This is a genomic window from Subdoligranulum sp. APC924/74, from assembly GCF_003324125.1.
GTDB classification, from domain to species: Bacteria; Bacillota; Clostridia; order Oscillospirales; family Ruminococcaceae; genus Gemmiger; species Gemmiger qucibialis.
Genome location: NZ_PSQF01000002.1, coordinates 56270 through 154964, shown reverse-complemented (window position 1 = coordinate 154964; position 98695 = coordinate 56270). Strand labels below are relative to the sequence as shown.

General features: G+C 53.5%; 91 protein-coding genes and 2 pseudogenes (1 of these 93 only partly in view). 50 read left to right on the top strand and 43 right to left on the bottom strand.

All coding sequences use genetic code 11. The annotated features are described in order from the left end of the window. Window positions 1–161: 161 nt before the first annotated feature. The 24 genes and pseudogenes from C4885_RS17280 to C4885_RS01830 all read left to right on the top strand — a co-directional run. Window positions 162–257, top strand: a pseudogene (locus C4885_RS17280) (Maff2 family mobile element protein); the annotation flags it as partial. A gap of 69 nt (window positions 258–326) precedes the next feature. After that, on the top strand, window positions 327–1196 hold the full coding sequence (locus tag C4885_RS01945; RefSeq protein ID WP_105204176.1) for a VirB6/TrbL-like conjugal transfer protein, CD1112 family: 870 nt from the start codon (window positions 327–329) through the stop codon (window positions 1194–1196). Window positions 1197–1218: 22 nt separating this feature from the next. Then, window positions 1219–1635 (top strand): PrgI family protein, encoded by a 417-nt coding sequence (locus C4885_RS01940; RefSeq protein ID WP_007045884.1) that lies wholly within the window; start codon window positions 1219–1221, stop codon window positions 1633–1635. Beyond that, window positions 1565–4012, top strand: coding sequence for a VirB4-like conjugal transfer ATPase, CD1110 family (locus tag C4885_RS01935; RefSeq protein ID WP_242979449.1), 2448 nt, complete (start codon window positions 1565–1567; stop codon window positions 4010–4012). Before C4885_RS01940 ends, C4885_RS01935 begins: the two co-directional genes overlap by 71 nt. Further along, window positions 4009–4389, top strand: a complete 381-nt coding sequence (locus tag C4885_RS01930; protein WP_105204180.1) for a DUF3851 family protein — start codon at window positions 4009–4011, stop codon at window positions 4387–4389. Before C4885_RS01935 ends, C4885_RS01930 begins: the two co-directional genes overlap by 4 nt. After that, a complete protein-coding gene (locus C4885_RS01925; protein ID WP_113998772.1) occupies window positions 4382–6115 on the top strand; it encodes a CHAP domain-containing protein in 1734 nt (577 codons plus the stop codon). Before C4885_RS01930 ends, C4885_RS01925 begins: the two co-directional genes overlap by 8 nt. A 33-nt stretch (window positions 6116–6148) precedes the next feature. After that, a complete protein-coding gene (locus tag C4885_RS01920) occupies window positions 6149–6403 on the top strand; it encodes a DUF4315 family protein (protein ID WP_105204183.1) in 255 nt (84 codons plus the stop codon). Continuing rightward, window positions 6393–7175: a DUF4366 domain-containing protein gene (locus C4885_RS01915; RefSeq protein WP_105204185.1), complete on the top strand. Its 783-nt coding sequence runs from the start codon at window positions 6393–6395 to the stop codon at window positions 7173–7175. The genes C4885_RS01920 and C4885_RS01915 overlap by 11 nt, the downstream gene beginning before the upstream one ends. After that, a complete protein-coding gene (locus C4885_RS01910; RefSeq protein WP_105204187.1) occupies window positions 7172–7372 on the top strand; it encodes a hypothetical protein in 201 nt (66 codons plus the stop codon). Before C4885_RS01915 ends, C4885_RS01910 begins: the two co-directional genes overlap by 4 nt. Continuing rightward, window positions 7369–8055, top strand: coding sequence for a conjugal transfer protein TraG (locus C4885_RS01905; protein WP_105204189.1), 687 nt, complete (start codon window positions 7369–7371; stop codon window positions 8053–8055). The genes C4885_RS01910 and C4885_RS01905 overlap by 4 nt, the downstream gene beginning before the upstream one ends. Then, window positions 8036–10135 carry a type IA DNA topoisomerase gene (locus C4885_RS01900; RefSeq protein WP_113998771.1) on the top strand — a complete coding sequence of 700 codons (2100 nt, stop codon included), beginning with the start codon at window positions 8036–8038 and terminating at the stop codon, window positions 10133–10135. Before C4885_RS01905 ends, C4885_RS01900 begins: the two co-directional genes overlap by 20 nt. Further along, entirely contained in the window at window positions 10132–10413 is a 282-nt protein-coding gene (locus C4885_RS01895) for a hypothetical protein (RefSeq protein ID WP_054334841.1), read from the top strand. Before C4885_RS01900 ends, C4885_RS01895 begins: the two co-directional genes overlap by 4 nt. A gap of 2 nt (window positions 10414–10415) precedes the next feature. Further along, the gene (locus C4885_RS01890; protein ID WP_113998770.1) at window positions 10416–13232 is read left to right on the top strand and encodes an LPD16 domain-containing protein; all 2817 of its coding nucleotides are present in this window, start codon (window positions 10416–10418) and stop codon (window positions 13230–13232) included. Between the two features lies 1 nt (window position 13233). Beyond that, window positions 13234–13449: a transposon-transfer assisting family protein gene (locus C4885_RS01885; protein WP_113998769.1), complete on the top strand. Its 216-nt coding sequence runs from the start codon at window positions 13234–13236 to the stop codon at window positions 13447–13449. An 848-nt stretch (window positions 13450–14297) separates the two neighbouring features. Next, on the top strand, window positions 14298–14654 hold the full coding sequence (locus C4885_RS01875) for a TnpV protein (RefSeq protein ID WP_105204196.1): 357 nt from the start codon (window positions 14298–14300) through the stop codon (window positions 14652–14654). 503 nt (window positions 14655–15157) lie between these two features. Next, a complete protein-coding gene (locus C4885_RS17275; RefSeq protein ID WP_371681614.1) occupies window positions 15158–21358 on the top strand; it encodes a DEAD/DEAH box helicase family protein in 6201 nt (2066 codons plus the stop codon). Between the two features lies 1 nt (window position 21359). After that, window positions 21360–22427, top strand: a complete 1068-nt coding sequence (locus tag C4885_RS01865; protein ID WP_105204198.1) for a DUF3849 domain-containing protein — start codon at window positions 21360–21362, stop codon at window positions 22425–22427. After that, on the top strand, window positions 22424–22768 hold the full coding sequence (gene mobC / locus C4885_RS01860) for a plasmid mobilization relaxosome protein MobC (RefSeq protein WP_105204200.1): 345 nt from the start codon (window positions 22424–22426) through the stop codon (window positions 22766–22768). The genes C4885_RS01865 and mobC (C4885_RS01860) overlap by 4 nt, the downstream gene beginning before the upstream one ends. Before the next feature lie 140 nt (window positions 22769–22908). Next, window positions 22909–23214, top strand: coding sequence for a hypothetical protein (locus C4885_RS01855; protein WP_105204202.1), 306 nt, complete (start codon window positions 22909–22911; stop codon window positions 23212–23214). Continuing rightward, the gene (locus C4885_RS01850; protein ID WP_105204204.1) at window positions 23211–23522 is read left to right on the top strand and encodes a CD1845 family protein; all 312 of its coding nucleotides are present in this window, start codon (window positions 23211–23213) and stop codon (window positions 23520–23522) included. The genes C4885_RS01855 and C4885_RS01850 overlap by 4 nt, the downstream gene beginning before the upstream one ends. A 103-nt stretch (window positions 23523–23625) precedes the next feature. Further along, window positions 23626–24219: a type IV toxin-antitoxin system AbiEi family antitoxin domain-containing protein gene (locus tag C4885_RS01845; RefSeq protein ID WP_113998768.1), complete on the top strand. Its 594-nt coding sequence runs from the start codon at window positions 23626–23628 to the stop codon at window positions 24217–24219. Next, complete coding sequence (locus C4885_RS01840; protein WP_105204208.1) at window positions 24216–25064, top strand: nucleotidyl transferase AbiEii/AbiGii toxin family protein; 849 nt, start codon at window positions 24216–24218, stop codon at window positions 25062–25064. The genes C4885_RS01845 and C4885_RS01840 overlap by 4 nt, the downstream gene beginning before the upstream one ends. Continuing rightward, window positions 25061–25411 (top strand): hypothetical protein, encoded by a 351-nt coding sequence (locus C4885_RS01835; protein WP_105204210.1) that lies wholly within the window; start codon window positions 25061–25063, stop codon window positions 25409–25411. The genes C4885_RS01840 and C4885_RS01835 overlap by 4 nt, the downstream gene beginning before the upstream one ends. 59 nt (window positions 25412–25470) lie before the next feature. Beyond that, window positions 25471–26883, top strand: coding sequence for a relaxase/mobilization nuclease domain-containing protein (locus C4885_RS01830; RefSeq protein ID WP_105204211.1), 1413 nt, complete (start codon window positions 25471–25473; stop codon window positions 26881–26883). Between the two features lie 172 nt (window positions 26884–27055). Here the strand turns inward: C4885_RS01830 and C4885_RS01825 are convergent, their stop codons facing one another. Genes C4885_RS01825 through C4885_RS01815 form a run of 3 tightly spaced genes read right to left on the bottom strand, consistent with a single transcriptional unit; the run spans window position 27056 to window position 30288 of the window. After that, on the bottom strand, window positions 27056–28180 hold the full coding sequence (locus tag C4885_RS01825) for a VanZ family protein (protein ID WP_105204213.1): 1125 nt from the start codon (window positions 28178–28180) through the stop codon (window positions 27056–27058). A 39-nt stretch (window positions 28181–28219) separates the two neighbouring features. Further along, window positions 28220–29596 carry a sensor histidine kinase KdpD gene (locus tag C4885_RS01820; protein ID WP_105204215.1) on the bottom strand — a complete coding sequence of 459 codons (1377 nt, stop codon included), beginning with the start codon at window positions 29594–29596 and terminating at the stop codon, window positions 28220–28222. Next, window positions 29593–30288, bottom strand: a complete 696-nt coding sequence (locus C4885_RS01815; RefSeq protein ID WP_105204217.1) for a response regulator transcription factor — start codon at window positions 30286–30288, stop codon at window positions 29593–29595. Before C4885_RS01815 ends, C4885_RS01820 begins: the two co-directional genes overlap by 4 nt. Before the next feature lie 159 nt (window positions 30289–30447). On the opposite strand from C4885_RS01815, the gene C4885_RS01810 reads away from it, so the two are divergent. The 16 genes and pseudogenes from C4885_RS01810 (at window position 30448) to C4885_RS01735 (ending at window position 44710) form a co-directional block, all read left to right on the top strand. Next, on the top strand, window positions 30448–31371 hold the full coding sequence (locus C4885_RS01810) for an ABC transporter ATP-binding protein (protein WP_105204219.1): 924 nt from the start codon (window positions 30448–30450) through the stop codon (window positions 31369–31371). Continuing rightward, on the top strand, window positions 31355–32161 hold the full coding sequence (locus tag C4885_RS01805) for an ABC transporter permease (RefSeq protein ID WP_242979448.1): 807 nt from the start codon (window positions 31355–31357) through the stop codon (window positions 32159–32161). The genes C4885_RS01810 and C4885_RS01805 overlap by 17 nt, the downstream gene beginning before the upstream one ends. A gap of 13 nt (window positions 32162–32174) precedes the next feature. Further along, window positions 32175–32981, top strand: coding sequence for an ABC transporter permease (locus tag C4885_RS01800; RefSeq protein WP_105204223.1), 807 nt, complete (start codon window positions 32175–32177; stop codon window positions 32979–32981). Window positions 32982–32994: 13 nt separating this feature from the next. Further along, window positions 32995–33612, top strand: a complete 618-nt coding sequence (locus C4885_RS01795; protein ID WP_113998767.1) for a hypothetical protein — start codon at window positions 32995–32997, stop codon at window positions 33610–33612. Window positions 33613–33644: 32 nt separating this feature from the next. After that, window positions 33645–33977: a YxeA family protein gene (locus C4885_RS01790; RefSeq protein WP_113998766.1), complete on the top strand. Its 333-nt coding sequence runs from the start codon at window positions 33645–33647 to the stop codon at window positions 33975–33977. 47 nt (window positions 33978–34024) lie between these two features. Beyond that, complete coding sequence (locus tag C4885_RS01785; protein WP_105204229.1) at window positions 34025–34735, top strand: transglycosylase domain-containing protein; 711 nt, start codon at window positions 34025–34027, stop codon at window positions 34733–34735. A gap of 455 nt (window positions 34736–35190) precedes the next feature. Next, window positions 35191–35616 carry an RNA polymerase sigma factor gene (locus C4885_RS01780; protein ID WP_105204231.1) on the top strand — a complete coding sequence of 142 codons (426 nt, stop codon included), beginning with the start codon at window positions 35191–35193 and terminating at the stop codon, window positions 35614–35616. A gap of 65 nt (window positions 35617–35681) precedes the next feature. Beyond that, window positions 35682–35846: pseudogene (locus C4885_RS01775) on the top strand (TnpV protein); the annotation flags it as partial. A 254-nt stretch (window positions 35847–36100) separates the two neighbouring features. Beyond that, on the top strand, window positions 36101–36706 hold the full coding sequence (locus C4885_RS01770) for an MptD family putative ECF transporter S component (protein ID WP_105204233.1): 606 nt from the start codon (window positions 36101–36103) through the stop codon (window positions 36704–36706). Further along, window positions 36706–37389, top strand: a complete 684-nt coding sequence (locus C4885_RS01765) for an energy-coupling factor transporter transmembrane component T (protein ID WP_105204235.1) — start codon at window positions 36706–36708, stop codon at window positions 37387–37389. Before C4885_RS01770 ends, C4885_RS01765 begins: the two co-directional genes overlap by 1 nt. A gap of 4 nt (window positions 37390–37393) precedes the next feature. Continuing rightward, window positions 37394–38806 carry an ABC transporter ATP-binding protein gene (locus C4885_RS01760; RefSeq protein WP_105204237.1) on the top strand — a complete coding sequence of 471 codons (1413 nt, stop codon included), beginning with the start codon at window positions 37394–37396 and terminating at the stop codon, window positions 38804–38806. Window positions 38807–38811: 5 nt separating this feature from the next. Next, complete coding sequence (locus tag C4885_RS01755; RefSeq protein ID WP_087235308.1) at window positions 38812–39771, top strand: AraC family transcriptional regulator; 960 nt, start codon at window positions 38812–38814, stop codon at window positions 39769–39771. Between the two features lie 126 nt (window positions 39772–39897). Further along, on the top strand, window positions 39898–41679 hold the full coding sequence (locus C4885_RS01750) for an ABC transporter ATP-binding protein (protein ID WP_087384159.1): 1782 nt from the start codon (window positions 39898–39900) through the stop codon (window positions 41677–41679). After that, window positions 41672–43420 (top strand): ABC transporter ATP-binding protein, encoded by a 1749-nt coding sequence (locus C4885_RS01745; RefSeq protein WP_087270565.1) that lies wholly within the window; start codon window positions 41672–41674, stop codon window positions 43418–43420. The genes C4885_RS01750 and C4885_RS01745 overlap by 8 nt, the downstream gene beginning before the upstream one ends. An 11-nt stretch (window positions 43421–43431) precedes the next feature. Beyond that, a complete protein-coding gene (locus C4885_RS01740) occupies window positions 43432–43803 on the top strand; it encodes a metal-dependent transcriptional regulator (protein ID WP_105204238.1) in 372 nt (123 codons plus the stop codon). A 466-nt stretch (window positions 43804–44269) separates the two neighbouring features. Beyond that, window positions 44270–44710 (top strand): RNA polymerase sigma factor, encoded by a 441-nt coding sequence (locus C4885_RS01735; protein WP_113998765.1) that lies wholly within the window; start codon window positions 44270–44272, stop codon window positions 44708–44710. Between the two features lie 42 nt (window positions 44711–44752). On the opposite strand, the gene C4885_RS01730 is transcribed toward C4885_RS01735, so the two are convergent. Then, window positions 44753–45127, bottom strand: a complete 375-nt coding sequence (locus C4885_RS01730; protein ID WP_084730578.1) for a helix-turn-helix domain-containing protein — start codon at window positions 45125–45127, stop codon at window positions 44753–44755. 703 nt (window positions 45128–45830) lie between these two features. On the opposite strand from C4885_RS01730, the gene C4885_RS01720 reads away from it, so the two are divergent. The 4 genes from C4885_RS01720 (at window position 45831) to C4885_RS01705 (ending at window position 50979) form a co-directional block, all read left to right on the top strand. Next, window positions 45831–46055: a DUF6870 family protein gene (locus tag C4885_RS01720; protein WP_176927043.1), complete on the top strand. Its 225-nt coding sequence runs from the start codon at window positions 45831–45833 to the stop codon at window positions 46053–46055. 122 nt (window positions 46056–46177) lie between these two features. Continuing rightward, window positions 46178–47806, top strand: coding sequence for a recombinase family protein (locus C4885_RS01715; protein ID WP_105204242.1), 1629 nt, complete (start codon window positions 46178–46180; stop codon window positions 47804–47806). Window positions 47807–47809: 3 nt separating this feature from the next. Further along, complete coding sequence (locus C4885_RS01710) at window positions 47810–49468, top strand: recombinase family protein (RefSeq protein ID WP_105204243.1); 1659 nt, start codon at window positions 47810–47812, stop codon at window positions 49466–49468. Next, complete coding sequence (locus tag C4885_RS01705; RefSeq protein WP_105204244.1) at window positions 49453–50979, top strand: recombinase family protein; 1527 nt, start codon at window positions 49453–49455, stop codon at window positions 50977–50979. Before C4885_RS01710 ends, C4885_RS01705 begins: the two co-directional genes overlap by 16 nt. On the opposite strand, the gene C4885_RS01700 is transcribed toward C4885_RS01705, so the two are convergent. Then, entirely contained in the window at window positions 50952–51884 is a 933-nt protein-coding gene (locus tag C4885_RS01700) for a tyrosine-type recombinase/integrase (protein WP_371681613.1), read from the bottom strand. The two genes, C4885_RS01705 and C4885_RS01700, sit on opposite strands and share 28 nt — an antisense overlap. A 282-nt stretch (window positions 51885–52166) precedes the next feature. On the opposite strand from C4885_RS01700, the gene C4885_RS17270 reads away from it, so the two are divergent. The 4 genes from C4885_RS17270 to C4885_RS01680 all read left to right on the top strand — a co-directional run bounded on the left by C4885_RS17270 (window position 52167) and on the right by C4885_RS01680 (window position 53648). After that, window positions 52167–52298, top strand: a complete 132-nt coding sequence (locus C4885_RS17270; protein WP_113998763.1) for a sigma-70 family RNA polymerase sigma factor — start codon at window positions 52167–52169, stop codon at window positions 52296–52298. Then, window positions 52298–52483 (top strand): helix-turn-helix domain-containing protein, encoded by a 186-nt coding sequence (locus tag C4885_RS01690; RefSeq protein WP_113998762.1) that lies wholly within the window; start codon window positions 52298–52300, stop codon window positions 52481–52483. The genes C4885_RS17270 and C4885_RS01690 overlap by 1 nt, the downstream gene beginning before the upstream one ends. A gap of 529 nt (window positions 52484–53012) precedes the next feature. After that, on the top strand, window positions 53013–53273 hold the full coding sequence (locus tag C4885_RS01685; protein WP_113998761.1) for a helix-turn-helix domain-containing protein: 261 nt from the start codon (window positions 53013–53015) through the stop codon (window positions 53271–53273). A 66-nt stretch (window positions 53274–53339) separates the two neighbouring features. Continuing rightward, on the top strand, window positions 53340–53648 hold the full coding sequence (locus C4885_RS01680; protein WP_113998760.1) for a hypothetical protein: 309 nt from the start codon (window positions 53340–53342) through the stop codon (window positions 53646–53648). Window positions 53649–54023: 375 nt separating this feature from the next. Here C4885_RS01680 and C4885_RS01675 read toward each other — a convergent pair whose 3' ends face one another. From C4885_RS01675 to C4885_RS01635, 9 genes are all read right to left on the bottom strand, one after another. Beyond that, window positions 54024–55103, bottom strand: a complete 1080-nt coding sequence (locus tag C4885_RS01675) for a phosphotransferase enzyme family protein (protein WP_113998759.1) — start codon at window positions 55101–55103, stop codon at window positions 54024–54026. A gap of 26 nt (window positions 55104–55129) precedes the next feature. After that, window positions 55130–55696, bottom strand: a complete 567-nt coding sequence (locus tag C4885_RS01670; protein WP_113998758.1) for a chromate transporter — start codon at window positions 55694–55696, stop codon at window positions 55130–55132. Next, window positions 55693–56259: a chromate transporter gene (locus tag C4885_RS01665; protein ID WP_199488064.1), complete on the bottom strand. Its 567-nt coding sequence runs from the start codon at window positions 56257–56259 to the stop codon at window positions 55693–55695. Before C4885_RS01665 ends, C4885_RS01670 begins: the two co-directional genes overlap by 4 nt. A 17-nt stretch (window positions 56260–56276) precedes the next feature. Beyond that, window positions 56277–57398, bottom strand: a complete 1122-nt coding sequence (locus C4885_RS01660) for an anaerobic sulfatase maturase (RefSeq protein WP_113998756.1) — start codon at window positions 57396–57398, stop codon at window positions 56277–56279. After that, window positions 57395–58828: an arylsulfatase gene (locus C4885_RS01655; protein WP_113998779.1), complete on the bottom strand. Its 1434-nt coding sequence runs from the start codon at window positions 58826–58828 to the stop codon at window positions 57395–57397. The genes C4885_RS01660 and C4885_RS01655 overlap by 4 nt, the downstream gene beginning before the upstream one ends. Before the next feature lie 69 nt (window positions 58829–58897). Beyond that, window positions 58898–61069, bottom strand: a complete 2172-nt coding sequence (gnpA, locus tag C4885_RS01650) for a 1,3-beta-galactosyl-N-acetylhexosamine phosphorylase (RefSeq protein WP_113998755.1) — start codon at window positions 61067–61069, stop codon at window positions 58898–58900. 48 nt (window positions 61070–61117) lie between these two features. Beyond that, window positions 61118–61975 (bottom strand): carbohydrate ABC transporter permease, encoded by an 858-nt coding sequence (locus tag C4885_RS01645; protein ID WP_113998754.1) that lies wholly within the window; start codon window positions 61973–61975, stop codon window positions 61118–61120. A gap of 15 nt (window positions 61976–61990) precedes the next feature. Then, window positions 61991–62884, bottom strand: a complete 894-nt coding sequence (locus C4885_RS01640) for a carbohydrate ABC transporter permease (protein WP_113998753.1) — start codon at window positions 62882–62884, stop codon at window positions 61991–61993. Between the two features lie 139 nt (window positions 62885–63023). Beyond that, window positions 63024–64316 carry an ABC transporter substrate-binding protein gene (locus C4885_RS01635; protein ID WP_078785479.1) on the bottom strand — a complete coding sequence of 431 codons (1293 nt, stop codon included), beginning with the start codon at window positions 64314–64316 and terminating at the stop codon, window positions 63024–63026. Between the two features lie 299 nt (window positions 64317–64615). Between C4885_RS01635 and C4885_RS01630 the strand changes: the two genes are divergently transcribed. Next, a complete protein-coding gene (locus tag C4885_RS01630; protein WP_158538777.1) occupies window positions 64616–65458 on the top strand; it encodes an AraC family transcriptional regulator in 843 nt (280 codons plus the stop codon). A gap of 314 nt (window positions 65459–65772) precedes the next feature. On the opposite strand, the gene C4885_RS01625 is transcribed toward C4885_RS01630, so the two are convergent. The 28 genes from C4885_RS01625 to C4885_RS01490 all read right to left on the bottom strand — a co-directional run bounded on the left by C4885_RS01625 (window position 65773) and on the right by C4885_RS01490 (window position 97330). Then, window positions 65773–66135 carry a hypothetical protein gene (locus C4885_RS01625; RefSeq protein ID WP_113998751.1) on the bottom strand — a complete coding sequence of 121 codons (363 nt, stop codon included), beginning with the start codon at window positions 66133–66135 and terminating at the stop codon, window positions 65773–65775. Beyond that, the gene (locus tag C4885_RS01620; protein WP_113998750.1) at window positions 66122–66520 is read right to left on the bottom strand and encodes a hypothetical protein; all 399 of its coding nucleotides are present in this window, start codon (window positions 66518–66520) and stop codon (window positions 66122–66124) included. Before C4885_RS01620 ends, C4885_RS01625 begins: the two co-directional genes overlap by 14 nt. 127 nt (window positions 66521–66647) lie before the next feature. Further along, the gene (locus C4885_RS01615) at window positions 66648–68279 is read right to left on the bottom strand and encodes a M23 family metallopeptidase (protein ID WP_158538776.1); all 1632 of its coding nucleotides are present in this window, start codon (window positions 68277–68279) and stop codon (window positions 66648–66650) included. A 34-nt stretch (window positions 68280–68313) separates the two neighbouring features. Then, window positions 68314–68703 (bottom strand): DUF6075 family protein, encoded by a 390-nt coding sequence (locus C4885_RS01610; protein WP_113998748.1) that lies wholly within the window; start codon window positions 68701–68703, stop codon window positions 68314–68316. Between the two features lie 95 nt (window positions 68704–68798). Beyond that, window positions 68799–69233: a DUF3846 domain-containing protein gene (locus tag C4885_RS01605; RefSeq protein WP_113998747.1), complete on the bottom strand. Its 435-nt coding sequence runs from the start codon at window positions 69231–69233 to the stop codon at window positions 68799–68801. 5 nt (window positions 69234–69238) lie between these two features. Then, a complete protein-coding gene (locus C4885_RS01600) occupies window positions 69239–71524 on the bottom strand; it encodes a VirB4-like conjugal transfer ATPase, CD1110 family (protein WP_147237733.1) in 2286 nt (761 codons plus the stop codon). Window positions 71525–71571: 47 nt separating this feature from the next. Continuing rightward, entirely contained in the window at window positions 71572–71904 is a 333-nt protein-coding gene (locus C4885_RS01595; protein WP_113998745.1) for a PrgI family protein, read from the bottom strand. 1 nt (window position 71905) lies between these two features. Then, a complete protein-coding gene (locus C4885_RS01590; protein ID WP_113998778.1) occupies window positions 71906–72736 on the bottom strand; it encodes a hypothetical protein in 831 nt (276 codons plus the stop codon). A gap of 60 nt (window positions 72737–72796) precedes the next feature. Next, window positions 72797–73651, bottom strand: a complete 855-nt coding sequence (locus C4885_RS01585) for a nucleotidyl transferase AbiEii/AbiGii toxin family protein (RefSeq protein ID WP_113998744.1) — start codon at window positions 73649–73651, stop codon at window positions 72797–72799. Continuing rightward, window positions 73648–74241, bottom strand: coding sequence for a type IV toxin-antitoxin system AbiEi family antitoxin domain-containing protein (locus C4885_RS01580; RefSeq protein WP_113998743.1), 594 nt, complete (start codon window positions 74239–74241; stop codon window positions 73648–73650). Before C4885_RS01580 ends, C4885_RS01585 begins: the two co-directional genes overlap by 4 nt. 81 nt (window positions 74242–74322) lie before the next feature. Then, window positions 74323–74649 carry a TrbC/VirB2 family protein gene (locus C4885_RS01575; RefSeq protein WP_371681612.1) on the bottom strand — a complete coding sequence of 109 codons (327 nt, stop codon included), beginning with the start codon at window positions 74647–74649 and terminating at the stop codon, window positions 74323–74325. Then, window positions 74612–76453 carry a VirD4-like conjugal transfer protein, CD1115 family gene (locus C4885_RS01570; RefSeq protein ID WP_113998741.1) on the bottom strand — a complete coding sequence of 614 codons (1842 nt, stop codon included), beginning with the start codon at window positions 76451–76453 and terminating at the stop codon, window positions 74612–74614. The genes C4885_RS01575 and C4885_RS01570 overlap by 38 nt, the downstream gene beginning before the upstream one ends. Before the next feature lie 5 nt (window positions 76454–76458). Next, complete coding sequence (locus C4885_RS01565; protein WP_113998740.1) at window positions 76459–77283, bottom strand: hypothetical protein; 825 nt, start codon at window positions 77281–77283, stop codon at window positions 76459–76461. Next, complete coding sequence (locus C4885_RS01560) at window positions 77284–77853, bottom strand: PcfB family protein (RefSeq protein ID WP_113998739.1); 570 nt, start codon at window positions 77851–77853, stop codon at window positions 77284–77286. It lies immediately after the preceding gene. After that, complete coding sequence (locus tag C4885_RS01555) at window positions 77783–79231, bottom strand: relaxase/mobilization nuclease domain-containing protein (RefSeq protein ID WP_113998738.1); 1449 nt, start codon at window positions 79229–79231, stop codon at window positions 77783–77785. Before C4885_RS01555 ends, C4885_RS01560 begins: the two co-directional genes overlap by 71 nt. Window position 79232: 1 nt before the next feature. Further along, window positions 79233–79541 carry a plasmid mobilization relaxosome protein MobC gene (gene mobC / locus C4885_RS01550; protein WP_371681611.1) on the bottom strand — a complete coding sequence of 103 codons (309 nt, stop codon included), beginning with the start codon at window positions 79539–79541 and terminating at the stop codon, window positions 79233–79235. A 151-nt stretch (window positions 79542–79692) separates the two neighbouring features. Beyond that, on the bottom strand, window positions 79693–80097 hold the full coding sequence (locus C4885_RS01545; RefSeq protein WP_113998736.1) for a recombinase family protein: 405 nt from the start codon (window positions 80095–80097) through the stop codon (window positions 79693–79695). Window positions 80098–80100: 3 nt separating this feature from the next. Then, entirely contained in the window at window positions 80101–80904 is an 804-nt protein-coding gene (locus tag C4885_RS01540) for a phosphoadenosine phosphosulfate reductase (RefSeq protein WP_242979445.1), read from the bottom strand. Window positions 80905–80910: 6 nt separating this feature from the next. Beyond that, window positions 80911–82680, bottom strand: coding sequence for a SpaA isopeptide-forming pilin-related protein (locus C4885_RS01535; RefSeq protein ID WP_113998735.1), 1770 nt, complete (start codon window positions 82678–82680; stop codon window positions 80911–80913). Between the two features lie 135 nt (window positions 82681–82815). Then, window positions 82816–87423 (bottom strand): collagen binding domain-containing protein, encoded by a 4608-nt coding sequence (locus C4885_RS01530; protein ID WP_113998734.1) that lies wholly within the window; start codon window positions 87421–87423, stop codon window positions 82816–82818. A 67-nt stretch (window positions 87424–87490) separates the two neighbouring features. After that, the gene (locus C4885_RS01525) at window positions 87491–88237 is read right to left on the bottom strand and encodes a DUF3849 domain-containing protein (protein WP_113998733.1); all 747 of its coding nucleotides are present in this window, start codon (window positions 88235–88237) and stop codon (window positions 87491–87493) included. Further along, window positions 88234–88647, bottom strand: coding sequence for a hypothetical protein (locus C4885_RS01520; RefSeq protein WP_147237731.1), 414 nt, complete (start codon window positions 88645–88647; stop codon window positions 88234–88236). Before C4885_RS01520 ends, C4885_RS01525 begins: the two co-directional genes overlap by 4 nt. A 74-nt stretch (window positions 88648–88721) precedes the next feature. Further along, window positions 88722–89117, bottom strand: coding sequence for a hypothetical protein (locus C4885_RS16245; RefSeq protein WP_147237729.1), 396 nt, complete (start codon window positions 89115–89117; stop codon window positions 88722–88724). A 57-nt stretch (window positions 89118–89174) separates the two neighbouring features. Further along, window positions 89175–89525: a type II toxin-antitoxin system RelE/ParE family toxin gene (locus tag C4885_RS01510; RefSeq protein ID WP_113998730.1), complete on the bottom strand. Its 351-nt coding sequence runs from the start codon at window positions 89523–89525 to the stop codon at window positions 89175–89177. Then, window positions 89522–89788 carry a type II toxin-antitoxin system prevent-host-death family antitoxin gene (locus C4885_RS01505; protein ID WP_078784621.1) on the bottom strand — a complete coding sequence of 89 codons (267 nt, stop codon included), beginning with the start codon at window positions 89786–89788 and terminating at the stop codon, window positions 89522–89524. The genes C4885_RS01510 and C4885_RS01505 overlap by 4 nt, the downstream gene beginning before the upstream one ends. 64 nt (window positions 89789–89852) lie before the next feature. Further along, window positions 89853–90572 carry a CAP domain-containing protein gene (locus tag C4885_RS01500; protein ID WP_158538773.1) on the bottom strand — a complete coding sequence of 240 codons (720 nt, stop codon included), beginning with the start codon at window positions 90570–90572 and terminating at the stop codon, window positions 89853–89855. Between the two features lie 69 nt (window positions 90573–90641). Continuing rightward, entirely contained in the window at window positions 90642–95519 is a 4878-nt protein-coding gene (locus C4885_RS01495; RefSeq protein ID WP_242979451.1) for an N-6 DNA methylase, read from the bottom strand. 1532 nt (window positions 95520–97051) lie between these two features. After that, on the bottom strand, window positions 97052–97330 hold the full coding sequence (locus C4885_RS01490; protein ID WP_242979450.1) for a TnpV protein: 279 nt from the start codon (window positions 97328–97330) through the stop codon (window positions 97052–97054). A 49-nt stretch (window positions 97331–97379) separates the two neighbouring features. Between C4885_RS01490 and C4885_RS01485 the strand changes: the two genes are divergently transcribed. Beyond that, complete coding sequence (locus C4885_RS01485; protein ID WP_113998727.1) at window positions 97380–97670, top strand: hypothetical protein; 291 nt, start codon at window positions 97380–97382, stop codon at window positions 97668–97670. 535 nt (window positions 97671–98205) lie between these two features. Here the strand turns inward: C4885_RS01485 and C4885_RS01480 are convergent. Further along, a protein-coding gene (locus C4885_RS01480) for a YodL domain-containing protein (RefSeq protein WP_113998726.1) crosses the window boundary here: on the bottom strand, window positions 98206–98695 show its 3' portion. 86 nt of this gene lie beyond the right edge of the window; only the last 490 of its 576 coding nucleotides appear in the window; the start codon falls outside the window, past its right edge — the gene reads right to left on this strand; the stop codon is at window positions 98206–98208.

Sequence of the window (98695 nt, the reverse complement as noted above, 5' to 3'; positions counted from 1 at the left end):
AGAACAAGACCCGCAGACAGGACATTGAGATTTATTATTCTTTTGTTGGCAAGGTGGACTTGCCCGAATAACCGCCCGACCTATCCGACACAATGCGCAAGTGCCGGATAGGAACGGCAAAATTTTTTACACTTCTATTGCTTCTTTATCACACATCAATAAAAAGCCAGGGCATGAAACAGCTGATGGCCGGCGCGGGCGTTGCTATCGTGGGCATGGTGCTGGTGCCCCTGCTGTCCGGCCTGTTCACCGTCTGATCGTTCCCCGTTGAAATCCTCGCCCCCTCCCGCGCACAGCGGGAGGGGCAGAAAGGAGGCTGACACCGTATGGATTTCTTATTGGATGCCCTGACCAACTGGCTGAAAGAAATGCTGGTGGGCGGCATCATGGAAAACTTAACGGGGATGTTCGACAGCGTGAACCAGCAGGTCGCGGATATATCCGTACAGGTGGGCCAGACCCCGCAGGGCTGGAACGGCGACATTTTCAACATGATCCAGAACCTCTCCAACTCCATCATGGTGCCGATTGCTGGCGTGATCCTGGCCATCGTGATGACGCTGGAGCTGATCCAGATGATTACCGACCGCAACAACCTGCATGACGTGGACACCTGGATGATCTTCAAGTGGGTGTTCAAATCAGCCGCCGCGATTTTGCTCGTCACCAACACCTGGAACCTCGTCATGGGCGTGTTCGACATGGCCCAAAGCGTGGTGGCCCAGGCGTCCGGCATCATCGGTTCGGACGCTTCCATCGACATCTCTGCTGTTATGACCGATATGGAGTCCCGGCTGATGGATATGGACCTGGGGCCGTTGTTCGGCCTGTGGTTCCAGTCGCTCTTTATCGGCATTACCATGTGGGCGCTGTATATCTGCATTTTCATCGTCATTTATGGCCGTATGATCGAAATTTACCTTGTCACGTCGGTGGCCCCCATCCCGATGGCGACCATGATGGGCAAGGAATGGGGCGGCATGGGCCAGAACTACCTGCGCAGCCTGCTGGCGCTGGGCTTCCAGGCGTTTTTGATTATCGTCTGCGTGGCGATCTACGCCGTACTGGTGCAGAACATCGCCACCGAGGAGGACATCATCATGGCGATCTGGAGCTGCGTGGGCTATACCGTGCTGCTGTGCTTCACACTGTTCAAAACCGGCAGCCTCGCGAAAGCAGTTTTTCAGGCGCACTGAGCCAGGAAGGAGGAAACGCAAAATGGCTTATGTACCCGTACCCAAAGACTTGACGAAAGTCAAAACCAAGGTCGCGTTCAATTTAACCAAGAGGCAGCTTGTCTGCTTCGGCTGCGGGGCGCTCATCGGCGTGCCGCTTTTCTTTTTGCTCCGGGGGCCTGCTGGCAACAGCGTAGCGGCCATGTGCATGATGCTCGTCATGCTGCCTTTCTTCATGCTGGCGATGTATGAAAAACACGGCCAGCCCCTGGAAAAGATCATCGGCAACATCCTCAAGGTGGCCGTCATCCGGCCCAAGCAGCGCCCCTACCGCACCAACAACTTCTATGCCGTGTTGGAACGGCAGGCAAATCTCGACAAGGAGGTGTATGACATTGTTCGCGGCAAAGACAAAGCGGCAGGCCGAACCGGCAGAGCCGCAGACCAAACCCCGGCGTAAGCTGACCCGCGCCGAACGCAAACAGATCGAGGCAGCGATTGCCCGCGCCAACCGCACAGGCAAAAAGGAACAGTCCGCCCAGGACAGCATCCCCTATGAGCGGATGTGGCCGGACGGCATCTGCAAGGTGGCGGATGGCCGCTACACCAAGACCATCCAGTTCCAGGACATCAACTACCAGCTGAGTCAGAACGAGGACAAGACCGCCATCTTTGAAGGCTGGTGCGATTTCCTCAACTACTTCGACAGCTCCATCTGTTTCCAGCTGTCCTTTTTGAACCTGGCGGCGTCCCAGGAGACCTTCGCCAACAGCATCACCATCCCGGCCCAGGGGGATGACTTTGACCCCATCCGGGTGGAGTACACGCAGATGCTGCAAAACCAGCTGGCGCGGGGCAACAACGGCCTCATCAAGACCAAGTACCTGACCTTTTCCATCGAGGCCGACAGCATCCGCTCCGCCAAGCCCCGGCTGGAGCGCATCGAGACCGATCTGCTGAACAACTTTAAGCGGCTGGGCGTGGCCGCCGAGGTCCTGGACGGCAAAGCCCGGCTGGCCCAGCTTCACGCCATCTTCCACATGGACGAGCAGGCACCGTTCCAGTTCGAGTGGGACTGGCTGGCTCCCAGCGGCCTTTCCACCAAAGACTTTATCGCTCCGTCCGGCTTCGAGTTCCGCACCGGCAAGCAGTTCCGCATGGGAAAGAAGTACGGGGCCGTCAGCTTCGTGCAGATTCTGGCCCCGGAGCTGAATGACCGTATGCTGGCGGATTTTCTCGATATGGAAAGTTCCCTCATCGTCAACCTGCACATCCAGTCGGTGGACCAGGTGAAAGCCATCAAGACAGTGAAACGGAAGATCACCGACCTGGACCGTTCCAAAATCGAGGAACAGAAGAAGGCCGTCCGCGCCGGGTATGACATGGACATCATCCCCTCCGACCTTGCCACCTACGGGGCCGAGGCCAAGAAGCTGTTGCAGGACCTGCAAAGCCGCAACGAGCGGATGTTCCTGGTGACGTTCCTGGTGCTGAACACCGCCGACAATCCCCGCCAGCTGGGCAACAACATCTTCCAGGCGAGCTCCATCGCGCAGAAGTATAACTGCCAGCTGACCCGGCTGGACTTCCAGCAGGAGGAAGGCTTGATGTCCTCTCTGCCGCTGGGGCTGAACCAGGTGGAAATTCAGCGGGGGCTGACTACCAGCTCCACCGCCATCTTCGTGCCGTTCACCACCCAGGAGCTTTTTCAGAACGGCAAGGAGGCGCTGTACTACGGCATCAACGCCCTGTCCAATAACCTCATCATGGTGGACCGCAAGCTGCTGAAAAACCCCAACGGCCTGATTTTGGGCACGCCGGGCAGCGGCAAATCGTTCAGCGCCAAGCGTGAGATCGCTAACTGCTTCCTGCTCACCAGCGATGATGTCATCATCTGTGACCCGGAGGCCGAGTACGCGCCGCTGGTGGAGCGCCTGCACGGGCAGGTCATCAAAATCTCGCCCACCTCCACCAACTATATCAACCCGATGGACCTGAACCTGGACTATTCGGACGATGAAAGCCCGCTGTCGCTGAAATCCGACTTCATCTTGTCGCTGTGCGAGCTGATCGTGGGCGGCAAGGACGGATTGCAGCCGGTACAGAAAACCATTATTGACCGCTGTGTGCGGCTGGTGTATCAGGACTACCTCAACGATCCGCGCCCGGAGAATATGCCCATTCTGGAGGATCTGTACGACCTGCTGCGGGCGCAGGACGAGAAAGAGGCGCAGTACATCGCCACGGCGCTGGAAATCTACGTCACCGGCTCCCTCAACGTGTTCAACCACCGCAGCAACGTGGACATCAACAACCGCATTGTCTGCTACGACATCAAGGAGCTGGGCAAGCAGCTGAAAAAGATCGGTATGCTGGTGGTGCAGGACCAGGTGTGGAACCGCGTCACCATCAACCGGGCGGCCCGCAAGTCCACCCGCTACTACATCGACGAGATGCACCTGCTCTTGAAAGAGGAACAGACCGCCGCCTATACGGTGGAGATTTGGAAGCGGTTCCGTAAGTGGGGCGGCATTCCCACGGGCATCACGCAGAATGTCAAAGACCTTTTGAGCAGCCGCGAGGTGGAAAACATCTTTGAAAACTCCGACTTCGTGTATATGCTCAACCAGGCGGGCGGTGACCGGCAGATTTTGGCCCGGCAGCTAGGCATTTCCCCGCACCAACTCAGCTATGTGACCCACTCCGGCGAGGGCGAGGGCCTGCTGTTCTACGGCTCCACCATCCTGCCCTTTGTGGACCACTTCCCCAAGAATACCGAACTGTATCGCATTATGACCACCAAACCCCAGGAAATGAAGGAGGCTGATGGACGATGAAACCCGAAATTCTGCATAACGACCACATGATGTTTCTGGACCGGGCGCTGGAAACCCAGCGCACCGCGCTCCTGACGGCGATGGCGGATGCCGTTTCCGAGTGCCGCACGGCGGCGGACCAGGCCGCTGAACTGACCGAGACCGGCGAGACCGGCCTGCTGCGGCTGGTGGAGATTCTGTGCGCCGCCAAGGTCCAGCGCGGGCAGGCCGGTGAGACTGTGCTGGAGGGCACCGAGGTCCAGATTTTGGCCGACGTGGTGGCCCAGCTCTACGCCTGCCTGACCGAGTGCCGCTTTGCGGGTCCGCTGGGGCTGGCGGCCTATGCGGAGCTTTCCAGCATGGCGGCCTCCCTCATGCTGGGGGAATGGTTTGATTAAGGAACCGCGCCTGCGCTTCACGGAGGAAGAACGGGCAGACCCGGCGCTGGAAAAGCCCATCCGCAAGGCGGAAAAGGCCGCCGCCAAAGCGGACAAGGCGCAGGCAAAAATCCCGAAAAAGCAGGTCAAGCGGGCCGAGGTGGACCCAAAGACCGGCAAGGTCACGACCAAGCTGGTGCTGGAGGATAAGCCCCGGCCGCCCTCCAAACTGTCCCATACGGTGCGGGACGCGCCGGGCAACGCGGTGGCGGGTAAGCTCCATCAGGAGATACGGGAAACTGAGGATGACAACGTGGGTGTGGAGAGCGCCCACAAGTCCGAGGAAGCCGTGGAGACCGGCGTGCATCTGGTCCGGGAGGGCTACCGCAGCCACAAGCTGAAACCCTACCGCAAGGCCGCCCAGGCCGAGCGGAAGTTGGAAAAGACCAACATCGAGGCGCTGTTCCAGAAATCCGTCTATGAAAACCCTGCGGCGGCCAGCAACCCGCTGTCCCGCTGGCAGCAGAAACAGCAGATCAAGAAGCAGTACGCCGCCGCCAAACGGGCCGCACAGTCTGGCGGGACCGCCGCCGGTGCCGCCCAAAAGACCGGCAAGGCGGCCAAGACGGTCAAGGAGAAAGCCCAGCAGGCCGGGGCCTATGTGATGCGCCACAAAAAGGGCTTTGGCATCGCCCTGGGCCTATTTTTAATCGTCTGTTTGCTGCTCAACACCATGTCCTCCTGTTCCATGATGGCGCAGAGCATCGGTTCGATGATCTCCGGCACCACCTACCCCTCCGATGACCAGGAGCTGGTGGCGGTGGAGGCCGACTACGCCGCCAAGGAGGCCGCGCTGCAAGCCGAGATCGACAACATCGAGAGCAGCCACCCCGGCTACGACGAGTACCGCTATGACCTGGACATGATCGGCCACGACCCGCATGAGCTGGCGGCCTATCTGTCCGCCGTCTTGCAGGGCTACACGCGGGCAAGCGCCCAGGCGGAGTTGGAACGCATCTTCGCAGCCCAATACCAGCTGACGCTGACCGAGGAAGTGGAGGTGCGCTACCGCACCGAGACCCGGACGGACAGCGAGGGCAACGAGTATGATGTGGAAGTGCCCTATAACTATTACATCTTAAATGTGACCCTCACCAGCAAGCCCATCTCCTCCGTGGCTTCGGAGCTGCTGACGCCGGACCAGCTGGAAATGTACCAGGTGTACCGGCAGACGCTGGGCAACAAGCCCCTGATCTTCGGCGGCGGGTCCGCCGACACCAGCGATTCCGAGAGTTTGGCCGGTGTGGAGTTTGTCAACGGCACCCGGCCTGGCAATCAGGCGGTGGTGGACATCGCCAAAAGCCAGGTGGGCAACGTGGGCGGCCAGCCCTATTGGAGCTGGTACGGCTTTACCTCCCGCGTGGAGTGGTGCGCCTGCTTCGTGTCCTGGTGCTACGGCCAGATGGGGCTGACGGAGCCGCGCTTTTCGGGTTGCCAGTCCCAGGGCATCCCCTGGTTCCAGTCGCACGGACAATGGGGCGGGCGGGATTACGCCAACATCGCCCCCGGCGACGCCATCTTCTTCGATTGGGACCTGGACGGCAGCGCCGACCATGTGGGCATTGTTGTCGGCACCGATGGCAGCCGGGTCTACACTGTGGAGGGTAATTCCGGCGACGCCTGCAAAATCAAGAGTTATTCCTTGACCTACGAGTGCATCAAGGGCTACGGCTTGATGAACTGGTGACAAATTTTTATGAAGAATAGGAGTGATTTGACTATGGCAAAGAACAAAATCGAGCGCATCGACCAGGAGATCGCCAAAACCCGCGAGAAGATCGCGGAACAGCAGGAAAAGCTGAAAGACCTGGAAGCGCAGAAAACCGAGGCGGAGAACCTGGAGATCGTCCAGATGGTGCGCGCCCTGCACATGACCCCGGCCCAGCTGTCCGCCATGTTGTCCGGCGGCATGGTGCCCGGCCGGGCGGCGGCTCCCGCCAATCCCGAACAGGAGGAAATGACCCATGAAGAATAAGAAGATTTTCAGAACCCTTGCCGCCCTTTGCACCTGCCTGATGCTGATGGGCGGCTTTTCTGTGACCGCCTTTGCCCAGGGCGCTGACCCTGCGCCCACGGCCACACCGGCTGCGGACGCCACCAATGACAGCAACGTGGTGGTGGAGGAAACTGAGGACAGCCCTGCCCTGACCCCGGAGGGCAACGCGGCCCTGGTGGATGACTTTGGCGGCAACAAGCAGCTCATCACCGTCACCACCAAGGCAGGCAACTACTTCTATATCCTCATTGACCGCGCCAACGAGGACAAGGAGACCGCCGTTCACTTCTTGAACCAGGTGGACGAGGCTGACCTGGAGGCCCTGATGGAGGACGGCGAGACGGCGGAGGAAACGCCCGCTGTCTGCAACTGCACGGAAAAATGCGCCGCCGGTGCGGTGAATACGGCCTGCCCGGTGTGCGCCGTGAACATGGCGGAGTGTACGGGCCAGGAGCCGGAACCTACGCCCGCCCCGGAAACAGAGCCGGAGCCGGAACAGGAACCGGCGGGGCTGAACCCGGCGATGCTGCTGGTGGTGCTGGCTGTGCTGGGCGGCATCGGTGCGCTGGTCTACTTCAAATTCATCAAGCAGAAGCCCAAGACCAAGGGCAGCGACAACCTGGATGATTACGACTACGGCGAGGACGATACCGAACAGGAGGATGCGGACCCCTGGGAGACCGAGGAATCTGACGAGCCGGAGGACGCCGGCGGGGGCGGCGATGAGGAAAGCGAGAACTCGGCCAAATGACCCGGTTCACCGACAGCCCCTATGAACCCATGATGACGCGCAGGCCGGAGGGCGGGAAGGCGGCTTCCCGTCCTCCCTCTTTATCTCCCGGCCACCCCTGTTATGGCTGCGGAAACTACCGCCCCGGCCAGCCCTGCGTGGGTTTCTGCCACAAAGAGCTGACCGCGTGGCTGCGTGAAAGGAGAAAAGCAAAATGAATTATTTTATCCAATTTCTCATTGTGTTCGACCTGATCTGCTTCGGCGTCTACTTTGGCGGCGACATCATTTGCACGGCGCTTGCCAAGGTGCGCAAAAAGCCGGGCCAGAAAGACCCCTATGAATTTGAGGTGGAGGACGAACCCGCTGAACCGCCGCTGTCTATCGACGCCATCCGCCACTTGTTCCGCGGCGAGGTCCGCGATTTTGTCTGCAACAAACTTCTGCCCAGTGGGCAGGAGACGCTTTCCGCCCTGACCGAGCCGGAGCAGACAGCGGCCAGGTTCCTGTTCTGCGCCTTGATCGGCTATCTCAAAGAGGAAGCCCCGATGGATGAGCAGAGCTTCCCGATGGTGATGGAGATGCTGAACTACGCTGAGGGCGCGAAAGAGGACGGCGACAAGGACGTGATCGACATTCTGATGGAGGAAACCGCCGCCAGGACCCGCCAGCGCGAGGAATATTTCAGCGATTACCGCCGTTACCAGCTCATGCAGGTGGATAAGGCGCGGGTGCTGCTGGCCTGCCGGGTCATCATCAACGACCTGCTGGGAAAGCTGTACCGCTATGATTACAACGTCGGCTATGACTGCCTTCTGGACGATGGAAACAGTGTTTCCAGAAAACTGAAAAAATCTAATGCAGAAATGGAGGTTGAGGAAGATGCGCCTTGTGATCGCTGAAAAGCCCTCGGTGGCAAAATCCCTGGCCGCCGTGCTGGGGGCCACTTCCCGCAAAGACGGCTACCTGGAGGGCGGCGGCTGGCTGGTGAGCTGGTGCCTGGGGCATCTGGCCGGGCTGGCGGATGCCGCCGCCTACAACCCCGACTATGCCAAGTGGCGCTATGATGACCTGCCCATTTTGCCGGAAACCTGGCGTTTTACCATCGCCAAGGATAAGCGGAACCAGTTTGACGTGCTGCGCACCCTGCTGTGGCGGGAGGACGTGACCGAGGTAGTCAACGCCTGCGACGCCGGGCGCGAGGGCGAGCTGATCTTCCGCACGGTCTACTGCCTGGCGGGCTGCCAGAAGCCCATGAAACGGCTGTGGATTTCCAGCATGGAGGATTCCGCCATCCGGGATGGCTTTGCCAACCTGCGCCCCGGCGCGGACTATGACGGGCTGCACCAGGCGGCCCTCTGCCGGGCCAAGGCGGACTGGCTGGTGGGTATCAACGCCACCCGGCTGTTTTCGGTGCTGTACCACCGCACCCTCAACATTGGCCGCGTCATGTCCCCGACACTGGCTCTCATCGTCCAGCGGGAGGCCGAGATCGACGCCTTCAAGCCGGTGCCGTTCTATACTGTGGCGCTGGACCTGCCCGGTTTTACCGCTGCCAGCGCCCGCATGGACAAGAAAGCCGATGCCGAACAGCTGAAAACTGCCTGTCAGGGTGCGGCTGCCACGGTGAAAAAGGTGGAACGCAAGGACAAATCCGAGAAGCCGCCCGCCCTCTATGACCTCACCACCCTCCAACGAGACGCCAACCGCCTGTTAGGCTTCACGGCGCAGCAGACGCTGGACTATCTGCAAAACCTCTATGAAAAGAAGCTCTGCACCTATCCCCGGACGGACAGCCGCTACCTGACCTCCGATATGGCCGAGGGTCTGCCGGTGCTGGTGAATCTGGTCGCCAACGCCATGCCGTTCCGCAAAGGCATCGCCATTTCCTGCGATGCGGCGGCGGTCATCAACGACAAGAAAGTGACCGACCACCATGCGGTGATCCCTACCCGGAACATCCGGGAGGCGGACCTGTCCGCTTTGCCGGTGGGCGAACGGGCCATTCTGGAACTGGTGGCTCTGCGGCTGCTGTGTGCGGTGGCCCTGCCCTATATCTACGATGAAACTTCTGTCACGGTGGACTGCGCCGGTGCGGAGTTTACCGCCAAGGGCCACACGGTGAAGCAATCCGGCTGGCGGGCGCTGGACGCCGCCTACCGGGCCAGCATGAAAAATGCGGAGCCGGACAAAGAGACCGAGGACAAAGCCCTGCCGGAACTGGCCGAGGGCCAGGCGCTGCCAGTCGCCGGTGCCGCCGTCAAGGAGGGTAAGACCACCCCGCCCAAACACTTCACCGAGGACACGCTGCTTTCTGCGATGGAAACTGCCGGAAAGGACGATATGCCGGAGGACGCCGAGCGCAAGGGGCTGGGCACCCCCGCTACCCGCGCCGGGATTTTAGAGAAATTGGTGTCCACCGGCTTTCTGGAACGCAAAAAGAGCAAGAAAACCGTGCAGCTTTTGCCGTCCCACGACGCCATTTCCCTGATTACCGTCCTGCCGGAGCAGCTGCAATCCCCGCTGCTGACTGCTGAATGGGAGTACCGGCTGGGCGAGATCGAGCGCGGCGAGCTGGCCCCGGAGGACTTCATGGCCGAGATCACCGCCATGCTGAAGGAGCTGGTGGGGACTTATCAGGTCATCAAGGGCAGCGAGTACCTGTTTGCCCCGCCCCACGAGGTGGTGGGCAGATGCCCCCGCTGCGGCGGTGAAATTGCAGAAATGCAAAAAGGCTTCTTCTGTCAGGACCAATCTTGCAAATTTGCGATCTGGAAGAACAACAACTGGTGGGCAGCGAAGCGCAAACAGCCCACCAAGGCCATTGTGGCGGCGCTGCTCAAAGATGGCCGCGCCCATGTGATGGGGCTGTACTCCGAGAAAAGCGGCAAGACCTACGACGCCACCGTGGTGCTGGAAGATACCGGCCAGTACGTCAACTTCAAGCTGGAATTTGACCGGCAGAAAGGCGGCGGCAAATGAAATTGAGTTTGTATGAACAGGAAACGATTATCCTCTACAACCAGGCCGAGGCCACCGCCGAGGTCTATTCCCACGACCCGCGCCTGCTGGAAAAGCTGCGGCGGCTGGCGGAAAAATACCCGGACCAGATCGTGAAAAAGGACCGTCAGACCTTTACGGTGCCCAAACGCTGCGTGTCGGTGCGGGAGCCGTACAGCGCCGAGCGCCGCAAGGCCGCCAGCGAACGGGCCAAGGCCGCCGGGTATAAACCGCCCGTCCCGAAAGCGGGCGGCAAGTAAGCATGGGCGAGAGCGTATTTGAAGTCGTAAAACAGTCCGTCACCGCCAGAGAGGCGGCGGAGCTTTACGGCATCGCGGTGGGGCGCGGCGGCATGGCCTGCTGCCCCTTCCACGATGACCGCCACCCCAGCATGAAGGTGGACACCCGTTTCCACTGTTTTGGCTGCGGCGCAGACGGCGACGTGATCGACTTCACCGCCAGGCTCTACGACCTGTCCCCCAAGGAGGCCGCCGAAAAGCTGGCCCAGGATTTTGGCCTTTCCTATGACAGCAAGGCCCCGATCCGGCGAAGTTATGTCCGGCAGAAAACCGAGGCGCAGGTGCGGAAAGAAAAACGAGAACACGGCTGGCGTGTCCTGACGGACTACTATCACTTGCTCCGAAAATGGGAGGCCGACTATTTCCCCAAGACGCCGGACGAGGACCCGCACCCGCGCTTTTTGGAGGCCATCCAGAAAAAAGACTACATGGGCTATCTGCTGGACGCCTTTCTCGACAGCAGCACCGAGGAACAGGACCAGTGGATCGCAGAACACACCGCTGAAATTTCGGCCATAGAAGGGAGAGTGAACATTATGGCTGACAAACCCACCAACCGAGAACGGTTGCAGCAAATCACGGCGGGCATTGAACAGGGTATCAAGGAACTGTTCGAGAGCGAAAAGTATATGCGCTACCTGTCCGTAATGTCCCGGTTCCACCGCTACTCCGTCAACAACACCATGCTCATCTATATGCAGAAGCCGGACGCCACGCTGGTGGCCGGATACAACAAGTGGAAAAATCAGTTTGAGCGCCATGTGAAGCGCGGTGAGCATGGCATCACCATCATCGCACCCACGCCGGTCAAGAAAAAGATCGATGAACAGAAGCTGGACCCGGACACCAAGGCCCCCATCCTGGACGCGGAGGGCAAGGCGGTCATGGAGGAACGGGAGGTTGAAATTCCCATGTTCCGCCCGGTGAAGGTGTTCGATGTGAGCCAGACGGACGGGAAACCGCTGCCGGAGCTGGCGTCCACCCTTTCCGGGAGTGTCCAGAACTACGAGGCTTTCATGGAGGCCCTGCGCCGGTCCGCGCCGGTGCCGCTCTCCGTGGAGCCGATGGCCGCCAACATGGACGGGTATTTCTCGCCGGACCAGCAGCGCATCGCCATCCGGGCAGGCATGAGCGAGGTGCAGACCGTTTCCGCCGCCGTCCATGAGATCGCCCACAGCAAGCTGCATAACTACGCCCAGGTCCAGGAGGAAGCGGCCAGGGCCGGTGACAAGGAGCCGCCCAAGAAGAAAGACCGCAACACCGAGGAGGTGGAGGCCGAGAGCATTTCCTACGCGGTTTGCCAGTATTACGGTATCCAGACCGGCGAGAACAGCTTCGGCTACATCGCCAACTGGAGCCAGGGTAAGGAGCTGCCGGAGTTGCGTGCCAGTTTGGAGACCATCAACAAGGCGGCCGGGGAACTGATCGCGGACATTGACCGGCATTATAAGGTTATCTGCAAGGAGCGCGGCATTGACCTGACTGCCCAGCCGGAACAGGCGGTGCCTCAGTCGGCCGCAGAGGAAACACCCACCACGCCTGAACCCAGCACCGAGTACCGCGAGGCCCTTCTGGTGCTGGACGATACCACCTATCTTCATGTTCAGCTCTGCGACACCGGCTGGGACTACACGCTCTACGATGTTGCGACCATGAAGCAACTGGACGGCGGCCAGCTGGACGCGCCGGAGCTGCCCCTGTCCACCGCCGCGCTGAAAATCTGCGAGATGCACGACATGGGCGGCCAATCCATCCAGTATGCGCCGCTGTCCATGATTGAGACCTTGCAGGAGGCGGCTGTCCAGCAGATGCAGGCAGCGGCCAAGGCCGCCGCCCCGGAAACCACCCAGCTGCCGGACGCCCCGGAGCAGCATCTGGACGAATACCCCATGCCGGACCCGACGCTGACCCAGGACGATTTGGAAAAGTGCGGCTATCTGGACGGGGACCTTCTGCCCCTTTCCAAAGAACGCGCCTATGAGCTGATGGAGCGCGACCTGACCGTTTACATCATCCAGCAGGGTGAGAATCCGGCGATGGCTTTTGATACCACTGACCTGGATGCCCATGACGGTATCTTTGCCGTTACTCGCGAGGAATGGGAGGAAAGCACGGCTTTCGATGCCCAGGTCAAAGAGCGTATGGACCACCAGCAGGAACGGGAGCAGGCGTTCCTCGACCATAAGGGCGACTGCTTTGCCATTTATCAGGTGAAGCACACCGATGAGCTGCGGGACATCCGCTATGAGGGGCTGGAATGGATCAAGTCCATCGGGCAGACGGTGCAGCGAGACAACTACGATCTGGTCTACACCGCGCCGCTGACCCCCGGCGACCTGAAAGGCAGCGTGCTGGACAATCTTGAATACCGCTTCAACAATGAACACCCCGCCGACTACCGCCACCCGTCCATGAGCGTCAGCGACATCGTTGCCATCAAGAGGGACGGCAAGGTATCCTGTCACTACTGCGACAGCTTCGGCTTTGCCGAGGTTCCCGGCTTCCTGCCGGACAACCCGCTGAAAAATGCGGAGATGGCCGTGGAGGATGACTACGGCATGATCGACGGTATCATCAACAACGGCCCCAAGGAGCAGACGGTGGCCCAGCTGGAACAGCAGGCCCGTAGCGGCCAGCCCATTTCCCTGATGGACCTGGCTGCCGCCGCCCACCGGGAGGACCGGGATAAAAAGAAATCCGTTGTGGAGCAGCTGAAAAGCCAGCCCAAACCCGAACATAAAAAGACAGCGCCCAAAAAGAGCGCGGAAAGGGAGATCTGATATGAACGCTTTGACCTTTGAGGAAACCAACCTGCTGTGCATCTACAACCCCGGCACCCGCCAGGGGGCCATCGAGGCCCTGACCGAGATGCGCGGCCACTTGCAGGCGGACGAGACCGAGCTGCTGGCCCTGACGGACAGCACCCTCGCCAAGCTGCGTGCCATGACCGACGCCGAGTTTGACGAGCTGGAACTGTACCCGGATTTTGACGAGTAACCCGCTGTTTTAACCAGCCGGGACGGCCGCCGTGCCGCCCCATTTTCATATCCGAAGGAAGGGAGGATAGAACCCCATGCCAACCAAAGCAGAACAATATGCGCAGATGGCCGACCAGGTGGCGCGGCAGCTCACCGGCAGCTGGCAGGAGTGGGCGGGCTTTCTCACCACCGCCGCCCGACTTTACAAATATCCGTTCCATGAGCAGATGATGATCTACGCCCAGCGCCCGGACGCCACTGCCTGCGCCGAGTACGACCTGTGGAACAACCGCATGGGCCGGTATGTGCGGCGCGGGTCCAAGGGTATCGCGCTGGTGGACGATTCCGGGGACCGGCCCCGGCTGCGGTATGTGTTTGATATTTCTGACACCGGCACCCGTGAACACTCCCGCACCCCCTGGCTGTGGACGATGAACGAGGAACACGCCGCGCCGGTCATGGCGATGCTGGAGAGTAGCTACGGTGTGGGCGGCGAAGAACTGCCCCAGCAGCTGGCCGATGTGGCCGCCGGTCTGGCGGAAGAATACTGGACGGATCACTGGCAGGACATTCTCTATATCGTTGACGGTTCCTTTTTGGAGGAGTACGATGAGTACAACATCGAAGTCCAGTTCAAGTCCGCCGCCACGGTCAGCATCACCTACGCCCTGATGTCCCGCTGTGGGCTGGAGCCGGAGCAGTATTTCGGCCATGAGGATTTCATGGCGATCTTCGACTTCAACACCCCTGCCACCGTGGGGGCGCTGGGCACGGCGGTCAGCCAGATAAACCAGCAGGTGCTGCGGCAGATCGGCGTCACCATCCAGAACTATGAGCGTGCCAAGAGCGCGGAAAGGAGTGCCACACATGGAGAACAACCTGACTTACACGAGGAACGGCGATTACCTGATCCCCGACCTGAAGCTGTCCGAACAGCCGGAGAAGCCCCTGGGCAAGTACGGCAGGATGAGGAAAGCGTATCTGAAGGAACACCGGCCCATCCTCTACAACCAGCTGCTGATGACCGAGAAGCTGTACCCGCACCTTCGGGAGATCGACGAGACCGCGAACAGCCGTCTGGAGCAGATGATGCCCCGGCTGGCAGAGTCGGCGGGCGCGACGGAGGCGCTGAAAGCTCGCGACCCGATGGCCTGGGTGGGCCTGATGAACACCTGCAAGGCCCAGGCGGAGGAGATTCTGCTGGCGGAACTTATCAACAGCTGACCTTAAACCTGTTCCTCTCCGAAGCGGAACAAATCCAAAGAATAGACGAAGCAGAGAGTGTGAAAACGCCCTCTGCTTTTTCTATGCCAAAACCCGCTGCGCAGGCGGAACCTGTGCGCCGGGCGCTGACCCAGGCGGAAATCGACGCCGCCATCCAGGAATGGAACGGCAATATTGAAAGTAAGAACGCGGTTGTCCGCTACATGAAGGACCACGCCCGTGAAAAGGATACCGCCGCCTGGCTGCGGCAGGAGTACGGCGATGACCTCCCGGCCTTACCTGTGACGGTGGACGGCGCGGTGGGCGACGTGCCCTGGCCCAAGGTGCAGCGCCGGATCGCCCAGCTCATCAAGGAAGATCGGTTCTATACCGAAGCGGAGCAGGACCGATTTGACAACATCGACCCCATCGCCATTCGGGAGGCCCTGGCCGAGCGCGGCATCGTGAACGGCCAGGTGGTGGACCCGGAAAAGCTGGACAACGATCCGTTCATCCAGCAGGTCATGCGGGATGTGGAGGCCGTCGCGGCCGAGGAACAGGCCGAGGCAGCGGCAAAGCCGCCTGTGCCTGACTTATCCGGCCAGCCCATCACCCGCGAGGGCGACACCCTCACCATCGGCAGCGGTGAACCTACCCATGAGATCGACATCACCGTTTCTGACGAGGAATATGAGGCTATCCGGCAGACTATCCCGGAAACAGAAGAGCCTATCGCCTACGACCCCGCAACACCCCCTTACCATGTGGGCGATACGGTCTATCTGGACAATCAGGAATACCAGATCACCGAACTGCGGGAGGATACGGTGCAGCTGCTGCCTACCGGCATGAGCTATCCCATCTTCCGGGCTGAGAGCCGGGAGCGGTTCGAGCAGCTTCTACAAAACGACCTGCGAAACGGCCCCGTTACCGAGTTCCTTTACGTTGACCCGGAGAAAGCGGACCAGGACCTGCGAGAAGTGCTGACTTCCGGCCTGTTTACCCGGCACGACAAGGAGTATATTTCTCACTGGCTGCGGGATGGCGAGGGCAACACTAAAATTGCCCAGCGGTTATCTGAGCTGTATTCCGGGCGCGTGGAAACGATGGACCTTGTGACCGGCGACATAGCGGACTACCGCACCTTCACCACCAGCGTTGAGGTGGAGATCCTGGACCATGAGGAACGAAAACTTACGACCCTGGCATACCACTGGGATGAACTGGCTCCGCTTCTCCGGGGACTGTATGTGTATGAACTGGACGGCTTCTTCCAAGACCCGGAAGGCTTTAAGCGGTATGTGGTAGAAGAAACATCGGATGCGTTTGAAGAACCCTTCATTATTCGCGACCAGCAGACGGGGCGCTATTATGATCTGGATGATATATACCAGACCTTTGAAACAAGGAAAGAAGCCGAAGCCTTTGCGGTCCGGTTGAACACGCCCTTCCTGGAAGGAATCCCATCTTACCAGGTGGGCGATCAGGTAACGCTCCCTGCGCCCGACCACCCCATCGCCGGCACGATTGATGCCATTGAAGATACAACGGTCCGTATTTATACCGGGCCTTACACCTGGAGTTATGATGTCATCAGCCGGGAACAGTTTGAAACCTGGCTGCGCCAGGATGAGCGAAATGCCGGACTGTTCACGCCGGACACCAGAGAAACCCCTGCGCCGGAAATCACCTCCGAGCCGGTAACGGTCTATCCCGGCGACAAAAACGGACTTCCCTATGATGTGGTGGTGGAACGGCTACACATAGACGAGCCGGAACCCACGCCGCCGGAACAGCGTCCGCCTGAGAATTTCCGCATTCTGGACGATGACCTGGGGAAAGGCGGGCCAAAGGAAAAGTTTTGGCGCAACATCAAGGCGATTGCCACGCTGAAGCAGATCGAGCAGGAAAATCGCTATGCCACCCCAGAAGAACAGCATATTCTCTCACAATATGTGGGCTGGGGCGGCGTGGCGGATGCCTTTGACCCGGACAAACCCGCGTGGGCCGCCGAGTATGTGGAGCTGAAAGAACTGCTGACCCCGGAGGAATACGCTGCGGCCAGGGCCTCCACCCTCAACGCCCACTACACCAGCCCCACCGTCATCCGCGCCGTTTATGAAGCCGTGGAGCGGATGGGCTTCCGCACCGGCAACATTTTGGAGCCGTCGATGGGCGTGGGCAATTTCTTCGGGTTACTGCCGGAGAGCATGGCCGGGAGCCGTCTGTACGGCGTGGAGCTGGACAGCATTTCCGGGCGCATCGCCAAGCAGCTCTACCCCAAGGCCGACATCACCGTGGCGGGCTTCGAGACCACTGACCGGCGGGACTTCTATGACCTTGCCATCGGCAACGTCCCTTTCGGACAGTATCAGGTAAACGACAAAGCCTACAACAAGCTGGGCTTCAACATCCACAACTACTTCTTCGCCAAGGCGCTGGACCAGGTGCGGCCGGGCGGCGTGGTAGCTTTCGTCACCAGCCGCTATACAATGGACGGCAAGGATTCTACCGTGCGCCGATATCTGGCCCAGCGGGCCGAGCTGCTGGGGGCGATCCGTCTGCCCAACAACTCTTTCCGCGCCAACGCCGGGACCGATGTAGTGTCCGACATCCTGTTTCTGCAAAAGCGGGACCGTCCGCTGGACATCGCCCCGGACTGGACGCAGACTGGCCGGACCGAGGAAGGCTTCACGGTCAACCAGTATTTTCTGGATCACCCGGAGATGGTGCTGGGCCGCCCTACCGCCGAAAGCACCCAATACGGCAAACAGGATTACACCGTGGCCCCCATCGAGGGGCTGGAGCTGGCCGATCAGCTGCACGATGCCGTGAAGTACATTCGCGGCACCTACCAGGAGGCCGCGCTTCCGGAGTTGGGCGAGGGCGAGGACATCGACGAATCCCTCCCGGCTGACCCTAACGTGAAGAACTACTCCTACACGGTGGTGGACGGCGCGGTGTACTTCCGGGAAAACAGCCGCATGGTGCGCCCTGACCTGAACGCCACCGCCGAGGCCCGCGTCAAAGGGCTGGTGGGGCTGCGGGATTGTGTGCAGCGGCTCATCGACCTGGAGATGGACGCCGCCACGCCGGATGCCGACATTCGGGCGCAGATGGCCGAGTTGAACCGCCGCTATGACGATTTTTCCGCCAAGTACGGACTTATCAATGACCGGGCGAACCGGCTGGCTTTTGCCGATGACAGCAGTTATTACCTGCTCTGTGCGCTGGAGGTGCTGGACGAGGATGGCCGGTTGGAGCGCAAGGCAGATATGTTCACCAAGCGCACGATTAAGCCCCATGAGGCTGTCACCACCGTAGACACCGCCTCCGAGGCCCTGGCAGTCTCCATTTCTGAAAAAGCCTGCGTGGATATGGCCTACATGGAACAGCTCACCGGCAAAACCGGCGAAGAATTGGCTGACGAGCTGCGCGGTGTCATCTTCCGTGTGCCGGGCCAGACTGAGCCGGACGGAACTCCACATTATGTGACCGCCGACGAGTACCTGTCCGGCACCGTGCGCCGGAAACTGCGCCAGGCCCAGCGGGCGGCGGAGCAGGACCCGGCCTTTGCGGTCAACGTGGAGGCCCTGACTGCCGCCCAGCCCAAAGACCTGGACGCTTCCGAGATCGAGGTGCGGCTGGGCGCAACGTGGATCGACAAGGAGTATATCCAGCAATTCATGTACGAGACCTTCGACACGCCTTTTTACCTCCAGCGCAGCATTGAAGTCCACTACACCCCCTTTACGGCGGAGTGGCAGATCTCCGGCAAAAATGTTGTGGGGCAAAACAACGTGGCCGCCTATTCGACCTACGGGACCGGCCGCGCCAATGCCTATAAAATCCTCGAAGATTCCCTCAATCTGCGGGACGTGCGAATCTACGACACCGTGGAGGACGCGGACGGCAAGGAGCGCCGGGTGCTGAACGCCAAGGAAACCACCCTGGCCGCGCAAAAGCAGCAGGCCATCCGGGATGCTTTCCGCGACTGGATTTGGCGCGACCCGGAGCGGCGGCAGGCGCTGGTGCGCCAGTACAACGAGGAAATGAACGCCACCCGCCCCCGCGAATATGATGGCAGCCACATTGTTTTTGGCGGCATGAACCCGGCCATCACCCTGCGGGAACATCAGAAAAACGCCATCGCCCATGTACTGTACGGCGGCAACACGCTGCTGGCCCATGAGGTGGGCGCGGGCAAGACCTTTGAAATGGTGGGGGCCGCGATGGAGGCCAAGCGCCTGGGCCTGTGCCAGAAATCCCTCTTTGTGGTGCCAAATCACCTGACCGAACAGTGGGCTTCGGAGTTCCTGTGTCTGTACCCGTCCGCGAACATCCTGGTAACGACCAAAAAGGACTTCGAGAAGCACAACCGCAAGAAGTTCTGCGCCCGCATCGCCACCGGCGACTACGACGCCATCATCATGGGTCACTCCCAGTTCGAGAAGATCCCCATCAGCAAGGAACGCCAGGAGCGGCTGCTGCATGAGCAGATTTGGGAAATCACCGAGGGCATCGCCGAGGTGGAGGCCAGCGGCGGGGAACGGTTCACCGTCAAGCAGCTGGAACGCACGAAAAAGTCTCTGGAAGCGCGGCTGGAAAAGCTGCAAGCCGAGGGCCGCAAGGACGATGTGGTGACGTTTGAACAGCTGGGCGTAGACCGGCTGTTCGTGGACGAGGCGCACAATTACAAGAACCTCTTTCTCTACACAAAAATGCGCAACGTGGCGGGCCTCTCCACCACGGATGCGCAGAAATCTTCAGATATGTTCGCCAAGTGCCGCTACATGGACGAGATCACCGGCAGCCGGGGCGTCATCTTTGCCACCGGCACGCCGGTTTCCAACTCTATGACCGAGCTTTACACCATGCAGCGGTATCTCCAGTATGACCGCCTGCAAGAGCTGGGCATGGCCCATTTTGACTGCTGGGCCTCCCGCTTCGGCGAAACCGTGACGGCGCTGGAGCTGGCCCCGGAGGGAACCGGCTACCGGGCAAGAACAAGATTCAGCAAGTTTTTCAACCTGCCAGAGCTGATGAATCTCTTTAAGGAGGTCGCGGACATTAAAACCGCCGACCAGCTGCACCTGCCCACGCCCCAGGTGGAGTACCACAACATCGTGGCCCAGCCCACCGAACAGCAGCAGGAAATGGTGAAGGCGCTCTCGGAACGCGCTTCCCTGGTACACAGCGGCACGGTGGACCCGTCCCAGGACAATATGCTCAAGATCACCAGCGACGGGCGCAAGCTGGGGCTGGACCAGCGGATCATCAACCAGCTGCTGCCGGATGAGCCGGGCACCAAGGTCAATCAGTGCGTGGACAATATCATGCAAATCTGGCGGGATGGCGAGGCTGACAAGCTGACCCAGCTGGTGTTCTGCGACATCTCCACGCCCCAGGCCCGGCCCGCCAAAAAGGTAGCCAAGGCGCTGGACAACCCGACCCTCTACGCTTTGGAGGACGCGGTGCCGCTGGATGAGCCGGAACCGGCCTTTACCGTGTACGAGGACATCCGGCAAAAGCTCATCGCCCAGGGTGTGCCCGCCGAGCAGATTGCCTTTATCCATGAGGCCAACACCGAGGTGCGCAAAAAGGAGCTGTTCTCCAAGGTCCGCACCGGCCAGGTGCGCGTCCTGCTGGGCAGCACGGCCAAAATGGGCGCGGGCACCAACGTGCAGGACCGCCTGGTGGCGCTGCATGACCTGGACTGCCCGTGGCGGCCCGGCGATTTGGCCCAGCGAAAGGGGCGCATCGAGCGCCAGGGCAACCAGAACGAGACCGTCCATGTGTACCGCTATGTCACCGAGGGGACTTTCGACGCCTACCTCTGGCAGACGGTGGAAAACAAACAGAAATTCATCAGCCAGATCATGACCTCCAAATCGCCGGTGCGAAGCTGCGACGATGTGGATGAAACGGCGCTTTCCTTTGCTGAGATCAAGGCACTGTGCGCCGGGGACCCGCGCATCAAGGAGCGCATGGACCTGGATGTGGACGTGGCGCGGTTAAAGCTGATGAAGGCCGACCACCAGAGCAAGCAGTACCGCTTGGAGGACCAGCTGCTCAAAACCTTCCCGGAGGAGATCGAGAAAAACAAGGGCTTTATCGCCGGGCTGGAAACCGATATGAAAACGCTGGCGGAACACCCGCACCCGGAGGACGGTTTTGCCGGAATGGAAGTGCGGGGCGACACCCTCACCGACAAGGAGAACGCCGGGGCGGCGCTGCTGGACGCCTGCAAGGAGGTCAAAGGGGCCGACCCGGTGCCGGTGGGCAGTTACCGGGGCTTCACCATGTCGGTGTCGTTTGACGCTTTCCGGCAGGAGTATATGCTCCTGCTGAAAGGCCAGATGACCCACCGGGCGACGCTGGGCACAGACCCCCGTGGCAACCTCACCCGTATCGACAATGCGCTCAGTCAGATGCACCAGCGGCTGGAGGCGGTGAAGAACCAGCTGGACAATCTCTACCAGCAGCAGGCCGCCGCCAAGGCGGAGGTGGGCAAGCCCTTCCCCCAGGAGCAGGAACTGCGGGACAAATCTGCCCGGCTGGCCGAACTGGACGTACTGCTGAACATGGACGGCCGGGGCCGACCTGCGCCGGAGGCGGTGCTTGCCAAGAGCAGCCGCCCCTCGGTGCTGGAGGGGCTGAAACGCCCGGTGCCGCCGCGCTGCTCCGAAAAGAAACCCAAACACCACGAACAGGAGGTGCGATAACATGAATCCCGACAAAAACGCGGTCCTCTATGAGAAGATGGCCGCCGAACAGGACAAGTTCCGGGACTGGCTGAAAAGCCAGCCCCCGGAGGAAATTCTAAAGCATACCTATGAGTACACGGTCCGGGAGGATATTTTGATGGCGATGGAGGAGCTGGACCTGCCACAAAGCCGGGCCGCCGCGCTGCTGGCGTCGCCGTCCCCGCTGGCCGATGTCTACAAGGAGTTTTCTGACCGGGAGACTTCCTACATGGATGTGGTGCGGGACAGCATTGAGCAGCGGGCCGAGGCGGCGCTGGACGCCCAGCGGGAACTGCCGCTCTACCGGCACGACGCCACCTATGCCCGCGAACAGGGCGACCTGGATTTGTACCGGGCGTCCCGCCGCGCCAACATCGCCTGCAAGGAGGCCATTGAGGCATCCATTTCGGAACATTACCGGGACAACCGGCTGGACAAGGATGCGGTGCCCCAGGTGATCGAGCAGTTCGGCTACACCCGCACCCTCTATGTGCTGGCAAACACCGTACAGCAGAAAGATTGGGATGAGCGTTTCAGCCCGGCCAACAAGGCGTGGGCAAAGACGGTGGACATCCCATCCAACCCGGACGGCTTCGGCGGCGAACGCAATCTGGACTTTGTAGTGGACAGCCACTCCGGCCTGGTCGATCTGTTCTTAAGCCAGGCGCGGCAGGATTATCTGCGGCTCCAGCCGCTGACGCCGGAGGAAATCCGCGCCGAGGCCGCCCGGCTCTTGCAGGAGCTTCGTGCGCCGGATACGCCCAACAGCCCCCACGGCACCCACTATATAGCCCGCGTTTCGCCGGACTTTCTGGCCCGCGCAGGTTCCCAGGCCCACGACCAGCTGATGACGCTGCTGCCATTCCGCAGTCTGGCGATCACCGGCATGAAGGACCTGCCCGGCACCTATATCACCATCCTGGCCAGCGAGGACCGCAGCAAGGATCTGCGCCCGCCCCGCCGCTCTGTCCGCCGCCAACTGAAACAGGAGCCGCGCCCCGCTGAAAAGAAAGCTCACATCCATAAGAAAAAGGAGCCGGAACGGTGAGCGCCCCCAAGCGCAAGCGGGAAGTACAGCTGAACTTCCGGGTCTCGCCGGAAGAACTGGCGCTGATCGAGCAGAAGATGGCCCAGCTGGGGACAAAGAACCGGGAAGCCTACCTGCGCAAGATGGCCCTGGACGGCTATGTGGTGCGCCTGGAACTGCCGGAACTGAAGGAGCTGGTGTCCCTGATGCGCTATTCCAGCAACAACTTGAACCAGCTGGCCCGCCGTGCGCATGAAACCGGGCGCATTTACGACGCTGACCTGGAGGATATATCCCGGCGGCAAGAGGCTTTGTGGGATGGGGTACATCAGGTATTGACCCAGCTGGCAAAGCTGTCGTGACAGGGGCATACGCCCCGGCTGTGAGGGAGGTCCGGCGCGTGCGGGCTGCATCGCCGGGCCTCCCTCTTTTTTCTTTGTCGGTATCGTTGCGTTTTGGCGGGTTGTGCTTGATAATGGAGTCAGAAACGAGGTGATGGCTGATGTTGACGTTTGAAAACGTCTTGGAGATTTTTCAAGAATACCTGCTGCGCGACCCGGAGGAAGAAGTTCTCCCTTGTAAACGCGGCTATGTCCGATTGACCTGGGACAAGGATTCCCGCTACTGTGTGGATGGCATTCTCTGCCGGACCCCGGAGGAACTGTTCGATATACTTCTCTCGGATTTTCAGGATTTTGCCATGATCTGCCGGACGCGGGGGCGCCGGGAGGTGACAGAGGCGGACGAAAAGGCCGTAGAGGAACTGTGCCAGCCATACCTGGACTGGCGGAAGGAGGCGCTGAAATGAGAGCGGTGCTGTTTATTTTGAAATTGGGGCTGAAAATCCTTGCCGCGCCGGTAGTGCTGGCGCTGACGCTGTTCACCTGGCTGTGCTTCGGGCTGCTGTATGTGTCCAGCTTTATCTTCGGCCTGGCCTCCACAGTGGTGGCGCTGCTGGGGATCGCGGTGCTTGTGATCTACTCGCCGCAAAACGGCGTGATCCTGCTGGTGATTGCCTTCCTGGTCAGCCCGCTGGGCCTGCCGATGGCCGCCGCCTGGCTGGTGGGCAAGGTGCAGGACCTGCGATATGCGATCCAGGACGCGGTGTATGGTTGAATTGGAAGCGAAGAATTGCCGGGAGTGATTGACCGGCAATTTTTTGACTTTACTTTCGTGCTAATTTTGCGTATAATATTAGCATGAAAGGAAGGTGAAGAACGTGAGCCAATTTCAACGGCTGGACCAGCTGATGGAACGTCAGGATGGGATGCTGCGCACCGGGCAGGCCCTCGCGGCCGGGATCTCAAAACCTGTTTTTTATCAATTCGTGCAGTCTCGTGGGCTGGAACAGGCGGCGCATGGGATTTATCTTTCCAAAGACGCCTGGGTGGACGCCATGTATCTGCTGCATCTTCGTTGTCCGCAGGCGGTTTTTTCCCATGAAACGGCGCTGTTTTTCCACGACCTGACCGACCGGGAGCCGCTGGCCTATTCTGTCACGGTCAAGACAGGGTACAACCCCACCCGGCTCAAGGACGAGGGCGTCCAGGTCTTTACCATCAAGGCGGAGCTGCATGAGGTCGGCCTGACAACCGCGCAGACCCCCTTCGGTCACGATGTGCCGGTCTATGATATGGAACGGACGATCTGCGATGTGCTGCGCAGCCGGAGTCATATCGAGATGCAGACATTCCAGGACGCTTTGAAAGCGTATGCCCGCCGGAAAGACAAGGACCTGCGGACGCTGGTGCGCTATGCCAAGCTGTTCCGGGTCGAGAAGATTTTACGCCAGTATTTGGAGGTACTCCTATGATAAAGACAGCCAGACAGCTGAAAGATTTGATCCGTAACCTGTCAAAGAAAAATGCTGCGGATGCGCAGGTTTTGATGCGCAACTATATGATGGAGCGTTTTCTGGAACGCATTTCTCTCTCGTCCTACCGGGACAAATTCATCCTCAAGGGTGGGATGCTGGTGGCCGCGATGGTCGGTCTGGACGCCCGCTCTACGATGGACCTGGACGCAACGGTCAAGGGGGCCAACGTCAGTGTCGAGGATGTGGAGAACATGATGGCCGAGATCATCGCTGTTCCCATTGATGACGGCGTTACCTTCCAGGTGAAAAGCATTTCAGAAATCATGGATGAAGCGGAATATCCCGGCATCCGGGTCACGATGACAACGCTCTTTGACGGGGTGCGCACCCCGCTGAAAATCGACATTTCCACCGGCGACGCCATCACCCCTAAAGAGGTGCGGTACAGCTTCAAGCTCATGCTGGAGGACCGCTCCATCGAAGTTTGGGCCTATAACCTGGAGACCGTGCTGGCCGAAAAGCTGGAAACCATCATCACCCGCACCACGACCAACACCCGTATGAGAGATTTTTACGACATCGCCATCCTGCAACAACTCTATGGCAGCACTCTGGACCGGCACGTTCTCCATGACGCGCTGCTGGCGACAGCCCACAAGCGCGGCACCGAGCGCCATCTGGCCGAGGCCGCCGAGGTCTTTGATGAAGTGGAGAACAGCCCGGTCATGCAGGACCTGTGGGCGGTCTATCAGCAAAAGTTCTCCTATGCGTCCGACCTTGGCTGGGATACGGTCATGGCTGCGGTCCGTCAGCTGTTCGCTCGTTGCGAGGGCACGGTATGAAAAAGCGTGGACACTACTGCAAGGTCTGTGGCGAGTATAAGGCAAACGAAAAGTTTTCCGGCAAAGGCCATGCCGCGCACATCTGTAAAACCTGCGCCGCTCTCCCGCCAGAAAAGCAGGCGGAAGAAATGACGCTTACCCGGCTTGTCAACCTTCCCTGGCGATTATCTAAAGAACAGCTTTCATGGCTGAAGAAACGGATGAAAGACAGGCGGGATGCCGTGCGGGCCTTGGCAACGGAGCAGTATGAAATGCGGTTCCCGCCCAGGATGGAGCTGGATGAATTGGAAGATGGTATTGAGGAAGATTTCGATTTTGATATGGACGAGGAAACTGATATAGAGTAAACCGATGCGGTCTGTGATGAGCAGGCCGCTTATTTTTTGGAAAGGAGGCGGACCCCCACATGGCCACCACCCGCATCATGCCGCTGCACGCTGGCAAGGGCCGCACGGTCGGCAAGGCGATCAGCGACATCATCGACTATGTAAAAAATCCAGAAAAGACCGACCACGGCAGGCTCATTACCAGCTACCAATGCGACAGCCGCGTGGCCGACGCGCAGTTCCTGCTGGATAAGCAGACCTATGCCGCCCGCACCGGCCGGATGCGCGGAGCAGACGATGTGATTGCGTACCACTTGCGGCAGTCCTTTGTGCCGGGCGAGATCACGCCGGAGGAAGCCAATCGGCTGGGCGTGGAGCTGGCCCGGCGTTTCACCAAGGGTAAGCACGCTTTCATCGTCTGTACCCACATCGACAAGGCTCACGTCCACAACCATATTATATGGAACTCCACCACGTTGGAGTGTGACCGCAAGTTCCGCAACTTTTGGGGCAGCACCCGCGCTGTCCACCGCCTGAGCGACACCATCTGCATCGAGAATGGCTACTCCATTGTGGAGGCTCTCAAGCGGCGCGGCCAGAGCTACAACAAGTGGCTGGGTGATGCGGCGAAGCCCTCCCACAAGGAGCAGCTGCGCCAGGCCATTGACCGGGCGCTGGCACAGAAACCGGCCAGCCTGGAGGAGCTGCTGCGCCTGCTGAAACAGGACGGCTTTACCGTTCACCGGCGCGGCAAGACCATCTCCATCGGCGCGGAGGGCTGGGGCAACAACGTCCGCTTTGACCGGCTGGGGGACGGCTACACGCTGGACGATCTGCTGGCAGTCCTTTCCGGCCAGAAAGAGCATACGCCCCGCAAGCAGCCTGCCCCACAGGCCGCCCCGCCCAAGGTCAATCTGTTGGTGGACATCCAGGCAAAACTCCAGGCCGGAAAAGGTGCCGGGTACGCCCGCTGGGCCAAGGTGTTCAACCTCAAACAGATGGCGCAGACCCTCAACTATCTGTCCGAACACGGGCTGCTGGATTATGCCGATTTGGAAACCAAAACAGCAGAGGCGACGGCTCACTACAATGCGCTGTCCGATCAGATCAAGGCCGCCGAGAAGCGCATGGCCGAGATCGCCGTGTTGCGCACCCATATCGTCAACTACGCCAAGACCCGTGACACCTATGTGGCCTATCGCAAGGCCGGGTATTCAAAGAAATTCCGGCAGGAGCATGAGGAGGAAATCTTGCTGCACCAGGCCGCCAAGGAAGCCTTCAACGAGCTGAATGTGAAGAAGCTGCCCACCATCAAGGAGCTTCAGACCGAGTATGCCCAGCTGCTGGCGGATAAGAAAAAGGCTTACGGAGAGTACCGGCAGGCCCGCGCCGCCATGCGGGAGCTGCTGACGGTCAAGAACAATGTGGATCGGGTCCTGGCGATGGAGCAGACCGAACCGCAACAGAAAGAAAAAGACCACGGACAGCGGTGAGCTGGTCGCGGTCAAAAGCGTTCGCAAGAACGCGCAGCCACAGATTGAAAATCTGTGTTCAAAGGGGGCTTGGGGGACTTCCCACAACAAGCGCGTGGGGCTATCTGGATAGCCACAGGCATCGCTTGCCAGTCACTCCCGTCCTTATCTTGCAATATTACAAAGTCTGATTTTATGTGCGTTTTACTGTACTTATTAACTTTGTCCGTGACCATCGCTCATAGAACAAGGGTTTGTGCAGGGCCATGCGAATCCCGGCAAAGAATAGCCAGAACAAATACCCACCGATCAACAATCCATGCAGTACGAGTGATGCTAAGCTGTCCAGATGCAATACATCCATCAGAATGAATAGTAGCCGGTTCAAGCAATACGGCGCTCCGACCAGACCAGTTATCAGCAGGCCATACCGAAGAAAATATTGATACCAATGCGCTGTGTCGCTGTTCGCTTGCACGATTTTCATTCGTGTCAGCCGCTTACCTGGGGTCTGCCCGTGACAAAAAGCAGGAAGCAGCCCAAAGTATAGAAGAAATAGAACCGGCAGCCATTGAATGGAAAGGGTGATTCCAAACGGGACTACGAACACGGCCAGGATGCACGATGCAAAGGTCAGGCAAGCCATATCGGCCAGAAAGGCAAAAACACGCCGCGTAAAGGATATGGAAGCACCCCGTTGGAAGCTGACGGTATCCAACTCTTGCCGGGTGGGCAGCAGACGGCTCACCGGCCCGGCCAGAGCAAATCCAATCATGCTGCCCGCTGTGTTAACGATCAGGTCATCCACATCAAACAGGCGGTAGCTGCCCGGATAGACAAAATACAGACCGCTGAGCTGGGTCAGCTCGAAAAACAAAGATAATAAAAAGGACAGCCGCAATGTTTTACGCCAGTGATAACAAAAGTAGTATCTCAGATAGACGCCAAACGGCATCGTCATAAATAGATTGAAAATGGTTGTCCAGAAGGCGCTGCCTGTGAAAATGTGAAGCCAGCTGGCAGGCTGTCCAGGTTGGATTTCTGCTTGCTTGACTATATCGGCAAGAAAAGAAAACGGGATAAGCTGCGCCTTATGCCCATGCAGAGTGGCGGCCTTTTCCGGCGTAGGCAGCGGTAGAATGACAAGGCAGTAGACACAGAGAAGGTACAGAAGAAAGCTGTACACGATCAGAACCCGTAAACTGAGGACCGATCCATATTTATGATAACTCCATGCGATGTATGGCACCGTAAACAGGACGACGATCATCGGGTAAATGACCATCGCCTGCCGCAGTGCTTCAAGATATTGGCTCATCTGTTTTCCTTTCGGGGTTTTGTTCTATATTGCCGAGATTTATGAAATAAGTGGCTGGGTCGGCAGAGAGATTCTGACTTCCAACCCATGTGGGGTGCTGTCGGAAAAAGAAACGGTTCCGCGATGAGCTTTTACGATCTGCATCACCAGTTTTAAGCCAAGACCATGCTCGTTCTTTTCATCGCTGCCTTGGGTACTGGTAATGTCGTCTCCGCGATTTAATACTTTCAGACGTTCCGGCTCGATCCCTATGCCATCGTCAGAAACTATGCAAAGGCAATGTCCTTTTTCTTCTCCGACAGAAACGGAAATTCTGCACCCATGCGGATTGTGGGTGATGCTGTTGCGGATCAAATTATCCAGCATACGCCGCAGCAGTCCATCGTCCCCCAAAAGGTGGAGCGAGCGCCCTGGCTGCATCTCGGCAAATACGATTTCATACCGGCTGTCCAGACCACTATTCAGCACTTCACTGACAGCCTGGCGGCTGGTCTCTACCCAATCCATATCTTGGAAGTGAACGGGCTGGAGCGCATATTCCAGCTTGGTAGTCAGGTTCAAATCATCAATCAGCCGTTTCATCTTTTCGCTTTCCCGGCGAATGATCCCTGCCTGCTTTCTTGCGTCCGGCGGAAGGTTGCCGTCATCTTCCAGCTCGCTGGCATACCCCAGCACCATTGAAAGCGGTGTGCGGATGTCGTGGGATACACCACGAATCCACTCCGCTCTCGTGTTGTCCTTTTGCCTCATATAGTCTGCGGCCCGGTTCAACCCGGCGTTGATCTCGGCAAGCTCCCCCTGTTCCGCCAGATGCTCCGCTTTTCCGTGACTTAGATTCTGGATACCTTGCAGAATGGGTGTCATCGCTTTTTCCACATTCCTCGTATTTCGCAAAATCAGGAAAACGATCAAAAAAAGGTTGATAAAAAATACGGCGACTCCACCAGTGAGGAGAGCGCCCAAATAGGGCTGTTCCACAGCGTAGTAGAATTTCACCAGAGCTTCGGGAGGAAAGCCCACGACCATCAGCTTGCCATCTGGCCGCGTCCACACTTTGACGGGATAATCCTCCAGATACCAACGGCTGAAAGAGGCCACCTCTGCACTGGTATAGGAGCGCGGCAGATTCTCCGGCAGGTCCTGCTGCCAGATGACATCGCCCTCTTCGTTCAGCAGCATCGCCCAGGCATCGTGTTCTTCCAGCATAGAACGGGCAACATCATCGGCCCTCCACGTTCCATCCTGGCGGCTGACATGATCGGAAAATGTTTCAACAGAAAAAACGGCGTCCGAACCGCTCATGCTTCCAAGAATGAGGATGGCAAAGAACAGGACAATGTTGACGGCCAAAAATAAAACTACGATCCCGATGGTGGAAATGATATAACGGCGGAAAAACCGCTGCACTGCGTTCATGGCGACACCTCCTTGAGATTGAGGCGATAGCCAAGCCCTTTGACCGTGACAAGGGAAACCGGCTTTGACGGGTTTTCTTCGATTTTTTCCCGCAAATGCCGGATATGGGTGGAAAGGGTGCTTTCATACCCCTGCCAAAACTCTCCGCATATCGTTTCGCACAGGATACCTGTCGTGACGATCCGTCCCGCGTTTTGATACAGCTTTTCAAACAGCTGCATCTCTTTGGCGGTCAGTGTCTGTTTCTCACCATGTTTCCAAACTTCTGCATTGGTCATATCCACGGTGGCTCCGGCAAGTTCCACCGTTTTATTTTGCTCCGGGTAGGCGCGGCTGAGGATCGCACCGACCCTGAGCAACAATTCTTTGGGCAGGAACGGCTTGGCGAGATAGTCGTCTGCACCAATCTCTAACCCTTCAATGCGATCCTCCGCTTCACCACGAGCGGTCAGCATCAGGACGGGGACCCGGCTTGTGCGGCGTATCTCCTTCAAAACGGCAAAACCGTCCATGTCCGGCATCATCACATCCAGCACGATCAGGTTTGGCTGTTCGTCCCGCCATACCCGTAGCGCCTGCGCACCAGATGCGGCGGTCAAAAGGTTCGTATAGCCTGCCCGCTTGAAAATCGAGAACAGCATTTCCAATAGATTCTGGTCATCATCGACCAGCAAGATTTTATGATTTGTCATCAGATATTTTCACCACCTGTCTTTACTCACATTATACCGCAAAGAGGCGCGGATGCCTATTCTGCCAACCAAATCTCAGAGATAATTCAAGGTTGGCTCAGAGTTATCTCAAGGTTGGGATGGTATGATTCAATCATCACGACAAGGAGGTACTCGCACATGAGCGATTATGTGATTGAAACACGCGGCCTTACCAAACAATATGGGGCGCAAACCAGTGTGTCCGACCTTTCCATCCATGTGCGCCAGGGGCGCATTTATGGCTTGTTGGGCCGCAACGGCGCCGGAAAAACAACGACCATGCGGATGCTTCTGGGATTGACCGACCCTTCCTCTGGTACAGTCAGCCTGTTTGGCAAGCCGCTTCGCGGCAACGAGAAGAAGATTCTGCCGCGCATTGGGTCGCTGATTGAGTCGCCGGGGTTCTACCCCAATTTGACCGGGACAGAAAACCTGCGCATCTTTGCCGATCTGCGCGGACTGAAAAGCCCCAAGTATATCAAAAGCGCGCTGGAGGTCGTCAATCTGCCGTATCGGGATAAAAAGCTGTTCTCTCAGTATTCTCTCGGCATGAAACAGCGGTTGGCCATCGCATTGGCCATCATGCACAACCCGGAGCTTCTGATCCTGGACGAACCGATCAATGGCCTTGACCCCATCGGTATCGCAGAGGTGCGCGATTTCATCCGGGAACTGTGCGACGCCACCGGGAAAACCATCCTGATCTCCAGCCATATCCTGTCTGAGATCGCCCTGCTGGCGGATGATGTGGGGATCATTGACCACGGCGTACTGGTGGAAGAAGAAAGCCTGGAGGAGCTGGAAGCAAAGAATGGGAAATATTTCCGCTTTACGGTTTCCAATGCCGCAGCGGCCGGAAGGCTGCTGTACGAAAGGCTGGGCATTCACGATATGACTGTGGACAGCGCAAACGAGCTGACCGTCCGGGATCTGCACCTGGATACGGCGCAAGCCATCAGCCTGTTTGTGGGGGCCGGGCTGACGGTATCCGATGCGCACCTGTATGAAGATACCCTGGAAGATTACTTCAAGAAGGTCACAGGGGGTGAAGGCATTGCTTAAACTGTTGCGCTGTGAATTTTCCAAGCTGAAACGCAAGCCGCTATTCTTTGCAGCGGCGGCCATTTCTGCCCTGATTCCACTGTGCTGTGCGCTGTTTCTGCCGGAAATGCAGGACTTTGCCAGCGGCGCGGAAGCGGTAGACCGGCTGATGTCCACCCTGTTTCAGTTGAGCGCCTATCTGCTCCTGATGCCCGCCGTGGTGGTTTTGGCGTCCAACCTGCTCTTTGAAGAACAGGACAACGACACCTTAAAGAACCTGATGACCATTCCTGTGAGCAAACCTGCGCTGGCCCTGGCAAAGATGACGCTGCTGTTTTTGTTTTCCATTGCGTTTATGGCGATTGGCGGCTTGGTCAATCTGGGGATCGTGCTGGCATCCGGGCTGGAACCGGCCGGCTTTTGGAGACTGTTTTTTGTAGGCATCGGGCAAGGGATTCTGATGTGGGCCGGGGCGCTGCCCTGCGTTCTTTTGGTCGTGCTTTTGAACCGCAGCTATATTATCTCTGTGATCATCACCTTTTTCTACACGGTGATCAATTACATCTTGGGCACAAATGATTTTTTTATCACGCAGCCGTTTGGATTCAATCCGGGTACGCTGCTGCCCGGACCGCTGGCTTTCCGCTGGTTCTTCCAGTATCTGGACACATCCGGCGCACAGATGACGAAATTGATGGAGCGGATCAGTCCTTACTTTGTGACAACGCCCCAGGCGTTCCTGGTCGTAGTCCTGGAGTCGGCAGTGTTCCTGACATTGATCGCGCTGGTCTATAAGCGCCAGAGCTGTTAAGGAGGTGTGCGTGATGTGGAGTATTCTAAAAGGGGAATGGCGCAAGCTGCGGCGCTGCCAGATCCTGCTGGTTGGTATTGTGGCTTTGGCCCTCTGCCCCGTGGTGCAATATGGCAGCCAGTTGATCCTCAACCCGGAGATGCGGGACCCCAACTATAATTTTGTCACCCTGTTTTCCAATGTGGTTTGGGGAAATACGCAGATGTTCCTGCCACTCTCGCTGGTTATGATCGGCGGTTGGTTGATTGACCGGGAGAACACAAACGATACCATGAAAAATCTGTTGACCGTGCCGGTATCCTACCCCAAACTGTTGGGCGGGAAATTGATCGTCACGATGAGCTTATCCCTGCTTTTTGGGATTTACAGTGTAGCTGTCACCGTTTTGGCCGGATGGCTCGTCGGTCTCGGCGGGTTTTCCTCCACTGTGTTGCTCCAGCAGGGCACACAGGTAATTGCCGCTGCCTTTACCACGGGCCTTGTCTGTATGCCGATGATCCTGATCTTCGGCCAGATACGCGGGGCTTATCTGGGTGGCTCGCTGCTGACGTTCTTCCTGGGGTATTGCATCTTGTTCTTCAAGGGCGGCTTCCTGCTCTCCGCTTATCCGTTTTCGGCGGCGCTGATTCTCGCCGGTTTTGATATGCAGGAATATAACGGTGCCACGCAGGCTCCCAGCGTTTTACTGGCATTGGCAGGCATGGCGGCGGTGCTGGTTCTGACGATGGCGATTTTGCTGCTTTCCCACCCCAGCCAAAAAGCAGGCAACAGCAAACGAAAAAAGGTCAAAAAGGGACGCGGCAGACGCCGCGCCAGATGAAAGGAGCGAGTTCATGCGAAAATTAAACGATACAAGTAAAATCTGTACCTTTCTCTGTATAGTCCTTTGTGTTGGCAGTTTGTCTGGATGCGGGGCAGCTATGCAGTTTTTGGCCGACGGCACGGATGCCGTGTTGAACGGCTTGGCAGATGGCACGAATATTGTGATGAATGGCCTGGCGGATGGAACAGAGCAGATCCTTAGTGATTTATCTGAAGCTGACGACGGCCAGGCAAAGGACAGCATTTTGAAAGCCTTTGGTGAACTTGTTGGCGATGCGGGAACAGCGGCCTTGACGCCTCAGAGCAAATTGCAGGGTCACAAAGAAAACGGAGCTGACGATTACACGGGAGCCTATGAAGCAACATATTCCGAGTTTACGGGCACAGAAATTTTATTTGGTGGGACTACGCTGGAGCGAGGAGCGGGAAGTACGATCCACATCACCTGTTCACTTTCTCTCGAAAGCGGCGAAGCAGCAGTTTTTCTTCGCTCAGGGGCAGATGATCCAGTCATTCTTCTCTCGGAAAGCGGTGAGTACGATGGCACGGTAGAAGTAGATGGCACAAGCACTTATATCGGTGTGTGGGGCGACCAGACAGACGGAACCGTATCCATCGAAATTGAGTAAGGAGTACACGTTATGAGCGCAAAGAAAAAACAATCATTATTGCTGTTATAGCTGTCCTGGTAGTAGCATGTATCGCTGTTGCTTTTCTTGCCACGCAGAAAAGCGCCGATTACTACACGCAAATTGACAACGACTGTGTGACCGAGATCGCACCACACGGAGCGATGAATGATCGCTACACATTAAGCGCCTACGATGAAACCGGGGCCGAAAAAGAACTGAGCTTTGAAACGAGTCGGATTCTCACTGACGATGCCTACTTATGCCTGAAGGTGGCCCCATTCCGTGGTGTCGTTACCTGGGCAGAAGTGCAATTTGATGAAATGCCCGCCGCCGTGCAGGAACAATACGATGGTAATTCGTAAACTGGAGCCTGTATAGGCGCTATTTCAAACGGAAAGGCAGGTGCAGCATGAAAAGAATAAGAAAGTTCCTAATTCGTTCCTTCGCGCTGGCGATGCTTGCTATGCTCGTTGTTGGCGGTGTTTTGGGCGGATTTGGTTATAAAATGTACCGTGATGCACTTGCCGAGCAACCTCTTGAGGAAAAAGTTGCTGAGATTCGAGCTGATCCCGATTATACGACCCTTGCTGAAATCCCAGAGATTTATTTGGACGTCGTTGTGGCAGTGGAAGATCACCGTTTTGAACAGCATTTTGGAATTGACCTGATTGCCATAGGCCGAGCTGCCTGGAACAATCTGACCTCTTGGAGTCTGCGTGAAGGCGGCAGCACCATAACACAGCAACTTGCCAAAAATCTGTATTTTACGCAGGAAAAAAGTTTTGTCCGCAAGATCGCTGAGATGTTTATGGCATTCCGCTTGGAAAACACCTATACAAAAGATGAGATTTTAGAGCTGTATGTCAATTCTATCTATTTTGGAGATGGCTACTACTGTATTTACGATGCAAGCCAAGGATATTTTGGGAAAGCCCCCATTGATATGACTGATTATGAATGTACTCTCTTAGCGGGGATTCCCAATGCGCCCTCAGTTTATTCGCTAACATCCAACCCAGAGCTGGCAGAACAGCGTCAAGAGTATGTCGTACAGAGAATGGTTCAATACGGCTACATAAGCGAGGATGAGGCACAAAGCATTTTGCAAGACCAATCATAACTGATAGATATATGTGATCTATCTGCCGGGCGACGGCAAAAGAAAAAAAGCCGTCGTTCAGCAGGCAATCACCATGCCTAATCACACTTACGGCGGCTTTGACAAAATCAAGGCCGCCGTTCTTTATGTCCTCATACGGATGACGACCCTGTGCTGAATATGACGGCGGCTTTAGGAGGGAGCCGCCGTGAAGCACAGAGGGTTTCGACATAATTCGGCAGGAATTTGCCTGCCAAAAAAAGCCTGGCCGTCAACCGGCCCCCATCTGCTTATGAACAGGCACTATCGTGGCTGGTTCATAAGACCTATAAGACGCATATAGAAAGCGCCAGCCACCGTACATCGGAAGCTGGCGCTTTTCCTTGTCGTTTTTTCGGGAATTTCCCCGAACGGTGTCGCCCGCCGCCTTCGTTTCGGTTCACCTGTCAACCAGTGAATTGAAACGGAGGTACATCATGCAGAAGATCAACCTTCGGGACCTGTATCCCGATACATATAAAACCGATGTCTTTGTGGACGTAGCCGAGGAAGTCCTGGCCGCGATCCGGGGCCACCAGCAGGACGATGCCGCCTATGAGCGCCGGAAGTTCCGGCACAAGGCCCATTACTCTCTGAACCGGGAGGATGGCATTGAAAACGATGCCCTCAACCGTCCGCTCACCCCGGAGGAAATTCTGGAGCAGAAGCAACTGCGGGAAGAAGTGTATACTGCGCTGATGAAGCTGCCCGCCATCCAGGCCCGGCGTATCTACGCCCGGTTTTACCTGGGCATGACGGTGGCCGAGATCGCCCAGATCGAGGGCACCGACCGCCGCCGCGTGTGGGACAGCATCCGGCGCGGGCTGAAGAAGCTGGCGCGTCTGCTGGACGTGGCCCGATAATCTGACCGCCGCACAGCGGCAAAAAAAGAGCCGGTGGGGGCAATTTGTCTCCATCGGCTTTTACTAAGGCCGCGCGTGAACGGATGGACGCCATATTGCCCCGCATGATGGAGGCGGCAGGCGTCACCGAGGAATTGAAAGCCCGCGACCCTATGCGCTGGGTAGGGCTAATGAACACGCTGAAAGCACAGGCGGAGGAAGTTTTATTTCAAGAACTAATCTACATATAAATTTAGTGATATAGCAGAAGTCGGGAGCAAAATACTGTAAGGTGTATTTCCCCGGCTTTTGCTTTTATGTTCTTAGAGTTGTTTGAATGACACCATGTAAACGGCAAAGAGAAAAAAAGTCTTATCGGAACAAAAAAGGCCGATTGGAGCGGAAAAGACTTTTCGGGTCTGCTATGATGGTTACTGTAAGCGCCGAAGGGCGCTTTCAAAAAGCCTATGGGTTAGCACAACCTAACTAAAAGGAGGAATTTACGATGTCTGATGTGATTACGGACAAAAAACTGAAAGGAAAAGACCTCATTACCATCGGTATCTTTTCCGCAATCTACTTTGTCATCAACTTTGCCTTCATGCTTCTGGGAGGCATTCACCCTGTTCTTTGGATGCTTATGCCTGGCTTCATTGCTGTGTTTGCAGGCATTCCCTTTATGCTGATGGTCGCAAAGGTTCAAAAACTGGGTGCAGTTTTCCTGATGGGGCTTATCACTGCTCTTATCTATTTTGTCACTGGACAATTTACCCTTGTAATCCTGATCTCGATGGCTTCTACCTGTATTTTGGCCGAAGTTGTTCGAGCGGTGACTAAGTATAACAGCTTCAAGGGGAATTCGATTGCCTATGTGATTTTTTCGCTGGGGATGGTTGGTTCTCCCCTTCCCATCTGGTTGTTTAAGGCCGATTTCCTAGCACAGATTACAGAACAGGGAATGCCCGCTGATTATGTTGCGGCAGTTGAAGCTCTGTCGTCCAATGCAATGTTAATCGTTCTGTTTGTTGCTCCAATCATCGGCGGTATCATCGGAGCATTTATTGCCAGAGGTCTGTTCAAAAAGCACTTTGTAAAGGCAGGAATTGTGTGATGAATGGGGCGGGCAAAAAACATACATTAAGGTTCGATCCACGGACGGAATTGCTTTTGTTGGTGCTGGCAAATATTGTGGCCTTTACCCAGCACTCCGTATGGGTTGAAATTACATGGGTTGTTTTTCTGCTCCTGCTGATCGTTGCCTGCGGGTGCCAAAAATCCGCAGGCAAACTGGCAATCGCATTTGGGGTTTGTCTGGCGCTGCAATACTATGTATTCCCAAACGGGCCAAAAATTTTAGCCAGCAGCTTCACGATCATTGTATCTTATGCAAGAAAGATTTTCCCTTGTTTGATTGTCGGTACGATGGTTTTACAGAAAACGCCCGTCCGGGAATTGATGGTTGCACTTCGGAAATGGCATATCCCGCAGGGACTGATTATTCCTTTGTCTGTAACCGTCAGGTATTTTCCGGCCTTGAAAGAAGAAACCGGCTATATCCGGGATGCCATGAAGCTCCGTAATATTCATGGGGTACAAAAAATTGAGTGCTTGTTGGTGCCGACCATGATTTCTGCAACAACGACAGCGGAAGAATTGTCCGCAGCCGCTGTTACGCGGGGCATTGAAAATCCTGCGCCAAAGACAAGCATGATTGAAATGAAGTTCGGCGTGCAGGACTTTTTATGTCTGGCGGCAGGTGTGGTTTTCTGTGTGATTTCAATTACAGTGGGATAAGGAGGTGTTCCATGTGATCCAAATTCAGGATGTATCGTTTGAATATGAGAAAGAGCAGGGAACGCTTTCCCATATTGACCTAAATATTAAGCAGGGAGAATGTGTTGTCCTTACAGGGGAGTCGGGCTGTGGCAAAACAACAGTGACAAAACTGATTAACGGCTTAATCCCTCATTTTGTCGAGGGCGGCACTTTATCCGGTACAACGATTGTGAACGGTATGGAAGTGCCGAAAACAGAAATGTACCGTCTGGCAGAACAGGTTGGCTCTGTGTTCCAAAATCCGAAATCTCAGTTTTTCAATATTGACTCGGACAGCGAAATTACTTTTGGTCTGGAAAATGCAGGCGTCGAACCAAAGAAAATCAAAGAGCGCTATGAGGCCACTGTTTCCGCCCTGAAAATTCAATCGCTTTTGGGAAGAAACATTTTTTCCATGTCTGGCGGGGAAAAACAAAGTCTTGCGTTTGCCTCTGTATATGCCATGAACCCGTCCGTTTTTGTGCTGGACGAGCCGACAGCAAATCTGGATGCCGACGCGATTGACACTTTACGCCAGCAGATTATCCAGATCAAAGAAGAAGGACGGACGGTTGTTATTGCCGAACACCGTCTATATTTTCTGATGGACCTGATCGACCGGGCGATCTTCATTCAAAAAGGAAAAATTGTTCAGGCTTTTTCAAGAGATGAGTTTCGCAATCTTTCGGATGAGCAGCGTATCAGGATGGGGCTTAGAAGTCTTGTCCATCCTGTGCTGGAGCTGCCTCCCGCCGATCCGCCAGGAGCGCAGGAAGGCTTATCCGTAGAAAATCTTTCCTGTGCCTTTGATAAGCAGCCGGTATTCAGCGGCCTTGGCTTTTCTGCAAAACGGGGCGAAGTGTTGGGGATTGTCGGTCATAACGGCGCGGGAAAAACGACGATGACGCGCTGCCTGTGCGGGCTTTTGAAAGAAGTGAATGGAACAGTCCGGCTGGACGGGCAAACACTGAAAGCAAAACAGCGTAATAAGGCCAGCTTTTGTGTTATGCAGGATGTGAACCATCAGCTTTTTTCAGACAGCGTATGGAACGAATGTGAACTGGCGCAGCCAGATTGTCCGCCGGAGCGGATTGAAGAAATTCTCAGGTCTTTTGATTTGCTGGATTTCAAAGACCGTCATCCGATGGCCCTGTCAGGAGGCCAGAAGCAGCGCCTTGCGGTGGCAACCGCTATTCTCTCCGACAAGGATGTGCTTGTCTTTGACGAGCCTACCAGTGGGCTGGACTATCATCGTATGCTGGAAGTGAGCAACATGATCCGCAAGTTGAATGATGAAAATAAAGTTATCATCATTGTTTCCCATGATTTTGAGTTTTTGGGCCGGACTTGTGATAAAATATTTGATATGGAGGGATGCTCCAAAGAAAGGAGGTAGCGTCTATGCCGGAACTGTTCCGGGAAATGTACTACGGCCCCAATGTTCAAAACCTGGTCGAGTCCGATGATTGCAAGGTCATGCGTTTAAGCGATAATTCTGGTGAAGGCATGATGACGCTCTATCATGTCTTTCCCGGTGTATTTCTCATGTATAATGATTTTCACATGAAGGAGTGCATTTCGGGTTTCCAGACAGATATGGACCTGCTTTGTATCGACCACTGCCGGGAAGGGCGCATTGAGCAGGAAGTCGGCCAAAATGCCTTTAGCTATTTAGAGGCTGGCGATCTTCGGGTGGATCGCCGCATCCATCATTCCGGCAAGGTGGAATTTCCACTTTCTCACTATCACGGTATTTCCATTGGCTTTCAGATGGAGACTGCGGCAAAGGAAATCCCGGCCTCTATGAAAGACTTTTCTGTGGATCTTTATGAATTGCAAAAAAAGTATTGCAGCGACCGTACACCCTATGTCATTCCAGGAGAACCGGCCATTGAGCATATTTTTTCCGAACTCTACAATGTCCCGGTCAAAATCAAAAAGGACTATTTCAAGATCAAAGTGTTGGAGCTGCTGCTGTATCTGGACGCACTGGAACTTTCGGGCCATACAGAAGAACGCCCCTATTTTTATAAAGGCCAGGTTGAGAAAATCAAAGCGATCCAGGCACTTCTGACGCAGGATTTGACCAAAAACTATACTTTGGAAGAACTCTCCGCGCGGTTTGATATTGCCCTGACCCCTATGAAAAACTGTTTCAAATCGGTATATGGCAGCCCGATTTTTACATACATGAGAAACTATCGAATGAACTATGCTGCCTCTTTACTGAAATCAGATAAGTCGCTGAAAGTGGCGGAGATTGCGGGACTTGTGGGATATGACAGCCCCAGCAAATTCGCGTCCGCATTTCATCAGACAATGGGAAAAACGCCGTTGGAATATCGAAAATCAATTATCTGATTGGAATAAAAAAGGCCGTGTGGAGCGGAAAGAAAAATTGAATTGTGATAGCATTAAGGATGGTTAGCAAAGATTAACCATCCTTATTTCTTTGCTGGCTAAATTGATCGAGAGAGGTGAATTGATATGAAGCAGCAAAAAGAGCATTGGGTCAAAACGCTTTTCTCTTTTGCAGGTCCCTGCAAAGGGAAAATGACCCTCTCGGTTTTGTGTGCCATTTTAAGTGTTGCCGGAGGCTTTGTTCCGTTTTGGGCGGTGTATGAAATCCTGCTCCTGTTCATTAACCGGACCGCTACTTTGAACAACATCCTGCTCTGGTGTCTGGTAGGAGTAGGCGGATACCTGATCCGTGTCATCTGCTTTGGCATTTCCACAATTTTGGCACATATCTCCGCTTACACGATACTGGAAGGCATTCGCCTGAAAATCGCAAACCGTCTGATGAGGGCGCCCCTTGGCGAAGTAATGGGACGAAGGATCGGTTACTTGAAGAATATTATCATGGACAAGGTGGAGGATTTGGAGCCGCCTTTGGCTCACATGATCCCGGAGCTGACATCGAACCTGCTCCTTCCGGTTGCTATTTTTATCTGGTTGCTGGCGATTGACTGGCGTTTGGGCCTTGCAGTTCTGATTGCTCCGGTTCTGGCTATGATCCCCATGTTCTTTCTCATGCGGAACTATAACAGCCAGTACGCAGCTTATATGGAGGCAAACAATCATGTAAACAATGTCATTATTGAGTATGTGGAAGGCATTGAGGTTGTTAAGGCGTTCAATCAAAGCACCAGTTCCTATGAGAAGTTCGTGGGAGCGGTAAAGTCCTTTAAGGACTTTACCCTGGCATGGTTCAAGAGTACCTGGAAAACAATGAACCTGATGATGGCGATCATGCCCACCACCCTGTTGGGGGTACTTCCCATTGGTTTGCTGTTGACGCAGAGCGGGAGTATCACGCCTGCTGAATTGGCGATGGGAATTATTCTCTCGCTGAGTATTGTCGGCCCGCTGATGAAGGCTACTACTTTTATCAACGAGGCAAAGTCAATGGAATATGCAGTAGAAGCCGCAAATGAACTTCTGAACCTGCCCGTATTGCCAGACTCTGGCAAAATTGTTCCGATCAGGCACACAGATATTGTTTTACAGGATGTATCTTTCTCCTATGATGGCACCGGGCAAAACGAAGTGCTGCATGACATCAGCCTGAAAATGCCGCAGGGAAGTTTTACAGCCCTGGTTGGGCCATCCGGTGGCGGCAAGTCCACCGTTGCCCGGCTGATTGCCCGATTTTGGGATGTGACCGGCGGCAGCATCTCCATCGACGGCACGAATATCAAGGAACTTTCCATCCGGCAGCTTTCCGAATTGGTCAGTTTCGTGACACAGGACAATTTCCTGTTTAACTGCTCTCTCAAAGAGAACATCCGCCTGGGTAATCCAAATGCTACGGATGAGGAAGTATATGCCGCCGCAAAAGCGGCCTGCTGTGATGATTTCATTGTTCGACTGGAAAAAGGATATGATACCCCGGCCGGTGATGCTGGCAAGCGGCTCTCCGGCGGAGAAAAGCAACGAATTGCTATTGCGAGAGCAATCCTGAAAAATGCGCCTATTGTGATTTTGGACGAGGCAACTGCCTTCACTGACCCGCAGAATGAAGATAAAATCCAGAAATCCATCATGGCCCTTTCCAAAGGAAAGACCCTGCTGGTGATTGCACACCGTCTGTCTACCATTCAAAACGCAGATCAGATTGTCGTTTTGAAGAAAGGACAGATTGTTGATTGCGGAAAGCAGGAGGAACTCCTGGAACGCTGCCCGCTTTATGCGGATATGTGGCAGGCTCATATTGGTGCAAAGAACTGGTCTGTGGGCGAGAAAAAGGAGGTGGCTGTCAATGTTTAAGTCAATGAAACGCATTATCCGGTGGGCTGGTAAATATAAAGGCCGCCTCTATCTTGGTTCTGTGTGTTCCTTTTTCAGCAGTTTGTCTACTGCTATTCCTACAATGGCAGCCGCGTTCGCACTGGATAAAGCGATCCAGGCATACTGGACGAATACTGCGATTGATACTGTTTTAATCTGGCAAATGCTGGGGATCATTATTGGCTCGATTGCATTGAACTTCCTGCTTTCTTATCTCCGGGCAGTATTGCAGGAGAGCATTGGATATGAAGTGGCCGCCGGGCAGCGTATTCATCTGGGCGATGTACTGAAACGGGTTCCCCTTGGGTACTTTTCACAGAACAGTGTCGGTGACATTCTGGCAGGCGTTACCACGGAATTGTCTACTTTGGAATTACAGGGTATGAAAATGGTGGATGTCATCATCAATGGATACGCAAAGTTTATTGCCATCGTTTTATGCCTGATCTTCTTCAGCCCCGTTGCTGCGGTTATTTCCATTGTTGGCGTTGCTCTTTCAGCGCTGGCTTTGCAAGGGATCAGCAGACACAGTGAAAAAAACGCTGCAACAACCCATAAAGCAATGGAAGATATGTCCGGCGCAGCGATTGAATACATCCGAGGGCTTTCCATTGTGAAGTCTTTTGGACAGGAAGGGGCCTCTATTGAGAACTTTCGTAATGCCAGTAAAGACCTGAAAGATATTCATATCAAGGTGGAAAAAGGCTTTACTCCCTTTAACTGTCTGCATTTGTTTGCCTTAAAACTGGCTTCGATGGGAATTGTCTTTATTTGTGCATGGCAGGCGTTGCAGGGACAAATGAGTATGGCATTCTTCCTGATGTTTGTTCTGTTCTCTTTTGTGATGTTTGGCAGCGTGGAGAATATCAATGACGCGGCCCATATGCTCGGAGTTGTGGACTCTGCCATGAATAAGCTGGAAGCGTTGGAGAATGTAAACTATATCGACCGGGACGGCACCGACATAAAACCGACATCCTATGATATTGAGTTTAGGGATGTTTCTTTCGGATATGACAGCCGGATTGTTTTGCATGACCTGAACTTCAAAATTCCGCAAAATAGCACAACGGCCATCGTGGGGCCATCTGGCAGTGGAAAATCTACGCTGTGTAACCTGATTGCCCGTTTTTACGATGTTAACAGCGGAATGATTACCATTGGTGGAACGGATATTCGCAGATTTACCTGCGATAGTCTACTCAAAAATATCAGCATGGTTTTTCAGAATGTCTACCTGTTCCGGGATACCATTAAGAATAACATTAAATTCGGCAGCCCGGACGCTACGGATGAACAGATTATCGCCGCCGCAAAAGCGGCCCGCTGCCATGACTTCATAATGGCTTTGCCAGACGGATATGACACGGTGATTGGTGAAGGGGGTTCTTCTCTTTCCGGCGGTGAAAAGCAAAGAATTTCTATCGCCAGGGCAATGCTCAAGGATGCTCCCATTGTTATCTTGGATGAGGCAACAGCAAGCATTGACCCTGAGAATGAGCATTTGATCCAGGAAGCTATTTCTGCCCTGACACATGGCAAAACCATTATTACGATTGCCCATCGCCTGGCTACGATTGAGAACGCCGACCAAATCCTTGTGATTGATGGCGGAACTGTGGCTCAGAGAGGTACGCATAAGGAACTGTTGCAACAGGAAGGTACTTACAAGAAGTTTATCCAAATCCGCGAACAAGCCGAGGGCTGGCGGATACAGTAAGGGAGGTCTTAATGAAACTTCATGCGTCCGGGGAGGACTACCTGGAAACCATCCTTGTTCTCCAAAAGAAACTCGGTATGGTACGCTCCGTAGATGTGGCCCGGCACATGGAGGTGTCAAAGCCCAGCGTGTGCCATGCAGTGGCTACCTTGCGGGACGGCGGCTTTCTTACAATGGACGAAGATCACTTTCTCCATCTGACCGATGTGGGCTGCGAGGTGGCTGAAAAAATCTATGAGCGCCATTGCTTCTTTACCGAGCAGCTTATCGCCGCAGGCGTTGACCCCAAGACTGCGGAGGCCGACGCCTGCCGGATTGAACACATCATCAGCGATGAGAGCTTTTCGCGGCTGAAAGAGGCAGCCGCACAAGAGCAAGAATAAACCGAATAAGCCAAGCTATCCTGCCCCGCTAAACGGGGAAAGAAAAAAACCGTTGCAGGGCAGGCAGCTTCGTGCGCCCATAATGGACTTTCAGGGTACTGCGGCGGTTTTGAGTAACATCAAGGCCGCCGTTCCTTATGCCCTCGACAAAGGAGTGACGCCTATACGCTGACACGGCGGCTTTAGGAGGGAGCCGCCGTGAAGCAAAGACAGCTTCGACATAATCCGGCAGGAATTTACCTGCCAAAAAAAGTCTGACCGTTAATCGGCCTCCATCTGCTTATGAACAGGCACTATCGTGGCTGGTCCATAAGCGTCATAAGTCCTCTTTTAGCAGCGCCAGCCGCCGTTCTTCGGATGCTGGCGCTTTTGCTTGTCGTTTTTTCGGGAATTTCCCCGAACGGTGTCGCCCACCGCCTTCATTTCGCTTCACCCGTCAACCCGTGAATCGAAATGGAGGTACATAATGCAGAAGATCAATCTTCGGGAGCTGTATCCCGATGTGTATAAAACCGATGTCTTTGTGGATGTGGCCGAGGAAGTGCTGGCCGCGATCCGGGGCCAGGAACAGGACGATGCCGCCTACGAACGCCGGAAGTTCCGGCATAAGGCTCATTATTCTTTGAACCGGGGGGATGGCATTGAAAACGATGCCCTCAACCGGCCGCTCACCCCGGAGGAAATCCTGGAGCAGAAGCAGCTGCGGGAGGAAGTGTACGCCGCGCTGATGCAGTTGACCGCCATCCAGGCCCGGCGTATCTACGCCCGGTTTTACCTGGGCATGACGGTGGCCGAGATTGCCCGGATCGAGGGTGCTGACCGCCGCCGCGTGTGGGAGAGCATCCGGCGCGGGCTGAAGAAGCTGGCGCGTCGCTGGACACAGCCCGATAACCTGACCGCCGCATAGCGGCAAAAGAAAGCCGGTGGGGGTTTTTATTCCTCCACCGGCTTACTTATCCTCTAAATGTTCATCTGGGCCAACTCCGGCCGTCTGCACCATCTCTTTCAGCTCATCAGCCAACGCACGGGTCGAGTTTAACAGCACTTTTCTGGCAGCCGGAGGGCACGAAAGGTAAAGCTGCCGCATATCGTTGGCGGCTTGCTCATCTTCTGGCAGGTCGAGATTCATCAGGGAATCCAAAGATAAATTCAAGACTTTGCAAAAAGCGCGCAGGACCTCAAAAGAAGGGTTCTTCACCCCTCTTTCGCAGCCTTGAACGTGCTTCAGAGAAACGTGGCTCAGATCTGCGAGTTCCTGCTGCGTCAGTCCTTTTTCCTTACGCGCTTTTTGTATCCTTCGTCCCAGCTCTTTTATCAGTTCCATAGGCACTATCGTCTCCTTGTTTATATTTTATCGTGCCCATTTCCTTGCAGGAAGAACCTTATAAAAGGTGTATTTGAGTACGATAGTACCTATTTTATTGTGCTTGCTGTACGCTTGACTCGCCCGCGGCTCTTATTGAAGCGGCAAGGCAAAAATATTTTTCAAAAAAATCGCATTACAGGCAGGACAAACTGCCTGTTTTTGTCATGGTTAGCAAGAAGGGGATTTTTCCTTCGCTGATCTTTGACAACTGAATACACGGCAGAACAGGTACATAACCCGCGTATGAGCGAGTGCAGGGCGCCGCGAAGATGGAGCAGCCAGGAGGTGATGGACAAGCTGTTTCGGAGCGATCAACGTCCCTGTGACCCGGATGGTGGCACATCCGGCGCGATGACTGCGCGGGGGCTTAAAGATACTTCCTCACGGCCCGCCAAAGACTTGGGGGGAACCCTGCGGCGCACGCTATGAACGACGCTGCGGAGTTATGACAGCCGCGCCAGCGGAGACCTGTTCTGTCCCCAGCGTCAGGGATGCGTGGCAAATGTGGCGTGATAACCAAATTGATTTCGCGGCGATTCCCCATCGGTGCATGAGCGCCGATGGGGGTTGCCTTTCAAAGTTAGATACCATGTGCTGGCAGTTTCGGCTGCCAGCGTATTCATGTAACTTTGAACACGACCACAAAGAAAGGAGTATCCCTATGAGCCAGTTGATGCAAGCCTGTTCACCAGCTACAACCGATGAATTGGTTGACATCCGTGAAGTTGCGGTAGATAAGGCACTACCCAAAGAGGAACGGATTGCAGCCTTTCTTCACCAAATCAAAAATCCATATCGCTTCCGCTGTGGCGATTTTGTGGTAAACGCTGCTTTTGCCAACAACGGGGTCACATTGGAGGAATGCCTGCAAGGAATTTTGAGATGACTGACATCCTCGATTTTTTCCAAAGACCATGTTACGATGGACTTGGAAAAGGATGAAAACTGAAAACCTCAAAAACCACTCTTTTCTTGCGGGAGCTTCCGGGAGGAAAGGAGTGCTTTTTCATGCCAAAATATCAGGCAACCTCTTACATTCGTCTGTCTTACACAGATGACCGCTCCAGCGAGAGCGACAGCGTTACCAATCAGCGAAAGCTGATTGAGAATTTTATTAAACGGAACCCGGACATTGAAATCATATCCGAAAAAATCGACGATGGTTACAGCGGTATCATTTTTGACCGTCCGGCGTTTAAGGAAATGATGCAGGATATTACCGATGGCAAGATCAACTGCGTCATAGTCAAAGACCTTTCCCGCCTGGGGCGGGAATACATCGAAACCGGGCGCTACCTGCGGCGGGTGTTTCCCGCTTATGGGGTTCGCTTTATTGCCATCACGGATAATATCGACACTGCCCATGAGAACAGCGGGGACGACTTGACCGTATCCGTCAAGAACATTATGAACGAAGCCTACTGCCGGGACATTTCCATCAAAACCCGTACCTCTTTGGATATAAAGCGGCGGAACGGAGATTTTGTTGGGGCTTTCCCTGTTTACGGCTATATGAAGTCAGAGGAAAACAAAAACCTGCTTGTACCAGACCCGTATGCGGCCCGTGTTGTCCAGGACATTTTCCGTATGCGTCTGGATGGGACAAGCGCACTGCGGATCGCCACTACCTTAAATGATATGGGCGTCCTGTCGCCACTGGCCTATAAGAAAAACAACGGTTTCCCTTATGCCAAACATGGATACACAGACAAAGAGGACTGTAAATGGTCTGCTACGACGGTTATCCGCATTTTGCAGGACGAAACCTATACTGGCACGCTGGTACAGGGAAAACAGGGTACGCCGCACTATAAAATCAAGCAGATGGAGCAGCGGCCATCCTCTGAATGGATTCGCGTTCCCGACGCTCATGAGGCGCTGATCCCCAAGCAGGATTTCGAGCTTGTTCAGCGTATCCGCAGACTGGATACCCGCACGTCACCAAAGAAAGACACTGTGTATTTGTTCTCCGGCATCTTAATCTGCGGCTGCTGCGGGGCGCGCATGACGCGGAAAACGAACCGGGTCAAGGGCAAGGAATACCACTATTATTACTGCCCCACCGGGAAAAAGCATGGCTGTGCCAATCCTGTGATGCTCAAGGAGAGCGATCTGGTGGAGTGCGTCAAAGACAGCCTGAAGGGGTACATAGACAATGTGACCTGCCTGCAAGCCATTCTGGACGGCATCGACCAGAGCAGCATCAACCAGGCGCTGGCGAATGAATACGCTTCCCACATCGCAGCCAATGAGCGGCAGTTGGCGCAGGCGTTGGAGTTTAAGGCCCGCCTTTACGAAAACCTGGTTACCGGCACAATCAACAAAGAAGAATACACCGATTATAAAGCCAAATACACAAGGGCTGCGGAAAATGCGAAAGAAGCGATCCGCACTCTGAAAGATAAGCTGTCCGATGTGTTGGAAAACCGAAGTGAGCGAAACCGTTGGATTTCTCATTTCACGCAGTTTTCCACGATGGAGACCCTGGACCGCAAAGCTGTGGTCCACATGATACAGAGTATCAAGGTGATTGGGAAAAAGGAACTGGAGATCACCTTCACATATCAGGATGAATATCAGAAAGCCATTCAGCTGATTCAGCTGGCGGAGCAGACAAGCCAAAGAAAGGTGGGATGATTTGTGGCAAGAAAAAGCAGAAAAGAAACCGTGGTGCTTCCTGCACCGGAGATAGATACAACTTGCCGTGCCGGAGTTTATGTGCGGCTTTCCGTTGAGGATAAGCATACCCGTACTGCCTCTATTGAAACCCAGCAGTTGATTATCGCCCGGTATCTGGAGCAGAACCCGGAAATCATCGTGGTTCAAACCTACATTGACAACGGTGCAACGGGTACGAATTTTCACCGGCCCGGCTTCCAGCAGATGCTCTCCGATATTGAAGCGGGCCTTATCAACTGTGTCATTGTCAAAGATCTTTCCCGCCTGGGGAGGAATGTCATCGACACTGGCTACTATATCGAGCGGTATTTTCCTGCACAGGGGGTTCGATTTATCGCTGTGAATGACCGCTATGATTCTTCCTCCCCGGATCATGCCCATGATGGCATCATCATTCCTCTGCGGAACATGATTAACGAAGCCTATGCGCTGGATATAGCGAAAAAGATCAAAGCGCAGCAGCGGCAGGCAATGAAAGATGGCAAGTACGTTGGCGGGCGTACACCCTATGGATATTTGAAAGCCCCCGATGATTGCCACCAGCTGATCGTTGACCCGGTGGCGGCTGAGGTGGTCAAAACTATGTTTCAGTGGGCCGCTGAAGGCGATGGCCTGAACACTATTGCGGTTCGATTAAACGAGGCCGGAGTCCTCGCCCCAAGTCACTATAAGAAAAGGCTGGGCGAGATTACCCATGAGAATTTGATTGGAAATGGGAATTGGCAGACGCGCACGGTTGCCAAAATTCTCCGGGCAGGCGTTTATGCCGGCGATCTTGTGCAGGGCGTTTCCAAGGTCATCGACCACAAACAGGTCAGGGCCAGCGCCGATGAATGGACGGTCGTTCGTGATACGCATGAGGCCATTGTGAGCAGAGAGCTGTTCGATGCTGTACAAAAAGTCTTAGACTGTGCCGCACAACAGGCCAAAGACAGGGAAATACATTCCTGGTCCCCCAATCTTTTGAGAGGGAAAATTTTCTGCGCCCACTGCGGACACAGCCTCCACCGGCAAAAATGCGTCCGCAAAAAGACGCCGGATGTATATGTCTACCATTGTATCAGCAATAACCGCATCAAAAAGGGTGCTTGCCCCGGCGTTTTCATTGATGAAATGAACCTGCTGGATGCGTTGGCGGATATATTGCAGGAACAGCTCGATACCACGCTGGGGCAATACTCCCTCAGCCCGGAAAATCTCTCCAAAGAAGCTAAGGAACAGAAAAGTATTCAGGATAAAATTGCCAGCCGGAAACAGGAAATCCAACAGCTGCGTACCTACCAGCGCGGATTGTATGAGGGTCTGATCCAGAACCATCTGTCACAAGACGAGTATTTTGCCTTAAAGGACAAGTACGAAGCCAAAATCGAGGCGGTCAGCAAGGAAATTGAGCAGCTGAAAGCAGGGCTTGCGATTATTGCCAGGCAGCTGGAACAGTATAAAATGCTGTCCCAGGATGCACAGCATATCAAGGAAGATCGCCATCTGACGGCAGCCCTGATTGACCGGCTGATTGAACGTGTGGAGGTTTCCAGGGAGAAACAGATTACAGTTCATTTCCGTTTTCAAAGCGAATTTGAGCATTGCGAGGAGGTGCTGAACCAATGCAGAAATATGTAATCGCCCTATATATCCGTCTTTCCCTGGAGGATTACAAATACGACAGCATGAGCATTGAGAACCAGCACCTTGTGCTGAACGAGTTCGTTTCTTCCATGCCGGAGTCCACTGACGCAGAGGTTCTGGAATTTATCGACAACGGATATAGCGGGACAAATTTTGAGCGTCCCAAAGTCCAGGAACTGATTGAACTGGTTCGGGCCAATCAGATTGACTGCATCATTGTCAAAGATTTTTCTCGATTTGGGCGAAACAGCATCGAAACCGGATACTTCATCGAGCGGGTGTTCCCATTGTTTCACACCCGGTTCATCTCCATCAATGACGATTTCGACAGCGATCAGCACAAAGGCGATACCGGCGGGATGGATGTGGCTTTCAAATATTTGATCAGCGAGTATTACAGCCGCGATATGTCCATGAAAACCAAAAGCGCCAAGTACGCCAAAATGCAGCGCGGAGAATATCAGAGTAAGATTTGCCCGTATGGGTATCGCAAAAGCGCCGATGGCAGAATGGAGCCAAACCCGGAAACTGCTGCGGTGGTACAGCTCATTTTCCAGCTTGCGGCAACCGGCATTGGGGCGGCAGCCATTACCAGGGAACTATTTAAGCGAGGCATCCCAACCCCAGGGGAATATAAAGCCACTCATGGACAGCAGTACCACGATGTCTCACGCTCTCGTGGCCGCTGGAGCAGTTCTACGGTTCTCCGCATCCTGGAGGACGAACGCTATATCGGTTCCTACGTCATTGGACGGCGGGCAGTCATTGAAGTGGGAGGTACACGGAGCCGCATGAAGGACCGTGACAAATGGTTCATTATTCCCGACCACCATCCGGCAATTATTGAGAAAGAGCTGTTTGAGAAGGTGCAGGCCGTGCAGCGCCGGTTTTCCTTACCGACCCGGAAAATCAGGGAGTATCCACTGAAAGGCAAGGTCTATTGTGGCTGCTGTGACCATGCACTTTCCCGCATTGCTCAAAAGAAGCCGTTTTATATGTGCCGTCATTCGACTGCCGACGTAAACAGCCGCTGCCATACTATACGAGCGGACGCTGCCGGGCTGGAAGAAGCGGTGCTTATCACATTGAAAAAACAGCTGGAAATCCTGCTGCCTGCACATGAGGACGGAACCCTTCACCTGGACGCCACCGCCGCTAAATGCTCCGAATATGAGAAACAGTTGGAAGATTTGAGGGATCAGAAGCAAGCTCTCTTTGAACGGTATCTCCTGGGGCAGATCGAGCTGGACACTTATAAATCGCGGAAAACAGATTATGACGCAGAAATACGGAAAGTCAAAAATGCCTATGCTGCTGTCACCGCCCAGGCAAAACTGAAGCGAGAAGAACAGGCCCGCCAAAGCAACCGGCAAGAGATCGTTCACTCGATTGCAGAAGCGGATGCGCTAACTTCCGAGCTGACCGATCTGCTGATTGAAAAGGTATATATATTCCCCGACAACCGCATTGAGATTGTTTACAAGGTCCATGACCGCTTTGAATAACAGACGAAACAAAAACAGAAACCCCAGGCTATCAAATCCACAATCTTGGTAGCTTGGGTTTTCTGCTTTTCAGAATTATATTTTTTTGTCGTGTGCTTGACATACGGGTGGCGGAGGTCATGATAACGAATCGGGCGGAAACCATTCTTTAAGAGCATTTCGCGGAAAACCCGTGTCACATAGTCCGGGGTCACAAGATGACCCATATCATCCACGCAGATGTAGTCCTTATATTCCTTGCAGTAGCTGCCGCCGCAAAGTTTCATTTGCTGGTGCTGGCGTTTTTGGGCTTTCAGTAAAGCCTGTTCTACTGCGGGAATCAGAGGCAAACTGCGGAAGCTGGCCTTGTTTTTTGTACGGCACTTGGAAACGTCCACCATTTTGCCATCCACATTGATGCGTTCAAAGGTGCGTGAAATCGTGACGATTTTCCGTTCAAAGTCGATGGCCGACCATTGCAGACCGATTACCTCGCTACGGCGCAATCCATAGAACGCAGCAAGCATGACAGGAAGTTCCATTTTGGTATTTGCAAAAATAGGCAGCACTTCCATTAATTCATCCGCTGAATAATAGCTGGCAACAAAGTTGTCTTTTTTGGGGCGCTCCACTTCGGCAGCAGGGTTATAGGGAATCAATTTGAGCTTTGCCGCGTCAGATAAAGCCTTGCGGATGTTGGCATGGTAATGAAGTACGGTGTTTCCGCTTACTCCGCGCTGGTTGATTTCATGTGTGTAGAACATTTCAATATCCAGCACTGTGATTTCGTTCAAACGTACTTTCCGTTTAGCAAAATACGGTTCAATCCACGATCTGACATTCTGGCAATAGCCGGAATAAGTAACTTCTTCCCAGCTTTTGCGTTTCCATTGCAACCAAAATTCAAGGTAATCCGAGAACAGCATACCCGGCCAAGGTGAATTCCATCTTTCATCTTCCGTTTTGTTTTGGCTTTTGGGTTGACGCTCGTTTACACCACGCACTTCCTCTCCGGCATTGGCTTCGCGGATCATCGTCAGGAGCAGCGCCTTGGCCTTGGTTGCATTGCGGTCGGTGGACAACCCTGTACTCAGCGTTTTGCGGTTTCGCTTTCCTTTTTCATCTGTGGGCAGATTCAGAACGACATAATAGAATCCGTGTTTTTGCGTAAGATAGCCTGTAAGCTCTCCCCGAAAGAATGTGAGGTTATGATTTGCTTGTACATTGACCGGCTTTCGATTGCCGATACGGCGACGAAGCTGAAAATCAAGCCTGACACCGTGAGTACGCACAAACACAATGCAATCAATAAAATCCGCAATGCAATGGGGGAACACTGATGGGAGCATATAGAGAACTGCTGGCACAGGCCAAAAAAGCCAACCACACCGCTATCCAAAAGCTGTATGAGCGCTACTACACATTGCTGCGCAGTTACAGCTTTGTAAATGGCCGCTTTGACGAAGATCTGTTTCAAACACAGGTCATTGAATTTCTGATTGCGGTTTCCAAATTTCGTATGTGAGCAGCGCGAAAAATAATTTTAATTTTTCCCTCAAGGTTTTTATTTTTGCAGAGTATATAAGTTATAGAGGGTGTTGAAAGGCCCTCTCCCCTTGAGAGAACCTTGAAAGCAGAATAACCAGACCATTGGCTACATAAATTCGATCTTGCCGCAACCCACGGAGCGACGGCAAGCAGACTCTAAGGCGTGTGCAGCGGTTTAGCTATGATAGGATATTCCTGTCGCTATAAACGCGCTCACAGGCGCTCAGAGGGGCGGCGTGGAACACCGCCTATGCGATGAAAGGGTCGATCATTATGATACGCACCGTTGCGATACCCTCAAGGAATCGGCGGTACTGCCAACAATGTGGTACAGGACGCGGGCGCTGCTCCAGCAGCCGGGTCAATGGTCTGCCCTATATCCGGGAAGTAGTGTCGAATAGGATATACAATTTAATTTCAGATTATGGCGGTCACTTGTTTTCCACAGGTGACCGCCATGCTTGTGGAATTAAATCCGCAATTATTTTTGAGAGGAGTTGACGATTATGGGAGAACCATTTGGAAAGCGAGAAATTTTCCGAAAATACCCCGATGTAGTGGATGTACCACAGCTTTGCGAGATGCTGGGCGGTTCGCGGCCCGTGAGTAAGAAAACGGCATATCGTATGCTGAATGCAGGGAAAATCAAGGCATTTCGCATCGGACGCAGTTACCGCATCCCCAAGGTAAACGTAATTCGCTTTTTGCAGAACGAAACACCCGAAGATTGCAACACTGTCAATGCGACAATCGACAGCGTGGAGTAAAAAGCGCATATCCGCTATCATATAGGTGTCACCATTACCGTCAGATAGTCGGAAAGGAGCAACGCAATGAAAACGAAAGTTGTGCAAATAGGGCTTGATAGCCTCCCACATCAGTTTGGCTTCTACTGCAGATTCCAAGGATTCCTCCCGGATGGAATCTACGTGTTCAATGGTTTCGGCAGCATATTCATAGGAACATTCCACCTTTTGAATCTTCTTCAGATGGCGGATATAGGTCAACCTGCGGTTCTTCAGCACCGTGGCCAAATACGCGGTAAACTGCGCGGCCAGTGCGGCATCCTCACCATAAATCCAATATTTATTGGCATCCTTTTTTCTGGACATATTTACCTCCAAAATTTTGAGTTTCATTGAATAGAAGCTCAAAAAGGAGGTGCACGAGCGCAATAAAAATATCGTTTCAACGTGCATATTCAAAAAGACAAGCACAAAAAAGGCCCGACAGCCAATTTGGCTGTCGGGCCTGAAACGTAATGTAACTATACTTACATCGTATTTCGGTGCGTAAGGGTGGCCCAGTGCAAGGGGCTATGTTTTCTACACTATTGTTGTAAAATGTACAGCTTGCGCTGTGCTTTTTCACCAAGGCATCCAGAATCCCGGTGTTCAACTTATTGACCTCGACGTAGAGTAAAAAACGCCCGCGCTTTTCAGGCGCGGGCGTTATAAAAAGGAGAAAACGCGATTTTGCATTACGCAAAACGCAGAAAAAAGAGCATCAAATATCTATCAACAATATTTCTCAATGATTTTCTGCATAACATCCCAGCTTTTCTCCATGTCGGCGGTCAGTTTGAACTGGGTTCGGGCGCGGTTGAGGTTTTGAGTCTCGTAGTTGATGTGAAAGTAGTGGTCGCCCTCCAGATAATCGGCGAGGAAGCGCATACCACATTCCATCGTCATCAGTTTGGCACCCCACGGCAGGGTCTGCTTTTCCAGCGGGGTGAACGCTTCACCTGCTGCCTGCAAGAAGCCCTTGGTGTAAATTTCAAACAGTTCCATGCTGAAATTCACTTTCGAGAGGTCGGATTCATCCTCGGCGCAGTGGTTAGCGCCAAAACGGATTGAATCGCCAAAATCGTTCGCGGCCAGCCCCGGCATGACAGTGTCGAGGTCGATAACACACAGCCCCTCCCCAGTCGTTTTGTCGAACAGGATATTGTTCAGCTTGGTGTCGTTGTGGGTGACGCGCAACGGCAGTTTGCCCGCTGTCAGCAGGTCCACCATAACATGATAATCCTCTTCACGGGCGCGGACAAACTCAATTTCGCGCTGTACCTGTGCGGCGCGTCCCATGCGGTCCTCAGCCACAGCACGCTGGAAGTCCGCGAAGCGTTTTGGTGTATCATGGAAGTGAGGAATCGTCTCATGCAGGGTGTTTGCCGGGTAGTCGGCAAGCTGGTGTTGGAAATTGCCAAAAGCAACGGCGCTTTGGTAAAAATCTTCGGAGGACTGCACCTGCTGCAAGCAGACGGTGTTCTCCACGAAGTCATAGACACGCCAACAACCGCCGTCGGCGGCCTTATAATAGGGCTTTCCAGCTTTGGTCAGCGCAACATGGAGCGTGGCACGTTCCGGGTCAGCCCCGCGCTGTTTGGCCTTTTCGCGCAGAAAATCCGTTACACCGCAAATATTTTCCATCAGACCGTCCGGGTCTTTGAATGTATCAGTATTGATTTTTTGCAGAATATAGCGTTTTTGCGTTGCTTGTTCGGTGAGAGCATACGTCTGGTTGATATGCCCTTCGCCATAGGCGATTGGCTCGGACACCGGGCCGTTCCACGCCCACGCGGCTAAAATCTTGTTCATTTCATATACATCCTCTCGGTTTTGTATCAGGCCGTGATGCTGTACAACACAACGCCTGCCACGGCGGCACCCGCCATAACCTTGATTGGGCTGGGCTTCCACTTGCGCAGGACGAAAAAGCCTGCAAGGAAAATTACCAGCGCCATCAAGTCAAAGCTGCTCAAATCTGCTGGAAGAGTACGTTGGCCGTATAGTGCCAGAATCATCAACGAGATACCGGCAGAGGCAATCATAGCGATTACAGCGGGGCGCAGCCCTGCCAAAACCCCCTGCACAATGCTCAAGCCACGGAAGCGGTAGTACACATAAGCCAAAGTCATCACAATGACACAGGATGGGAAGATACAGCCGATAGTGGCAATCAGCGCTCCCGGCAGCCCAGCCACCTGAATTCCCACAAAGGTTGCCGCGTTAAGAGCGATAGGGCCGGGAGTCATTTCAGCAATGGCCATAATGTCGGCAAACCCCGTCATTGTCAACCAAGGGTGAATATCCACGACTTGGTCTTGAATTAAAGGCATGGCTGCATACCCGCCGCCGATGCTGAACAGGCCGACTTGAAAGAAACTCCAGAACAGTTCCAGATAGATCATTCCTCGACCTCCTTCTTTTGCAGATACAGCGTATCCAACGCACCAATCACACCGCAGACCAGAATAATCAGGATAATGTTCACGGAGAAAAAGCGAGTCGCCACGAAAGCCGCCAGCATCACAGCGATGGGCAGCAGGCGCTTCTTTTTCAGAATGGGCCATGCCATATTGATGACTACATCAAAGATGACTGCCGCCACACCGGCCAGCATACCGGCCATAGCCATGCTCACATACTTGTTGGAGCGAAATGCTTGGTAGAAAGCAGAAATGATGGAAATGATAATCAGCGGCGGCAGTGCTGAACCAACTACGGTAATCAATGCACCGGGGATTCCTGCCACATGGTAACCCACCAGAATAGAGGCATTGATGGCGATAGAGCCGGGGCTGGACTGGGCTATGGCCGTCAGGTCCAACATTTCTTCCTCCTCAATCCAGTGCAGTTCTTTCACAAAGCGCTCCCGCATGAGAGGGATAATGACAAACCCGCCGCCGAATGTACACGCGCTGAGTTTAAAGGTAGAAAGGAACAACTGCCAATATTTATTTTTCTTGTCCAATAGAATCTGTCTCCTTTTCAGCGGTACATCTGCACCGCACGGGCCATTTCACGCATTCGGGGTTCAGCGTAGGCAAAAAACTTTTGCAGTGCCTTGCAATAGTAACTGCGTTGGGCTTTGTCTGCTGTATTACGGTCACGCTTGCAGCCGCCGTGACATAGGTTTACCCATCTGCATTGCTGACATTCTGCGGGGACATTCCGGCCATCCTTTATAAAGATGCGCATTTTCTCCCCCAAAAGCAACGATTGTAAAGAGTCATTTTGAATCGTTCCGAGTTTGTACTCGTCCAAACAGTAAAAATCGCACGGGTAAACAGCGCCACTGCCCTCCACAACCATGTAAGAACCGCACGCGCCGGTGGTGGAGCAAGTTCCCGTCGGTGCGCCCATGAGCAGCTGTATATAATCTTCAAACAGGCGAACACTGACATAGACACCTGTTTTCCAGTCACGATACCATGCGTCAAACAGGGCGCACAAAAATTGCGCGTACAGTTCCGGCGAAAGAGAGTAATTTTCGATTCCTCGCTGCGCGCCCAAGGGGTCTAAGCAAGGGATGAATTGGAGATAGCGCACACCCGTTGCTTTCATAGACTTATACACACGTTCCGCCTTTTTAGCCAGACGCTTGGTGACAACACATAAAAGGTTGCACTCGATATGATACTGCTCCAGCAGTTTGATCATCTGCATGACCCTTGTCCATGTTCCGTCGCCGGAAACATCTGGGCGCAAAGCATCATGTACATCTGGAGTACCGTCTAAGCTGATACCAACAAGGAAGTTTTCTTCGCGGAAAAATTTCGCCCATTCTTCGGCAACAGCAAGGCCGTTTGTCTGGATGGCATACTGCACCGTTACACACTTTTGGTTGTACTTTCGCACTGTCTGCGTAAAGAACAGAAAGAAATCCAGCCCTGCTAAGGTTGGTTCTCCGCCCTGAAAAGCAAACGAAACAAAGCCGCCTTGGTCAAGTTCCTCAAAACAGCGTCGTATCAATGTCTCGGCTGTCTGCAAGGTCATCATGCAATCTTCGGAAGTGCTACGGTTTTGCTGCTCATCCCGATAAAAGCAATAGTGGCAGCGCATATTGCAAAATCCGGCTGCGGGTTTTATCAGAAATTGAAGCTGCTTCATAACACCTCGGTGTTCTGCAATACGGTCAGGGGCGTTTTGCCCACAAACAAGGTATGACCGTCTGTGTACTGTTCTTCACGGTTCTTTAAGGCGTTAATCAGCAGGGCACGCAGTTCAGCTACACGCTCCGGGTTTTCGTCCAGTGCATTTTTTGTTTCGTGCGGGTCATCGCGCAGGTTGAAGTACAGTTCCCGTCCAGTCTGGGAGTACCAGATGTATTTATCCTCTTTTGTCAGGATAAAGTGCATGGAATCTTCACCCAGCGTGTGTTCCCCATGCAGGTATTCGCGGTCTAGCGGGTGCAACAGGCTGGTGCCGTCCACCGTTTCGGGAATCGGGGCTCCTGCCAGTTCCAACAGCGTGGGCATAACATCCCGCAGTTCAGCCAAGTCCGTGCGAACCGTGCCGCGCTTTCCGATGTAACGCTCCGGCCCGGAGATAAACAGTGGTACATGGATACTGCCTTGGAATGGTTTTGCTTTCTGGAACATCAAATGGTCGCCCAGCATTTCACCGTGATCGGAGACAAACAAAATCACGGTGTTATCCATAATCTGTTCTTCCACCAGCGCGGAAATCAAGCGTCCGATTTGATGATCCATATGGGTGATGGCAGCATAATAGCCCGCCCGCAGCTGCTGAATATAGCTTTCATCCGAGGGTGCAGTCTGGGCATGGTAACTGTGACCGTCGCGCTCCCAGCGGACGCAGTCGTTCCAGTCGCCGCGCCAAGGTTCGGCTAGCGGCTTATCTTTGTACAAATTCAAATAATATTCCGGGGCGTCCAGCGGCGGATGCGGCCGCACGAAGCTGGCCATCAAGAAAAAAGGTTTAGAACGGTCACGGCGGCGCAGAAAATCCCGGCACTCGCTGGCGACCCAGTTGGTGGGATGGTACTTTTCTTCGTAAATCCACGGACGAACCACCCAACTGTTGCAGTCCAAGCCAGTATCTACGGGGTCTGCATCCACACCAAGCTGCTGCTTGAGCCACCAATAATAATCATCGGCCACACGCTGGTCTTCATAACTGGGCGTACTGGGGCGGCGGTAGGCATGGAGATAGCCATCATGCAGCCGTACATCGTTGAATCCCAAATTATTGCGCAGCGGGTGAACGTGCATTTTACCGACGCACTGCGTATAATAGCCCGCCTTGCTCAGTTCCCCAGCCAGCGTGTGGGTATAGTTCCACGGCACTAAATCCTCATACCCGACGCGACCAGTGTGTTCCTGTGACATACCTGTGTAAAGAGAGGCACGTGCGGGAACACAGGTCGGACAGGCAGAATAGGCGTTTTCATAGCGCACGCCCTCTGCGGCCAGTGCATCGAGAAACGGTGTTTTTACATCCGGGTGTCCGGCAATACCAAGGCAATCGCCGCGCATCTGGTCTGCCATAAGCAGGATAATATTAGGATGTTTATCCATAACAAACCTCATATCAATGTTTTTGCAGTCAAAGGCGTGCCGCACAGTACGGCACGCCTTTTTCCTGCTTTACAGATTATACCATTTGATCTCGTTTGCGTCCATGTGCAGGGTAAAGCTGCTTCCATCGCCGGTGTAGACGGTGGTGTCCTGCGGCTCATAGGTGTTGTTTACCACACAATATTTGCCGTTCTTAACGTAGGCGTGCACCTCGACATTGTAGTTCGTGCTGAACCATTTGTGCAGGTCGGCTTCATCGTGGGCAGCCCACAGGATGGCGCGGTACAGCACGCGGTTGTTCACAAAGCTGTACGGCAGACCGCTGATATACACACCGCGCCCCTTGCCGTACTCATGCGCAGCCATCTGGACTTCCTTGTCACGCTGAATGAGAATTTCTGTGCCTTCCCATGCAAAGATGTTCTTCTTGCCCTCGCCAAAGTCCACATCATGGTCGGGGCAGTCGGCCAGAATAAAGTGGTCGCGGTGCTCGTCCCAGTTGTACTTGTCGTAGTTTAGGGTGAAGCCCGTTTCCTTCTCCACGCCAAGCGGCGCGGACAGTTGCAAATAGCGCCCCTGATACTGGTGGCCGCCCGGTTCGCCGACGCCGATCAAGCCGCCGCCACGATGGACAAAGCCCTTGACAGCAGAGGAAATTTCCGGGTCCTCCCAGACCTTGCCGCCGGTGTGGGCAGTGTCGCCGTCGCCGACGTTGATAAGGACGTCAATGCCGTCCAGCACCTTCGGGTCGGCCTTGATGTCGTCAAAACTGATAAACTTCACATCGAACGGTGCGCCGGACAACGCTTCGATCACGCCCGCATAGCTGTAATTCTGCTTCTGGTACAGCGCATGGTGGACCATGTGGCAGCCCCACGCGCGTTGCTGCCCCCAGCTGTTCAGCACAGCCACAGTCTTGACGCAGTAGGGCGTGGTGCCCTTGATGTTCTCGTACAGTTCGCGGAACTCGTTGCAGACGCTCTCGACATAGTCGAGGAACTCCGGGAACTCGCAGGCCAGTTTCAGATAGCCGCCGTAGCCGATGCGGTCAATGGGCTTGCGCAGGATGGCGCGGCGTGCGGTGACCCAGTTTTCCTTGGCTTCGCGCACAGGGTCGCCGCCCTCGTGGAAGGTATCGGGGAAGAAGTAGGGCAGGAAGCGACCCTCGGTGTACTTGACGCCGGGAATGTCGGAAATCAGGCGCAGGGTGCTGCCGTTGCCGACGCTGCCGACAATGGCATCCACGCCGGACTGCTGAAATTCCGGCATAAACGGCTCACAGCCGATCCAGTGGTCGCCCAGGAACATCATGGCTTCCTTGCCGTAGGCGTGGACGATGTCGGTCATTTCCTTCATCAGCCCGGCGACCTCGCGGCGCTGGAATGCCTGGAAATCCTTATATTCCTTGCTCGGCACACGGTACTGGTTGTTGTAGTAGCCCTGGTCGATGATGAACTCCGGGCGGAACTTGTAGCCGACTTCCTTCTCAAACTGTTCCAAAATATAGGGGCAGACAGAAGCCGAATAGCCGTACCAGTCCACGTACTTCTCGCGGCGCAGCTCGTCAAAGACCAGCGTGAACAGGTGGAAGAAGGTCGTGAAGCGCACAACGTTGACATAGGGGTGGCTTTCCAGATACTCCCGCAGGCGTTTCATCGTGTAGGCGTGGGTCTTGGGCTGGCGCACATCAAACGGAATCTGATGTTCGACGCCCTTCCAGTCGTTGATGACCGAGTTGTACATGTGGACGGGGTCCCAAATCAGGTAGGCCAGGAAGCTGACCGTATACTCATGGTAGGCGGCGGGGGCGTCGATGACAACGCTCTCGCTGGCGGCATCATAGTGCCAGTCGGCGGTGGAGACGGGCTCACCCGTCGTGCGGTCGATGACCTCCCACCAGCGGGTGATGTCGTCATGGTCGTTGACCTTCATCAGTTCGCGGCTGATGCCCGTCATCAGAGGGATGGTCAGCGCACCGTTCTCCGCGGTGTAGAACGGGGTCATGATGTAGCACTGCTGGGTCTCGTCGGGGTTCGCCTTCGCCCACGCGTTGTCCTTACGGGTAGTGTAATAGGTGGCGTAAATCTTTGCGCCGGTGTCCTTTAGCTCCTGCGGGAACTCGGTGCCGTCGCAGTCACGGATGGCGTCCGCGCCCCAGCGCTTCAGCAGGTCGAGGGTTTCAGACACTGCGTCTGTATCGGTGGGAATCGTCACGCGGCCCATTTTTCTTACATCATTCATATAAGGATTCTCCTTGAAACGTAATATTTTGAATGGAGGAAAGTCAAATCAGCCCTTGACGCCGCCACTGGTAGCACCGACAATAATCTTTTCAGACAGGAAAAGATACAGCAGGAAAGTAGGCATGAACACAATGATAACTGCGGCAAACATAGCACCGTACTGGCCGGAATATTTCATTGCGTTGACAATCTGCAACAAACCGACACCAACAGGGGTCATAGAATCGCTGGTAGTGAAAATCAACGCCATGAAGAACTCGTTCCACACAGACATGAAGTTGAAAATCGTAACCGTAATAATGGCGGGCTGAACCAGCGGCAGCATAATCTGCCAGAACGTCCGAGAATGGCTGCATCCGTCAATGTAGGCCGCCTCCTCATAAGACCGGGACAGTGAGGAGAAGAAATCCAGTAGGTAAATCGTGGTATACGGTACGCGCAGCATAATGTACAGCACAACCAACAGCACGCGCCCCTTGATGCCCCACTGCACAGCCAAAGAGTAGAGAGGCATGATGATCATAATGGTGGGAACACTCATGGCAATGACCAAGCCGATACGGATGGCCTTACCGCCGACAAACTTCCAGCGAGAAAGCACATAAGCACCGGGCGCGGAAATAAGCAATACGCCCACACAGGAAACAATGGCATAAACCAAGCTGTTGAAGAAATACAGCGATACATTTTGGGTGTTCCAAGCTGTGACGTAGTTATCCCACTTCAGACCATTGGAAAAGTCCATAACACGGCCCGTCAGAATTTCCTTTGTTGAGGAAAGGCTGGCGCAGACGATCCAGAACAGGATGGCAGCCGTAAGCGCGACCCACGCGCAAACAATGATATAACCGGGCAGAAGCCGAAGCTCTTTCTTCCAGTTGATTCTATCGTGATATTTTCCCATAACTGCTCTCCTACCTTAATACTCCAGATCCGAGTCTTTCAAGATCAGGTTGGTGATAACGTACACAGCAATGATAATCAAAGTCAGCACAACGCCAACCGCTGCGCCTGCACCAGCATCGCGCTCGACAACGCCCTTGCCTCCAAACACCGTATCGTACAGGTACACAACGGGCACAATAGTGGCCGTTTCCGTGTTGATGGGGGAGAACATCTTCGTCCACAGGAAGAATGTGGTAGCATTGATGCTCCAGAAAGTAACACAGGTGCGGATGACGCCTTTCAGCAGGGGCAGCGTAATCTGGAAAAAGCGGTCAAAGATATTCGCGCCGTCGATGGTGGCAGCTTCGTACAAGTCCTGCGGGATACCTTCGATACCGCTGATGAAAATCAGCATATAGTAACCAACGCTGCCAAAGATGAAAGCAATCATCATAGCCCAGAAAATCAGGTCTGTACCCAGCCAGCGGACATTCTCGCCGCCGAATGCTTTGACAATCTGGTTCAGCAGACCATAATCATAGTTGAACACATACTGAATCCACATGGTGGCCAGTGCTACGGCGCTGATGATATTGGGCATATAAATGGCGGCCTTGAAGAATTTTGCGCCGCGGATGCCGCTGGTCAAAATTACGGCCATCAACATGGACAGGCACATCGTAATGATGCCGCCTACCAGCCAAATCATCACCATGTTTTTCATGGAACTGATAAAACCGGCATTGCGCAGGATTTTGAAATAGTTTTGCAGCCCATAGAAGCTCCATGTGCTTGTAGTTGCCGTAAGGCTCTCTACCTTAAAGAAACTCATGATAACTGTCCGAACGACCGGATAGACATACATGAACAACAGGCAAAGAACGGTGGGCAGAATGAATAGGAAAATCATTGTCTTGTTCTTTTTCATACTGGTAATACCTCAAAAATGAAATGTCATAAGCAAAGGCGGCACCCATTCAGGTGCCGCCTCCGTTCAGATTGAGGGAATCCTGAATAAATCCATTACAGCCGCACCGCTTGACGGCGTACCGTGATTTATTATAGGATTAGCCGCACAGGGTATCCAAGTAAGCGCAGTAGTCGGCGCCGGTTGCGTACTTGCCTTCGAACAGCTCGATCATGGAGCTCTTGATGGAGGACCAGCCGTCCAGCGTGTTCAGAGAACCGCACCAGCTCATCGGGGTGGTGGTGTTCTTCAGCGTCTCAACAGAGCCGGCCAGGACAGACTCTTTCAGGCGGGTGTCAGCAGGGATCTGACCGCCCTTGTCAACCAGCTCCTGCCCGCAGGTGCCGGTAACGATGGTCATAATGAAGTCAAATGCAGCCTGCGGGTTCTCGCAGGAAGAGGAGATGGCCAGAGAGTTTGCACCGGCGTAAGCAGAAGCATCAACATTGCCCTCGACTTCGGGATAGTTGAAGAAGCCCCAGTTTACAGGCTCACCAACAGCAGCATCAACCTCGGAAGTGACATAGTTTGCGCAAGCAACCATAGCCGCCGTGCCAAGGCCAACCTTGGTCTGGCTGGCAGGATAAGCATCAGGTGCGCCCTCGGCCAGATAACCAGCGTTCACGAAATCAATGATTTCCTGCGCAGCCGTAACAGCAGCTTCATTGTCAGCCCAGCCACCGTTCTTGCCCAGCTCGGCAATGGTGTCCTCGCCCAGATGGCGGACCAGATGGTTGTAGAAGTTGAAGTTTGCGTAAGCACCGTCCAGCGCCAGCGGCTCATAGCCGTTGTCTTTCAGGGTCTGGCAGACAGTCAGGAACTCATCCCAAGTCTTGGGGGCGTCGGTAATGCCACAGGCATCGAAAACGTCCTTGTTGTAGAAGATACCGCCAATCTGGGGCTGCTCTACGATGGAGTTCAGGTAGCCAGCCCATTCTTTGGACTGATCATTGAAGCAAGCATAGCTGAAGTCATCATAACCGACAGCGTCTGCCATCTCGGTCAGGTCGTAGGTGTAGGGAGCGTAAGCGTGGCCGATACGGTTGTAATCATCCTCGAAGATGTCCAGTTTTTCGCCAGATTCCAGCGCGGCAGAAATCAGGGTGTTGACATCGCGGCCTTTCCACTCGATGTTGACGTGTGCGCCAGTTTCAGCCTCGAAAGCGTCAGCGGCGGCCTGAATTGCATTTGCCTGAACCTCACCGGCAGACCACATGGACCACATGGTCAACTCAACGCCCTCATACTTCTTGCCATCAGTAGCCGTAGACTCGGCAGCCGTGGATTCAGCAGGAGCAGTAGAGGTAGCTTCCGAACTTTGAGCGCTGCCACCACAAGCAGCCAGAGATGCTGCCATAGCAGAAGCCATCAAAAGTGCAACGATCTTCTTCATTTGTGTTTTCCTCCTAAGTGTAAATTCTGTGTCGGGATTACTTCCCTTTCGCGGTGACTTAAGTTTAGTGCTTTTCCAGTTTTTTAGCAATTATTATCTTGCCCACCTATTTTACAATCTTGCTGTTTCGCTGCTTTTCGGCATATCGCTGGTTTTTTGTAGGTAATCGTTGTGCATTTTTACCATTTGCTTTTTTCATCAAATGTTAGTTGTTGACAAAAACGCCGAATACCGTCTTGCATTTTTCAGCCTCGTGCAATATAATGACAATATACTACAAAATAGGAAGTGTGACCCCCATGAGCCATATTAACTACTCCTTTAATCAGACTGATGATTCCCTGCCCCGCGATAAGATGAAATTACGCAATATTGCTTCCACAAGGTATAGCGGGGATTGGCCCTCCATTCCACATTCTCACAGCTATGCTGAATTATTTTATATTGTAGATGGTGCGGGGCAATTTCAAATCAACGATAAATTATTCCCTGTTCAGGCACACCAGCTTGTTGTTGTAAACCCCAATGTTATCCATACAGAGGTCAGCTTGGAATCCCACCCGCTGGAATACATTGTGCTGGGTATCGAGGGGTTAGAATTTACGATTTCCGATGCCGCCGAGGGCAGCTTTTGCGTTTATACGTTTGACGGAAACAACGATGTACTGCCCTGCATGAGAAAGATCCTTACGGAAATGCAGAATCGGGAATCCAATTTTCAGATACTTTGTCAGGCTTATATGGATATTATCGTGGTACAGCTTATGCGAAATGCCAGTGTATCCGCTGTTCCAATTCATTCTCGGCTGCCTGCTAACCGCCAGTGTGCAACTGTAAAGCGCTATATCGACCACCATTATAAAGAAAATCTTACGCTGGATGAGCTTGCTGAAAAGGTTAGTATCAGCAAATATCACATGGCACACGCTTTTAAGCGCGAATATGGTGTCTCTCCTATCAACTATATCATTGACTGCCGCATCCGGGAGGGAAAGCGGCTATTGGCCGAAACCGGCCTTGCACCATCCCAGATTGCCAGCATTCTCGGCTTTTCTTCGTCCAGCTACTTTTGCAAGACATTTAGCAACATAGAGGGAACATCCCCGACAGAATATCGTAAAGCAAACCAAGTGAAATTTTGATGTCCACTTCCTATAAGCGAAACGATCTCACAAACTAAAAGTCGGCATATAATAGCACACTTTGGCGATTTTTGTCAAATGATTCCGTCATGGATAGCGTGATTCAATATCATTCTCAACAAGAGCCTGCCGCACTTCGTATGTATTGGCTGTGTCAGCAGCAAATATTTCTGCTGCTGTTCGGCACGAAAGTACAACTCAAAATTGCCAAAATAAATAGCAGCCCGCGCAATGATGCCCCCTATATAGCGAACAGTGAAATAAAGCACTGAAAGCTATATAGGGGGCATATCATGCTAAAGGCTTCTTTTCGCTTATTCTGCGGTGTGAAACGCTCTGCATGAACTCCTATACGCAGGAAGCAAGTCGAGATACGGCTGCCAACGTCTGCGAATCTCCGCAATCTCGTCATCATCTGCATCAGGATAAAAGTGTTCTCTCTTAGCTTCTTGAAAAACATCCGTTGCAACTTCGTTGAATAGTTCGGCACACAATTCATCCGCAGAAGTAATGATTTGATCCTCCTCGATGGTGTTTTTTGTTGGGTCGATATGCAGCAGCAGATACCCCAGCTTTTCAGACCAGACAAAATCCAAGAATTTACTTGCGTGAATATAATCCTTGAAAACGCCGTACACGCGCTCAATTTCTTTCCTTTCGGCTTCACTGTAAATCAATGCCGTTTTCCTCCTCATTTTCTTGTGCTTCGCGGAGAATTTCATCGCAGAGATAAGCATAGTCCGGCAGTTTTTCGATTACAGGCTTCCAAGCGGCCCGCACTTGTGCAGCTTCGTCCTTATCCATAGTAGAAAAGTTGTGATTGCGCTTTGTCTGCATCAGCACGGTGATGGCCATATCATCCAGCAGTCGGTGGCAAAGCTGTGTCGCGGTATGTAAATCATCGCAGCTTTCAGATTCGTGGGTTTTCTCATTGATGGTAAGAAATACATAGCCAACCTTATCAGACCAGAGGAGGTCAACACTGCCCTCGCTTTCCAAATAATCGGCAAAAGCGCTTTCAACGCGCCGCATTTCAAGCGTTCTTTTCATTTTGAATGACATAGAGAAGTTCCTTTCAGGCAATTTTTATCTTTATGCTGGGGGTCACTGTCTCTATTATACACACTTGCTTATCCTATAATCTGGACTACAACTATATTTTCAACATTTTGCAAGAAAATGTTTATTCTTATTGTGGAGTAACTGCATCCAGTGGGTTCACGCGCACACCATTCTGCATCACCTCAAAATGCAGATGGAAACCTGTGCTGTCGCCGGTGTTGCCAACATAGCCAATGACTTGCCCCGCCGTGACGGTTTCGCCCGCTGAAACAGCAGCGGCAGTCATGTGGGCATACCGCGTAGACAGGCCCGCGCCGTTATCCAACAGAACTTGGTTGCCATAGCTATTGTTCCAGCCGGAAATGATGACCGTACCGCCGTGAGCAGCCAAGATAGGCGTACCCTCCGGCGCGGGAATATCCGTACCGCGATGGCCGGAGTTGCCGTAAGCATCTTCCTCGCCAAAATTGCAGGATATGTAGGTGTGACCGGGCAGCGGCCAGCAGAGTTCGCCGTCCTCGATAATGCCGATGCTGCCGCCGCAGAGGGCAAGCAGCGTAGGGCGCATTTCATCGGAGAGAAGTTCGTGTAAAATGTCTTTTTGGTCTTGGGTAAAATTGTACAACTCCGCCAGTTCATCCACGGTTTTGCTGCTGACGGTGAGGTGCAGGATATACTCGGTTTGTTGCTCCGGGTCGGGGTCGTCCTCGGTGGGGTCGGGGGTGACGTCTACTTCTTCGACTTCATAGGTGATTGTGTGCATAGCCCAAAAGGTATCTTGGATGCGCTGCTTTTGGGCAGCGTTGATAACGACCACGTCGCTGTCGGCGTTGAGGTTGGTATGCACCGCAAAGACTGCCAGCACCTCCGGCCAATAACTTGCCCATGTGTGACCGCCCTCGTAGTCGTAGGCAATGGTGGTTTCGCTGCACTCTGGGTGCGCCGACACGATGTCGTTGATGGCTGCGCCGAAGTCGGCGTTGGTCTCGGCTACGATTTCGGCAATAGGGATACTGTCGTTGTCGTTGGATTCATTGGCAAACAGGATGCCCATAGGTGAGCCGATGACCGCAGCCGCCGCGCCGATCACCATCGCCAGCACCAATACCACGCAGCCCGCGCCCAGCAGAGCCAGCAGCGATTGGGCGGCACGGCGCACGGTTTGGGAGAGCAGGGCTTTGATTTTGGCTGCGATATAATGAACGCCACGGCTGATTGCATCAACCGTGGCTTGTTTGTGGCTGATTGTAGGTAGCTTGGGAGCTTGGGTAACGAGGGGAGCGGTGCTGGCCGCTGCTGTGGTGGCCGTCTGCCTTTGCAGATAGCGGCGCACAACTTCGCGGGTCAGATGCCGCCGCTTCAGCCGCTGCATTTGGGCGCGGTAGGGTGGCGGTGTTGGTGCAGGAACGTCAGCGGGCGGTGCGGGGGCTTGGGGCGCGGGCTTTTTGGCTGCAACGGCCTTTTGGCGAAAGCGCTGCTTTTTGAACAATTCCCGGCGCTCGGCCTGCGTGGGAACGGTGACTTTTTCTTTTTCAGGCGGCTTTGGCGCTGTTGCGGTGCTGCTTTGTACGGCGAGAGTTTTTCGCTTTTCTTGCAGTGCGCGAAATTTGCGGTAGCTCATGCGGGCGGTTCTTTGCGCCGTTCCGTTTGCACGGTCAACTGCGCCGGAAACGCCCTGCTGTACCTCGCCCTGTGCATATTCTTCGGGGGATTGCTGGCGCTGGTCGGCAGTATGTTCCCCTTGCGACTTGGCTCGCATGAGTGTTTTCCGCACAAGCTGTTTGCGCTTTCCTTTAATTCCGGGCATCGTCGATCACCACATCATCCAACTGGCGTGTGTGTTCCGGGTAGCGCAGCTTCACTGCCTCATACATATACGGCGCAAAGGAGCAGTCGAACAGCTCATACGGCGTACAGGATTTGTCATCGTATCCATTCCAAAGATTATAGGCAAACCGTGTCAGCTTGGTTGTGCCGTTGGTCTGCCATCCTGCGGCCAGCGATTCCGGCTTGATTTCGTCCTTTTCAAAATTGAAACAAGCGTCAATGTTATTCCGAAGTGCGGGTACTGCTGTCAAGATGTAAATCAGTGCGCGGTGGTAGCTGTCCATTGCCTTGCAGCGGTTGAGGTGGGTTAAGTATGCCCTACGGTGGGCAGGGGTCATAAACTTAGGTTCGGTCATGGTGGTGTCCTCCTGCTTTCTTTATATATGAGGTTATATTTTTGAGATTCTAAGGCGGGCGACACCCCGCCTTTTGTTTGTGTAAAATCATGCTCTTAGCGTTCTCCGTGGTCGATGGGTTTGATTTTCAGCTTATTGCCATCGCGCTGGAATTGCTCGTACTGTTCAGGAGTGCATTTCATCGGCAACAGGCCGTGCGGCGTGGGGAGAAAGACAACAGGGTTATGATACAGCCTTTCATATAAGAAAACCTGTCTATCAGTCAAACTGATAAAGTCTTCTCCGCCATTGCCGCAGACCACAAAAGAACCTGCAAGAAAATCTGTATGTCCGTAAAGCCGGTTAGGCGGCAAACCGTCAATCTTCCCGGAGTCGTTGCAGATAACGCAAACGCTATCTCTCCACGGACGGCAACATTCAATATCACCGCCGACAAGCTCCTGCAATGCCCTTAATGTGTTGGGAATTGTGCGTTCCTCCGGGTATTTACCGGGCTGTACATACAGCACGCGGATTTCATTTTCACTCATAGGATTCACTCCATTTCACCGGGTTTAGTCGTGAGTAATTTGTAAGTCTTAGTATCCTTGGGCTGGGGGTTGTTGAAAGGGATAAGGCTGTTGCCCATTTTGATAATGCCCTCACCGGGCTGGGCCAGCAGCAAGTATTTTCGCTGCGGCTCGGACAGGCCGTACAACTCCACCACGCTGTCAATGTCCTTGGTCTGTCGCAGCATGACCACAAATTCGGAGTTTGCCAGCATGGCATAGGCGGTGTCATTGGTAAGGCAGTCCTGCACATTTTGCGTGATGCCGGTGGCGTAGGCGTTGTACTTTCTGAATCGCTTCCAACTTGTGTACAGGAAATTGGCGCTCAAAGAATCGCGCAGCAGCAGATAGATTTCATCAAAGTATACCCATGTGGCGGCCTTGGGGTCGTTGCGTTCGTTGCTCATAACGGCGGTGTTGATGTACTCCAGCATAGAGAGCATGGCAACAGGTTTTAACTGCTCTCCCAAACTTTGGATATTGAAGCAGATCAGGCGGTTGCTCATGTCCACGTTGGTGGGCTGGGCGAACGCTTGCATACTGCCGGTGGCGAAAATTCGCAATGCAAGCGCGATTTCCTTTGACCGTTTATCGCGCTGATTGTTCAGTGCCATCCACAAGTCTTTGATGGTCGGGCATGGCGCGGTATAGTGGGATTCCATCAAAGGTTTATAGATGTTTTCAAGGGCATCGTCAATCAGACTTTTATCACCGGCCAGAATATGCTCCTTGCCCATTATCTGCTCACACAGGCTCAATACAAATTCTGCCTTAGCAACATGGGGAGGTATTTTCGTTGCTTTATCGTATTTGAAGTCCAGCGGATTAAAGTGCGTAGCGCTGTCCACCGAGATATTCACAACCTCGCCGCCCAATTCCTGCACAAGCGGCGCGTACTCATTTTCGGGATCTACGACATAGAATCTAGCCTTAGTAAACCGCAGATACAGCATCAAAATTTCCAGCTTAACAAACATGGATTTACCGCCGCCGGAGGTAGCGACAACCATTGCATTGCCGTTCACAAGGCTAGTGCGAAGCCCGATGATGAGGTTGCCGGTCACGGCGTTTCTGCCGTAACAAATGCCGCCCGGTGTGAGAATTTCTTGCGTATTGAACGGTACAAGTGCTGTCAGCGATTTCGTCAGCATCGTGCGCACACTCTCGATGCGGCGCAGACCGTAGGGCATAGCCGTGTCAAAGGCGCGTTCCTGCTGAAAGTACAGCTCGGTGAATCGGCAGTTATAGTTTGCCGCCGTGGTTTTCAGTGCATCGGTTTCCAGCGCGAGATCTTCCAGTGTGTCAGCAAAGTAAGTGACAGTGAGCAGGCTCAAAAACATTTGCTGGTCATTTTCCGTCATTTCTTTACGGATGCTGGCAATGATGCGATCCTGTTCCTGCGTCCGCTGCGGTACGGAGGAAGTGAAGTCCAGATTTTCCACGGATTTCTTATTGAAACGGACTTTCTCGGCATCGGTTTTCATCTGCGCATTGTCAATTTCTTTGAAAGCATCCTCGGTTTCCACCGGCTCAATGTCGATTGATAACACAATGTATGGCACTTGCTGAAGCAGTGCGGAGATAAACTTATCATCAAGCTGCTGCGGGTACTCGCTGATCGTCATGCACTTGGCATAAAAATCCTCGATTTCAATATGCTTTTTGCAAAAGCGGATGCAGTCCGGGGCGATAGAATCGCGGAAGTCCTGCCCTAGTTTGGCGCAATTATCAAAGTCGAAGTTAAAACGACCCTCCTCGGAAATGCGGAAAAACTTGTGCAGTACCTCCAGCCGTGCGCGGTTGTCCAGCGGCGTGACGGCACATTCCAAGGCGGAAAATGCAGACAGCAAATGCCCCTGCACCTGTACAAAGCGTTCGCGGGCCTCTTTTACGCCGGGTTTGTTCGTGGACACGATGATGTACTTATGCTGCACCACATTTCCATTTTCGCGGGCGTTGGCCTTGATTTGGCGGTTACGCTCGGCGCGGAGGGCATCAAAGCCGTCGTTCTCGCGGTGGTACAGCACATCACGGGCAAAGGCTTTTTCATCCATGCGCTGGCTGACGATGCAGACTTGCATCCAGCAGTCAGCGGGGATGCCCGCGTAGACCGTGCCAAGCTGCGTTAAAATATTCTGCTTGGCCGCGTCACTCTGCATGGCGTAGTTGATGTCGCTGATTTGCCACATCAAGCTGAACACATTTTCCGATTGCCAAACACCGTCTGCATAGATTCTGTCGATGGGGATGCTCTGCTGCACGGAACGGGGCATTTTATAGCTGCCGCGCGTTTTTCGCGTAGATGCGTACTCACTTAGTCTCAATGCTTATCACCTTTTTTCTTTTTGCAATATTTGTTTTCGGTTTTCCATAGCCGCCAATCGTTTCTGATAACTGTGCTGTCTATTACAACAAGCAGAAATTTTTCAAAGGTCAGACAGTCATAAGTAAAAAATCCTGCTGCTGCAATCGGCGCGGCGGCCACAATGCAGACCCAGCCCGCCGTTTCATGACCCAACAGCGGGGTTAGCCCCAAATAGACCGCAACTGCCACGGCAATGGCCGCGCCGGAGCAAATCATCTGCCGCAGATTCAGCCCCAAAAAGATTTCCTCTTGGTAATGGCGGATTTCTTTATTTATCGGAATTTGCATATTACAACCCCATCATTTCATGGATAATTCGGTCAGAGCCTTTTATTAGCCCCACAAGTACGAGCATATTGAACACGGTTTCGGCAAGGTAGCTCCACACAATAGTGGTCGCCTCGCCGCTGGCTACTGTTGGCGTACTGACAAACGCCGAGTAAATCACGCAGGCCAGCACAATGACCGCACCCTCTAAGCACACGCCGACATAACTTTTCAAAAATGATATGCCCACGGATTGTGTGCTTTCCCCCGCAAAAGCCGCCAGCGGCAGCGGAGCCAGCGCTGTGTACATATACAAACGGAAGAAGCGGCCATACACGGTAAGGATCATTACAAAGGAAAGCACCGTAATGAACAAGCTGCCGAGAATCGTTACGAGCCATAGCGGTATGCTGGCGAGAAATCCCACATTTTCGATAGCGGTCTGCATTTCTGCGGGCAGCGACACCATAGCTTCTGAGATACCGCCCATGCTGTCGGCCATATCTGTGACGATGCCGTTACAGATGGAAAACACATTCAGCATAATGTCCATGCCATAGCCTACAAGTGTTTTTGCCGCCACAAAGCGGAGAAAGTAATGGATCGCAGCTTCGGGGCGTTTTAACTCGTGAAAATTCATTGTGTTTTTGCATAGCGATATAGCAAAGAACAGCACGACCAGTGCATAGCCAATGCCAACCATACCATTGTGCAGTGTCTGCATCACGCTCCACACTGCGCCGCCCTTAAAAGTTTGGGGGCCGGTTGTCACCAGCCCCCATAACTCGCCCAGCTTTCCATTCCATGTGCTGAACGCATTGTTCAGATTCTCAACAATCCAGTTTTGATTCAAGTTTTCACCCACTTTCAGATAAAAGAAAACAGCCGACAGAAAGTCTGCCAGCTGCATAGCTTAATTAAAAAAATTGTTTGTTATTAGGGTGTCCATTGTAGAAGCAACTGCATCACACACTTCATCAAAGCTGATGGTTGAAGCGTAGTCGAAATCTTTTCGGTAATTATCCCATTGCCTACGCATAATCTCGCTGTTTCGCACCGTTTCCACAATTGCTCTATAATCTTGCAAAATCGAATCAGAGCCTCGCTTACTGGCTGTAGCCATCAGTGCCGCCCCTAAAGCGGGAAAGTCTATATTTTCTGCTTGCAGTTTGGTAAGGATATAGACATCATAATAATCTCTTGGCCGGGTATTCTGGTCACTGCGAGATATTACAGTCTCCAGCTTTTCCGCCAGAATGGTGGCCAAATTGTATGCCATAACTTGAATATGACGATCTTCCAGCATCAACTTGTAGTCATATTGAATTTCGCGTGGTGTGATTTTATCGCCAGTAGTAATGTCCAGCTTTAAGGGAACTGCCATAGGCGGAAAATCGGCTGTCAAAGCTACGCGGTATCCAGTATATTCATCACCCTCCCGGATTTCACCAATGCTTTTGAATGTAAATGTGATGTCATCGTCAACAGGAACGGTGAGAATCTTCTCTATCATTTTTTGGACGGTATCCTGCGTAACTGGATAACCCTTTATGGTAGCATCCATATCCATTGTCGCTCTGGAGTTCAGCCCCACCATAGAGGAAATTAAAAAGCCACCTTTGATAATGTAATTATCCCGATACGGGGATAATGATACCCGTTCCAAGAATCGTTCCAGCATATAATTTTGCAGAACAAGCTGTGCGGAAATCTGGTTTTCTTTCGCCAGTTTTTTCATAATCGCTTTCAGCTGCATAGCGTTTTTCATAATAGTACCTCCAAATAAGGACGCAGCCGCTTTTCTACGCGTAGTTGATGAGCATATTCCGAAAGCAAAGGAATGTTCTTGTCTTTACGGCCAGCGTACCGTTTGAATGCATCTGTAATGATCTGAATATCCGTGTGGCTGATGGGCTTTAGAATTTCACATAGGGTTTTTTCTGCATTGTAGGCCCAGACTGTATTTCCGGCAGGGGTGTCAACCAGCGCGATTCCAAGACTGTAATAAGGCTCTTTCTTGCAAGAGCATAAAATCCCCGCTGCTTTTGGACTGGATGTATTATATCCATAGGGAAATGCCATGTGAAACTTGTGTGGTGTCCTGTCAGTCAAATCATGCAGAAACAGTGCGGTATCCAATGCAAATACACCACGCTTATATCGTTCTTGAATGGATACAAATTCATCCTCCCAAACTTCCGGCAGGGTATATACCCCACGGGAGACCTGATCTAATCGGCCTGTATCGGCCAAATATTTCAAACTTCCGCGTGATATTCCGGCAGAAGAAATCATAGCAGCAGTTACGATGCCATTATTTTGGGAAGCCAACTCTATAATCTTCGTTGTAGAATCCATAGCACACACCTTCTCTTGAATTGACTTTTATGCTAAACATTATACGCTTATTTAGCATAAAAGTCAACGAGACGGCATCGCTTACAGAATCATATCCAAAATGTCCTTTGCAAAGTAAATGACCACGCCGCCGAAGAACGTCATAAAGCCTTGTGCCCGCTGGCTGGCATCGTGGCCTTTGAGGGCAAGGCCGATTTGCACGATGCCGAACCCCAGCAGGATCGCACCAATGGCTTTGATAGCGCTGAACACAAAGTCGCTCAGATTGTTGATGGTCGCCAGCGGGTCATCTGCAAACGCAGGCATGGCCATAACAAAAGCAGCGGCAACCACCGTCGCCGCCACAAGATAAAGGCGCTTGATTTTGCGGTCAGTCACCTTGGTCGTATTGAGAGAAGTTTTCTTCATTTTCATAATAATTTTCCTCCGGGTGTTTTTCTAAGTAGTCGAGCTGTTCGTACATTTCTTCGGTGATTTCGGGTGCTGTCGCTGCGGCAACAGCGTCCATTGTGATAGTGACGGCGTCACCCATATAGTCGGGCGGCATTACATAAGGCTCACCTCCTGCATCGGGTGTATATTTTACATTCGGGTGGTGGAGCAGATTATACTTTTTGTCGATGACAGGGTCCTCGCTTCGCATCAGCAGCAGGCACTCATCGTCACGCATACGGCGAATTTCATCTGGCATACACAGTTCACGACCAGCGGTTTGCAGGCTGTCGCTGCTGCTGCCCCGGCTGCCTTTGCCAATGCTTTGGCTTTTGGTGCGTTCGGTTTCCTTGCCGAGAATTTTGGAAAGATATTCGTAGGTACCGTACTCGTTGCCGCCGAGGTAAAGCAGGGTGTCACAGTTTCCGATTATGCCTTCCCAATCGTCTTTGAACAGGCTTTTTAGCTGGGCGATGTTCTGCAAAATAATGTCGCAGCTGATATTTCTACTTCTGCAAACAGCAAGAATATTCTTGAAATTCTTCGGTAGTGCAACATTTGCAAACTCGTCCATCATCAGCCGCACATGAACCGGCAGCGCACCGTTGTATTCCGGCGTGGAATCTGCCAAACGAAAAAGCTGGTCGAAAAGCTGCGTGTAGAGCATCGTCGCAATGAAATTAAAAGTTGTGTCATTGTCGGGCAAAACAATAAATAATGCCCGCTGCTCCAGCCCCATACGCGGCAGGAACATTTCATCGCGCGAAGTCATTTCTGCAAACTTGCGGGAGTTGAACATGTACAAGTTTGCCGCTGCCGAAATCAAAATGGATTGCAGCGTCTTTTTCGCACCCAACATAAAAGACTTGAATTGCAGGACAGCGGGGTGCTGCGGGTCGCGGCGCTCCAGTTCTCCAAACAGCATCATCAAGGGGTTCTCGACCATTTCATTTTCGCTGACTTGGCAATTCAGAATCATATACATCAATGTGGAAAAATTCTGCTCACTGGCAGGGGCTTCGTACATGAGATAGAGAATCAGTGCGGAGATCAGCAGCACAGAAGAATCATCCCAAAACTTATCACCGCTGCTGGGGGCATCCTTGGGTTTGGTGTTGTTGACAATGGCGAACGCCAGCTTGATGGCGTCCTCATCGGTTTCGAGATAGGCCATCGGATTGTAATGGCCTTGAAAATGCACAAGGTCAAGCACTGTCACGCTGATACCTTTCGTTTCCATGATTCTGCCGAGGGTGCGTGTCAACTCCCCTTTGGGGTCCAGAAAAAGATAAGAGCCAATCAGTTGCAGCGCGTTGGGCTTCACATAAAAGCGTGTCTTGCCGCTGCCAGATCCGCCGATTACGATAATGTTGAGATTATGTTTATGCGCGTGGCTGTCGGTGCTGAAGCGTACATTCTCGGTCAAGATGTAATTTTCTTTGGAGTCTTTGGTGTTGCGGTACTTGATGTTTAGTCTGTGGGCGCTGCCCCACTTGGCCGTACCATGTTCCGCGCCGGGGTGGCGGTCTGCTTGGTCGAGCATATAGCAGTAGACGGCCAACGGATAAAGCACCAGCACCGCCAGCAGAAATTTTGGAGTGCTGGCGCACCATTTCAATGCCATAGGATTGTTGAGAATAGAGCTTAGTACAACGGTGATTTCTGCCAGCCCCTGCGCCTGTTCAGTTGCCTGTGCCAGCGCTGCGGCAGCAAACAGCAGCGGTATCAGCAACAGCCCGTACAGAATAATTTCTGTGCGGCGGTCTTTATTCGGGCGCATGATGTTTAGCGGGCCTCGTCCCGCTGCGGTGAGCTTTGGCCGCGCTGCAAACCGAGTGCCTTTTCCACAGTGTCTCCAATAGTCACAGACAGTTCCCGAATTTCTTCCAGTGTTTTGCGTTCCTCACCGGGTGGAATGTGGGTGTCCATCCCGTCCAGTGTAGCGGCAGCGGTATCGGGCATCGGCAGGGAAAACCGCCCGCAAAACTCCACCGAAACGGCCATTGCTGTTTTTCGCAGATAAGGCGCTTGGGAGATACCCGGCGTGTGCTGCTCTGCGGTTGCAATGACGATTTCGGCGGGCAGTCGTGCCAGCACTTCACGCTGCGGCATGGCCGTTGGGAACACAATCGCGTGTTGCTCGGCATCGTACCCGACAACGCCCTCGTTTTGAAATATGATGTTGACCGGGGAAAGGCGCTCCAGTTCCTTGATGGCCTTGTCCATCTGCTCCGGCTTAATTTCAGGAATCGGATACGGCTTATTGCCGTAGGTCATGGACACATCGAAAATTGAGCCGACATTATAATAACCATTGACGCGCACAAGCTGCGGGATGCCTTTTGCCCCTTTGTTTACGCGCCGCCCGAATTTATCCCAGTCTTTGGCGGTCAATACGGCCCGCGCTTGCGGCAGGGTTTGCAGCACAAGTGCTGCATTGCCGGATGTGATATGACTACCAAGCCGCCCCCTGCCGTACAGATAGTCGGCAAGGCGCTGGCCATCCTGCACAACTTCCTGCAATACGGATTTTTGCGCCGCAATGGTTTCTTTAAGTTCGGCTTGCTTTTTGGCTTTCCACTCCTCGATGGGCAATTGCTGTTCGTACATTTATCGCTCCTCCTTCGCAGTAATATCCTGCACTTTTTCCTGCGCCTGTTCTGCCTTCTGCGCTGCATTTTTCAGTGCCATAATTGTGGCTCGCACAGATGGGCGTGGGTCAATATCCAAAGGATTCTTCCCGCGCGTCAACAAGCTGTCGCCGGATTGACGGCGGGTTGGGTCTTTTTTTCGGTCTGCCGTAGTGACCTTGGGAATGGCATACCCAAGCTGCTCATAGATACGGTTCAGTTTGGCGACATCTTCGGCTTTGAACATGACGTCAACTTTTTCGTTCTGTGCCTTATCCTTGATGACCGCGAATAAAACGCCGTACTGCTTGGCCAATTCCTTAAACTGTCCCACGTCTTTGCTTTGCAGGGCAATAATTTTTAGTTCCTTTCCCTCCCGCAACAGACGGTCAAGGCTAGTTTTGCCTTTCACTTTAGGATTTTCCTTGGCATAGGCCAGCGATAAGGCCAGTGCATTTTTAATACCCAGCGCAGACAGCTTAATGGCTACTTCGGTAACCTGTAAGGCTTCCCGCACCATCTGATCGGCTGCTTCGCCTCCGTTGTTCATCTTGTTTCACCTCATTTCGTTCTTCCTGTGCGGCAAGTTCTGCTTGCCGTAGTTTTTCCTGCACCTCGGCAGCATCTGTTTCGATGTCGGAACAGATGTAAACCTCATGGCGCAGGGCTTTCATTTGCTGGGTCAGTGATTTGATTTTTTCTTCCCGCGCGGCACGTTCCGGCTCACGTTTTTGGCGATACAGAACTTTGCGCTGGCGGGCAAGCTGTTGGATTTGGACTTCTGCATTTTCCTTGTAGGCCAGCAGTTCATCCATAGTTTCAATATGGTTTTCCCATAGGAATTTCGTTTGCTGCTGGTATCGGCTGAACAGCAGAAAATCCTCACGCAGCAAAAAGTAGCAGCGCTTTGTTGCCTTGCCGTGGTAGGCTTTCCGCAGCAGGGCGCAGTAGTGATAGTAGCAAGCCATAAAGCCGGATACCTTCGGATACCGGCGCGGCAGCTTGCCGCGATACCTCGCCCGCTGCACAGTGGGCTGTAATTCTGTGGGCTGCCATTTCGGTTTTGCCGGGGCGTTTTCCTGCCGGTATTCTTGCTGCATTTCGGTGGGCATACGGTGCAGTTTATGGTAGTACTCCCGCAGCGCTGTTTCAGAAAAGCGCGGGTCGAGCCGGTCAATGCGGATATTTCGCTGGGCGTCTTTATGGCGCACAGCCATGTGTTCCACACGCGGGCCATATTTGACCGTGTAGCCCATGTTCTGCAATTCCGTGATAAAGCCATCAAAGCTGTCGGCGGCAGCAATAGCCTGTTCCACATCTTTGCGTACCATACCACGAATGGTAGGCTTGCCGGTCTGACCGCTTAGCCACTCGTCATAAGATTTTCCCTTGCCGTCCGTTTCGATTACGGACAGCCGATTCTCTCTGCAAAGTTCATCGGAAGTTTCGCGGATACCTTTATAATAGGTATTGAAATCGCTTCGGAACATTTTGCCGTCAGCATAGGACACAGAATTAACAACTATATGATTATGCAGATGCCCTCGGTCAAGGTGAGTTGACACAGTACATTCAAACCGATCTGCGAGAAAGCGTTGCGCAAACTCGCAGCCGATTTGGTGCACTTGGTCGGGCGTGGCTTCACCGGGAGAAAAACTTTGAATAATATGATAGGCCAAAATGTTGCCGTCTTTTACAGGCTTGCGCCAGCGCTGTTTGGTTTCCATCATAATTTCATAGGCGTTTTGCGGTATGCAGTTAAATCCGCTTACATATAATTGGTGTTCGGTTTTATCATTGCTTTGGGTGTAACTAAGCAGCCTGTTTAAGTCCTCTGCACTTCGGCGCTCTGTTTTCTTTGGATTGCTTGTGTAGTCTAAACACAGATTCAAGTTCGACTTCACCTTGATAATTTTGGTATATGCCATATCAAAGACTATCCCTCACACAGCGCCACATATCTTCCAGTAGGCTTTGCGCTCTGTCCAACTGTGAAGCACTTACTCGGCCTGTCGCATTTGCAATGTGGGTCAACTGATTCAAATTGTTGCCGATGGCCGCCAACTGCTGGCGCAGCTTGTTGTAGCTGTTGGGTGGTGCGGGTTTGATTCTGCACCCCTCCACCAGCGCACGAACAAACGGCTCCATTTTCATGCCCGCAATTTCGCACTTTCCTTTTAAGGCTGCATATTCTTCCTCCGTGAAACGGACAGTCAACTGCTTTTTTCGTTTTGTGATAATCGCGCACCTCCTTTTTTGTAAAATACGGCGGCAAAGTCCACGGGGTCTTAGGGGGGCCCCCTAACAAGTGGTCGTTTTGCTGTCATGACAGCAAAATGACATGCTTGCTCGTACTGTGCCATAGGCACAGTACGCCGCTTGCTGAAAATCACCACGGCAGTTGCCGCCTCTTTCGGGTCGCATAACGTTCGACACGACGAGCCAGCCGAAACATATTAACCCGGTCACGCAGGCTGTATTCCATCGCCGTGACCTGTACACCGTGCTGCATGAGCCGCTTGAAAAAGGAGTACAAGTGGCGCTCCTTGCCGCTGATCTGCCGCATACGGCAGATGTAAACGCGGTCAACTTTTCCACCCTTAATCTGCTGCATCATATCGCGGTAGCCGGGACGCAGCAGCCAGCCGCCGCGCTCGTCAATGCTTCCACCGACAATATCACAGCCGTCATGCAGAGCCTGCATTGAGCAAACTTTATAGCTGTTCATTGTGCCGTCATAGTCACCGGGAATACGCGCGTACACCCACGCGCGGAGTCTTTTCTGTTCGTCCATTGTTCACCGTTCCTCATAAAAACTTAGTTGTTCGCCCTCCTGCCGAAAGCGTTCGTCTATCTCACGAAAAGTTCGCCGCCAACTAAAACGTTCGGTGGGTTTATTCGGCACGTCCTGTAATTCAAGCAAAAGCTGCCAGAGTTCGGGGTGGTATCTGTAGAGATGCCGCAGTTCGCTGATTGACGCGTTCGGGCAAAACCAACAACCCCCGCGTTTAGTGAAGTCATACAGTGGGGACAGCAGCTCCTCAGCTGCGCACATAGACCTCGCTTCGGGTTCGGCCACATGGTACTTGTCCAGCAAAGAAATCTGACCGGGCTTTAATCGTGCCAGTCGCTTGGGTTCATCTGCGGCGATGCCGATGTACTGCACCGTGTCCGGGGGCAATGCCTTCTGATATGCCTTGATCGGCGGCAGCTTGCAATCCCGCTGAATTGTACAGCGCCCACTCAGAGGGAATCCCGAAAGCATCCCCTTGGTTTTTCCTCGTGTGACAACATGGTAAAAGCAGGATAGATAGGTCTTTTCGGAGCGCAAAACCCGTGTTGGGATGCCGCGCTGTTCAAAATACGGGATTGCCGTTTCGTGGATAAATCGGTTGTGTTCGGGCAGCTCGCCGGATATTTCCTCGCTGAACATGACCTCGCAATACACAAGTTCGTCCAGCGGTTCACCATGCTGCAAGGCCAGCAGCGCGGTGGCGATACTGTCTTTTCCGAAACTGCAACTTAAAATATGTTTCATGTTTTTTCTCCAATAAAAAGCGGGCGGTCCGCGTGGACCGTCCGTCTGATAAGTGTACTTCATTTTTGCTTATTCCTCGGTGTCATTATCCTCATCGGTGCGGGGAGCCAATTCCTTGCTGCGGGCACTCTTATAGATCAAAATTGCCAACCCTACAAGAGAGATTCCCGCAATCGCCAGCAGCAACCCCAGCGGAGAATTATCGCCGGTCTTAGGAATCGTCAGCAGCGGCGTGGGGGGTGCAGTGGGTGCAGCGGGCGCTGGGGTCGTGTTCGGCGTTGGCTGCGGGGTATGGTTCGGGGTCGGCGTGTTGTCGGGGGTAGGTGTCGGGGTGTCCTCGCGAGCATCTTTCATTACCACGGTCTGAATCTCGCCGGTGGGCAGAACGGTAAAGTCGATACTTTCTGCAACCTTGTAGCCGTTGGGTGCGGTGATTTCCGTCAGTGTATAATCTCCTGCTGGCATCTTTTCCACATAATGTGGTCCGTTTGTGGAAATCCAACGGTCAATCTCGGTGCCGTCCTTGTCCTTGATAACCAGTTCTGCGCCGGGAAGTTCTTCGTTGGTGGTGATGTCTACCTTGGAAATTTTTACCTTGATGGTATCATCAAACATTTCAAAGGTCTGCACCTCACCGTTGGGCAGCACCTCAAACTCCATGCGCTCCGCAATGGCATAACCGTCCGGGGCAGTCACCTCGGTCAAAGTATACTTGCCAGCAGGCAGCCTTTCCATGTAGTGCGGTGCATCGGTAGAAACCCAGCGGTCAATTTCGTTGCCTTTTTCATCGGTAAGCGTAAGTTCTGCGCCGGGAAGTTCTTCCTTGGTGGTAAGGTCTTTCTTGGAAATCTGCACCTTGGTAATATCATCCCGCATAATAACGGTGGCATCGTCCAGCAGTCTCCAGTCATCCCACTTCCAGAACAAAATGTTCTTGGTGGTCAGATAGTAAACTTCGCACTCCTCCAAAGGATTGCCGCCCTCGTCAGTTTTCTGAATCAGGCGGAACGTAATATTATCGGCCAGTGCGTACCCATCGGCGGCGCGGATCTCCGTCAGTGTGTAAGATTCACCGAAATGCAGCCCGGTCACGCGATGCGGTTCATCGGTGGACACCCATGTGGTTACGATGTTGCCATCCATGTCCTTGATAGCAAGTGTAGCGCCGGGCAGTTCTTCATCGTTGGTAAGGTCGCGCTTGCTTACCCACATTTCCGTAGGCTTATTGGAACAAGTGTTATCCAGCACCATAATAGCTTGTCCGTCATAGGTGAAAGTAACCTCCATCGGCTCCTCGTTGACATAATAGCCGAGAGGGGCGCGGAGTTCCTTGACGATGTAATTACCGCTGTTGGTGGTGGCGTCCTTGCGGATGCTGCTGCCGTAATACTCGCCGCGAATGGGAATATCGCAGTCAAAATAGGTGTAGCCGTCTGCGCCGGTTTCGGGGCTGGTGGCGACCAGTTCGCCCGCTGCAAACAGCAGTTTGCCGTCAACGCTGTAAATATCATCAGCCGTGTACAGGTTGAATACTGCACCGGCAAGGTATTTGCCGGTTTCGCGGTCAACCTTGTAAACGCCGACTTTGGCTTTTTCGCGGTCATTGTAGAATTTCAAGGTCTGCTGCTCGATGAAATCTGCGTTGGCATCCTTGCTGCGCACGACCTCAAAACTCTGGGAAGATGCAGCGCCGTCAACCTTGGCAATGCTCGTGGCCATAACCACATCGTTCAGTTCGTTATCCCATGCAAAGGTGACATCATAGCTTTCAGTGGTGCCGATATAGCCGTAAGGCGGCTTGGTTTCCTCAATGTGGTAGCTGCCCAGCGGCAGGGTCACACTGACTTCGCCAATCGTGCCGTCATGGATTACGGACAGGAAATCGTAGGTGGCCTTGGTGCGGGCAGGGGCAAAGGCGGCAATGTCTGCGCTGCCGTCGCCGGTGGTGACTACGGCGACTACATCGCCCTTGGCCTACCAGAGCGTGCGGTTGCCATAATTGTCGGTCTGCCGATCCTGCGTATAAATATCCTCGGCGGCGGTGATGGTGTATTCCGCACCGGCCAGCGGGCGGGTTTCATACACAAAATTGCCGTCCTCGGCCTCGCCGGTCATCCACGGGTCAAGTGCGCCAACTTCTGTTTTCCAGCCAGCTAAGACCTCGCCTGTTTTGCGGATCGTCAATTTGCCCAGCGTCTCATGGTTAGAGTAGTTTTCACCAATCACAAGGGTATCCATGCCGTTCTCGTTTTTATCGCCGGTGGCTGCATAAATGCGGTCTGTGGTGATTTCAAAATCCACATAGTAGATGCCATCTGCATCGTCGGTCAAAATGCCGTTTTCATATCCGGCAGAATCCAGCCATTCGTTGTAGAATCCGTTCGGGCCGGTGACTTCCACAATGCGATATTTACCCAGCGGCAATTTTTCAGGCAGCGTCAAGATGCCCTCGCTGTTGGTGTAGAAAGTGTCTACATCTTTTGTCAGATGGCCGTTGACGGTATCGGTCATCGTGACGAGTTTCGGGTTGCCGTTGCTGTCATAACGGTAATGCCCCTGCTCGTCCAGCCAATAGATTTGGAAAGCGGTGTCGGGCAGCAGTACCGGTTTGCCGGTTTCCTCGTCAACTTTGGTGATGCGGAGATAAACTTCGATTTCCTCGTCCAGTACGGTGAATTTCTGATAACTGTCAGAGCCTGTCATTACGCTGTCCTTGGGGGTGGCCATAGCGCCCCACGGGTTGTTATCCTGTTCGGGGTCAACGGTGACAATAAAAGGCTCAGCTTGGAACAGGTCGTGCGGTACGGTGGTTTCCACGACCAGATAAGTGCCATAGGGCAAGCCCTGCACACGAATATTCCCGGTGTCATTGCTGAAAATCTCGGCAAGCTGGTATTCGTTGGCGCTGCCGGTGGGCTGCCAGCCATCGCCCTTACCGTTCTTGTTTTCTCCTGCGGCAGTCAACGTTTTGTTGTACGCGGCAATTTCGTCAGCGTTGACCTCATAGGTCTTTGCGATGGCCTGCGTTTCCGCAGAAAAATCCCACTTCGGATGCTCGTTATCGTAGGTCTTATCAATGTAGGCATCCAAAATGCTTTGCAGGGTGTAGCTGCCGCTGCGGGTCTGCTCAAACTGCTTCAGTTTGGACAGGTCGGACACAAGGAAGAATGTAAAGCCCGCGCCCTCCAGTTCCAGTCCGTTGCTTTGGCCGCTGGAGGATACGATTTTGCTGATTTCCACATTGCCTTTTGCCGCTTGGTCTTGGCTCTCGGCCAGCGCATTGTCAGCATGGATGTGGTAATTGGCGCTGTAACTGGTCTTGTCGATCTGTTCACCGGCTGCCTGTCGGTTGTCGGCAAAGGTGGTCTTTTCTACATACCAACCCTCATCAGAATAGGCAGGCGTGATGTAGTAGTTATGCTCATCGACAAGATAGCCGTCTGCAAAGGACAGGTAATAGGCATCGTAAGTCCAAGAGCCATCCAACGCTTTACCTTTAGAGACTGTAGAAAACTGGTTCTTGTACACCCAATCCGTGTACTGCCCGCTGCCGTTCTTGGCAAGCGCGGCGGTCTGCCCGGTGGCTGCCTTGGTGCGACTGTCCACGGTGGGATAGGTGCTGGAAACAACAAGAGCGCCGTCACGCAGCGGGATAACCACGCCGGTGGAGCGCTCTACGACATAATACTTGCCGAGGTACAAATTGCTGAAGCACAGCCAGCCATTCTCGATTTTAGCGCTGGCTACAAGGTGGTCTTTTTTCAGAACGGGTAAATAATCAGACATCCACTGCCCGCTGTTGTCGCGGATTGTGGTGTGCCAGATGGGATTGCCGTCTGCATCCACGATTTTGGAGTAGTCCACTACGCCGGTCACGCCATCGGGGTGCGTAATATCTTCGGCGGCGTAAAGGTCGTACACCGCGCCGTCCAGCGCGGCATCGCCGTGAGCTTGCCCGCTGGCAAGGGCTGTGCCGTGGGCGGTGCTGCCGCCCACATACCGCACGGCATCAAGGTCAACCTTGGAGATGCTGATTTCGCCCAAGGTGCGGTCATTTTTCATAACGCCGTCTGAGGGCGTGATTGTGTAGCTGTCCTCATTGGCCGCCTTGCCGCTATTGTCGGTGTTATAAGTACGACGGGGATCCTTGGCAGTGTCGTAGATGGTAACGGTGGTTTCTACGCCTGTACTGGTGACAAGTTTGGTGCCGCCTTTGTCGGTAGCGGCAATATCGGCATTATAGTCAGCGTTGTCCAGCCAGATTACAGAATTGTCGCTGTCCTCGGTGATTTCGATATAGTAACCGCGCTTGCCCAGCGGAGTGTTGGCCATGCCGGGATGATTGATGTCTGTCCAATCGCCAAAATAGCCTGTGGGCGCTTTGCTTTCCACGATGATAAACTTGCCCGTATTACGCTGGGTGTAGTAAAGGGTATGCCGCATGGAATCCGTGGTCACATAGGCTGCACTGTTGATGACCGCATAAGTGCCATCGCCTTGGCGCTGCACACTGTAAGTGTTGTAACCGCCGGTGGGCTGGTATTTGCCTGTTACAGTATCCCACTGGAAAATCTCATATTGCGCGTCGGCAGCAATCTGATTGCCGGTTTCACTGTCGGTTTTCTTGATGTTGACCTGCAAGGACCATTCATCGTTTTTCATCAGATAGGCATTGTTGGAATTGGCCGGTACAGAAATAGTCTGGTTGCTGCCGTTGCTGCCCCAATACATTGCAAAACCGTAAGGAACACCCACTTCCTCATAGCGGAATTTGACGTTCGCCAGTTCTGCCTTTGCAGATGCAACCGCATTGTCCACCATGCGCTGAGCCTCGCCCTGCAACTCGGCAATCGCAGCATCGCGGGCGCTGTCGGCGGCTGCATCGGCTTCATCCTGCGTGGTGTAGGGGCCTACTCGCCCGCTGCGGCTGTCGGTGGTTTTGCTTACGGAGTAGTGCAGCGTCCAACTTGCGGATGCAGCACCGCCATTGTTTTGGAAATTGTCATCGTTGGTGTGGCCAGAAGTGGTAACGGTCTGTTTATCTGCGGGAGAAATATTCCATGTGCCGCCGTCAATAGTACCGCTTTTGGTGATGGGTTCAATCTCGATGGTCGCGCCGTCCACCTTTTCATTGGTTTTAAGCTGCACCTTGTCGGTGATGATGCCGTAGTCAAAATCAAAGCTGCCGCTTGCGGTCTGCGCAGGGGCTTCCCAGTTGGCGTAAATTTCCTGCACGATGGGTTTGGGATTCGGTTCGTCATCGGAGATTTCGGGGCCAATCACAGCCACAGTCTGCCAGCCCGCGCGGCCTGGCTGATAGATATAGGTGTAGTAGCCACGGGCGGATGCGTAGGCGTCTGTGCCCTCCAACAGCGCCTGTGCGGATCCCATAAGAATTTTAGCGGCGGTGCTGTCGGGGTAATTCTCGATAATCTGCATCTGCGCATCTGTATAGATCGTGCGGCAGGAATCCAGCAAACTCGGCGCTTCTGCGGAGAGTGCAACCGGAGGGAGCTCCTGCATACCGAGCGAAAGCTGGGTCAAACCGCCCCAGATTCTGTACTGGTTGCCATAGTGGTCGCCGGGTACATACTGGTCTGCGCCAACCATAGAAGTATTGACATAAGTGTACGTTGGACAGTTCTTGGGCTGGCCGTCTGCGCCGGGGGTGCAGCAGTAGGCGGGTTCGCCGTTGAACCAGATCAGCCAAGTGCCGTTGACCTTGGCAACCTTGGTGATCTTGCCACTTGTTACGTCGGGGATAGGGCGTTCGCTGTAGGCAGCAATACCGGCATCAGCAAACGGAGATGCCACCGTGTGTTCACGGTCAATGGTGACATACAGCGTTTTAGTCTGCGTGCTGCCGTCCGAGCCGGTGTAGACAAGCTGTGCGTTAAAATCGGCAGCGGCCTGTACATATACGCCCATGACGGCGGCAGAGGTTTCATGGTAGCTATTGTGCAGCAAGGCATCGGCATCAGTGGCGGGTTCGCCGTAAAAGTCCAGCAAGGTCACGCCATCCGGCAGGATCATGTCGGTGCTGCTGCCGTCTGCGGGATATTCGACCTGCGCCATAATGGGAACAATGGCATAGTCTGCGCCGTCCAACAGGGGCGCTGCCATGGTAAGACCGTCATTGTCCAGTGCAGCGGCGGTCAGATAGCTGTCGCTGGTTTCTTCCAGTTGGCTTTCGGGCCACTCGGAAATACCGATTTTAGTTTCACCAGTGGCAACCGGCAAACCCTCGCTGCCGATGTAGGAACCAATGGGTGTATCGGGCAAGTCAGTGTACAGTTCCGCGCCGACAACGGCAGCAGAGATTTCTTCTTCAGCGGGCTGCTCTTCTGCCGTTTCCGGGGTAGCTTCGGTTACATCCTCACCGGGGTCGGGGCTGCTCTCGTCGGTCTGGCCGTTGTCTGTTTCAGACGGCTCGGTCTGCTGCTCCATCTGCACGGTTTCCTCGGTGGGCTGCGGTGTGGGTTCCTCCGCAAACGCCGCACCGGGCAGCATGGAGCAGAGCATTACCGCCGCCGCAAACAGCGCGGTAACGCGTTGCTTCAATTTATAATGTGTTTCTTTCATTGTGAAATCCTTTCAAAACAGAGATTTTTTCACGAAAAAAAGCGCCTGCAAAATGCAGACGCTGCGGTTATCTTTCGGGGGTATCTTGGGCGGGCTGGCCTTTTGCTTTTTCAAATTTTCGCACTTGGCTTACAAAACCGTCCAATAGGCAGGTATGCGCTTGTAGGTCAGCGTAGTAACAGGAACGGTCAAATCCACGGCGATCCATATCTTTGATCGTGCGAATGGAATCTGCCCATTTTCTATTTATGAGCGAAATGCGACCATCTCCATCACGGGTTTGAATGGCCGCTGCCAACACATATTTTGTGCGCTCCAAACCATATTCCGCCACTACCTGTTCAACAGCGCCAGCGCCCAGCCGCATACCATCAAAGCGCTGTGCAAGCGCTGCGTCAATCTCGTCCCGACACCTTTCATTCAAGTGGCAAGACGCATGGTACTGCTGCAATTCGCCGTGTTCGCGGGCATAAGTGACGGACTGTCGATATACTTTTGGTGGGTTCTGCTGCTGCTCCTTTTTCAGCAAGTCATCTGCACGGTCTTCCACGCACTGAGCCACAATGCTCATATAATCGGTTTCCAGCTTGGAAAAATCCTTATACACATCCGCCAGCGGCGCGGGAGATTTCAGCAGCGCCCGCACCTGTGCAGGGGTGAGGTTCATTTCTTCCGTTGCAAGAATAATGTCCTCACGGACGCTGTACTCGTAGGCGTGATGTAGAATTTCTTCTGGCGGCTGTGCGGTCAGCCATAGGCAATAGGCGCTCTGCTCCACCCGCATTTTTTCGCAGAGCTGCTCCTGCAGGGTCATTCTTTTACCTCGCACACCAAAGAATTGGTTTCCAGCACATGACGCCAAAAATCGACCTGCCTGTCATAAGACATATTTTCATAGCAGACATCAATCAGCGTTGCATACAGCTTTTCCTCATCTTCAGGGGAAATGGCAAGAGAAATATTGTTTTGCGAACAATAGCACAGGTAATCAACAAGGTCGCCCATAGTATCTGCACCGCTGTTCTCCAACAATTCTTCCCACTCGTGCGGAAAACCGAGATCTTCCAGCACAATATCCACCGTGTCGTCACACATAGGAATGCTTACGGTTACTTCCTCTCCCGGATGCGGGCTGAAACAGTCCAAAATAGGTAAACAGCCAGCGTGTCCGGCTGCATCTGCCAATGTGTTGGCTAACAGACTCATCATTTCATCGTGCGTCATAAAATCCTCCGAAGCAGATAAGATCCCACAAAAATTACGACTGCATACTGAATAAATCACTTCGTGTATGCAAATCATTCAACATCTCTCCATTCCAAGGAGTTGTTTTCAAGCATATCTTCCCAAAATACCATCTTGCCGTCCATGTCCATATTCTCATAGCAGATTTTGAGCAACGCAGTAAAAAGAACATCATCGGCACTTGAATTTTCGGATTTGCTTTTGTTTAGATAATCGGCAACGTCTCCAATCGTTTCAGCACCGATTTTTTTCAGTAACGGTTCGCACTCTTCCGGCCAGATTTCGCTGCCCACCGGCATGATGCGCATAACACCGTCAATAGGATACTCTATGCGAGTTTTATCCTCCTCGCACTGTGAGAAACCGTCTATAACGCTAATACAGCCCTCATACCTTGCCTTTGTAAGCAGGGTCAACGCTAATTCTTCAATAAGTTCGTCATAAATCATGTTTTCCTCCAATAGAAAAAGCGCCCACAAAAGTGAGCGCCCAGATAAAATATTCGGTTATGAGAACACCGGTAAACTTCCGTTTGCTGCATCTGTTTTCAGAATGGGGATCCAGTTGCTTTTGCCGTAGAGAAACCGCACGATATGCACCGTTTGCGTGGCATCGTCCACCGTGTAAAACGCAAGGTAATTCATAACGATGGTGAAGCGGATTCCCCATAAGGAAAGCAGTTTGTCGGAAACGACTTCAAATTTGTGCGGGAATTCTGCCAGTGCTCCGATTTTTTCGTCGGCCACATCCAACAGCTTGTCGGCGGCAGTTGGATTTTTCAGTACAAGGTCGATATAGTCGTAGGCGTTCGCCATATCGCGCTCGGCAGCGTGGGTAATGTGAATGTTGTATTTCATCTGCGCTCCCTGCGGTGGCGCAAATCAGCCATAACATCGGCAAAGGGGCGCGTGTTCCCAGCGTCAATGTCGGCAAGGCCCTCTTGCAGCTTGCTGTACAGTTCAATGCGGCCCGCCATTTCCTCATAGGTTTCCATGCTCATAACGGCAAGGTCGCCCTTACCGTTTTTGGTAATAAAGACAGGCTCGTTGTAGGCATGGCAGTAAGAGGAAATGTCATTGTAGTTGTTTCTCAAATCTGCGCTGGAACGAATGTTCGGCATAGATAGCACCTCTCTTTCATACAGAAATTATATCATAATTTGTGTATGAAAACAAGTGGGAGTTTTAGTTGAATGTGACAGTCCAGTAGGTATACTGCCCCTCGGCGGTGGAGCAAAACCAACAGGCCACACCCATGCTCGTAAAGCTGGCGTTGGTGATGTTGGCATAGTGGGCAGGACTGTTCTGCCAATAGCTGCATACGCTGCTGGCCGAGCCGATAGGCCCTGCCGCGCAGATTTCGCTGCGGGTAGTCATGCCGCTGTGGTCGAACGCACCGCCCGCGACAAAACATTCGCAGCGGGCATCTGCCGCCGCGCTCAGCCCGCCGTCCATTGCCAGCGGGGAAAGTCCCGCCGCCGCACGGATGGCGTTGATGTTCTCCTGCACGGCCCAGTATGCGCTGTCGCTGCTGTCGATGCTCCACCATTGCTCCGTGCCGGCTGCAAGGTCGAACGGCACCGCACCATAACTCATACTAACCTGTGCCGGAGTGGCGGCTACGGTTTCCTCCACCGGGGCTTGCGTGGGTTCTGCGGTGGGGACTGCCGTAGGCTCTGCTGTCGGCGCGGGCGTGGGGGTCTGTGTCGGTTCGGGTGTCGGCGCAGGGGTTGCAGTCTGCGCAGGTTCGGCAGTTGCAGCAGCTTCCACCGGCTGCGCAGTTTCTTCGGTGGCCGGTGAGATTTCCACCAGTGCAGCCGGTTCAGCCGCAAGAGTTTCATCCGCTGCCGCTGCACACCCGGACAGCGCCAATACCATGCCCAATGCAACAATAGATTTTTTCATAAAAACTACTCCTTTCATCCTTGGGGTGGTCGCGTATACGATTTGTCTTTCTGCCTTTAATCATAAAATTTATCGTTCCTCCTGTCCACGCTGTCGATTGTCGGTCTGACACTGTTGTTCCGGCTCGGTGTCGGTCACAATGTCTTTGTCGTTCATGTTCAGCAGTCCCTCCAGCACCGCAAGACGCTTACTCTTTTCAGTCAGTTCCGTTGCCTGTGGAAATGGCCGCTTGACTTCTTCCTCGGCGCTGGCAAGCTGCTGTTCCAACTGGATTTGCATATTGCGGGTCTTTTCAATGCTCGGTTCAATACCATTTGCCAAATTGGAAAGGCGTGTCAGATTGCCTAGCACATCAGCTCCCAGCTGAGTGCTATATGTACCAGAGCCAGCCAATCTTGCATGGTACTCGTTGCCAAAAGGTAGATGTTGGATTTGCAGTTCCATACCCTTGAAATACCCGATAGGTACGGGCTTTTCGCTATTCAGTGCCAAGCCCAGCAGACCTAACAGGGCTTTCCCCGCAGGTTCTTTTTCGTAGTAAACTTTCTTTTCCAACTGGATACAGAAAACATCTTTGCCGTCCGCATCCACTACGGAATGTTCCTTTACGGTTACAGCATCTACTGTGGCATTTTCAATCTGTTCTTTGCATTTTCGGATTTCAGCCGGGAAGCCGATGGCAATTTTATTTTCCAGTTCATAACGCTGGCTGTCATGGGCAGCTTTCAGTGTTTTAAGACGGGTCAACTGCACGTCCAAGTCCATCTTTTCCTTGATAAGCGGATTGCCAGCCGCCAATGCTTTTACCTCGGCATAGGACAGTGCAGCCTCGTCCATATCATTGCAGCTGCGAGCAGGAGATTTTGAGGTCATGATCTGCCCGATGAATTTTTGCTTATTCTCGATAAGCTGCCACGAGTAGGCATCAAATGTACCTTCGGTGACATAACGGAAAACATAGACCTCCTTATTTTCATTGCCCTGTCGTAATATTCTGCCCTCACGCTGCTCAATATCAGATGGCCGCCACGGCACATCCAGATGGTGCAGCGCCACAAGACGCTGTTGCACATTGGTGCCAGCTCCCATTTTGGCCGTGCTGCCCATCAGCACACGAACTGCGCCGCTGCGAACTTTTCCGAAAAGTTCCGTCTTGCGGGCATCGGTGTTCGCTTCATGGATGAAGGCAATTTCTGTTTCGGGGATTCCGCGTTCGATCAGCTTTGCTTTCATGTCATCGTAGACATTGAAAACGCCCGCCTTGGGCGTAGACAGATCGCAGAAAACAAGCTGCGCACTGCGTTGAGGCATGGTATGCTCCCATATCTCAAAAATTTTGCCCACACAGATATTGACCTTGCTGTCAGGATCATCGGGCAAGTCGGGGTCGATCAAGCGCTGATCCAGCGCCAATTTGCGTCCGTCGTTGGTGATTTTCAGCATATTGTCCTCATAGGGCTTTACCATTTTATTGCGGATTTTGTCGGCCCGTTCGCCCAATTCCGCTACCATCTGTTTTTGTATTTCAGAGGGCTTTAGCTGGATGTTGGTCGGCTTGCCGCCCACAAGGGCAGGGACAGGTAATTTCAGCATATCTGCTGTTTGAATGTCAGCGCATTCCTTGAACATTGCCATAAGTTCCGGCAGATTGAAAAAACGAGCAAAGCGTGTTTTTGTGCGGTAGCCGGTTCCCTCCGGTGCAAGTTCGATGGCTGTGACGGTTTCGCCAAAGGTGGCCGCCCAACTATCAAAGTTTGCAAGGCCGTTGCGTTCCAAGGTGTACTGCTGCAAATAGCGCTGCATGGTATACAGCTCGGTCATGCTGTTGGAAATGGGGGTGCCCGTGGCAAACGTTACGCCCCGCGCCCCGGTGATTTCATCAAGGTACTGGCACTTCATAAACAGGTCACTGGCCTTTTGGCTCTCGGTGGTGCTGATACCCGCGATGTTGTGCATCTTTGTAACGGTCATGAGGTTCTTGAAATTGTGTGCTTCATCGACCATGAGGGAGTCTGCGCCCAGTTCCTCAAAAGTCACCACATCATCCCGCTTCGGGGCGTCCAGCAAATTTGACAGCTTGGTTTTCAACTGCTTTTTCTTACTTTCCAACTGCTTGACGGTCAGACGGCTGTCGCTGTTGTCCATGCTCTCCAACTGCATCTCCAGTTCGTCAATTTGCTTGCGGATAAACTCGGCTTTTCTGGCATCGGAAAGTGGAATCTTTTCAAACTGGCTGTGACCGATTACCACAATGTCATAGTTGCCGGTGGCGATTTTGGCGCAAAACCGTTTACGGTTTGACTTTTCAAAATCGCGCTGCGTTGTCACCAAAATGTTTGCGTTGGGGTATAGCTTCAGCGCTTCACTGGCAAATTGGCCTGTCAGATGATTTGGCACGGCGACAAGTGTTTTGCTGCATAATCCCAATCGCTTTTTCTCCATCGCGGCGGCGACCATCTCATAGGTTTTTCCTGCGCCGACAGTGTGCGCCAGCAGTGTGTTGTGCCCGTACAAAATATGTGCAATGGCATTGCGCTGGTGGGGCCGCAGCGCGATTTCCGGGTTCATGCCGAAAAACTGGATGTGGCTGCCGTCGTACTCACGGGGGCGGATGCAGTTGAACTTTTCATTGTACAGCGCCACCAAGCTTTCCCGGCGTTCACGGTCCTTGAAAATCCAGTCTTTAAAAGCATCTTCTATCATCCGCTGCTTGGCCTGTGCTTCTTCGGTGGCAGGACCATTGAGTTTATGCTGCTCCTTGCCGTTTTCGTCATAGATTGTATCGTAAATTTTGGTGGCCCGCAGGTTGAGTGCGTTCTCCAACAAATGATAGCCGTTGATACGTTTTGTGCCGTAGGTGTTCGTGACGCGGATATTATCGTTGCCCTGGCTCTTGTTGGAAATATACCAGTTATTCAGGTATTCATTGTAACGGACAGCTATTTTTTGTTCGCGGTAGGTTGACTGAAAAAGTTCATCGGCAAACTGCTTGATGATTTCCGGCCCAATCCATGTGACACCCAACCGGACCGTTATCTCGCCCGCCGTCAAGTCCTTGGGCTGCACCTGCTCCAGCGCTTCTACATTGATGCGGAACGCCGGGTCTTGGTCGGCTGCAACATGAGCAATGCGCAGCTTTTCGCGCACATTGCCGGATAAATACTCGTCCGCCATAAGGTAAACAGGGCTGCCGTCCTCCTGTTTGCGGAAAGGCTCTACAAAAATAACGCCCGCCAGTTCCTTGGCAAGCGTCGCTTCATCTTTCCCGGTAAGGTGCATCATGTAGGGCATATCGACCTTGGCACGTTCCCCGATGCTCAGTGCCAGAGCGTCCGATGCCGTGTCGGCGTGGTCGGGTATCTGTGCAGAGCGAATAGTTCTCTTGGTGAACATATCCGACTTGCTGATAAAGTTTCCTTTTTCATCGACATTTTCCAGTGAACACAGCAAATAGTAGCTGCTGTCATCCCGGAAAGACAACTCCGCGCTGCGGCTGTTGATTAGGCCGTGCTTGGCGCGGAAGGCATCATACTGGCGGTTAAGCTGGGCTTGCAGACGGTGGATTTCCTCGTCCGACAAGTCCTGCAACTGCGCATCGATCAATGCGCGGGTGGTGTCGCGCAGTTCCACCAGTTTGCGGATACGCTCGGCAGAGGCTGCGTTGGGATTACATTCCCGCATGACTGCGCCCTCACGGTAATAGATTTTATCGTCCTTTACCGTGTAGCTGAAATTACGCACAAAGGGATCGGCATCAATGTACTTGGTATCCTCGCCGCTTTCTTCCTGCACAGAGATTTCGGCTTTTGTCAGCGTGGCGGTCAAGTGCTGCATAGCAGTGTCGATTTGCGTTTCCAACAACGGCTTTCCGAAACGGTCCACCGCATCGGGGTCTATTGGCTGGCAGGTGGAAGTCGGGCCATACGGCCCGGAGACTATCTCCATTCTGCCGCAAATCATTTCAGGGTGCTCCACAAAGTAGCGGTTCATGGTAATGCCGTTGGCATCTTCTGCAAGGTGCAGCCAAGGCTCGTCCTGCTGGCGCAGCGTATCGCGCTTTTGCAGAAATATTACATCGGTCGTGATCTTTGTGCCGCTGCCCTTGAACGCATTGTTGGGCAAGCGCACCGCACCGATGAGGTCGCAGCGCTCGGCGATGTACTTGCGGGCGCGGTCATCCTTTTTGTCCAATGTGCCGCTGGAGGTGATGAACGCCATGATGCCGCCGGTGCGCAGCTTGTCGATGCTCTTGGCAAAGAAATAGTCGTGAATGGGAAAATGCAGCCGGTTATACTGCGGGTCATTGACTTGAAAATTACCGAAAGGGACATTGCCAATAACGCAGTCAAAATAGTTGTCGGGGAGAAGCGCATTTTCATAGCCGGTCACTTGGATATTGGCCTTTTGATACAACTGCTTTGAGATGCGGCCTGTGATGCTGTCCAATTCTACGCCGTAGAATTTGGCATCACTGCTGCCAAAATGTCCGTGTGCGAGAAATGCGCCTGTGCCCATGCTGGGTTCTAGGATTTTGCCGCCCTTTACGCCGAAGCGCTCCAGTGCACGGTAGATGGGGTGGATAACGGTGGCGGGGGTATAAAACGCCGTCAGGGTGCTGCTGCGGGCAGCTTCATACTCAGATTCAGACAATGCTGCTTTCAGCTGGCTGTACTCGTTCGACCATGCACTTTTGTTCGGGTCGAACGCATCCGAAAGCCCGCCCCAGCCCGTGTACTGTGCTAAAATTCTCTGTTCATCCTCAAAAGCAGGGCTGCCGCCGTTCGCTACGCGCTGCTCAATTTCTTTCAGCTTTTGGATGGCGGCAATGTTGGCTGCAAACTTTTCTCGCTGTGCTGTCGGCAGGTTATCCAGATAAGGGGCTTCATAGGTAATGGGTTCGCGGTGGTAAGGTTCATCTTCTGCCGAAAGCCGTTCTGCGTCCGCCATAACCTGCGCCACAAAGGGGTTGGGTTCTTCGATGACTTCGCCCACGATGGGTTCGGCAGTTTCTTCCGGCTGCTCTTGGCGGCTTGGAACTTCCGGGGCGGATAGTGCTGCATTTTTGGGGTTGGCCGCAAGCAGCCGCGCAAATTCTTCATGGCTGACGGCACGGCCTACCAGCGGGAAACTTTCATCCCGCAGATGAATGTTTTCTCTGCCGATTTCCTCGACGGTAAAGGGTCTGGCATCTTCCAGATAAACCGTACTGCCGATAGTTACAGGTGATTTTTCGACTTTTCTTGTAGTCGGATGATGCTTTTCAAACTCTGCTTCGGCGGTATTGATAAAATCCGAGAAAGCGCTGTTTTCAATACCCTGCGCGGCAAGCTCGTGGTTATCGTGAAAGTAGTCGATATGGACAATGTTACCGTCAACCTCATAGCGGATTTCGTTCCGCAGAAGATTGGCATACACTTGGATTTCGTGCTCATCGTCCTCGGTGGTAGAGTAAGCAAACTCCACGCGGGTCAAGTCGGAGAAATTCGGCTCGTTTAGCCCCTCATTCTCACAGAAATCCGTGATGGCGTGTTTTGCATGATCGAGGGCGGCATCGTTCGCTGCGCGGGCGGCTTGCTGTTCTGCTGCCCATGCCTGATAGGGGGCTTTTTCGGCATCGGTCAGATACTGGTCGTTGTAAACCAAAAGCCGCAGGCGCTGGGCAACCTCTTTCCACTTCAAAACGCGGCGATACTCGCCGTCCTCTGTACGTCGGGTGATCTCAAGATTTTTGCTCATGTGGTTAAGAAAGCCGCGCCCACCATCACGGAAGAACCATGTGCCGCCGCCGATGCCGTATTCTTTTTTCAGCCAGCGGGCTTGATCTTCCTCGATAGGAAGTACCTGTGCAGAGAGATATTGCTGAATGCGAAATTTGCTATCTTCAAACCCGCCGCCTTTGCACAGTGCATCGGTAATGTCCTGCTCCGTAATGTACTTGCCGGATGCGTCAATGATGGGCTTGTTCCACTTTTTGGCTTCTGCTGCAAGGTCGATATTTTTTGCTTGCTGCTCATGGCTCGGCAGCCCTGCCTTTTCAGAATCTTCGGGAGTAAGAGTAAGCTGCTCCATCTGCTGCTGCACGGGTGCTGCTTTGATGGGAACCATCAGCCGCCCCTGCTCGATAAGGTCAGCAATCTTTGCGGCAACAGCATCCCATGTCAGATTGACCTGTGCTGTTTTGGTAAGATAGTTGCCCTCCCAAAGTTCAAGGTACATATCATGCCGGATAAAACCCACGGTATGGTCATCCACGAACAAATATGTATAAATTTGCTTGTAACAGTGCTTGCAAAAGGCGCTGCGCTCGGCAAGGTCGGGATGCTCATTGAAATATTCCAGAATAGCCGCATTGTCGGTACGGCTGGAGGATTCTTTCGCCAGCAAGCCTAGAATCAGTTCATCGCTCAGCGGCGGCAAATCAGAAATGGGTACAGAAAAAGCGGAGGGCGTGGTATCGCTCTCCGCTTGGGGTTCTTGTATTACAGGCTGTAAATCTGCTGCATCGCCAGTTCCTCGGCTTGGCTCTGCAAGGCGTTCATCCACTGCGTCCAGCCCATCGGGTCTGTCTGCCGGTTCGGGGCGGTGCTCTGCTGCATCAGCGTCTGCATCGTCTGCTCGATTTGCCGGTGTACTGCGTTGTCCATCTCCGCCAGATGCGGGTAAAGCGTTCCCTCCAGCAGCATCTCGTCGAACACCATCGGCGCGTTCTCTCGCAGGAATTTCCGCCGCAGGCTGCCGTACTTGCCGATCTCCGGCATCGGCGGCTCGTTCAGCGTCAGCGCCGGGATTTGGTAGCCGTTCACCATCATGTACTCCATTGTTGACCTCCTTGGTGTTATTGGTTTCTTCCTGTTTGTCACCATAATAGCGGACTTTTTCGGCGCGTGCAACACTGTCGATTTCTCTCGTGATGCTGCCGATCTGCTGCATGAGAGGCCGTGCCGCCTGTTGGCAAGCGCTGCCCAAACACAGAGTGATGCGGTTTGTATCAAACTGGTTCACGGACTCAAGGGCAGACAGATCCAGCCGCGCAGTATCCACGCCGCACCGCAGCGCGGCCATATACAGACAGCTTTGGGTGATAAGCTGTATAAATAGCTGCCGCTGTTCGTCCGGCTTGGCCCACTGTAAGCTGCTGCCGTCTATGGCTTTTCCCAGTGCGGTTGTGAACATGGCGCTGCGCTGGGCAACGCAGGATGTAGAGAGCATGAGGAGAGCGCTCTGGATGCTGTCAGCGTGATTATCCGCTACGATTTTATCCCAAACAGGCCGCCAGTTCTGGTCTGTAATGACCCACGGCAGCGCGTCGGGGACCTCCGCACGGGGGATGGTATCGGAAATGTCAAACAGATACCGCAGCCGGGAAGAATTTGCCCGCGTGTCAAATACCGCGATACCGTGTGCGCCGCGCTTGACCCAGCGACCCGCATTATTATTCCAGTAAGCTATGTCGGCCACGGCTGTGGCGGTGGGGCTTTGCTCGTGAATCAAAAGCTGGTTTGGGAAACTATAATTATAAGCAATGGCCGCTGTCCGCAAAAATGCTTTCCAGCGGTCACTGCTCTCCGTTACGGCTTGCAGTTGCTTTTTGGCAAGCGCACGGATATTTTCGTATTTAGCCATAGGCTGCTCCTTATCGCTCGTGCTGTTCTGCTTTTGACAGTGTGGCATTTTCAAGTTCCGGCAACAAGTTATCTACCTGCTTATACCCAATCGGCTGAACATAAAAAGCGTGTGTCTCGTTATCTTTGTGTGTCACAATAATATCGCTGACAGAGACGGAACGCATACTTTTGGCGTTTGGACGGTCATCCCGATTATGCCGTGAATAAATGCTGTCCAGCGTTTCCCAACGCTCCATCTGCCCCTTGTACACGAGTTCGTAGTCCTTTGCTCCGGCAGCGAGCCTCGCAGGAGAATACTCCATAAAAACAAGGTCTCGCCTGTTAGTTTGATAGATTTCATAAGGGATTTGCACTCGCTTTTCGCTGCGAAATCCCCACGGAAAATAGGTGTCTGAATCAAATTGGAGTGGCTCATCCAGTTCATCTGAGAATACAACCGGTGTCACTGGCCGCCCACAATCCAAGGAATCCAGAATTTCATCCTTGAATTTTTCCACG

Excerpts from the sequence above, each read along its gene's own strand:
- C4885_RS01490 (WP_242979450.1), bottom strand. The coding sequence starts at position 97,330 with ATGCCGGAGATCGGCAAGTACGGCAGCCTGCGGCGGAAATTCCTGCGA.
- C4885_RS01640 (WP_113998753.1), bottom strand. The coding sequence starts at position 62,884 with ATGAAAAAGAACAAGACAATGATTTTCCTATTCATTCTGCCCACCGTT.
- C4885_RS01875 (WP_105204196.1), top strand. The coding sequence starts at position 14,298 with ATGGAGAACAACCTGACTTACACGAGGAACGGCGATTACCTGATCCCC.
- C4885_RS01595 (WP_113998745.1), bottom strand. The coding sequence starts at position 71,904 with ATGCAAATTCCGATAAATAAAGAAATCCGCCATTACCAAGAGGAAATC.
- C4885_RS01895 (WP_054334841.1), top strand. The coding sequence starts at position 10,132 with ATGAAATTGAGTTTGTATGAACAGGAAACGATTATCCTCTACAACCAG.
- C4885_RS01855 (WP_105204202.1), top strand. The coding sequence starts at position 22,909 with ATGTTGACGTTTGAAAACGTCTTGGAGATTTTTCAAGAATACCTGCTG.
- C4885_RS01720 (WP_176927043.1), top strand. The coding sequence starts at position 45,831 with ATGAGCCAGTTGATGCAAGCCTGTTCACCAGCTACAACCGATGAATTG.
- C4885_RS01520 (WP_147237731.1), bottom strand. The coding sequence starts at position 88,647 with ATGACGCACGATGAAATGATGAGTCTGTTAGCCAACACATTGGCAGAT.
- C4885_RS01575 (WP_371681612.1), bottom strand. The coding sequence starts at position 74,649 with ATGAAGAAAACTTCTCTCAATACGACCAAGGTGACTGACCGCAAAATC.
- C4885_RS01705 (WP_105204244.1), top strand. The coding sequence starts at position 49,453 with ATGCAGAAATATGTAATCGCCCTATATATCCGTCTTTCCCTGGAGGAT.
- C4885_RS01670 (WP_113998758.1), bottom strand. The coding sequence starts at position 55,696 with ATGATCTATCTGGAACTGTTCTGGAGTTTCTTTCAAGTCGGCCTGTTC.
- C4885_RS01655 (WP_113998779.1), bottom strand. The coding sequence starts at position 58,828 with ATGGATAAACATCCTAATATTATCCTGCTTATGGCAGACCAGATGCGC.
- C4885_RS01605 (WP_113998747.1), bottom strand. The coding sequence starts at position 69,233 with ATGAGTGAAAATGAAATCCGCGTGCTGTATGTACAGCCCGGTAAATAC.
- C4885_RS01690 (WP_113998762.1), top strand. The coding sequence starts at position 52,298 with ATGGGAGCATATAGAGAACTGCTGGCACAGGCCAAAAAAGCCAACCAC.
- C4885_RS01820 (WP_105204215.1), bottom strand. The coding sequence starts at position 29,596 with ATGAACGCAGTGCAGCGGTTTTTCCGCCGTTATATCATTTCCACCATC.
- C4885_RS01795 (WP_113998767.1), top strand. The coding sequence starts at position 32,995 with ATGCGAAAATTAAACGATACAAGTAAAATCTGTACCTTTCTCTGTATA.
- C4885_RS01580 (WP_113998743.1), bottom strand. The coding sequence starts at position 74,241 with ATGGATTCTACAACGAAGATTATAGAGTTGGCTTCCCAAAATAATGGC.
- C4885_RS01545 (WP_113998736.1), bottom strand. The coding sequence starts at position 80,097 with ATGGACGAACAGAAAAGACTCCGCGCGTGGGTGTACGCGCGTATTCCC.
- C4885_RS01910 (WP_105204187.1), top strand. The coding sequence starts at position 7,172 with ATGACCCGGTTCACCGACAGCCCCTATGAACCCATGATGACGCGCAGG.
- C4885_RS01530 (WP_113998734.1), bottom strand. The coding sequence starts at position 87,423 with ATGAAAGAAACACATTATAAATTGAAGCAACGCGTTACCGCGCTGTTT.
- C4885_RS01810 (WP_105204219.1), top strand. The coding sequence starts at position 30,448 with ATGAGCGATTATGTGATTGAAACACGCGGCCTTACCAAACAATATGGG.
- C4885_RS01935 (WP_242979449.1), top strand. The coding sequence starts at position 1,565 with ATGACATTGTTCGCGGCAAAGACAAAGCGGCAGGCCGAACCGGCAGAG.
- C4885_RS01830 (WP_105204211.1), top strand. The coding sequence starts at position 25,471 with ATGGCCACCACCCGCATCATGCCGCTGCACGCTGGCAAGGGCCGCACG.
- C4885_RS01915 (WP_105204185.1), top strand. The coding sequence starts at position 6,393 with ATGAAGAATAAGAAGATTTTCAGAACCCTTGCCGCCCTTTGCACCTGC.
- C4885_RS01700 (WP_371681613.1), bottom strand. The coding sequence starts at position 51,884 with ATGCTGTTCTCGGATTACCTTGAATTTTGGTTGCAATGGAAACGCAAA.
- C4885_RS01635 (WP_078785479.1), bottom strand. The coding sequence starts at position 64,316 with ATGAAGAAGATCGTTGCACTTTTGATGGCTTCTGCTATGGCAGCATCT.
- C4885_RS01865 (WP_105204198.1), top strand. The coding sequence starts at position 21,360 with ATGAATCCCGACAAAAACGCGGTCCTCTATGAGAAGATGGCCGCCGAA.
- C4885_RS01615 (WP_158538776.1), bottom strand. The coding sequence starts at position 68,279 with ATGCGAGCCAAGTCGCAAGGGGAACATACTGCCGACCAGCGCCAGCAA.
- C4885_RS01930 (WP_105204180.1), top strand. The coding sequence starts at position 4,009 with ATGAAACCCGAAATTCTGCATAACGACCACATGATGTTTCTGGACCGG.
- C4885_RS01560 (WP_113998739.1), bottom strand. The coding sequence starts at position 77,853 with ATGAACAACGGAGGCGAAGCAGCCGATCAGATGGTGCGGGAAGCCTTA.
- C4885_RS01755 (WP_087235308.1), top strand. The coding sequence starts at position 38,812 with ATGCCGGAACTGTTCCGGGAAATGTACTACGGCCCCAATGTTCAAAAC.
- C4885_RS01840 (WP_105204208.1), top strand. The coding sequence starts at position 24,216 with ATGATAAAGACAGCCAGACAGCTGAAAGATTTGATCCGTAACCTGTCA.
- C4885_RS17275 (WP_371681614.1), top strand. The coding sequence starts at position 15,158 with ATGCGGGATGTGGAGGCCGTCGCGGCCGAGGAACAGGCCGAGGCAGCG.
- C4885_RS01765 (WP_105204235.1), top strand. The coding sequence starts at position 36,706 with ATGAATGGGGCGGGCAAAAAACATACATTAAGGTTCGATCCACGGACG.
- C4885_RS01920 (WP_105204183.1), top strand. The coding sequence starts at position 6,149 with ATGGCAAAGAACAAAATCGAGCGCATCGACCAGGAGATCGCCAAAACC.
- C4885_RS01645 (WP_113998754.1), bottom strand. The coding sequence starts at position 61,975 with ATGGGAAAATATCACGATAGAATCAACTGGAAGAAAGAGCTTCGGCTT.
- C4885_RS01735 (WP_113998765.1), top strand. The coding sequence starts at position 44,270 with ATGCAGAAGATCAATCTTCGGGAGCTGTATCCCGATGTGTATAAAACC.
- C4885_RS01750 (WP_087384159.1), top strand. The coding sequence starts at position 39,898 with ATGAAGCAGCAAAAAGAGCATTGGGTCAAAACGCTTTTCTCTTTTGCA.
- C4885_RS01610 (WP_113998748.1), bottom strand. The coding sequence starts at position 68,703 with ATGACCGAACCTAAGTTTATGACCCCTGCCCACCGTAGGGCATACTTA.
- C4885_RS01525 (WP_113998733.1), bottom strand. The coding sequence starts at position 88,237 with ATGACCCTGCAGGAGCAGCTCTGCGAAAAAATGCGGGTGGAGCAGAGC.
- C4885_RS01715 (WP_105204242.1), top strand. The coding sequence starts at position 46,178 with ATGCCAAAATATCAGGCAACCTCTTACATTCGTCTGTCTTACACAGAT.
- C4885_RS01680 (WP_113998760.1), top strand. The coding sequence starts at position 53,340 with ATGAAAACGAAAGTTGTGCAAATAGGGCTTGATAGCCTCCCACATCAG.
- gnpA (WP_113998755.1), bottom strand. The coding sequence starts at position 61,069 with ATGAATGATGTAAGAAAAATGGGCCGCGTGACGATTCCCACCGATACA.
- C4885_RS16245 (WP_147237729.1), bottom strand. The coding sequence starts at position 89,117 with ATGATTTATGACGAACTTATTGAAGAATTAGCGTTGACCCTGCTTACA.
- C4885_RS01770 (WP_105204233.1), top strand. The coding sequence starts at position 36,101 with ATGTCTGATGTGATTACGGACAAAAAACTGAAAGGAAAAGACCTCATT.
- C4885_RS01630 (WP_158538777.1), top strand. The coding sequence starts at position 64,616 with ATGAGCCATATTAACTACTCCTTTAATCAGACTGATGATTCCCTGCCC.
- C4885_RS01745 (WP_087270565.1), top strand. The coding sequence starts at position 41,672 with ATGTTTAAGTCAATGAAACGCATTATCCGGTGGGCTGGTAAATATAAA.
- C4885_RS01740 (WP_105204238.1), top strand. The coding sequence starts at position 43,432 with ATGAAACTTCATGCGTCCGGGGAGGACTACCTGGAAACCATCCTTGTT.
- C4885_RS01585 (WP_113998744.1), bottom strand. The coding sequence starts at position 73,651 with ATGAAAAACGCTATGCAGCTGAAAGCGATTATGAAAAAACTGGCGAAA.
- C4885_RS01500 (WP_158538773.1), bottom strand. The coding sequence starts at position 90,572 with ATGAAAAAATCTATTGTTGCATTGGGCATGGTATTGGCGCTGTCCGGG.
- C4885_RS01850 (WP_105204204.1), top strand. The coding sequence starts at position 23,211 with ATGAGAGCGGTGCTGTTTATTTTGAAATTGGGGCTGAAAATCCTTGCC.
- C4885_RS01940 (WP_007045884.1), top strand. The coding sequence starts at position 1,219 with ATGGCTTATGTACCCGTACCCAAAGACTTGACGAAAGTCAAAACCAAG.
- C4885_RS01890 (WP_113998770.1), top strand. The coding sequence starts at position 10,416 with ATGGGCGAGAGCGTATTTGAAGTCGTAAAACAGTCCGTCACCGCCAGA.
- C4885_RS01780 (WP_105204231.1), top strand. The coding sequence starts at position 35,191 with ATGCAGAAGATCAACCTTCGGGACCTGTATCCCGATACATATAAAACC.
- C4885_RS01570 (WP_113998741.1), bottom strand. The coding sequence starts at position 76,453 with ATGCGCCCGAATAAAGACCGCCGCACAGAAATTATTCTGTACGGGCTG.
- C4885_RS01505 (WP_078784621.1), bottom strand. The coding sequence starts at position 89,788 with ATGCCGAACATTCGTTCCAGCGCAGATTTGAGAAACAACTACAATGAC.
- C4885_RS01600 (WP_147237733.1), bottom strand. The coding sequence starts at position 71,524 with ATGCCCCGTTCCGTGCAGCAGAGCATCCCCATCGACAGAATCTATGCA.
- C4885_RS01660 (WP_113998756.1), bottom strand. The coding sequence starts at position 57,398 with ATGAAGCAGCTTCAATTTCTGATAAAACCCGCAGCCGGATTTTGCAAT.
- C4885_RS01620 (WP_113998750.1), bottom strand. The coding sequence starts at position 66,520 with ATGTCATTCAAAATGAAAAGAACGCTTGAAATGCGGCGCGTTGAAAGC.
- C4885_RS01555 (WP_113998738.1), bottom strand. The coding sequence starts at position 79,231 with ATGGCATATACCAAAATTATCAAGGTGAAGTCGAACTTGAATCTGTGT.
- C4885_RS17270 (WP_113998763.1), top strand. The coding sequence starts at position 52,167 with ATGATTTGCTTGTACATTGACCGGCTTTCGATTGCCGATACGGCGACG.
- C4885_RS01905 (WP_105204189.1), top strand. The coding sequence starts at position 7,369 with ATGAATTATTTTATCCAATTTCTCATTGTGTTCGACCTGATCTGCTTC.
- C4885_RS01485 (WP_113998727.1), top strand. The coding sequence starts at position 97,380 with ATGTACTCCATTGTTGACCTCCTTGGTGTTATTGGTTTCTTCCTGTTT.
- C4885_RS01885 (WP_113998769.1), top strand. The coding sequence starts at position 13,234 with ATGAACGCTTTGACCTTTGAGGAAACCAACCTGCTGTGCATCTACAAC.
- C4885_RS01495 (WP_242979451.1), bottom strand. The coding sequence starts at position 95,519 with ATGGCGGACGCAGAACGGCTTTCGGCAGAAGATGAACCTTACCACCGC.
- C4885_RS01825 (WP_105204213.1), bottom strand. The coding sequence starts at position 28,180 with ATGAGCCAATATCTTGAAGCACTGCGGCAGGCGATGGTCATTTACCCG.
- C4885_RS01815 (WP_105204217.1), bottom strand. The coding sequence starts at position 30,288 with ATGACAAATCATAAAATCTTGCTGGTCGATGATGACCAGAATCTATTG.
- C4885_RS01685 (WP_113998761.1), top strand. The coding sequence starts at position 53,013 with ATGGGAGAACCATTTGGAAAGCGAGAAATTTTCCGAAAATACCCCGAT.
- C4885_RS01565 (WP_113998740.1), bottom strand. The coding sequence starts at position 77,283 with ATGTACGAACAGCAATTGCCCATCGAGGAGTGGAAAGCCAAAAAGCAA.
- C4885_RS01675 (WP_113998759.1), bottom strand. The coding sequence starts at position 55,103 with ATGAACAAGATTTTAGCCGCGTGGGCGTGGAACGGCCCGGTGTCCGAG.
- C4885_RS01785 (WP_105204229.1), top strand. The coding sequence starts at position 34,025 with ATGAAAAGAATAAGAAAGTTCCTAATTCGTTCCTTCGCGCTGGCGATG.
- C4885_RS01835 (WP_105204210.1), top strand. The coding sequence starts at position 25,061 with ATGAAAAAGCGTGGACACTACTGCAAGGTCTGTGGCGAGTATAAGGCA.
- C4885_RS01730 (WP_084730578.1), bottom strand. The coding sequence starts at position 45,127 with ATGGAACTGATAAAAGAGCTGGGACGAAGGATACAAAAAGCGCGTAAG.
- C4885_RS01900 (WP_113998771.1), top strand. The coding sequence starts at position 8,036 with ATGCGCCTTGTGATCGCTGAAAAGCCCTCGGTGGCAAAATCCCTGGCC.
- C4885_RS01800 (WP_105204223.1), top strand. The coding sequence starts at position 32,175 with ATGTGGAGTATTCTAAAAGGGGAATGGCGCAAGCTGCGGCGCTGCCAG.
- C4885_RS01945 (WP_105204176.1), top strand. The coding sequence starts at position 327 with ATGGATTTCTTATTGGATGCCCTGACCAACTGGCTGAAAGAAATGCTG.
- C4885_RS01540 (WP_242979445.1), bottom strand. The coding sequence starts at position 80,904 with ATGAAGTACACTTATCAGACGGACGGTCCACGCGGACCGCCCGCTTTT.
- C4885_RS01510 (WP_113998730.1), bottom strand. The coding sequence starts at position 89,525 with ATGAAATACAACATTCACATTACCCACGCTGCCGAGCGCGATATGGCG.